The organism is Vibrio sp. MACH09, from assembly GCF_033238805.1.
In the GTDB taxonomy this organism is placed as follows: domain Bacteria; phylum Pseudomonadota; class Gammaproteobacteria; order Enterobacterales; family Vibrionaceae; genus Vibrio.
Map to the genome: position 1 here is coordinate 576,714 of NZ_BSFZ01000001.1, position 115,343 is coordinate 692,056.

General features: G+C 41.6%; 96 protein-coding genes, 5 tRNA genes, 3 rRNA genes and 1 pseudogene (2 of these 105 cut by a window edge). 68 read left to right on the forward strand and 37 right to left on the reverse strand.

The genetic code is table 11. The features are described from left to right. Positions 1–87: the 5' end (the start) of a ribosome hibernation-promoting factor, HPF/YfiA family gene (gene hpf, locus CHJ_RS02620; protein ID WP_171753780.1), read on the reverse strand. Its footprint begins 246 nt before the window's first position; only the first 87 of its 333 coding nucleotides appear in the window; the start codon lies at positions 85–87; its stop codon lies off the left edge, out of view. Positions 88–476: 389 nt separating this feature from the next. Beyond that, positions 477–1,202 carry an outer membrane protein assembly factor BamD gene (locus CHJ_RS02625; RefSeq protein WP_317916790.1) on the reverse strand — a complete coding sequence of 242 codons (726 nt, stop codon included), beginning with the start codon at positions 1,200–1,202 and terminating at the stop codon, positions 477–479. Positions 1,203–1,341: 139 nt separating this feature from the next. Here CHJ_RS02625 and rluD point away from each other — a divergent pair, with 139 nt between their 5' ends. The 13 genes from rluD to CHJ_RS02690 all read left to right on the forward strand — a co-directional run bounded on the left by rluD (position 1,342) and on the right by CHJ_RS02690 (position 14,526). Further along, positions 1,342–2,316, forward strand: coding sequence for a 23S rRNA pseudouridine(1911/1915/1917) synthase RluD (gene rluD, locus CHJ_RS02630; protein WP_171753778.1), 975 nt, complete (start codon positions 1,342–1,344; stop codon positions 2,314–2,316). Positions 2,317–2,321: 5 nt separating this feature from the next. Next, positions 2,322–3,041, forward strand: coding sequence for a peptidoglycan editing factor PgeF (gene pgeF, locus CHJ_RS02635; protein ID WP_317918068.1), 720 nt, complete (start codon positions 2,322–2,324; stop codon positions 3,039–3,041). 98 nt (positions 3,042–3,139) lie between these two features. Next, a complete protein-coding gene (gene clpB, locus CHJ_RS02640) occupies positions 3,140–5,713 on the forward strand; it encodes an ATP-dependent chaperone ClpB (RefSeq protein ID WP_171753777.1) in 2,574 nt (857 codons plus the stop codon). Between the two features lie 619 nt (positions 5,714–6,332). Beyond that, positions 6,333–7,883: ribosomal RNA gene (locus CHJ_RS02645) — 16S ribosomal RNA — on the forward strand. A gap of 96 nt (positions 7,884–7,979) precedes the next feature. Further along, positions 7,980–8,055 (forward strand) — tRNA-Glu (locus CHJ_RS02650). 2 nt (positions 8,056–8,057) lie between these two features. Beyond that, positions 8,058–8,133, forward strand: a tRNA-Lys gene (locus tag CHJ_RS02655). A gap of 61 nt (positions 8,134–8,194) precedes the next feature. Next, positions 8,195–8,270 (forward strand) — tRNA-Val (locus CHJ_RS02660). Between the two features lie 371 nt (positions 8,271–8,641). Further along, positions 8,642–11,532 (forward strand): 23S ribosomal RNA (locus tag CHJ_RS02665). 116 nt (positions 11,533–11,648) lie between these two features. After that, positions 11,649–11,764 (forward strand): 5S ribosomal RNA (gene rrf / locus CHJ_RS02670). The 16S, 23S and 5S rRNA genes sit together here with 5 tRNA genes alongside, the layout of an rRNA operon. 94 nt (positions 11,765–11,858) lie before the next feature. Continuing rightward, positions 11,859–11,935 (forward strand) — tRNA-Asp (locus CHJ_RS02675). Positions 11,936–11,969: 34 nt separating this feature from the next. Further along, positions 11,970–12,046 (forward strand) — tRNA-Trp (locus CHJ_RS02680). Positions 12,047–12,233: 187 nt separating this feature from the next. Next, entirely contained in the window at positions 12,234–12,923 is a 690-nt protein-coding gene (locus CHJ_RS02685) for a hypothetical protein (RefSeq protein WP_317916791.1), read from the forward strand. A gap of 736 nt (positions 12,924–13,659) precedes the next feature. Next, positions 13,660–14,526: a GGDEF domain-containing protein gene (locus CHJ_RS02690; RefSeq protein WP_317916792.1), complete on the forward strand. Its 867-nt coding sequence runs from the start codon at positions 13,660–13,662 to the stop codon at positions 14,524–14,526. Between the two features lie 135 nt (positions 14,527–14,661). On the opposite strand, the gene CHJ_RS02695 is transcribed toward CHJ_RS02690, so the two are convergent. Next, the gene (locus tag CHJ_RS02695) at positions 14,662–15,720 is read right to left on the reverse strand and encodes a hypothetical protein (protein WP_317916793.1); all 1,059 of its coding nucleotides are present in this window, start codon (positions 15,718–15,720) and stop codon (positions 14,662–14,664) included. Between the two features lie 139 nt (positions 15,721–15,859). Here CHJ_RS02695 and CHJ_RS02700 point away from each other — a divergent pair, with 139 nt between their 5' ends. The 4 genes from CHJ_RS02700 to CHJ_RS02715 all read left to right on the forward strand — a co-directional run bounded on the left by CHJ_RS02700 (position 15,860) and on the right by CHJ_RS02715 (position 19,875). Continuing rightward, on the forward strand, positions 15,860–16,135 hold the full coding sequence (locus CHJ_RS02700; protein ID WP_171753771.1) for a hypothetical protein: 276 nt from the start codon (positions 15,860–15,862) through the stop codon (positions 16,133–16,135). A gap of 217 nt (positions 16,136–16,352) precedes the next feature. Then, positions 16,353–17,735, forward strand: a complete 1,383-nt coding sequence (locus tag CHJ_RS02705; protein ID WP_317916794.1) for an alkaline phosphatase — start codon at positions 16,353–16,355, stop codon at positions 17,733–17,735. Positions 17,736–17,970: 235 nt separating this feature from the next. Next, complete coding sequence (locus tag CHJ_RS02710; RefSeq protein WP_317916795.1) at positions 17,971–18,972, forward strand: cache domain-containing protein; 1,002 nt, start codon at positions 17,971–17,973, stop codon at positions 18,970–18,972. 27 nt (positions 18,973–18,999) lie between these two features. Continuing rightward, complete coding sequence (locus CHJ_RS02715; RefSeq protein WP_317916796.1) at positions 19,000–19,875, forward strand: methyl-accepting chemotaxis protein; 876 nt, start codon at positions 19,000–19,002, stop codon at positions 19,873–19,875. Between the two features lie 87 nt (positions 19,876–19,962). Here CHJ_RS02715 and CHJ_RS02720 read toward each other — a convergent pair whose 3' ends face one another. From CHJ_RS02720 to rdgC, 10 genes are all read right to left on the reverse strand, one after another. Continuing rightward, positions 19,963–20,610: a hypothetical protein gene (locus CHJ_RS02720; RefSeq protein WP_317916797.1), complete on the reverse strand. Its 648-nt coding sequence runs from the start codon at positions 20,608–20,610 to the stop codon at positions 19,963–19,965. 45 nt (positions 20,611–20,655) lie between these two features. After that, positions 20,656–21,837 (reverse strand): sensor histidine kinase, encoded by a 1,182-nt coding sequence (locus tag CHJ_RS02725; RefSeq protein WP_317916798.1) that lies wholly within the window; start codon positions 21,835–21,837, stop codon positions 20,656–20,658. A gap of 85 nt (positions 21,838–21,922) precedes the next feature. Then, positions 21,923–22,618, reverse strand: coding sequence for a response regulator transcription factor (locus tag CHJ_RS02730; RefSeq protein WP_317916799.1), 696 nt, complete (start codon positions 22,616–22,618; stop codon positions 21,923–21,925). 63 nt (positions 22,619–22,681) lie between these two features. Then, on the reverse strand, positions 22,682–23,458 hold the full coding sequence (locus tag CHJ_RS02735) for a phosphatase PAP2 family protein (protein WP_317916800.1): 777 nt from the start codon (positions 23,456–23,458) through the stop codon (positions 22,682–22,684). Positions 23,459–23,477: 19 nt separating this feature from the next. Next, positions 23,478–25,496, reverse strand: a complete 2,019-nt coding sequence (locus tag CHJ_RS02740) for an LTA synthase family protein (protein WP_317916801.1) — start codon at positions 25,494–25,496, stop codon at positions 23,478–23,480. Between the two features lie 107 nt (positions 25,497–25,603). Continuing rightward, positions 25,604–26,389, reverse strand: a complete 786-nt coding sequence (locus CHJ_RS02745) for a DUF4037 domain-containing protein (protein WP_317916802.1) — start codon at positions 26,387–26,389, stop codon at positions 25,604–25,606. Between the two features lie 155 nt (positions 26,390–26,544). Then, positions 26,545–26,799, reverse strand: a complete 255-nt coding sequence (locus tag CHJ_RS02750) for a YfhL family 4Fe-4S dicluster ferredoxin (protein ID WP_171753762.1) — start codon at positions 26,797–26,799, stop codon at positions 26,545–26,547. Between the two features lie 161 nt (positions 26,800–26,960). Continuing rightward, on the reverse strand, positions 26,961–27,194 hold the full coding sequence (locus CHJ_RS02755; protein ID WP_171753761.1) for a hypothetical protein: 234 nt from the start codon (positions 27,192–27,194) through the stop codon (positions 26,961–26,963). A 205-nt stretch (positions 27,195–27,399) separates the two neighbouring features. Next, a complete protein-coding gene (gene yegQ / locus CHJ_RS02760) occupies positions 27,400–28,758 on the reverse strand; it encodes a tRNA 5-hydroxyuridine modification protein YegQ (RefSeq protein ID WP_317916803.1) in 1,359 nt (452 codons plus the stop codon). 241 nt (positions 28,759–28,999) lie between these two features. Beyond that, positions 29,000–29,914 carry a recombination-associated protein RdgC gene (rdgC, locus tag CHJ_RS02765; RefSeq protein ID WP_317916804.1) on the reverse strand — a complete coding sequence of 305 codons (915 nt, stop codon included), beginning with the start codon at positions 29,912–29,914 and terminating at the stop codon, positions 29,000–29,002. 227 nt (positions 29,915–30,141) lie between these two features. On the opposite strand from rdgC, the gene phoB reads away from it, so the two are divergent. Genes phoB through CHJ_RS02780 form a run of 3 tightly spaced genes read left to right on the forward strand, consistent with a single transcriptional unit; the run spans position 30,142 to position 33,118 of the window. After that, positions 30,142–30,831 carry a phosphate regulon transcriptional regulator PhoB gene (gene phoB, locus CHJ_RS02770; protein WP_171753758.1) on the forward strand — a complete coding sequence of 230 codons (690 nt, stop codon included), beginning with the start codon at positions 30,142–30,144 and terminating at the stop codon, positions 30,829–30,831. A gap of 21 nt (positions 30,832–30,852) precedes the next feature. Next, entirely contained in the window at positions 30,853–32,151 is a 1,299-nt protein-coding gene (phoR, locus tag CHJ_RS02775; protein ID WP_317916805.1) for a phosphate regulon sensor histidine kinase PhoR, read from the forward strand. A 4-nt stretch (positions 32,152–32,155) separates the two neighbouring features. After that, positions 32,156–33,118: a PstS family phosphate ABC transporter substrate-binding protein gene (locus CHJ_RS02780; RefSeq protein ID WP_411861534.1), complete on the forward strand. Its 963-nt coding sequence runs from the start codon at positions 32,156–32,158 to the stop codon at positions 33,116–33,118. Positions 33,119–33,212: 94 nt separating this feature from the next. On the opposite strand, the gene ppx is transcribed toward CHJ_RS02780, so the two are convergent. Next, a complete protein-coding gene (ppx, locus tag CHJ_RS02785; protein ID WP_317916806.1) occupies positions 33,213–34,721 on the reverse strand; it encodes an exopolyphosphatase in 1,509 nt (502 codons plus the stop codon). Continuing rightward, entirely contained in the window at positions 34,714–36,813 is a 2,100-nt protein-coding gene (gene ppk1, locus CHJ_RS02790) for a polyphosphate kinase 1 (RefSeq protein ID WP_317916807.1), read from the reverse strand. Before ppk1 ends, ppx begins: the two co-directional genes overlap by 8 nt. A gap of 241 nt (positions 36,814–37,054) precedes the next feature. On the opposite strand from ppk1, the gene CHJ_RS02795 reads away from it, so the two are divergent. The 5 genes from CHJ_RS02795 to CHJ_RS02815 all read left to right on the forward strand — a co-directional run bounded on the left by CHJ_RS02795 (position 37,055) and on the right by CHJ_RS02815 (position 43,490). Next, complete coding sequence (locus CHJ_RS02795; RefSeq protein WP_317916808.1) at positions 37,055–39,277, forward strand: ABC transporter permease subunit; 2,223 nt, start codon at positions 37,055–37,057, stop codon at positions 39,275–39,277. Positions 39,278–39,310: 33 nt separating this feature from the next. Next, on the forward strand, positions 39,311–40,942 hold the full coding sequence (gene pstA, locus CHJ_RS02800) for a phosphate ABC transporter permease PstA (RefSeq protein ID WP_317918070.1): 1,632 nt from the start codon (positions 39,311–39,313) through the stop codon (positions 40,940–40,942). Between the two features lie 2 nt (positions 40,943–40,944). Next, positions 40,945–41,763: a phosphate ABC transporter ATP-binding protein PstB gene (gene pstB, locus CHJ_RS02805; RefSeq protein ID WP_171753752.1), complete on the forward strand. Its 819-nt coding sequence runs from the start codon at positions 40,945–40,947 to the stop codon at positions 41,761–41,763. 16 nt (positions 41,764–41,779) lie between these two features. Beyond that, on the forward strand, positions 41,780–42,478 hold the full coding sequence (gene phoU / locus CHJ_RS02810) for a phosphate signaling complex protein PhoU (protein WP_171753751.1): 699 nt from the start codon (positions 41,780–41,782) through the stop codon (positions 42,476–42,478). A gap of 127 nt (positions 42,479–42,605) precedes the next feature. Beyond that, complete coding sequence (locus tag CHJ_RS02815) at positions 42,606–43,490, forward strand: carboxylate/amino acid/amine transporter (protein WP_317916809.1); 885 nt, start codon at positions 42,606–42,608, stop codon at positions 43,488–43,490. Positions 43,491–43,604: 114 nt separating this feature from the next. Here the strand turns inward: CHJ_RS02815 and ppk2 are convergent, their stop codons facing one another. The 3 genes from ppk2 to CHJ_RS02830 form a co-directional block, all read right to left on the reverse strand. Continuing rightward, complete coding sequence (ppk2, locus tag CHJ_RS02820; RefSeq protein ID WP_171753749.1) at positions 43,605–44,381, reverse strand: polyphosphate kinase 2; 777 nt, start codon at positions 44,379–44,381, stop codon at positions 43,605–43,607. A gap of 86 nt (positions 44,382–44,467) precedes the next feature. Then, the gene (locus tag CHJ_RS02825) at positions 44,468–45,217 is read right to left on the reverse strand and encodes a copper homeostasis protein CutC (RefSeq protein WP_317916810.1); all 750 of its coding nucleotides are present in this window, start codon (positions 45,215–45,217) and stop codon (positions 44,468–44,470) included. A gap of 269 nt (positions 45,218–45,486) precedes the next feature. Then, positions 45,487–46,092, reverse strand: coding sequence for a peroxiredoxin C (locus tag CHJ_RS02830; RefSeq protein WP_171753747.1), 606 nt, complete (start codon positions 46,090–46,092; stop codon positions 45,487–45,489). A gap of 182 nt (positions 46,093–46,274) precedes the next feature. On the opposite strand from CHJ_RS02830, the gene CHJ_RS02835 reads away from it, so the two are divergent. The 3 genes from CHJ_RS02835 (at position 46,275) to aceA (ending at position 50,791) form a co-directional block, all read left to right on the forward strand. Continuing rightward, complete coding sequence (locus CHJ_RS02835; RefSeq protein ID WP_171753746.1) at positions 46,275–47,180, forward strand: hydrogen peroxide-inducible genes activator; 906 nt, start codon at positions 46,275–46,277, stop codon at positions 47,178–47,180. 572 nt (positions 47,181–47,752) lie between these two features. Next, positions 47,753–49,378, forward strand: coding sequence for a malate synthase A (aceB, locus tag CHJ_RS02840; RefSeq protein ID WP_317916811.1), 1,626 nt, complete (start codon positions 47,753–47,755; stop codon positions 49,376–49,378). Positions 49,379–49,480: 102 nt separating this feature from the next. Then, positions 49,481–50,791 carry an isocitrate lyase gene (gene aceA / locus CHJ_RS02845; protein ID WP_171753744.1) on the forward strand — a complete coding sequence of 437 codons (1,311 nt, stop codon included), beginning with the start codon at positions 49,481–49,483 and terminating at the stop codon, positions 50,789–50,791. Positions 50,792–50,881: 90 nt separating this feature from the next. On the opposite strand, the gene CHJ_RS02850 is transcribed toward aceA, so the two are convergent. Then, the gene (locus CHJ_RS02850) at positions 50,882–51,364 is read right to left on the reverse strand and encodes a CBS domain-containing protein (RefSeq protein WP_171753743.1); all 483 of its coding nucleotides are present in this window, start codon (positions 51,362–51,364) and stop codon (positions 50,882–50,884) included. 255 nt (positions 51,365–51,619) lie between these two features. Here CHJ_RS02850 and queA point away from each other — a divergent pair, with 255 nt between their 5' ends. From queA to CHJ_RS02880, 6 genes are all read left to right on the forward strand, one after another. Continuing rightward, the gene (gene queA / locus CHJ_RS02855; protein WP_317916812.1) at positions 51,620–52,690 is read left to right on the forward strand and encodes a tRNA preQ1(34) S-adenosylmethionine ribosyltransferase-isomerase QueA; all 1,071 of its coding nucleotides are present in this window, start codon (positions 51,620–51,622) and stop codon (positions 52,688–52,690) included. A gap of 94 nt (positions 52,691–52,784) precedes the next feature. Further along, positions 52,785–53,909: a tRNA guanosine(34) transglycosylase Tgt gene (tgt, locus tag CHJ_RS02860; RefSeq protein ID WP_171753741.1), complete on the forward strand. Its 1,125-nt coding sequence runs from the start codon at positions 52,785–52,787 to the stop codon at positions 53,907–53,909. Positions 53,910–54,043: 134 nt separating this feature from the next. After that, positions 54,044–54,379, forward strand: a complete 336-nt coding sequence (gene yajC, locus CHJ_RS02865; protein ID WP_171753740.1) for a preprotein translocase subunit YajC — start codon at positions 54,044–54,046, stop codon at positions 54,377–54,379. Positions 54,380–54,400: 21 nt separating this feature from the next. Then, entirely contained in the window at positions 54,401–56,257 is a 1,857-nt protein-coding gene (gene secD, locus CHJ_RS02870) for a protein translocase subunit SecD (protein WP_171753739.1), read from the forward strand. A gap of 9 nt (positions 56,258–56,266) precedes the next feature. Next, positions 56,267–57,214 carry a protein translocase subunit SecF gene (gene secF, locus CHJ_RS02875; protein ID WP_171753738.1) on the forward strand — a complete coding sequence of 316 codons (948 nt, stop codon included), beginning with the start codon at positions 56,267–56,269 and terminating at the stop codon, positions 57,212–57,214. A 166-nt stretch (positions 57,215–57,380) separates the two neighbouring features. Next, positions 57,381–58,073 carry a glutathione S-transferase family protein gene (locus CHJ_RS02880; protein ID WP_171753737.1) on the forward strand — a complete coding sequence of 231 codons (693 nt, stop codon included), beginning with the start codon at positions 57,381–57,383 and terminating at the stop codon, positions 58,071–58,073. Between the two features lie 79 nt (positions 58,074–58,152). Here the strand turns inward: CHJ_RS02880 and suhB are convergent, their stop codons facing one another. Then, positions 58,153–58,956: an inositol-1-monophosphatase gene (suhB, locus tag CHJ_RS02885; RefSeq protein WP_171753736.1), complete on the reverse strand. Its 804-nt coding sequence runs from the start codon at positions 58,954–58,956 to the stop codon at positions 58,153–58,155. Between the two features lie 247 nt (positions 58,957–59,203). Here suhB and trmJ point away from each other — a divergent pair, with 247 nt between their 5' ends. The 20 genes from trmJ to CHJ_RS02985 all read left to right on the forward strand — a co-directional run bounded on the left by trmJ (position 59,204) and on the right by CHJ_RS02985 (position 77,625). After that, complete coding sequence (trmJ, locus tag CHJ_RS02890) at positions 59,204–59,932, forward strand: tRNA (cytosine(32)/uridine(32)-2'-O)-methyltransferase TrmJ (RefSeq protein ID WP_317916813.1); 729 nt, start codon at positions 59,204–59,206, stop codon at positions 59,930–59,932. 111 nt (positions 59,933–60,043) lie between these two features. Continuing rightward, entirely contained in the window at positions 60,044–60,547 is a 504-nt protein-coding gene (gene iscR, locus CHJ_RS02895; protein WP_171753734.1) for a Fe-S cluster assembly transcriptional regulator IscR, read from the forward strand. Between the two features lie 30 nt (positions 60,548–60,577). Then, on the forward strand, positions 60,578–61,792 hold the full coding sequence (locus CHJ_RS02900; RefSeq protein WP_171753733.1) for an IscS subfamily cysteine desulfurase: 1,215 nt from the start codon (positions 60,578–60,580) through the stop codon (positions 61,790–61,792). A 37-nt stretch (positions 61,793–61,829) separates the two neighbouring features. Then, positions 61,830–62,213 carry a Fe-S cluster assembly scaffold IscU gene (iscU, locus tag CHJ_RS02905; RefSeq protein WP_171753732.1) on the forward strand — a complete coding sequence of 128 codons (384 nt, stop codon included), beginning with the start codon at positions 61,830–61,832 and terminating at the stop codon, positions 62,211–62,213. A 69-nt stretch (positions 62,214–62,282) separates the two neighbouring features. Continuing rightward, complete coding sequence (iscA, locus tag CHJ_RS02910; RefSeq protein ID WP_171753731.1) at positions 62,283–62,606, forward strand: iron-sulfur cluster assembly protein IscA; 324 nt, start codon at positions 62,283–62,285, stop codon at positions 62,604–62,606. A 46-nt stretch (positions 62,607–62,652) separates the two neighbouring features. After that, positions 62,653–63,156 carry a co-chaperone HscB gene (hscB, locus tag CHJ_RS02915; RefSeq protein ID WP_171753730.1) on the forward strand — a complete coding sequence of 168 codons (504 nt, stop codon included), beginning with the start codon at positions 62,653–62,655 and terminating at the stop codon, positions 63,154–63,156. Positions 63,157–63,188: 32 nt separating this feature from the next. Then, on the forward strand, positions 63,189–65,039 hold the full coding sequence (hscA, locus tag CHJ_RS02920) for a Fe-S protein assembly chaperone HscA (RefSeq protein WP_317916814.1): 1,851 nt from the start codon (positions 63,189–63,191) through the stop codon (positions 65,037–65,039). A gap of 22 nt (positions 65,040–65,061) precedes the next feature. After that, positions 65,062–65,400: an ISC system 2Fe-2S type ferredoxin gene (fdx, locus tag CHJ_RS02925; protein ID WP_171753728.1), complete on the forward strand. Its 339-nt coding sequence runs from the start codon at positions 65,062–65,064 to the stop codon at positions 65,398–65,400. A gap of 17 nt (positions 65,401–65,417) precedes the next feature. After that, on the forward strand, positions 65,418–65,612 hold the full coding sequence (gene iscX, locus CHJ_RS02930) for a Fe-S cluster assembly protein IscX (protein ID WP_171753775.1): 195 nt from the start codon (positions 65,418–65,420) through the stop codon (positions 65,610–65,612). A gap of 234 nt (positions 65,613–65,846) precedes the next feature. After that, positions 65,847–67,130, forward strand: a complete 1,284-nt coding sequence (gene pepB, locus CHJ_RS02935; RefSeq protein WP_317916815.1) for an aminopeptidase PepB — start codon at positions 65,847–65,849, stop codon at positions 67,128–67,130. Between the two features lie 70 nt (positions 67,131–67,200). Continuing rightward, on the forward strand, positions 67,201–67,632 hold the full coding sequence (ndk, locus tag CHJ_RS02940; protein WP_317916816.1) for a nucleoside-diphosphate kinase: 432 nt from the start codon (positions 67,201–67,203) through the stop codon (positions 67,630–67,632). 318 nt (positions 67,633–67,950) lie between these two features. Continuing rightward, positions 67,951–69,069: a bifunctional tRNA (adenosine(37)-C2)-methyltransferase TrmG/ribosomal RNA large subunit methyltransferase RlmN gene (locus CHJ_RS02945; RefSeq protein ID WP_171753725.1), complete on the forward strand. Its 1,119-nt coding sequence runs from the start codon at positions 67,951–67,953 to the stop codon at positions 69,067–69,069. A gap of 69 nt (positions 69,070–69,138) precedes the next feature. Beyond that, on the forward strand, positions 69,139–69,870 hold the full coding sequence (gene pilW / locus CHJ_RS02950; protein WP_317916817.1) for a type IV pilus biogenesis/stability protein PilW: 732 nt from the start codon (positions 69,139–69,141) through the stop codon (positions 69,868–69,870). Between the two features lie 13 nt (positions 69,871–69,883). Then, the gene (gene rodZ, locus CHJ_RS02955) at positions 69,884–70,870 is read left to right on the forward strand and encodes a cytoskeleton protein RodZ (protein WP_317916818.1); all 987 of its coding nucleotides are present in this window, start codon (positions 69,884–69,886) and stop codon (positions 70,868–70,870) included. A 9-nt stretch (positions 70,871–70,879) separates the two neighbouring features. Beyond that, positions 70,880–72,007: a flavodoxin-dependent (E)-4-hydroxy-3-methylbut-2-enyl-diphosphate synthase gene (gene ispG / locus CHJ_RS02960; RefSeq protein ID WP_317916819.1), complete on the forward strand. Its 1,128-nt coding sequence runs from the start codon at positions 70,880–70,882 to the stop codon at positions 72,005–72,007. 24 nt (positions 72,008–72,031) lie between these two features. Next, a complete protein-coding gene (gene hisS / locus CHJ_RS02965) occupies positions 72,032–73,300 on the forward strand; it encodes a histidine--tRNA ligase (RefSeq protein ID WP_317916820.1) in 1,269 nt (422 codons plus the stop codon). A gap of 11 nt (positions 73,301–73,311) precedes the next feature. Then, on the forward strand, positions 73,312–73,926 hold the full coding sequence (locus CHJ_RS02970; RefSeq protein ID WP_317916821.1) for a YfgM family protein: 615 nt from the start codon (positions 73,312–73,314) through the stop codon (positions 73,924–73,926). A gap of 11 nt (positions 73,927–73,937) precedes the next feature. After that, a complete protein-coding gene (gene bamB, locus CHJ_RS02975; RefSeq protein WP_171753719.1) occupies positions 73,938–75,095 on the forward strand; it encodes an outer membrane protein assembly factor BamB in 1,158 nt (385 codons plus the stop codon). 189 nt (positions 75,096–75,284) lie between these two features. Further along, positions 75,285–76,775 (forward strand): ribosome biogenesis GTPase Der, encoded by a 1,491-nt coding sequence (gene der / locus CHJ_RS02980; RefSeq protein WP_317916822.1) that lies wholly within the window; start codon positions 75,285–75,287, stop codon positions 76,773–76,775. A 619-nt stretch (positions 76,776–77,394) separates the two neighbouring features. Further along, positions 77,395–77,625 carry a zinc ribbon domain-containing protein gene (locus tag CHJ_RS02985; RefSeq protein ID WP_317916823.1) on the forward strand — a complete coding sequence of 77 codons (231 nt, stop codon included), beginning with the start codon at positions 77,395–77,397 and terminating at the stop codon, positions 77,623–77,625. Between the two features lie 120 nt (positions 77,626–77,745). Here the strand turns inward: CHJ_RS02985 and xseA are convergent, their stop codons facing one another. Then, complete coding sequence (gene xseA / locus CHJ_RS02990; RefSeq protein WP_317918071.1) at positions 77,746–79,086, reverse strand: exodeoxyribonuclease VII large subunit; 1,341 nt, start codon at positions 79,084–79,086, stop codon at positions 77,746–77,748. Between the two features lie 224 nt (positions 79,087–79,310). On the opposite strand from xseA, the gene guaB reads away from it, so the two are divergent. The 3 genes from guaB to CHJ_RS03005 all read left to right on the forward strand — a co-directional run bounded on the left by guaB (position 79,311) and on the right by CHJ_RS03005 (position 83,246). Then, positions 79,311–80,774 (forward strand): IMP dehydrogenase, encoded by a 1,464-nt coding sequence (gene guaB / locus CHJ_RS02995; protein ID WP_171753715.1) that lies wholly within the window; start codon positions 79,311–79,313, stop codon positions 80,772–80,774. A 28-nt stretch (positions 80,775–80,802) separates the two neighbouring features. Further along, positions 80,803–82,380 carry a glutamine-hydrolyzing GMP synthase gene (gene guaA, locus CHJ_RS03000; RefSeq protein ID WP_317916824.1) on the forward strand — a complete coding sequence of 526 codons (1,578 nt, stop codon included), beginning with the start codon at positions 80,803–80,805 and terminating at the stop codon, positions 82,378–82,380. Between the two features lie 251 nt (positions 82,381–82,631). Next, a complete protein-coding gene (locus CHJ_RS03005; RefSeq protein WP_317916825.1) occupies positions 82,632–83,246 on the forward strand; it encodes an acetate uptake transporter in 615 nt (204 codons plus the stop codon). Positions 83,247–83,367: 121 nt separating this feature from the next. On the opposite strand, the gene CHJ_RS03010 is transcribed toward CHJ_RS03005, so the two are convergent. After that, positions 83,368–84,576: a multidrug effflux MFS transporter gene (locus CHJ_RS03010; RefSeq protein ID WP_317918072.1), complete on the reverse strand. Its 1,209-nt coding sequence runs from the start codon at positions 84,574–84,576 to the stop codon at positions 83,368–83,370. Positions 84,577–84,663: 87 nt separating this feature from the next. Here CHJ_RS03010 and CHJ_RS03015 point away from each other — a divergent pair, with 87 nt between their 5' ends. Continuing rightward, positions 84,664–85,551, forward strand: a complete 888-nt coding sequence (locus CHJ_RS03015) for a LysR family transcriptional regulator (protein WP_317916826.1) — start codon at positions 84,664–84,666, stop codon at positions 85,549–85,551. A 76-nt stretch (positions 85,552–85,627) separates the two neighbouring features. Here CHJ_RS03015 and nqrM read toward each other — a convergent pair whose 3' ends face one another. The 9 genes from nqrM to CHJ_RS03060 form a co-directional block, all read right to left on the reverse strand. Beyond that, positions 85,628–85,831 carry a (Na+)-NQR maturation NqrM gene (nqrM, locus tag CHJ_RS03020; RefSeq protein ID WP_171753710.1) on the reverse strand — a complete coding sequence of 68 codons (204 nt, stop codon included), beginning with the start codon at positions 85,829–85,831 and terminating at the stop codon, positions 85,628–85,630. Between the two features lie 10 nt (positions 85,832–85,841). Beyond that, positions 85,842–86,357: a NifB/NifX family molybdenum-iron cluster-binding protein gene (locus CHJ_RS03025; protein WP_317916827.1), complete on the reverse strand. Its 516-nt coding sequence runs from the start codon at positions 86,355–86,357 to the stop codon at positions 85,842–85,844. Then, positions 86,354–86,644: a DUF134 domain-containing protein gene (locus CHJ_RS03030; RefSeq protein ID WP_171753708.1), complete on the reverse strand. Its 291-nt coding sequence runs from the start codon at positions 86,642–86,644 to the stop codon at positions 86,354–86,356. Before CHJ_RS03030 ends, CHJ_RS03025 begins: the two co-directional genes overlap by 4 nt. 306 nt (positions 86,645–86,950) lie before the next feature. After that, the gene (locus tag CHJ_RS03035) at positions 86,951–87,175 is read right to left on the reverse strand and encodes a hypothetical protein (protein WP_171753699.1); all 225 of its coding nucleotides are present in this window, start codon (positions 87,173–87,175) and stop codon (positions 86,951–86,953) included. Positions 87,176–87,468: 293 nt separating this feature from the next. Then, entirely contained in the window at positions 87,469–89,526 is a 2,058-nt protein-coding gene (locus CHJ_RS03040) for a methyl-accepting chemotaxis protein (RefSeq protein ID WP_317916828.1), read from the reverse strand. Between the two features lie 330 nt (positions 89,527–89,856). Next, a complete protein-coding gene (locus CHJ_RS03045; protein ID WP_171753706.1) occupies positions 89,857–90,156 on the reverse strand; it encodes an ArsR/SmtB family transcription factor in 300 nt (99 codons plus the stop codon). A 274-nt stretch (positions 90,157–90,430) separates the two neighbouring features. Beyond that, positions 90,431–91,672, reverse strand: a complete 1,242-nt coding sequence (locus tag CHJ_RS03050) for an HD-GYP domain-containing protein (RefSeq protein ID WP_317916829.1) — start codon at positions 91,670–91,672, stop codon at positions 90,431–90,433. A gap of 281 nt (positions 91,673–91,953) precedes the next feature. Further along, positions 91,954–92,643, reverse strand: coding sequence for a DUF3313 domain-containing protein (locus tag CHJ_RS03055; RefSeq protein ID WP_317916830.1), 690 nt, complete (start codon positions 92,641–92,643; stop codon positions 91,954–91,956). Between the two features lie 92 nt (positions 92,644–92,735). Beyond that, a complete protein-coding gene (locus tag CHJ_RS03060) occupies positions 92,736–93,386 on the reverse strand; it encodes an HAD family hydrolase (protein ID WP_317916831.1) in 651 nt (216 codons plus the stop codon). Between the two features lie 289 nt (positions 93,387–93,675). Here CHJ_RS03060 and CHJ_RS03065 point away from each other — a divergent pair, with 289 nt between their 5' ends. The 10 genes from CHJ_RS03065 to CHJ_RS03110 all read left to right on the forward strand — a co-directional run bounded on the left by CHJ_RS03065 (position 93,676) and on the right by CHJ_RS03110 (position 108,018). Beyond that, the gene (locus CHJ_RS03065) at positions 93,676–94,623 is read left to right on the forward strand and encodes a phosphate/phosphite/phosphonate ABC transporter substrate-binding protein (RefSeq protein WP_317916832.1); all 948 of its coding nucleotides are present in this window, start codon (positions 93,676–93,678) and stop codon (positions 94,621–94,623) included. A gap of 51 nt (positions 94,624–94,674) precedes the next feature. Continuing rightward, a complete protein-coding gene (locus tag CHJ_RS03070) occupies positions 94,675–96,864 on the forward strand; it encodes an EAL domain-containing protein (RefSeq protein WP_317916833.1) in 2,190 nt (729 codons plus the stop codon). A 191-nt stretch (positions 96,865–97,055) separates the two neighbouring features. Next, the gene (locus CHJ_RS03075; protein WP_317916834.1) at positions 97,056–98,261 is read left to right on the forward strand and encodes an acetyl-CoA C-acetyltransferase; all 1,206 of its coding nucleotides are present in this window, start codon (positions 97,056–97,058) and stop codon (positions 98,259–98,261) included. Positions 98,262–98,903: 642 nt separating this feature from the next. Next, on the forward strand, positions 98,904–99,476 hold the full coding sequence (locus CHJ_RS03080; RefSeq protein WP_317916835.1) for a hypothetical protein: 573 nt from the start codon (positions 98,904–98,906) through the stop codon (positions 99,474–99,476). 8 nt (positions 99,477–99,484) lie between these two features. Then, positions 99,485–101,245 carry an OmpA family protein gene (locus CHJ_RS03085; protein ID WP_317916836.1) on the forward strand — a complete coding sequence of 587 codons (1,761 nt, stop codon included), beginning with the start codon at positions 99,485–99,487 and terminating at the stop codon, positions 101,243–101,245. Beyond that, positions 101,246–101,749 (forward strand): Rab family GTPase, encoded by a 504-nt coding sequence (locus tag CHJ_RS03090; protein ID WP_171755294.1) that lies wholly within the window; start codon positions 101,246–101,248, stop codon positions 101,747–101,749. Position 101,750: 1 nt separating this feature from the next. Then, positions 101,751–103,862, forward strand: coding sequence for a putative bifunctional diguanylate cyclase/phosphodiesterase (locus CHJ_RS03095; protein WP_171755293.1), 2,112 nt, complete (start codon positions 101,751–101,753; stop codon positions 103,860–103,862). 398 nt (positions 103,863–104,260) lie between these two features. Then, positions 104,261–105,670, forward strand: a complete 1,410-nt coding sequence (locus CHJ_RS03100) for an aldehyde dehydrogenase family protein (RefSeq protein ID WP_317916837.1) — start codon at positions 104,261–104,263, stop codon at positions 105,668–105,670. A 136-nt stretch (positions 105,671–105,806) separates the two neighbouring features. Further along, positions 105,807–106,088: a ribbon-helix-helix domain-containing protein gene (locus tag CHJ_RS03105; RefSeq protein WP_171755291.1), complete on the forward strand. Its 282-nt coding sequence runs from the start codon at positions 105,807–105,809 to the stop codon at positions 106,086–106,088. A gap of 475 nt (positions 106,089–106,563) precedes the next feature. Next, on the forward strand, positions 106,564–108,018 hold the full coding sequence (locus CHJ_RS03110) for a hypothetical protein (RefSeq protein ID WP_317916838.1): 1,455 nt from the start codon (positions 106,564–106,566) through the stop codon (positions 108,016–108,018). Between the two features lie 259 nt (positions 108,019–108,277). Here the strand turns inward: CHJ_RS03110 and CHJ_RS03115 are convergent, their stop codons facing one another. From CHJ_RS03115 to CHJ_RS03140, 6 genes and pseudogenes are all read right to left on the reverse strand, one after another. Next, positions 108,278–109,030 (reverse strand): helix-turn-helix transcriptional regulator, encoded by a 753-nt coding sequence (locus tag CHJ_RS03115; RefSeq protein ID WP_171753062.1) that lies wholly within the window; start codon positions 109,028–109,030, stop codon positions 108,278–108,280. A 295-nt stretch (positions 109,031–109,325) separates the two neighbouring features. Then, positions 109,326–111,197, reverse strand: a complete 1,872-nt coding sequence (locus tag CHJ_RS03120) for a methyl-accepting chemotaxis protein (RefSeq protein WP_171753063.1) — start codon at positions 111,195–111,197, stop codon at positions 109,326–109,328. A 448-nt stretch (positions 111,198–111,645) separates the two neighbouring features. After that, positions 111,646–111,801 (reverse strand): hypothetical protein, encoded by a 156-nt coding sequence (locus CHJ_RS03125; RefSeq protein ID WP_317916839.1) that lies wholly within the window; start codon positions 111,799–111,801, stop codon positions 111,646–111,648. 483 nt (positions 111,802–112,284) lie between these two features. Further along, entirely contained in the window at positions 112,285–113,586 is a 1,302-nt protein-coding gene (locus CHJ_RS03130) for a type II toxin-antitoxin system HipA family toxin (RefSeq protein ID WP_317916840.1), read from the reverse strand. Then, positions 113,586–113,834 carry a type II toxin-antitoxin system antitoxin HipB gene (gene hipB / locus CHJ_RS03135; RefSeq protein ID WP_317916841.1) on the reverse strand — a complete coding sequence of 83 codons (249 nt, stop codon included), beginning with the start codon at positions 113,832–113,834 and terminating at the stop codon, positions 113,586–113,588. Before hipB ends, CHJ_RS03130 begins: the two co-directional genes overlap by 1 nt. Before the next feature lie 562 nt (positions 113,835–114,396). After that, positions 114,397–115,343: pseudogene (locus CHJ_RS03140) on the reverse strand (IS4 family transposase) (it continues 445 nt past the right edge of the window).

The following is a 115,343-nucleotide window of genomic DNA, read 5'->3' on the forward strand; positions in this document are numbered from 1 at the left end:
TTTTTCAAGCTTTTTAAATTTCGCTTCAACATGCGCACGGATTGCAGAGGTGATTTCAATATTTTTACCAGTAATGTTTATTTTCATAGATGTTTTCCTCTGTTGCATCCCTTATGGGTTAACTTCAGATTACTGTTTTAGTGATTTAATAATGTGATCTTGATCACCTAAATGTAAGGGGGAAATTGATAGATCAGTAAATGTGATCTGCCACAAATCTTTATTGTTGGTTTGATAAAAAAAGCTTGTAGTCCCAATTAAACTCTATACATTAGTAACAAGTAGCGTACTGAAAATCCCTCTATTTTTAGTGCTTTTGTTCGATTTAAAATCCTTTCCTGTTTGAATTCTAATCAATTAAAAGTTGTGAGATTGATCTATTAACGAATCAATCCTTTCTCTGTAATTGCAAATAGCAGCAAAAATAAAAAAGCCGCTATTGATTAGCGGCTTAACGGTTTAATGATGGTGTGAAATTAAAGCGAGTTTAATTCCATCATACGTTTTGTGCGTTCAACCGATTCTGTCAAGTTGAGCTGTTGATAAGCTTCTAGCTGAATTTCTAACGATTTTCTGGCGGCAACGGTATCTGGGTAGGTTTTTTGTAGCTCTTGACTGCGATTTATCGCTGCTATCCAAGCTTTACGACGCAGATAAAAATCCGCTGTGGCAAGGTCGTAGTTGGCTAAGCGATTGATTAGAGCAGACATTCTCTTTTGTGCGTCCGCCGTAAATGCGCTGTCAGGGTATCGTTGCAATAAACGTTTAAAATCAGCAAAAGCCGATTTTGCCGGTTCAGGATCACGATCAAATCTATCGATATTCAAAATATCATGCATATAGTTTCTATCTTGAGCCATGTACGATAGGCCTCTCATATAGAGAACCCAGTCCATTTTTGGATGAGTTGGATTTAATCGGATAAATCGCTCGATAGTGGCAAGACCTAAAGGTAGATCATTATTTTTATAGTAAGCATAGATGAGATCGAGCTGTACCTGTTCGGAGTAAGGGCCAAACGGATAACGCGAATCAAGAGCTTCTAATTTCTCGATCGCGTTGAGCCAAGCACCGCTTCTCAGTGATGATTGGGCATCTGAATACAATTCGGCTGCTGGAACATCAGGAACGATTTCGTCACTAGTAGAGCAACCAAAAAGCAGTGAAAGGGTTAATAAGCCTGATAAAGTGCGGTATTTCATGTCCGAATTAGATTCCTTGGATATAAATTAAATCTTAAGCTTCCGTTACTTTCTAGCAGTTAACAGATAGAATAAAAAGCAATAGGGTATTTTTTCACAGTCATGAGCATTAGTCTCATAGTTTTTTAAAAAGTTCGATATGGCACAGCAGATAGAATTAACCGATACAGTAAAAGAAACTCAACTTGGTCAAAGATTAGACCAAGCCGTAGCAGAACTATTTTCTGATTTTTCCCGTTCTAGGATAAAAGAATGGCTATTGGAAGGTAAAATTCAGGTGGATGGTGAGGTTGTTGTAAAACCTCGCGTCAAGGTGATGGGCGGTGAAGTAATTGTCGTGCATGCTGAACTTGAAGATGAAGAGCGTTGGGAAGCTCAAGATATTCCACTAAACATTGTTTATGAAGATGACGATATTATTGTCATTAACAAACCGCGAGATTTTGTTGTTCATCCGGGAGCGGGTACCCCAGATGGAACCGTGCTAAACGCACTGCTTTTCCACTATCCTTCGATAGCGGAAGTGCCGCGTGCAGGTATAGTTCACCGTCTTGATAAAGATACCACCGGGTTAATGGTGGTCGCGAAAACGGTTCCTGCCCAAACTCGTTTAGTACGAGCGCTGCAAAAGCGCAAGATTACTCGTGAGTATGAAGCCATTGCCATTGGTAAAATGACCGCTGGCGGCATGATAGAAAAGCCGATTGGACGTCACACGACGAAGAGAACGTTAATGGCGGTGAATGAGTTGGGTAAACCAGCCATTACTCATTATCGTGTTGCGGAACATTTTCGTGAGCACACTAGAATAAGATTGCGACTCGAAACAGGGAGAACTCACCAGATTCGTGTTCATATGTCCTACCTTCAGCATCCATTGCTTGGTGATATTGCTTATGGTGGTCGTGCTCGTATTCCTAAAGGTGCAAGCGACGAACTGACGGATATGATCCGACAGTTTGATCGGCAAGCCTTGCATGCGGTGATGTTAAGATTTATCCATCCTGTCACAAAGGAAGAGATGGAGTTCCATGCTCCTGTTCCTGACGATATGGTGGTAATGGCTGAAGCGTTAAGAGAAGATGCCAGACTTAATAAGGAAGATGACATTTAATGGATTTGATCATCCCAAACTGGAATGCACCTAGTCATGTCAAAGCAGTCAGCTCAACACGTCAAGGTGGAATGTCGACCAATGCTTATCATGGATTGAATCTAGGGATTCATGTTGAGGATGATCCTATTATTGTTCTACAAAATAGATCTTTATTGACTAAGGCTGCCGGTTTTCCTTCTGATCCTGTCTGGTTAAATCAGACCCACTCTGTAAAGGTTGCAGAGCTTGGTGGGCCAACAAGCAAGGCTCTTGATGCCGATGCGAGTGTTACATCGGTGAAAGGGGTGGTCTGTTGTGTAATGACAGCAGACTGCTTGCCTGTTTTATTAACCGATATTGAGGGTTCAAAAGTTGCTGCAGTTCATGCCGGTTGGCGAGGGCTTGCAGACGGTATTTTAGAAAATGCGGTGAAAGCTTTTGATAAGCCAGTTATTGCATGGCTTGGTCCTGCAATTGGAGCTCAAGCATTTGAAGTGGGACAAGATGTGTTTCAACAATTTGTTCAACACTCCCCTCAAGCAGAAGAGGCATTTATTAGCAAAGGCAATCAAAAATATGTTGCTGATATGAATCTTCTCGCGACACAAAGGCTAAATGCTGTTGGTGTTGAGCAGGTATTTTGCAGTGATATGTGTACGTATTCTGATCCTGCTAAGTTCTACTCTTACCGACGAGATGGCATCACTGGCCGACAAGCCTCCTTTATCTGGATTGACGATTAACCCCTCATTTATTTATTAAGGGAGATTTACTCCCTTGAAAAACGAAGTAGCTGTATCCATCTTTTTAGCATTAGTTATTTATCTCTATGGAGGTTGCCATGCGCTTAGATAGATTTACCAGTAAGTTCCAGGTAGCAATTTCTGATGCTCAATCATTGGCTCTTGGGCGTGACCATCAATATATAGAACCCGTCCATTTAATGGTTTCGTTGCTAAACCAAGACGGTAGCGCTATTCGTCCTCTATTAACCATGTTAGATGTTGATGTGGTTCAATTACGTTCTAAGCTATCAGAGTTACTCGACCGACTACCTAAAGTAAGTGGGATTGGCGGAGACGTACAGTTGTCGAGTGGAATGGGGGTACTGTTTAATCTGTGTGATAAAGTGGCTCAGCAGCGACAAGACAGCTATATATCATCTGAAGTGTTTTTACTTGCAGCCATTGAAGATAAAGGTCCTCTTGGCGAATTGTTAAAAGAGTTTGGTCTAACTGAAGAGTCGCTCTCTAATGCGATAGAGCAGGTTAGAGGGGGGCAAAAAGTTGATGACCCCAATGCTGAAGAGAAACGCCAAGCATTAGAAAAGTTTACAATTGACCTTACGGTACGGGCAGAGCAAGGAAAACTTGATCCTGTTATCGGTCGAGATGATGAAATTCGACGGACGATTCAAGTTCTTCAGCGAAGAACTAAAAATAACCCGGTTATTATTGGTGAACCTGGTGTAGGTAAGACCGCGATAGTTGAAGGTCTGGCTCAACGTATCATCAATAATGAAGTTCCAGAAGGATTACGGGGTCGTAGAGTTCTCTCATTAGACATGGGCTCATTAGTGGCGGGAGCCAAATACCGTGGTGAGTTTGAAGAACGTTTAAAATCTGTTTTGAATGAACTTTCTAAAGAAGAGGGGAACATAATCCTCTTTATCGATGAGCTTCATACCATGGTTGGAGCTGGGAAAGGAGAAGGCTCAATGGATGCTGGTAATATGTTAAAGCCAGCGCTAGCCAGAGGTGAGCTTCACTGTGTTGGGGCCACAACACTGGATGAGTATCGTCAATATATTGAAAAAGATCCTGCCTTAGAGCGTCGCTTTCAAAAAGTGCTTGTCGATGAACCAACCGTAGAAGATACCGTTGCGATATTACGTGGCTTGAAAGAACGTTATGAATTACACCATCATGTTGAAATTACCGACCCTGCTATAGTTGCGGCTGCGAGTTTGTCTCATCGTTATGTTTCTGACCGCCAACTTCCAGACAAAGCGATCGATCTTATTGATGAGGCTGCATCTAGCATTCGGATGCAAATAGATTCAAAACCAGAGGCCTTGGATAAGCTAGAACGAAAAATCATTCAATTAAAGATTGAGCAGCAAGCTCTAAATAATGAGAGTGATGATGCCAGCACCAAGCGCTTACGTTCACTAAATGAAGAGCTGAGCGAGAAAGAGCGTGACTATGCCGAACTTGATGAAGTTTGGAATGCAGAAAAAGCCGCACTTTCTGGAACCCAACATATAAAGTCTGAATTAGAACAAGCAAGAATGGATATGGATTTTGCAAGACGTGCAGGAGATCTAAACCGCATGTCAGAATTGCAATATGGGCGTATTCCTGAACTTGAGAAGCAGTTAGATCTCGCCACACAAGCGGAAATGCAAGAGATGACACTGTTGCGTAATAAAGTTACTGATGAAGAAATTGCAGAAGTGCTCTCTAAGCAAACAGGGATACCTGTTTCAAAAATGCTTGAAGCCGAAAAAGAGAAATTACTTCATATGGAAGAGGTAATGCACAAACGGGTGATAGGACAACAGGAAGCGGTTGAAGTCGTGGCTAACGCGATTCGCAGAAGTCGAGCTGGTTTGTCTGATCCGAATCAACCGATTGGTTCATTTCTGTTTTTGGGTCCTACTGGTGTGGGTAAAACAGAGCTATGTAAAACTTTAGCTAACTTCATGTTTGATAGTGAAGATGCCATGGTACGGATCGATATGTCCGAATTTATGGAAAAACATTCAGTAGCAAGATTGGTTGGTGCCCCTCCCGGATATGTAGGATACGAAGAAGGCGGATATCTTACTGAAGCGGTTAGAAGGAAACCCTATTCGGTTATTTTGCTGGATGAGGTAGAAAAAGCCCATCCTGATGTATTTAATATACTGTTGCAGGTTTTAGATGATGGCCGCTTAACGGATGGTCAGGGTAGAACGGTCGATTTTAGAAACACCGTTGTTATTATGACCTCGAACCTTGGGTCGGCTAGCATACAAGAGAATTTCTCTTTACTGGACTACGAAGGTATCAAGCGAGAGGTAATGGACGTCGTCACTAAACATTTTAAACCTGAGTTCCTTAATAGGGTTGATGAAAGTGTGGTATTCCATCCTCTAGGCAAAGAACATATTAAGTCTATCGCTTCAATACAGTTAGATAAGCTTTCTTATCGCATGGCCGAAGCTGGATATGAGTTGGAGACAACGCCCAAAGCGTTGGATCTTATCGCTCAAGTTGGTTTCGATCCGGTTTATGGAGCTCGCCCATTAAAAAGGGCAATACAGCAAGCTGTGGAAAATCCTTTAGCAAAAGCTATTCTTGCAGGAAAAGTCGATCCTGATAAAAAAATACAGCTAAAGGTGAGCAAAGACCGCATTGTTGCTCATCAATAAAACCAGCTAAATGAATAAAATGGCCTAATTAAGAGGGGATACGCCTTTTTATTGGCCATTTTGTGCGAATAATAGTCGAACAAAATGTTTTTTATAAAAAAAGTAAAATTAAGGGTTGTGCTATCTAAATATCTCCCTATAATGCGCCTCCGTTGTCAGGGCAAACTTCGAAAAGAAGCGCAGTGATAACAAGACGCCAGAGTTAATGAGTTTGGTTTTTATTTCCTTCTTAGTTAAGTGAAATAAAATTGCAAAAAGTGTTTGACACTGAAGGCTAACTCGCTAAAATGGCCGTCCGCTTTGAGAAGCTAACCCGCTTACTTAAAGCAACGCTCTTTAACAATTTAAACCTATCAATCTGTGTGGGCACTCGTTGATGACAATCGAAGATGATTCTCTGCTTTCGGGCACGAAATCAACAACGGTTTCAATGAACTGAGTGACCAATTTGATAGCACTTCTTTTATTAGAAATGGCTATCGAGCACAGTCAATTCATTATCATTCTGTTGGAATGGTAATAGCTTTAAAATTACTTCTTACTTTCGGGTAAGAACAGTTTTGAAGTCAGTATTCGTTGAGTCCCGTTTCTCTTTATAGAGAAACAAAATCAAAACTTTAAATTGAAGAGTTTGATCATGGCTCAGATTGAACGCTGGCGGCAGGCCTAACACATGCAAGTCGAGCGGAAACGGCAATAAAGATTCTTCGGATGATTTATTGGACGTCGAGCGGCGGACGGGTGAGTAATGCTTAGGAATTTGCCCAGTCGAGGGGGATAACTATTGGAAACGATAGCTAATACCGCATACGCCCTACGGGGGAAAAGAGGGGACCTTCGGGCCTTCTGCGATTGGATAAGCCTAAGTGAGATTAGCTAGTTGGTGAGGTAATGGCTCACCAAGGCGACGATCTCTAGCTGGTCTGAGAGGATGATCAGCCACACTGGAACTGAGACACGGTCCAGACTCCTACGGGAGGCAGCAGTGGGGAATATTGCACAATGGGCGCAAGCCTGATGCAGCCATGCCGCGTGTGTGAAGAAGGCCTTCGGGTTGTAAAGCACTTTCAGTCGTGAGGAAGGTAGTTGTGTTAATAGCGCAATTATTTGACGTTAGCGACAGAAGAAGCACCGGCTAACTCCGTGCCAGCAGCCGCGGTAATACGGAGGGTGCGAGCGTTAATCGGAATTACTGGGCGTAAAGCGCATGCAGGTGGTTTGTTAAGTCAGATGTGAAAGCCCCAGGCTCAACCTGGGAAGGTCATTTGAAACTGGCAAACTAGAGTACTGTAGAGGGGGTAGAATTTCAGGTGTAGCGGTGAAATGCGTAGAGATCTGAAGGAATACCAGTGGCGAAGGCGGCCCCCTGGACAGATACTGACACTCAGATGCGAAAGCGTGGGGAGCAAACAGGATTAGATACCCTGGTAGTCCACGCCGTAAACGATGTCTACTTGGAGGTTGTGGCCTTGAGCCGTGGCTTTCGGAGCTAACGCGTTAAGTAGACCGCCTGGGGAGTACGGTCGCAAGATTAAAACTCAAATGAATTGACGGGGGCCCGCACAAGCGGTGGAGCATGTGGTTTAATTCGATGCAACGCGAAGAACCTTACCTACTCTTGACATCCAGAGAAGCCAGCGGAGACGCAGGTGTGCCTTCGGGAGCTCTGAGACAGGTGCTGCATGGCTGTCGTCAGCTCGTGTTGTGAAATGTTGGGTTAAGTCCCGCAACGAGCGCAACCCTTATCCTTGATTGCCAGCACTTCGGGTGGGAACTTCAGGGAGACTGCCGGTGATAAACCGGAGGAAGGTGGGGACGACGTCAAGTCATCATGGCCCTTACGAGTAGGGCTACACACGTGCTACAATGGCGCATACAGAGGGCAGCCAACTTGCGAGAGTGAGCGAATCCCAAAAAGTGCGTCGTAGTCCGGATTGGAGTCTGCAACTCGACTCCATGAAGTCGGAATCGCTAGTAATCGTAGATCAGAATGCTACGGTGAATACGTTCCCGGGCCTTGTACACACCGCCCGTCACACCATGGGAGTGGGCTGCAAAAGAAGTAGGTAGTTTAACCTTCGGGGGGACGCTTACCACTTTGTGGTTCATGACTGGGGTGAAGTCGTAACAAGGTAGCCCTAGGGGAACCTGGGGCTGGATCACCTCCTTAATACGAAGATTGCTCGTTTATGAGTGTCCACACAGATTGATATGGTTTAGAAAAGTAAAGAGATGTTTTGAAAGTGCCCAACACTTTCACACCTATGTCCCGTTCGTCTAGAGGCCTAGGACACCGCCCTTTCACGGCGGTAACAGGGGTTCGACTCCCCTACGGGATACCATTGGGTCGTTAGCTCAGCTGGTAGAGCAGTTGACTTTTAATCAATTGGTCGCAGGTTCGAATCCTGCACGACCCACCATTCTTTCCTACGAAGGAATTAAAACGTTTTATGTCTACTTAAGGTAGAGATAAACATTCGTGGGCGATTAGCTCAGTTGGGAGAGCACCTCCCTTACAAGGAGGGGGTCACTGGTTCGAGCCCGGTATCGCCCACCATTCTCTAAATATTTTTGGATATTATCCAAACCAAATAAGTTTGTTTATCTTGGTTCGGATTTTTGTCGTCGAAAGTCTTTAGAAAATGTGATTTCTTTAAGTAGAAAAAACATCGCTCTTTAACAATTTGGAAAGCTGACAGATAACAATTTGATTGATTGTTATCTAATTTAAAAGTTCTCAAATCCTAATTTTCTTTGAAACATAAGAGATTTAGGTACCAACACACATTCAAGTGTTCTTGGAAACAACATTACATAGTAATGCTGTTTATATTTGAGTCCGGCAAAATCGAAATGTTGTCTCGCTCATTCAAATAATGAGACAACGATAGAAACCTTGGTTGCTCATAAGACCCTTTGGGGTTGTATGGTTAAGTGACTAAGCGTACACGGTGGATGCCTTGGCAGTCAGAGGCGATGAAGGACGTATTAACTTGCGATAAGCGTAGATTAGGCAGTAAAAGCCACTTGAGTCTACGATTTCCGAATGGGGAAACCCAACTGCATAAGCAGTTACTGTTAACTGAATACATAGGTTAACAGGGCAAACCCGGGGAACTGAAACATCTAAGTACCCGGAGGAGTAGAAATCAACCGAGATTCCGAAAGTAGCGGCGAGCGAAATTGGATTAGCCCTTAAGCTTTTAGTGCGTCAGGTGAAGAGTCTGGAAAGTCTCGCAATAAAGGGTGATAGCCCCGTAACCGACAACGTACAATCAGTGAAATCGAGTAGGGCGGGACACGTGATATCCTGTCTGAATATGGGGGGACCATCCTCCAAGGCTAAATACTACTGACTGACCGATAGTGAACCAGTACCGTGAGGGAAAGGCGAAAAGAACCCCTGTGAGGGGAGTGAAATAGAACCTGAAACCGTGTACGTACAAGCAGTAGGAGCACCTTCGTGGTGTGACTGCGTACCTTTTGTATAATGGGTCAGCGACTTATATTTAGTAGCAAGGTTAACCGATTAGGGGAGCCGTAGGGAAACCGAGTCTTAACTGGGCGTCGAGTTGCTAGGTATAGACCCGAAACCAGGTGATCTAGCCATGGGCAGGTTGAAGGTTGAGTAACATCAACTGGAGGACCGAACCGACTAATGTTGAAAAATTAGCGGATGACTTGTGGCTAGGGGTGAAAGGCCAATCAAACCTGGAGATAGCTGGTTCTCCCCGAAAGCTATTTAGGTAGCGCCTCGGACGAATACTACTGGGGGTAGAGCACTGTTAAGGCTAGGGGGTCATCCCGACTTACCAACCCTTTGCAAACTCCGAATACCAGTAAGTACTATCCGGGAGACACACGGCGGGTGCTAACGTCCGTCGTGGAGAGGGAAACAACCCAGACCGCCAGCTAAGGTCCCAAAGTATAGCTAAGTGGGAAACGATGTGGGAAGGCTCAGACAGCCAGGATGTTGGCTTAGAAGCAGCCATCATTTAAAGAAAGCGTAATAGCTCACTGGTCGAGTCGGCCTGCGCGGAAGATGTAACGGGGCTAAGCTATACACCGAAGCTGCGGCAATGCTCTTTTGAGTATTGGGTAGGGGAGCGTTCTGTAAGCCGTTGAAGGTGAACTGTAAGGTTTGCTGGAGGTATCAGAAGTGCGAATGCTGACATGAGTAACGATAATGGGGGTGAAAAACCCCCACGCCGGAAGACCAAGGGTTCCTGTCCAACGTTAATCGGGGCAGGGTAAGTCGACCCCTAAGGCGAGGCCGAAAGGCGTAGTCGATGGGAAACGGGTTAATATTCCCGTACTTCTTACAATTGCGATGGGGGGACGGAGAAGGCTAGGTGGGCCTGGCGACGGTTGTCCAGGTTCAAGGGTGTAGGCTGATTTCTTAGGTAAATCCGGGAAATCACTAAGGCTGAGACCCGATGTCGAGCGCCCAAGGGCGTGAAGTCATTGATGCCATGCTTCCAGGAAAAGCCTCTAAGCTTCAGATTGTAAGAAATCGTACCCCAAACCGACACAGGTGGTCGGGTAGAGAATACCAAGGCGCTTGAGAGAACTCGGGTGAAGGAACTAGGCAAAATGGTACCGTAACTTCGGGAGAAGGTACGCTTCTGACGGTGAAGTCCCTCGCGGATGGAGCTATCGGAAGTCGCAGATACCAGGTGGCTGCAACTGTTTATTAAAAACACAGCACTGTGCAAAATCGCAAGATGACGTATACGGTGTGACGCCTGCCCGGTGCCGGAAGGTTAATTGATGGGGTTAGACTTAGGTCGAAGCTCTTGATCGAAGCCCCGGTAAACGGCGGCCGTAACTATAACGGTCCTAAGGTAGCGAAATTCCTTGTCGGGTAAGTTCCGACCTGCACGAATGGCGTAATGATGGCCACGCTGTCTCCACCCGAGACTCAGTGAAATTGAAATCGCTGTGAAGATGCAGTGTACCCGCGGCTAGACGGAAAGACCCCGTGAACCTTTACTACAGCTTGGCACTGAACATTGACCCTACATGTGTAGGATAGGTGGGAGACTTTGAAACTTCGTCGCTAGATGGAGTGGAGTCAACCTTGAAATACCACCCTTGTAGTGTTGATGTTCTAACTTAGTCCCCTAATCGGGGATGAGGACAGTGCCTGGTGGGTAGTTTGACTGGGGCGGTCTCCTCCCAAAGAGTAACGGAGGAGCACGAAGGTGGGCTAAACACGGTTGGACATCGTGTGGTTAGTGCAATGGCATAAGCCCGCTTGACTGCGAGAATGACAATTCGAGCAGGTGCGAAAGCAGGTCATAGTGATCCGGTGGTTCTGAATGGAAGGGCCATCGCTCAACGGATAAAAGGTACTCCGGGGATAACAGGCTGATACCGCCCAAGAGTTCATATCGACGGCGGTGTTTGGCACCTCGATGTCGGCTCATCACATCCTGGGGCTGAAGTCGGTCCCAAGGGTATGGCTGTTCGCCATTTAAAGTGGTACGCGAGCTGGGTTTAGAACGTCGTGAGACAGTTCGGTCCCTATCTGCCGTGGGCGTTGGAGAATTGAAAGGGGCTGCTCCTAGTACGAGAGGACCGGAGTGGACGAACCTCTGGTGTTCGGGTTGTCATGCCAATGGCATTGCCCGGTAGCTAAGTTCGGAATCGATAAGCGCTGAAAGCATCTAAGCGCGAAGCGAGCCTTGAGATGAGTTCTCCCTGATACTTTAAGTATCCTAAAGGGTTGTCGTAGACTACGACGTTGATAGGCAGGGTGTGTAAGCGTTGTGAGGCGTTGAGCTAACCTGTACTAATTGCCCGTGAGGCTTAACCATACAACACCCAAGGGGTTTTGAAGGGCTCAAATAGAACATTGAATGTGTAAAGAACTTTTAAAGTTAGTTTTCCAGATTATTAAATATCCCTTTTAGGGGTATTTATCCAAATTTTGCTTGGCGACCATAGCATTGTGGACCCACCTGATTCCATGCCGAACTCAGAAGTGAAACGCAATAGCGCCGATGGTAGTGTGGGGTTTCCCCATGTGAGAGTAGGACATCGCCAGGCTTATTTACTTGCTTTTAGATTTTGAACAAATCTGAAGGCAAAACTGGATAAAGCAGATAGATTGTCAGTCTTTATTTAGTAAAAGATACCATGTGGAGTGGTAGTTCAGTTGGTTAGAATACCGGCCTGTCACGCCGGGGGTCGCGGGTTCGAGTCCCGTCCACTCCGCCACTTTCTTCTTTAGAAGAAAGAGACAAATAGTTTTAGGGGTGTAGCTCCAATTGGCAGAGCAGCGGATTCCAAATCCGCGTGTTGGGAGTTCGAATCTCTCCACCCCTGCCATTATTTCTGCATACTTATGCAGAATGCGAAAAGCCAGCTTATAGCTGGCTTTTTTGCATTATTAATAAATTAAGTCATTTAAGACGATGAAAAGAAAAAAACAGACTAGAGATATTTATTCGAAAGCCCGCTCATTTTGAGTGGGCTTTTTTGCGTTTAAAACCTAAATAATAAGAAGGTTAATAATATGTTTTTCGTTTGGCGAGGTGTTGGTTGGCTCATACCTGTTATTGTTTTTGGGACATATATGACTATAGAATTTATCTATAGCTGTTTAGGTATTGATAAATTTTCATACGCAGCATTTAGCTTATTCATTTCGGGCGTTTTATTAGGTATTTTTGGGTATTATGTCAATGTGAAACAAACAACAAAAAGTAGAACTGAAAGTAATGCAAATATAGTAACTGCTAGTGATTCTAATGGAAAATCTCTTACTTTCAGACTACTGACCGGAAGAACTAATACTCTTTTCTTTGTTCCCATCCAGTATTGGTCTGTGTTCGCTATTGTGATAAGTGTCATTAGTTATCGTGCAAATATTAGCGACCAGAAGCTGACGAGTCAGTTTATAACGGCTCCGAAAGTAGGTGATGTTTATGTAATTGACTACAAATTCTTTAGTGAAGAGTATAAAAGTGAAAACTCTATCAGTGCATGGAAAGTTCACCAGCTTTTAAAAGATGAGGTTGTTTTTATAACAGGAGATTACGCATATAGGTATGCTACAGATATATTTGAAGCGGTTGAAACTGGAAAAATGTTTTCTATAAAAACAAAAGAAGAAGATTTAAGAGTACTTGATTTTGAAACTATTCAACTGCTCTGGACAAATAAGGGAATTATTAGAATTATAAGGGATATAAAAAATTCATAGCGTAATCTACAAGATTTGGTTGCCAGCGTATAGCTGGCTTTTTTGCGTTTGAAGGAAAATGACTAGTTAGCGTTGGCCTGTTGGCTGTCCAAATCGATGTAGTTCTTTATCGTGGAACGTTTTGGCTTAAAGGTATAATCCAAGGAGGCGCAGGAATGTGTTTAATCCCTGTTACTCGCCCAAGCACGAACCGATTGAGTACATTTATATACAATAAGAAAAATCCACTCTTCAGAGTGGTTTTTTTGCTATTGTGGAACAAAAAGGTGAGGTACAAAAATGATTAGAAAATTAATGAACGGTGAGTTCGGGCTACCGATAACATTCTGGGTGTTTTATTTTCTTGCAGTGATACCGATTAATGCAACTTTGGAGTACAGCGAAAGTATGCCTCTTAGCGTTGGGTTATTGCTCCTAGAGGTGTTGCTAGAGATATTGGTTATAAGAGGGATATGGACGCTGAGAACATCTTATAACGGCTGGAGAATCTGGATCTGGCTTGCTCTTACAATGGTTTCAATTAGCTTGATTATAGGAATAAGCGCCCTTGTTATGAGCTTTTATTATTCTGTCCATGGTTAATCTCCATCTTGTTTAATGATGGTGAATAGACCTAGCCATTGTTAGAAAGATTAAATTGATTAAAAATATATCAATAAGTGATAGTATTAGCAGCACTATTGAGTAGTTCAGCATATGTCGTGCTGAATCGTGACAAATCAAATATTTGAATTTTATGCTACGGTACAAACGTCAACTGATGCTCATACTGCCATTGGTTGTATTAAATATATATTTAGCCATTTTCTATCCTTTGATCCAGCCTGATGACCAACTTGATCTTGTTATTGAAACGAGTCAGATGTTGGTGTGTTTTTTCTTGCTGTTTAAGATTGAAGAGATTAAGAAGTCGAGGCAAGTGTATCTGTTTTTATTTCTCTCTGTTTCAATCCTGACGGTAGGTAGCGCGTTAGATTTTATTGATGAGTTTCTAGATGTCTCTGACAACGTAGGTATAGCAGAGGACATTTTTAAATCGGTAGGCTTTGTTACATTTATATTGGCTTGTTTTCGCTGGGTTGATTTTCACAAACAACAGTCTCAAGCGATGCAACATTTAGCAGAAGTGGACTCTCTCACAGGGTTATCTAATCGTCGCGCATTTTTAAATATGAGTAAAAGTTACTTTTGTTTAGATGAAGAGCGAAAAGTGAGCTTACTTATTATCGATGTAGATTATTTTAAACAAGTTAATGATAATTTTGGACACCAATTTGGTGATAAGTTATTAATTCGTATTGCTAATGCGATAAAGTTATCCCTACGAAAAGGCGACTATGTGGCTCGAATTGGAGGAGAGGAGTTTGTTGTTTTCCTTAAGAACACCGATAAACAGCAAGCCGTAGAAATCGCAGAAAACATCCGCAAAGCAGTTGAAGAGTTGATTCTCTATTGCAATAACCAGAAAGTAAACAGTTCAGTTAGTATTGGTGTCGTTTCTAACGAACATCACTCTGACGATTTTGAGGTTCTATTTTCTCAGGCGGATAAGCTTTTATACAAAGCAAAGTCGATGGGAAGAAATTGTTGTTGTAGTGACTAGCTGACAATGATTCCTTGAAAGGAAGCCATTTTTGCTAGCTTCCTTTTGCATTAGTTATATCAACCCGTCAGAGATCAGATCACCGCGTGAAATCCTCTAATGTAAGCTGTATTTCAAATATTGATTACGCTTGCTTTAGTCTTGAGAAAAACATGAAAGTACATCTTTTTCAAAATAAGGCTCTTGATTGACCCAAAACATATAGTCAACTTTGATAAAGTCTTTTGCAAAATCATGTAGTAACGGAACGATGTTTTTGCGCTCTTCTACTACCTTATCTGAGTTAGTTTGACCTATATAGTTACCATCTTGAATCGCAATGCCTAATGGAACCTGATAGCTACTTTCGTGCATCATTGAGATAGCATGATTTAATTGTCCTCTTCTTTGAACCATCAGATCTGGGGCACCTAGACCTACACCAATCTCTTCTCCATACTGGTATATCGATTTTAAATAACCCTCATCTTCCCAAGGTAGCCATTCGCCCGGCATAAAGTTGGCGTATTGCATTGTTACCGATATAGGGAAAGCACTTTTCAGTGCCAGCATATTACTCTTGAGTGACGCGCTGTATAAAGCCGGAGTAAAGTTTTCATCATATTGCTGAGAAACACCAATAGCGGATTCTTGTAAGTTTATCCCTTCAATCTTGCCATCAAACTTTTGTCCTAACGCGTTAAGTAATCGAGCAAATCTTTTCTGAACGTTCTTATTCCAGCGCTTCGCTACCCACCCTTCAGGTTCCCCATCATCGGTTCGTTGAAGAATAGTACCTCCGGCATACTCTTCAGTCAGAAGGTAACTAGGGACGCCTTTGTATTTGGGATTAAATGTCGCATCTTGAAGCTGAACAAAAAGTTTTTTGCCTTGGGATTCTAAGTAAAGTCTGTCGTTTTCAATAATTGAGAAATCATAGTTGTCTTTTTCAACCTCTAACTGAGCCCATGAGTACATGATCTGGGCGCCAATAAAGTGTTTGTTCGCTAAAAATGGATGATCAATGATCTGCTCGCGATCACGGGCAAAATAGACAAAGTGCTTAATGTTATTCGCTGAAATTGGGCATTTTGTAGTTAGATACTGCTTATATACCTCTGAATACTTATCGACAGGGTTGCTCCACTTTGCCAAACTATGGCTGCTAAGAATTAGGCTGCTAATGAGTATAAAAGTAAGACGTAATCGAGTCATAAAAGTCTGTTTAATATCTAAAGAATAGAATGCGAATAGTAAGTTAATAATTTTTAAAATCAATATGTTAATTTAAAAAATGAACAATCAGATTTAGAAGATAACAGTTAGCACGTTTTTCACAATGGTTATAAAATTTATGAGCAAAAAACCGAATCGCCAAACGGCGATGTTACAAATTATTAAGCAGGTGAAAAATGAATTGCCATTATATCAGCCAGATACGTTTATCTGTTCAGCTAAAGGTGGATGCATTGGCTGCCCAAAGAAGTTGTTAGAATTAGTTGATACGGAAGTCATGTACTGGGAAAGCGCGATTGCTAATGGTCACTCTCCTAATTTTGATGATATTTCTCGTTTCGGTAAATTGTGTACCAATGTGAAGCGGGGGTTAGCAAGAAACCATCTTGTATAAGCTTCTGCTGGATAAAGATCGCGAATTGGTTAATCTTTTTTAGCTTTTCTGTAATTTGTGACTGGTTATTGAGTTTCAACAGATCTATCTAGTATTTCCTCAGCTAATTATAATTCCTCTGAATAATGAGAGGATCGTATCATATTATTCTTGATATTTTTGTAAACTGCCTGACGTGAACTTTGTTATGCAATTAACTTCTAAAAAAGATAATGATATGAAACTAAAAACTCTTACACTAGCAACAACACTTGCCCTTCTTGGTTCTCAGCATGCATTAGCTGCCCCTGACTTTGAAAAAGCAAAAGCTGAACCTGTAAAACCTAACAATGTTATCGTGTTTATCGGTGATGGTATGGGATTAGGTCAAATTGAAATTGCTCGTCATATGGAATATGGCAAAGCAGGCACCTTATTTATTGAGTCTCTTCCTAATGTTGCTTTGGTGAGAACATATTCTGCGAATAAACAAGTGACTGATTCTGCAGCAGCGGGTACTGCTCTTGCTACGGCAGTGAAAACGAACAACTCTGCTATCGGAGTTAATGCTGAAGGGATTGAAGTTGATTCAATCTTAGATGACTTTCAAAAATCGGGTCATAAAGTAGGGGTAATCTCTACCAATACTGTTACAGATGCCACTCCTGCCGCATTTACAGCGAGCGTTGCAGATCGCTACCAAGGACAACCTGAAGCTGCTCGTCAAATGCTAGCCAATCAATATGATGTGTTACTCGGTGGTGGATGGAAATATTTTGGTGCCAAAAAACAAGATGGTGTTGATCTATTACCTAAGTTTGAAGTTGCCGGTTACACAATCGTAAAAGATAAGCAGCAACTTGCCAATGCAAAAGGTTCTGACAAGCTTCTAGGGCTGTTTAACAAGTCATATATGAACTACAAGTTGGATCGTGATGATGTAGGCAGCCAAGAACCAAGCCTTGAGCTAATGACAGAAATGGCCATTGATACTCTTAAGAAAGATGAAAATGGATTCTTCTTAATGGTTGAAGGTGCTCGTATTGATCATGCCGCTCATGCTGCAGATGTGACGGGTGTATGGAAAGAGCTGATGGAGTTTGATCGCACTGTCCAACAAACATGGGAATGGGCAAAAGCGCGTAAAGACACATTAGTCGTTGTCCTTGCCGATCATGAAACAATGGGCTTGTCTGTGACAGAACCAATGGATATCGCTGCACTAAAAGCGATTACGGTTTCTCCAGAGTACATGGCAGGGCAGTTAGTCGTCGCTGAAGATGGAAAGAGTTACACTCCTGAATCAATTAAAGCGGTATTTAAAAAGTACGCAGGATTTGAAGTAACAGATGAGCAAGTAGCAGAATTGAATAAGAACGTGCTCTCAGATAAAGGTAAACTGAAGTATCAATACAAAGTTGGCTGGGAAATCGGTTCTGTTATTGCTGCGCATTATAAAGCGGGTGCAATAGATCGAGCCGTTAGAGCAGAATCAAGCACTGGCGGTCACTCAAGTAATATGATCCCACTATTCGCAGCGGGTCCAGGTTCTCAGTATTTTGAAGGTGTCTTGAACAATACCGATGTACCTAAATTAATACGTTCGCTAACCACTAAATAGCTAATTGTGTATTAAACTTTAAAGCCTTAACAGCAAAGTTGAGGCTTTAAATAAAAGCTCAAAATGCTCATGAGTTATTGTTATTAATTTGACGCAAACGATACACTTAGTGATAACGAAATCAATAATGTGATCGATAATGAATTTTTATTATTAATGAAAAAGATACTTAGTCGCTAAATGATATATTTACCACGATTAAAAATAAAACAAAGTGGTAATAAATATGAATGTCATGGCTAGTTTTAAAGGCAGAATTATTGCTGTCGTTATAGTGCTGCTAACCTCTTCTTTAGCAGTTTCCACCTACTTATCCTACCGACAATTATCAACCTCTATCCAAACAAATGTTGATAACTTCTCAATGTTAAAAATTGATAGTACTTCTGAAAGTATATTAAGTTGGATCGATTCAATTAAAAAAGCGGTCGTCACTAATGCACCTGATTTTTCAGAAAGTAGAAGTGATGATCAGATTGAGTTAATGGTTAAACAAATAGCTCACTCTTCACTAGCGTCTGGCATCGTTGTTGGTTTTGATGATGGCCGCTCTTATGGTGATAGCAGTGGCAAACGTGAGTTAGCGAAATACGATCCACGTACGCGAGGTTGGTACCAACAAGCTAAACAGAAAGGCGATACGGTTATAACTGATATATATACAGGCGCATCGACTGGTAACTTAATGGTTAGCATAGCCGAACCCTTCTATCGACAAGGTCAGTTTGAAGGTGTTTTATTAGCGGATATTGAGCTTAGTTTGCTGGATGAAATGGTAAAAGAGCCGCCATTCCCTGGCGCGATGATGGGGCTGTATGATGATAAAAGCTTAACCATTGCATCAAATGGTGAAGTGGATGTTCCGGGAAAAACCAAGCTTACGGACTTTTCGGACTTGAACCAACTTACCGACGCCTTATTAAATCAAGAACGGGGTCAGATAGATTACTCCCTTGGTGGCGTTGAAAAAGTCGCGTTTTTCCGTTCGATACAATTAGATAATGATGTTAGCTGGCATCTTTTGGTTGGTGTTGATAAATCTATTGCTTATCAAAAAGTTGAAGAAGCGGTAGATACCTCACTGATAACGGCCTGCATGTTATTGCTTGTGGCTATTGCTGTTCTTTTCTTCACATTAAACTTAGCTTATCGTCCTATTTTGGCGTTAAAAAGCACCATAGTCGATTTATCACAAGGAAACGGCGATTTAACTCGTCGCCTTGAGGTAACAAGTTAAGATGATCTGGGACAGATAGCCGATGCGGTGAATACCTTTATTGGTAATCTTCAGTCGATGATGTTGGAAGTTTCTGACTCATCACAGCGAATTTCTAATGATATTGAACTGCTACGCGCTCAATCGGAAAGCAATGATGTTGTATTAGCATCTCACGCGATGGAAACCAATCAGGTTGTTACCGCAATCAATGAAATGAGCTCTACTGCAGACAGTGTGTCACAAAGCGCATCTCAAACTGCGGAGTTTACTCGTATAACGAGCGATGAAGCAGAGCAGTCTAAAGGGGTTGTTAGCGGCGCAGTAACCAGTGTGGCTGATTTGATCCATGAAGTTGAGGTGATGGCTGAAAGCATTAACACCATGAACGAGGATTCACAAAAAATTGGCTCGGTATTGAGTGTGATTGGTGACATTGCTGATCAGACTAATTTACTGGCCTTGAATGCCGCTATCGAGGCTGCAAGAGCGGGAGAGCAAGGGAGAGGTTTTGCTGTTGTTGCTGATGAGGTAAGGGCTTTAGCCGCAAGAACTCAGCAAAGTACTTCAGAAATTAACACCATGCTTGCCAACCTGAATGATGGAACTAAAACAGTCGTTAAGGCGATGGATGATACCAAACTACGTTGTCAACAGACGGCAGAAACAACTGAAAATGTTAATGAGAGCTTAGATCTAATGGCTAACTCAGTGATGAGAATAAATGATCTTGGCTTAGAGATTGCGACCGCTGCCGAGCAACAGAGCGCGGTAACTGAAGAGGTCAATCGCAATATGGTGGCGATTCAAAATATGGTTGAAGAGCTAACAGGGAATAGCGCGCAAAGTATGGAAAGTACCGGGAACTTATCATCAAGTAACCAGCAATTGGCGTCTATTGTAAGGCAGTTTAAATTGCAATAATGGCTAGAAAGCCGTATTACAATAACTGAGAAAAAGAGCACTAATGTGCTCTTTTTTTATCCCAATAGAGTGTGTGAAGTGGCAAGGTTACTCTTCATTATTGTCGTTTTCCTTATTTGGAATAACTCTGTCGCCAATATCACCAAGAATAGAAAAGGGAGTAGCAATAACACCTTTTACGGTTCCTTCCACTGCACTTGCTGTCGCTTTGCTCACGATTTTTTCTGTGTTGTCAGAGATGACTTCTACTCGAGATAAAACCGAAGGGGTTAACGCTCTAATCTCGGAAGACTCTTTAATAACTTCTGGGATGGTTTTTATTCTCAACTGTTTGCTTTCTGCAAGCACTTGAGGAATCGTCGTTTTATTGGTCAACTCAACTTGCTCGAGCAAAGGTGGAACCACTTGTTCTCTCACGATTTTTACTTCGCTTAGTACTGAAGGGATGGTTGTTTTTTGCAGAGTATCAATTTGCGAGACAATGTCTGGAATTTGCTTATTTACCTGAGATATTTGAGTCACAACCGATGGGAGTTGCTGGGTGAGATCATTAGCAACATTTAGCCACTGTGACACTTTTATCGACTGTTCCAGCGTTGAAGCTTGTTCCACTAGTTGTGGAATCGCCTCTCTGGTCTTTGCTATTTCTATCACCAATTTTGAAAGGGTATATGAAAAATAGCAGATAGAGCCCGCTAAAATTAATATGGTGAAATGTTTAATATATGAAGTCACTATTTGTCCTACCTGTATCCTTTGGCCTGTTGTCCATTTTTGCTTTTACTGCTCGTTGTGGTTACTTATGGTATTAAAATGTATCGTTGCTAAGCATCCTCGACAATCGTGGTTTTCTACTAACGAAAATCGCCAGCCAAATTTTCTGCACAATTCATCAACGATAAGTAAGCCTAGCCCATGTCCATTGGGGGAGGATTTTATTAATCCATTACCTTGGTCTTTAATAGCCAATATGGAATCTGACATTGTAATGGCAACGTCTTCTTTGTCTGATGCTTCGATGGCATTTCTAATAATATTACCAACTAAAATTTGAATAATTGCCTCTGAAGCATAAATGGTTGGTTCAGATAATACTGTGACATAAACCTCTACGGGAATCGGAGCGTAATAGTTGATGTTGTTATCCACGATGCTTTGTAGTTCTGTTTTGGTTAGAACTCTAGCAGAAAGATGACCTTCGCTGTTCTCATACCGTACGATTGAGAGAAGAGCATCTACCATGACTTTCATCTGGGTAGTCGCTTCATCTATTCGATTGATCTGCTTGTGTAAAAACGGTTTTTCAGCCTTTTTACGTAATAAACTGTTTGCCCCTTGGATGATTGTGAGTGGCGTTCTTAGTTCATGGCTGGCATATCGGGCGAAGGCTTGTTCTCGTTTTAATAACTTATTATTCTCATCTCGGTAATGATTGAGCTCTCTAATAAGGTGCTGAAACTCATCCGCAGCCTCCTTTTCAATTTCAAAAGGAACGTCTTTACCTACAATCTGGTTACTAAGCTGACTTTCAATATCATTTAATGGGTCAATTAGCTTTTGAGACAATAATTTGAGCAGTCGTCTAAAAATGAGTAACAGTGAAAGCAATAGAATGAACACATAAAATGCTCCGTAAGCTATCTCTTCTATGCTGAGTTCTAAGATATCAAAGTCCATTAATATGATTAGTGGTCTATTTTGCTGTGACTCTGAATGATAATACTGGTCAAAATAGATCATTTTTGCGTTGGGAAAAGCGCCGAATTCACCAATGAAGTGATTTTTATCTTTAATAAGGTTTTGAATATCGATGGGAAGTTGCGATATGTCGTTGTAGGCACTGGTTAATAAATCAAGCTGAATAGGGCTTTGTGCTCCAGAGACAAACTGTTTAATGGCAACTTCTTTTTCTAATTGAACACGTCGCTTTCCCACTTGATCTTCGGCCCAACTCAGCGTCATCAGAAACACGCCTAAAACTACCAGAGAAAAACAGATTGATAAGGTAACAAAAAGAATATGTAGCCGACCAGATAGGCTTTTGGTGTTATAGGGGAGCAGCATCATTGGAATCCGCCTCAAGTTTAAAACCAACTTTAGGTACAGTGAGCAGCATCGCTTTAGCAAATGGTTTGTCTAGCTGCCTTCTAAGCTGATAAATATGAGTCCGTAACACGGCATCACAATCTTTATCTTCTTTCCAAAGGGTATGAATAAGCTCCTGTCTCGTTAACACTGCCGGCGCCTTTATACATAAAAGCTCTAAAATGGTATAAGTTGTTGGATTTAGTATCAGGCTTTTTCCTTCCCTTGTTGCTGTACGCGATTTTTGATCAATAGTAATCGTTGAAAAAGAGAGTATTGATTTAGCCACAGTCTCTCGGTATCTATTGATTAAAGCATGCATTCTTGCTTCTAGAATCGATAAATCAAAAGGCTTGGTGACATAATCGTCTGCGCCATACTTAAAACCCGTAAGCATATCTTCTTTACTGTCTAGCGCGGTTAGCATAAGGATAGGGGTTTTGTTACCTAACTCCCTTAACGTTTCACAAACTTGCAGCCCGTTCATTCTGGGTAACATTAAGTCCAGTAAAATAATATCAAAGTTGACCTCTTGAGCGAGCTTAACTCCTAACTCTCCGTTGTCTGCATAATCAAGGCTAATATCATTACTTTCAAAATAATCGAATAAGATGCCAGCGATATTGCGGTTATCTTCAATGATAAGTATGCGCTTCATTTAGTCACCCTTGTATTTTTATCGACCACTTTAAACTCATTGTCTTGAAGAAACTGATAACGGCTAGCAATTTTTAAGCTGGGAACTATGCTGTAACCGTTCTATCGCTCTTTCTAGTGGTGCCAGCAGTTTTTGCAATATAGGAATGACTAAGCCAAATAGCACCACAAAGGCACACGCAACAAATAAATCCGTATAACTGTGCATTGCTAAGTAAATACGGCTAAGTGCGACAGATACACCCCACAGCAAAAGAGTGCTTGCCAGTATATAGTGTTTATTCTGTAGTAGAAATCCTCCCCAAAATGCAACAAATACTGCAGCAAACAAGGTATGTCCTGAAGGGAACGCGTAATTGGTCCCATCTAGCCAGTTGTCTGTTCGCCATTGACCAAATATGTCACTGCTATTTTTAATCAGTAGAGATTGCTGTTGATCACTTAATTGATAGAAGGCATCTGAGCTATCAATGAGTTCTGCATTAACCAATAAGTCTGTATAGGGTCTTGGTACTTCTGTAATGGCTTTTAGTCCAAATTTTAGTATAAAGGCCAATAACAATAGCATCATAAATTGTCCGCAAACTGTAACCCATCGAGCAAAAGATTTTCGATGATAAAATCCGATGGCAACGCCCAACAGAATGGTTATTGGGAAAAATGGCTTTCCCGCAGACTGAGTGATAGTCGTGAGTAGAAAGCCAGTTGCGTTATTCAGTGGCGAAGAAAAATCCACATTGGGTAGTACAAGGCTGGCAAAAAAAAGTATCAATAAAAACATTGATATGGCGACTAAATACATACGTTGTTGCGGGTTTAGTGTGAAATTATTTACGTTCATTACTATTTTTTGACCATGATTATTTATCTATTGTTTGCTTAATTGTGTCTGTTTCGGCTGTGTTATTAAGTACATACTGTTGCTGAGACGCTGGAGCATAGTAACCTTTCGTATAGGCTAAGCTTCCCCATAGCGCATTCGCGTTGGCTATCTGTTCCAATTCAATACCTTGTTGCTGAGGCGTGAGCGACTTATCTTGTGGATTGTAGTAAAAACCTTTAGCTGCTTTATCTGGCTGTAGAATAACTATATTGTTATTTGCGTCCATCCATGCAAAGTTCTTGTTAAATTGCATCATTGCACGCTGTTTTTCTTTTGGAATCGGTTGAGTTAAATCGAAGCCGAGCATCGGTGTTTCTGCATCGATACCGATAATGGATAGCATGGTTGTGGGCAAATCTATTTGGCTGGCTAACCTATTATCTCTTTTGGCATCAATACCTTCACCTATAAATACAGCTGGAATTTTAAAGTGATCAATAGGGACAAGTTGATTACCATAGGCCCGAGAATCATGATCTGCTACGACAACAAAGACAGTATCTTGCCAATAGTTGGATTTCTTAGCCTTTTCAAAAAATTTCCCTAACGCATAGTCTGAATATTTAGCTGTGTTTTCACGAGTGGCAGAAGGCTGGTTATATGGTTCGATTTTTCCTTGTGGATACTCAAACGGACTATGATTCGATGAGGTAAAGACTAAACTAAAGAACGGTTTATTTTGCTGCTGCATCATAGAGAACTGTTGATGTGCTTTATCATAGAGATCTTCATCTGATGCTCCCCATGAACCCACAAAAGAAGGCGAGTCAAAGGTCGGTAGGTCTTGAATGTCGGTGAAGCCATTTCCTAAGAAAAATGACTTCATATTATCAAAGTGACTTTCTCCACCATAAATAAACTGTGTGATATAGCCATTCTGTTTTAATACATCCGCAATAGAGAAGAAGTTACTTTGGCTTTTTGTTAGTTTTACTGTTGAGCGAGATGGAGTAGGAAAAAATCCTGTCGTGACCGCCTCAATGCCTCGTACTGAGCGTGTTCCCGTGGCATAGAGATTATCAAGAGACCAGCCTTCATTAATTAATTGGTCTAGATTTGGAGTAAGAGGCAGCCCTCCTAATGCGCCAACATATCGTGCTCCTAAACTTTCTTGTAGCAATATGACTAAGTTTTTGGGCTTCCCTTGAAAACTGGCTTGCCGATAACTGAGAGTCGGTGACGTCGAGTTAAGATTATACGTTGCGGGCATATTAGCCGACTCTCTCACTAAAGAGATGATTTTTTCTTCCGCCATTTTTGGGTAATAATCAAATGCATTTTCTTCGCTCGCCATCCCTTTTGCTGCAAAAATCATTGAATAAGACGAATTGAGTACCAAATCATTTATCAACGGGTCGGTAGAGAAAGAGACCAGAGCGGGGTTCATCGGTCTATTTTGCAAAGTAGAACGGGCACCCATAACCCCGACTGCCAATACAATAATGGCAAGGACTGGACGCCAATACCATTTTGGAAAGTGCAAGTTATCTACGATCTTTTTGCTAAATCCCCACCCCAAATAAAGGGTGAGCGCGCTACCAAGAGTTCCGATAGCCAATTCCAATTTATAACCTGTCCAGAGCATGCTGAGTACTTCTTTGGGGTAAATTAAATACTCAAGAAACAAGCGATTAGGTCTTACGTCGTATTCGATGATAAAAGGAGGAGTCGCCATTTCCATGTAGACAATTAGCCACAAACCAGCGACAACCCATAACCGAAAAAAGTACAGCCAAAATCGGCCAAATGCAGATCTTCCAGCAAATAAGACGGTTAATAATGAGGGCAAAATCAACAGGTAGCAGAGAGATGAAATATCAATACGTAAACCACTAAGCAGCATGGTTGCCCACCAAGGAGAGTCTACAATACGTTCACTTTGCCATAGCATTAGCGCCAGTCGTGAAGTAAAGAGGATTGCGGTAAATAAGAGAAACGAAGTGAGTATTGGAAAGAGAATGTTTAGTTTCTGTTTCCAGTAGGCTTGTATCGACATAATTTATCTCAGAGTGTGAACAATAAAGGAAGGTGAACGGAGAGAACACCTCTTATTGACAAACTCTAAAATAGGCTAAGTGAACACAATGTGAATACGGCAAAAAATTATGCTAATTGTAGCAATTTCTCACTGTTTTCTTTTAGTAAAGAGATCAGATTAAGGTCGTTATTGGCTGCCAAATCGAGAATGGCATTGATATCTTCACTCATGCCTTCAGGGAGTAATGAGCATCTTGCCTGACTATAAGTGAGCATTCTTTTCTCCCCTGGATGGGGCAATTTATTGATGGCAAAAAGCACATCAAAATAGCTAGCAAGGTAGGCGGCAACTCGGTGATTGACACTGATTCTGTCATTTCGCTTTATCGCTTTTTCTATCTGTTTAGGGTAGTAGGCGATAGAGCTAGAGAGTAACGGGGCATTTTTTGCGACAATATTTTTTGCCAGTGCCTCAGGGTAAGGAATTGAGTACTTAGACTTGAGTTTATTCAGTTGCTGCTCTCTGTCAAAGGTAATATGTGAGTTGAGTAGATTAAACCAAAAGCAACTGGAGTACCCGACAGACGCTTGATGGTTGAATACAGTATGACTAAGCTGTTGATCTAGACAAGCTAAAGAGCGATAAATAATGTCGATTTCCGTGCCGTTTTTTAGTATTCCATCATCTTCTGTTTCCCAAAACTGATTGTTTAACTCTATGTAATCACAGCTCTCTTCTGTTATTTTCTCTCTTATTTTTATTGGGATCTCTGCACTGGTGTAGACGTATAAATCGTAGTCTGAAAGTGCATCGTGCATATTAACAGTATGGGAACCGCCAAGCGCTACAGCTTCAACTTGAGGCAACTGTGATAAGGAGGTAATTAATGTGTGGAGGTTATCTTGTGGCATAAAACGGCTTTGGTTGCAAAGTGAAGCTCATTTTATAACCTAGTTGCTCAGCTACAAAACCTTGTTTTGCTCACAAAATGAGTGAACAGTTATTTTTACGGTGATTTTTGCCTGTGACGACTCACAATCTAGTCAGTGAATATCTTGATTGATAACTATGTTAACCCTTGAATAATAACAAATTTATCTAATAATTCTTCATCGGACTCAATATGTTGGGGATCAGTAATGATACATTTAGTAATAGGGCAAACGGATTGGCAGGTTGGCTTCTCATAGTGACCTTTACACTCTGTGCATAAAAGTGGATCTATCTCATAGATCTCTGCTCCCATAGAGATGGCACCATTGGGGCATTCTGGTTCACACATGTCACAGTTGATGCAGCTATTTTGAATGAGTAGCGCCATAGTAAATGTTACCTTTACGATATAACAAAAGCGGAGTCCGCCTCGGGGTATAATGAGGCGCGAAGTTTAGCATATTGGTTGTGAATCTCTAGACTTATTGAGCGCAGAAAATCGCTACGATTATTAACTAAATAATCGCACAATAGCTAATAGTGAAGGGGTTAAGCAGCAATAAGCTGATAATTAGACCAAGTGTTTACGTCATCATCGCTTAGTTCGTCTGTGATCTTAGAAATCAAATGCAAAATTTGGCTGCTTTGCTGATCATCAAACACATAGTTTGTGATGATCGCCCAACCTCTTACGACACATTGACCGCCAGAGTTTCTGATACACTCTTCTATGCGTTTTACGCTAGTTTCACAGTAGGATTCAATTTTATATAAATTACTCATATTACACCGTCTGCCAAACTCTTAATTTCGTCCTTTTAGCTATTCCCTTCGTCAGGGCAAGAGTTTGCCGAATTATTGATACCTTGATTAATATGCATAATTGATACCGGATTTTCAATAGTAAATATATCATTTTTTACATACAAAAAAGGCTTACCATAGTAAGCCTTTATAATTAGTAATATTTTTATTACAAAATCATCGATTATTTTTTGTTCGGATTACGCGTATCTTGACCTGAGGTAAAATTGCGCATAAGCAGAGCGTATTCTAGCTCTATCTCTTCTGGAACAGGGATAAAGACAAAGTGACCGTTACCTTTTGCATCATCGATCTGCTCTGACTTTCGGTTTTCCATTTTTTCTAGCGTAAAGGTAATGTTTCCTTGAGGTGTCATTAATTCTAATTGATCACCAACAACAAATTTATTTTTTACGTCAACTTCAACAAGATCACCGCGGCGTTTGCCAGTGAACTCTCCGACAAACTGCTGAGTGTCGGATACAGAGTAACCATAGTCGTAGTTTTGATACGCATCATGAGTGTGACGACGTAGGAAGCCTTCTGTGTATCCACGGTGAGCTAGGCTTTCCAAGGTACCCAATAGGCTTTCGTCAAAAGGCTTTCCTTCTACCGCATCGTCGATAGCTTTACGGTAAACTTGAGCGGTTCTTGCGCAGTAGTAAAATGATTTAGTACGGCCTTCAATTTTTAAAGAGTGAACACCCATTTTGGTTAATCGGTCTACGTGTTGAACGGCACGAAGATCTTTGGAGTTCATAATATACGTGCCGTGTTCATCTTCAAAAGCCGCCATTTTTTCTTCTGGTCGGTGGCTTTCAGAGAGCAACACAACCTCATCCGTTGGCTTGCCTAAGCCTAGTGTATTGTCTGGGCGTTCAACGGCTTCTTGAATTTCCACAATTTGGCCAGAATCACTCTCTTGTGCTTTTTCTACTTTATATTCCCAGCGACAAGCATTGGTGCAAGTGCCTTGGTTAGGATCTCGTTTATTGATGTAACCAGAAAGCAGACAACGACCAGAGTAAGCCATACATAGCGCGCCATGAACAAAAATTTCTAGCTCAGTTTCAGGGCAATGCTCACGAATCTCTTCGATTTCCTCTAATGATAGTTCACGAGAGAGAATGACCCTTTCCACACCTTGAGTAGACCAGAATTTTACGGTCGCCCAGTTTACGGCGTTAGCTTGAACAGAAAGATGAATGGCCATATCAGGAAAGGCTTCACGAACCATCATGATTAAGCCTGGATCAGACATAATTAAGGCATCAGGGCCCATATCGACAACGGGCTTTAAGTCACGAATGAAGGTCTTCAGCTTTGAATTATGAGGCTGAATATTACAAACCACATAAAGCTTCTTACCTTGAGCGTGAGCTTCATCAATACCAATTTGCAGATTTTCGTGGTTAAACTCGTTGTTTCTCACGCGGAGGCTGTATCTAGGTTGTCCTGCGTATACGGCATCTGCACCATAGGCAAAGGCGTATCGCATATTCTTCAAGCTGCCTGCTGGAGACAGTAATTCTGGTTTAAACATTGCTTTTATTCTCTAGTCTGATGTCAAGTCAGAATTGCACTACCTAATAGCGCAATCGGATACTCATTACATAGTAAAATATGCGTTAAATATGAGCATTTAATGGAGGGCGAATTCTACTTGAAAAGTAAGGAAGAGGAAACTGAAGATAATAAAAAGCGATGAAGTGAATTTCTTTACTTCATCGCACTTTGCGTCGCGATTTGCAAATTGCAGTGCATCGCTATAGTTAATGGAAGAATTATCCGTTCTGAGCCGGTAACCCACCAAGTAACTCAAATAGATTAGGCAAGAAGCTACTGAGTTCTGAGCTCATCAAAGAGAAATCGGCATCAAAACGTGCTGCTCGATCTTCTCTTGGAATATCTTCATTTTGATCTTTTAGCTCATCGCTAAACTTAAGGCGTTTAATGCTAGCATCGTCCGCCAGTACAAAATCAATACGCTCTTGCCAGTTTAGAGCAAGCTTGGTGACAATTTTATTGGCTTCAAGATGGTTAACAATATCGTCAGAGCTTAATTCCAGCTTTTTACAGCGAATTACGCCACCTTCTTCTTGAAGGGATTGTAATTCAGCTTCATGAAGTAAAGTAATGTCTGCTGGTGTTTCGCCAGTTTTTACCCATTCGGTTAAGGTATTTTCTACTGGGGCTTCTGGAATCGCTGGAACAACAGGCAAGCTACCAATGCTTTTACGTAACAGCGCCAATACGTCTTCAGCTTTCTTATAACTTGACGCATCTACCACTATCATTCCCTCTTTTGGAAGAATGAGTACGTAGGTGAACTGGCTACGGCTGAATGCGCGAGGAAGCAGATCGACTAAAATATCTTCTTTAATATTGTCTTTCTCTTTTTTCTTAACTGGGCGGCCTTCTTGCAGCTCCAGCGCTTCTATCTTCTCTGCCATATTGTCATTAACAACGGAAGCGGGCAGAATTTTTTCCTCTTTTTTGGCACAGATTAAGATTCGCCCTTCACTCAGATGCGTCAATGTGTCGCCAAATTTACCCATGGCATTTGTCCAGCCAAACTTACTCTTATCTTGGCTTCCGCAAGGCTTAAAGCGAAACTCTTCGAGTTGCTGTTCAAGTTTTTCTGCGTCGAAATCGATATCACGATTAAAGCGATAGGCTAGACAGTTTTTAAACCACATTATATTTCTCTACTCTAAAATCAAGGGCAGTAATAATACCAGTTCCACCGACGAACGGTAGTGAATGTTGTAACAAACGGTACTCTGCTTCTAAACAAGTTAATGATCATGAGTTCCATTAAATTGAGACGACAGTTGTATGAAAAATAGTTTGCAATGGTCACAAAAGTGTCATATTTAGTAAAGATAATGCATAGTGTTGACAGAAACTTAAAGGTTACTCAATTATGTCGAGAAGGATTTTGGTTGTTGAAGATGAAGCTCCCATTCGTGAAATGTTGTGCTTTGTTCTTGAGCAAAAAGGATATCAAGTGGTAGAGGCAGAAGATTATGAGATGGCTCTTAATAAGCTGTGCGAACCCTATCCTGATCTTATACTGTTAGATTGGATGTTACCTGGTGGTTCTGGTATCAATCTTATCAAGCATCTAAAGCGTGAAGATATAACCAAACACATACCGGTTGTTATGCTAACTGCTCGCGGTGAAGAAGAAGATAAAGTGCGCGGGTTAGAAGTGGGTGCTGATGACTATATTACCAAGCCATTTTCACCGAAAGAGCTGGTGGCGAGACTAAAAGCGGTTATTCGCAGAGTATCACCTACTGCATTGGAAGATGTTATCGATGTGCATGGTTTGAAACTCGATCCTGTTTCTCATCGTGTCACGGCCAATGATGCGCCACTCGATATGGGACCTACCGAGTTTAAAATGCTGCACTTCTTTATGACTCATCAAGAGAGAGTTTATAGCCGAGAACAGCTACTAAATAATGTCTGGGGAACCAACGTATACGTTGAGGACCGCACGGTTGATGTGCATATCCGACGACTGCGTAAAGCACTGGAAGGTGCGAACCATGACAAGCTGATTCAAACTGTGCGTGGTGCGGGTTATCGCTTTTCCACCAAGGCATAACGTACCGTTACGAGGGGCTGAATGATTGAGAAGTTAACCTGGAAAAAGCTAGTGTGGTCATTGGCTTTTTTTTACGCTCCTTGGGTGCTAATAGGTTGGTTGTTCGGCTATATGTCGTGGTTGCTGCTTGCTGCCACGGCTATTCAACTTTTATGGCACTTCCATAATCAAATTCGTTTGTCTTCTTGGCTATGGGACGAAAAAAGATTAACGCCTCCCTCTGGCACCGGGCACTGGGAAGGTCTATTTAATGGTATCTATCGTTTAAGCCAGAGACAAAGAAGAAAGCGTAAAGAGCTGACTAGTTTAATTCGACGTTTCCGCAATGGTGCTGAGTCATTGCCTGATGCCGTTGTGGTATTTAGAAGCGAAGGCAATATCGTTTGGTGCAATAAATTGGCCCAGCATCTGTTAGGTTTCCGTTGGCCTGATGATTCAGGTCAGCCTATTTCAAATCTTATTCGAACCCCTGATTTTATTAAGTACCTCAATAAAGGTAATTTTTCCGATCCTTTGGAAATGCGTTCGCCGTTAAATGTCGAGAGAATGCTGGAGTTACGTATTGTGCCTTATATGGAAGGGGAGCACTTAATGGTGGTTCGTGATGTGAGCCAATTAAAGCAACTCGAAGGGATGAGAAGAAACTTTTTTGCCAATGTGTCTCATGAACTGCGTACACCTATGACGGTATTACAAGGTTATCTGGAGATGACGGAAGATGTTGAAATGCTGCAAGGTCCTATGTGGCCAAAAGCTCATGGCGTGATGACGGAACAGCTAAATCGCATGAATGCGTTAGTCAATCAACTCCTTACTTTGTCTAAGATTGAAGCGGCTCCTATGCATGAACTTGATGAAGTGGTGAATGTACCCAATATGCTGGAAGTATTGGAGAAAGAGGCCAGCACATTAAGTGGACAAGATAAGCATCAGCTCTATTTTGATGTGGATGACTCTCTTAAAGTGTTGGGTGATGAAGATCAGCTGCGCAGTGCAATATCTAACTTGGTTTATAATGCGGTGAAATACACTCCTGCGGGAGCTCAAATACATGTGCGCTGGTATAAAACCAATCGTGGCGCTCATCTTGATGTGGAAGACAGTGGCGACGGTATTGAGCCTCAACATCTGCATCGCCTTACGGAACGTTTTTATCGAGTAGACAAAGCTCGCTCTAGAGAAACGGGCGGTAGCGGGTTAGGGTTAGCGATAGTTAAACATGCCCTTAATCATCATGATTCAGCGTTAGAAATAAGCAGCGAAGTGGGTATTGGAAGCCAGTTCTCCTTTGTTTTGCCAAAACGTTTAATAGTTAGGTAATGGCGTGAATCGATTTATATTGAGTGCTGTTTATTCCATCCTTCTTATTGCAAGTCCATCGGGGCTTAGCAAAGAGCTCTCCAGTTATAAAAAAGTTCCCGGACTAACGGGTAACCTAACTTCCATTGGTTCAGATACTCTTGCCAGCATGATGTCATTGTGGAGCGAGAAATTTAATAGCTACTACCCCAATGTCAATATTCAGGTTCAAGCTTCAGGTTCATCAACGGCGACGCCAGCATTAACGGAAGGAACGGCTCAATTTGGTCCTATGAGTCGTCCAATGCGGTTAAAAGAGCTTGAAGCGTTTGAACGTGAATACGGTTACAAGCCTGTCGAGTTAAAAGTGGCTATTGATGCCATAGGGATTTTTGTGCACGAAGATAACCCCATTAAAGGGCTTAACTTCCAACAGATCGACAGTATTTTTTCTAGTACTATGCGCTGCGGCGCAAATAAACAGATCAGTAGCTGGCAGGCTCTATCCGTAGAAGGGAATTGGGCTAAACGACGTATTCAACTTTTTGGGCGAAATTCGGTTTCAGGAACCTACGGCTATTTTAAGAAAGTCGCTTTGTGTGGTGGTGATTTCTCTCCAAATGTTAATGAACTACCCGGCTCTGCATCGGTCGTTCAAGCTGTTGCTTCTTCAATTAATGCCATTGGTTATTCTGGTGTTGGTTATCGCGTCTCTGGTGTAAAGCTGCTGCCAATCGCCCATCAGGGTGAACAGTATATAGAAGCCAATAAAAGCAATATATTGTCAAACCGTTATCCTCTTTCTCGTTACCTATATGTTTATGTGAATAAACACCCAGCGAAAGCGATGTCTCTAATTGAGCGTGAATTTATTCGTTTCATTTACTCAAAAGAGGGACAACAAATAGTTGAGAAAGATGGCTATGTCGCTATATCAAAAGATCTTGCGGCAAAAGAGCTTGAGAAAGTTGGTTTTGCGAACAATTGAGTGGCGTTGTTTCGAATAAACCTTAGTTTTGAGCCAAGGTTTATTCAATATGTGGACGCTCGTTGAACGACGAATATGCAATCGTTGGGAGTAACTAGAACTCCAATAGCCATTCGGCTTTTTGCCACCTCTCTTGCTCAGACACCAAGTCAGCATGCAGCAATTTATTGTTTTCCAACCAGTTTTTGTCATCACTGGTTAATTTCCAGTGATCTTCCTTTTCCACTACCAACTGCAAATTAGGTAAAGGTTCTTCACTTCGTTGACCATTTAACAACACAGACAAACGAAGAATTCGGATAAGCTGAATGACTTGCTTCTTCTTATATTGAGTGAACTCTTCCATTTCATGGAGTTTGAGAGACTTACGGTGAAAGCGAACCAGAGTGGATAAAATCAGTTGTTGTTCGGCATTAAAGCCGGGCATATTGGTATAACGCAATATGTAGGCGGCATGGCGGTGGCAGCCTTGATAACTGATACTCAATCCTACTTCATGAAGCAGTGCACTCCAGCCAAGTAAAGAGGCCAGTTCATGATTTTTCTTTATTACTTTGTTGCTGGTTATCTGTTTGAGGAAGGAGAAAGCTTGCTGGCGAACTCTATCGGCATGATTGAGATCGACTAGATGTTTCTGGGCGAGATTCTCTGTGGTTCTCATACGAATGTCGGTACGCTCAAAACGTTCTTCCATTTCATACAGTAACCCTTCTCTTAGTGCTCCATCAGAAAAGTGCATCTCTTTAATATTTAGCCCAGACATAATGGCATCTAATATGGCCACTCCTGCGGCAAATACCGGCTTCCGATCATCACTTAAACCATCGAGCTTAATATCGTCAATGGAGTCAAACTGGCATAAGGTTTCGATGAGCTTCTGGATTCGTTTGGTCGTAATTACGCCATCGTCGTAACCGATCGCGATGAGTACATCTCGAATTGCCTTGATGGTGCCAGAAGAGCCAAGAGCGAGTTGCCAGCCTTTTCTTTTATAGGGTTTCACCAAAGACTCAAACTGTTGTTGGCTGGCGATACTGGCCGCAGCAAAGTTTTTGGATGAGAGCTTTCCGTTTGCAAAGTACTGTTCGGTAAAGCTTACGCATCCCATCAAGGTGCTGTTGACGAGCTCTGCATCAAAACCATCACCAATGATCATTTCGGTACTGCCGCCACCAATATCAATCACCAGTTTAGATCTTGATTCACTTTGGGTGTGTGCCACGCCTAAATAGATCAGTCGCGCCTCCTCTGTTCCGGGAATAATTTCCACAGGAAAGGGGAGGATCTCTTTTGCCCGACGAATGAAAAACGAGGCGTTTCTTGCTTGCCGTAGAGTATGAGTAGCGGCGATTCTTACATCACCAATTTCAAACCCTTGCAAGCGTTCTGCAAACATGGCTAAACAGTCTAGTCCTCGCTGAATCGCTTCTTCACTTAAGATTCGGCTTTTATCTAGTCCTGATGCCAAACGAACTCGCTGTTTATGGCGACTAATAATTTGAAGGTCATTGCCAGCCACCGATGCGACGACCATATGGAAACTATTAGAACCAAGATCTATTGCTGCAATTTGTCGGCTATTTAGGCCCAGTTTTTCATTCATTATTTAGTATCTTATTTTCTGCTCGGGTATCCTTCTCTGCTTGCTTAATATAATCATATATAGCGATTTGAGAACGAATTTTCTTTCTGTTACCGCGAGGGACATACGTATTGCTCATCTCTTTATCTATCCAGCGCGCTTTTACTGTATCAGTAAAGTGAATATCAATAATATCCTGAATGCGGTTTTTCAGTCGGCTATCTTTAATAGGAACGGCGACTTCAATACGATAATCGATATTACGCGTCATCCAATCACCGGAAGAGATATAGACCGAAGGATCGCCACCATTCTCGCAGATGATTACCCTAGGGTGTTCTAAGAATCGGTCAACAATACTGATAATTTCTATATTATCACTGATCATTTTCACATCAGGAACCAGTGAGCACATACCGCGGATAATCATTTTGATTTTTACCCCAGCAGCACTGGCACCATAAAGTTTATTGATCATTCCTTTATCTACTAGGTTATTGATTTTTATTGTTATACCGGCCTTTTTGCCCTCTTTTGCATTGGCAATTTCGTTGTCGATTAATTTGTACAGTCGACTCCGTGAGTTTCGTGGTGAAACAATAAGATGATTAAACTTAACTGGCCGGTATGGGTTTTCAATATAGCCAAAGACATTCCTTACTTCATTGGTGATTTCAGGATCCGCCGTCAGCAACGTAAAGTCGGTATAAATACGAGCGGTTTTCTCATGGAAGTTACCTGTACCAATATGAGCGTAACGAACGATTTCGTCCCCTTCTCGACGAGATATAAGCAGTAATTTTGAGTGAATTTTTAAACCGGGCGCACCAAACTGAACATGTACACCTGCTTCGGTCAGTACTTTTGACCACTCTATATTGGCCTCTTCATCAAACCTTGCTTGCAGCTCAACCACTACGGTGACCTCTTTGCCACTGTGTACTGCATCAATTAGCGAGTTCATCAATTTAGAGTGCTTAGCAACTCGGTAGATGTTAATTTTTATACTGCGAACTTTTGGGTCAAACGACGCTTGACGAACCAATTCCGTAATATGATCAAAGGTGTGATAAGGGTAATAAAGAAGGATATCCTTCGCTTTTATGGCATCGAAGCTGTTATCATAGTCATCAAAATCCGCACACGTTAATGGTGGTAGCGGTTTGTTTTCTAAGTAGTCGCGTCCTACATTAGGAAAGCCGATAAAATCTTTAAAGTTGTGATAACGACTGCCTGCAATTAGGTTGTCATAGTTCGATATTTGTAATGTTTCGCACAAGAAAGAGAGCATCTCTTTTGGCATTTCACGTTCGTATACAAACCGGACAGGCATCGCCGTTAGTCGCTGTGCAACACCTTCAGACATTTGTTCTAACAGGCTGTGTTCAACTTCAAAACCGAGATCATACTCAGAGTCACGGGTCATTTTCATTGAGTAACAAGAGAGAGATTCGTACTCAAAGAACCCTCGAAAAATATCATCAAGACAGTAGCGAATAATATTGTCGAGCAGAATGATGGTTTTACGCCGTTTACCTTTCTGCTCTGGCACCATAACAAAACGGGGAAGTTGGTCGGTAGGAATTTCTAATAGCGCGTATTGATTGCGATCTTTTTTCTTTTTCTTTTTCAACTCTACCGTTAAATAAGCGTACTCATCTTTTAGAAACTGTAGGACATCGATTTCTTCAGTCATTAATAGCGGGGTTATATGAGGCAGCACTTCCTTACGGAAATATTGGGTAACCCACTGCTGTTGAACTTCATTTAACTGTGTTTCATTGACAAGAAAAATTCGTCGACGAGCCATCTCTAATAATAGTTCACTATAAAGTTCATCAAAATCGGTCTCTAACTGCGCCGCTTTCGTTTGCATTTTTGATAGTAAGATTTTCGCGTCATCGTTGCCGCCACTCTCTTTTGAGATAAGGATTCGACGTTTTACGTCGGCAAAGCGAACTTTGTAGAACTCATCTAGATTATTGGAATAAATACCTAGGAAGCGAATTCGTTCAATGAGCGGTACATTTTTGTCTGCCGCTTCTTGTAAAACTCGTTCGTTAAAGGATAGCCAACTTAATTCTTTATCTATATACAGCTTTTCTGCGCTCATGTTACCTTCCGATTTTGTTAGCATTTAACGGTGATCTTTACTTTATATAAAAAGATCTGAAGTGAAAGGTAGGTGTTTTTTGTTACAAAAATATTTCAAAGACGCCTACGTATGAAATTGGGTATAGATTTATACCTTTAAGTTACTTGGTTCTTCTCTTTTAGTGTAATCTAACTGTCATATAAACGAAATATATTAAGGTCAATAGACCCTAGTCGCGATAAAGAGAGAGAAAGATAAAATGGCCACTGCCGGGTTTTCATTGAAAGAGAGGGATAAAAAACGATATATAAAAGATCGTTTGGCTCGCTTTACAGTGATCAGTGGCGCGATCGCCGTGTTAGCCGCCATTATGCTGATTTTCTTCTATCTGCTAATGATTGTTCTTCCGGTCTTTTCTAGTGGCAGCATTGAACGCCTTGCACAGTACTCATACCCATATAGCAATGATATTGTCGCCGTTGGCGTTGGTGAGTATGGTGAAAATGCCTATCTATTCGATGAGCAAGGAGAGCTTAGCTATATTGGGTTTGAGCAAAATAAAGCCAATACATTATTAACTACTCAAGTTATGGTTCAGCCCAATAGCTTCACCAAAGGTGATAGAGCGAAAGGGTGGTTTGCTTATGCCAGTAAGCAAGGTGAAGTGATAGCCGTTAAGCCCAAATACAGCGTCTCTTTTACTGCGGAAGGCCGAATATTGACACCAGATATGCAAGCCTTTTATGACGGTAAACCAATACTCCTCGATCCTGATCGAAACCCGATTGAACAATTTTCCTTTGCCATCGATCAGCACTCTGGTTTTTTTGTGTCAGTGAGTGAAGGGGGGCAGGTAAATGCAGTGGAAGTCGTACAGGCACTTTCGGACAATCAAGCCAAAGCTAGCTGGCAAACGAATCGAATTTCGCTACCCAACTTTCCAAATAATATAAAGAAGTTATTACTATCCCCTGATGGTCAACAACTGTTTGTACTTTCTAACAGTGCGTTAGTGGTCATGGTGTATACCGCGCAAAGCTATACGGTTAGAGAAGTGATTGATTTATCACAGGGAGACAGCAGTAAGTCCGTGGACAACATAGAGCTTCTTGCAGGAGCTCAATCTCTGTTAGTCACTCATAAGGACAATTCAACGTCGCAATGGTTTGATGTGTTAAGCCAAGGTGAGCGAAAGTTAACTAAAATTCGTGACTTTGAATTAGGCGAAGCGGTTTCTATACTTATTCCGGATACCTTTCGTAAAGGTTTTTATACCATTCATCAAAGTGGTGAAATAAACAGCTTTTATACAACAAGTGAGAATCATCTCTTTTCTGAGAAGATATTTACGTCAATACCGGAGAGTGCCGCTCTTTCTGCTAATGAAAAATACCTGCTTGCCGCGACTAAATCCCATCTGTCTACTTATCAAATTGAAAATGCGCACCCAGAAGTCTCATTCCGCTCTTTATGGCAGAAAGTGTGGTATGAGAGTTATCCTGAAGCGCAATTTGTTTGGCAATCAACTTCCGCTAGTGATGATTTCGAAGCAAAGTTTAGTTTAATACCTATTGCCTTTGGTACCTTAAAAGCCACCTTCTATGCGATGCTGTTTTCTGTGCCAATTGCCGTTTTTGGAGCCATATACACAGCTTATTTTATGTCTTCTCCTATGCGAAGCGTGGTGAAGCCAGCAGTTGAGCTTATGGAAGCTTTACCGACGGTTATTATTGGTTTTCTTGCTGGTTTATGGCTTGCTCCTATAGTGGAAAACAATTTATCTGGTGTGGTGGTTGTGATGATCATGATGCCTATCTCTGCGATAGCGGTAGGCTTACTTTGGAATACCTTTCCTGCTCAGTTAATGAAACGACTGCCTAATGGCTGGCATGCCATTATTTTGATTCCTGTGTTTCTTGCCATTATGGTGTTTGGTCTTAATATGTCCGCGACTATTGAGCAGTGGTTATTCAATGGGGATGTCAGGATATTTTTAGCGGAACATGGCTTCAATTATGATCAGCGTAACGCGCTGGTGGTGGGTATGGCGATGGGTTTTGCGGTCATTCCTACCATATTTACCATCGCAGAAGATGCCATTTTTTCTGTACCCAAGCACTTATCTGATGGTTCGCTCGCATTAGGTGCAACTCAGTGGCAAACCTTAGTCTATGTGGTACTGCTTACGGCTAGTCCAGGTATATTTTCGGCAATCATGATTGGTTTAGGAAGAGCGGTGGGGGAAACAATGATTGTTCTTATGGCGACGGGTAATACGCCAATAATGGATATCAATGTGTTTGAAGGAATGCGAAGTTTATCCGCGACAATTGCGGTTGAAATGCCGGAATCAGAAGTGGGAGATACGCATTATCGTTTGTTGTTTTTGGCTGCGTTACTTCTATTGATCTTTACTTTCGTGGTGAACTCATTGGCCGAAATCGTTAGACAACGATTAAAAGACAAATATAGCTCAATGTAGGTATTAACAGTGAATTCTATTAAGCAGTGGGCAATGTCAGGAAAACTTTGGATATGGTTATCAGGTGGTGCAGTAAGTATCAGTTTGATATCGGTATTTGGGCTATTGTTGTTAATCGGTTGGAAAGGGCTCACCTATTTTTGGCCAGCGCCTCTATTGGAGTGGCAAGACAGCAATGGTAAGCGGATTGTTGGTCAGGTTTACCAACGTGATAGTGTTCCCATTGATTACCTCTCCATTGATAAAAGCGAGCTATCGGAACAAGCATTAGCATCAGGAAAAGTTGAGCGTCTCAGTATAAAGATAGCCAACCGTGAACTCTATTCTCTCGATTTTATCTCTTTGCTGGTTGAAGATGTTACCGAGAAAGAACCGCCTAAAGAGTGGGCTGTATTTGAACGTAGCCAAAATGGTGATTTCTTTGGTCGCCCGTTAGCCTATATCACTGAAAATGGTCGATATACTACAGATATAGCCACGCATATTGAGCATGCTATTGATTTTGCCAATACGCTACGCATAGAAATTGAACGTATTTCTAATGGTGAAATACGGCAAATAGGCTGGGAGCTAAATCAATTACGACTGGAAAAACGCAAGCAAGAACTCAATCAAAGCTTAACCGATGAGTATATTCAGCAATACAATGAAAGAAAGCGAGTACTCACTTCTTTGTTGTTTGAATCTGAAGCTAAGTTAGAACTACTTCGCTCTCGATTAAGGGGGGAGTACTTGCTTGTTGAGGATATGACCGGACAGCAGAGCAAACTCTCTTTAGAAGTTATACTCGATGCTTGGTATCCAAATACCATGTCAATGGGTGAAAAACTGTGGCATTGGGCTGTTCAGGTAAAGAAATTTATCGTCGATGAACCCAGGGAAGCCAACTCTGAAGGTGGCGTATTTCCGGCCATTTTTGGCACGGTATTCTTAGTATTAATGATGTCGGTGATTGTTACTCCTCTAGGTGTTATTGCCGCCGTGTATTTACATGAGTATGCAGCGAATAATGCCCTTACTCGTTTGATACGAGTCGCGGTGATCAACCTTGCCGGGGTTCCATCTATAGTATATGGCGTATTTGGTCTTGGCTTTTTTGTGTACACGATTGGTGGTTCAATAGATGAGTTTTTTTATAGCGCTAAATTGCCCACACCAACATTTGGAACGCCGGGAATATTGTGGTCTGCATTGACATTAGCACTGTTAACTCTGCCAGTGGTGATTGTCTCTACAGAAGAGGGGTTAAGCCGAATTCCATCTTCAGTACGCCATGGCTCTTATGCCTTAGGCGCGACGCAATTTGAAACCTTGTGGAGAATTGTTATTCCGATGGCGAGCCCAGCTATAATTACTGGCTTAATATTGGCTGTTGCTAGGGCCGCGGGAGAAGTTGCCCCTTTAATGCTCGTTGGCGTAGCAAAGCTTGCGCCTAGTTTGCCCGTTGATGGCAATTTTCCTTATATCCATTTGGAGCGAAAATTCATGCATCTGGGATACCATATTTATGATGTTGGTTTTCAGGCTCCAAATACTGAAGCGGCGAGGCCATTGGTCTATGCTACTTCTTTTTTACTGGTTATGGTTGTAGTTGGACTTAACTTAACGGCTATTAATATTAGAAATAATTTACGAGAGAAATATCGCTCTCTAGGACAAGATTAATTATGTATTCGGTTAGTTCAACGCTAGGTTATGAACCACCACTTGATGTCAATAATTTGTCTGATGATGATACTGCTATTGCCATCGATGGCCTGAACTTATTCTATAAAAATAGTCAGGCTCTTGTGGATATCTCAATGGGTATACCAAAAGGAAAAGTGACCTCCTTTATCGGTCCATCGGGGTGTGGAAAGTCAACCTTATTAAGGTGTCTTAACCGAATGAATGATCTGGTTGAAGGTTGCCGCATAGAAGGTGATGTTCGTCTTTATGGAAATAATATTTATCATGAAAATGTTGACGTAGCGACCTTGCGAAGACGGGTTGGTATGGTATTCCAGCGACCGAATCCGTTCCCCAAATCTATTTACGAAAATGTGGTGTTCGGCTTAAGGTTACAAGGTGTAAAAAACGCCCGTGTATTGGACGATGCGGTTGAGAAGTCGTTGAAAGCAGCAGCACTATGGGATGAGGTGAAAGATCGGTTACATGAGAGCGCTTTTGGTTTATCTGGTGGGCAACAGCAGCGATTGGTGATTGCCAGAGCCATTGCGATTGAACCGGAAGTGTTGTTATTGGACGAACCAACGTCTGCGCTGGACCCTATTTCAACGTTAACCATAGAAGAGTTGATTAACGAGTTAAAAACCAAATACACCGTGGTGATTGTTACTCATAATATGCAGCAGGCTGCCAGAGTGAGTGACTATACAGCATTTGTACATTTAGGTAAGCTAGTGGAGTACAACGATACCGATTCGATATTTACCTCACCGGTAAAAAAACGAACGGAAGATTACATCACCGGAAGATACGGATAAGGTTACAAGGGCAATTATGCATTTTGGTCGTCATATTTCAGGACAGTTCAATGTAGAGCTAGAATCTATTCGAACCCATGTACTCACTATGGGAGGCTTAGTCGAACAGCAACTCTCTTTTGCTATGCAAGCGCTTAACAAAGAAGATATTGAGTTGGCTAAAAAGGTAGTAAAAGACGATCATAAAGTGAACGCGTTAGAAGTCTCTATTGACGAAGCGTGTACCCGAATTATTGCTAAGCGACAACCGACGGCAAAAGATTTACGCTTGGTAATGGCGATTATTAAGACCATCACTGATTTAGAGAGAATTGGCGATGTCGCTACTCGAATCGCGAGAGTTGCGATAGAAACCCCGTCCACACGTGAACAAAAATTCCATGTGTCGTTAGAACCATTATGCCGGCAAGCGATCTCTATGCTCCATCAAGTTTTAGATGCGTTTGCTCGTATGGATGTCGATGCAGCAGCAGAAGTGTATAAATTAGATAATAAGTTAGATGAAGAGTATGAGGCCGTCATACGACAACTGATGACTTATATGATGGAAGACCCCAAAAATATCCCCAACATTTTGCAAGTGATGTGGTCAGCTAGAGCGATAGAGCGAGTCGGTGACCGTTGCCAGAATATTTGTGAATACATCATTTACTTTGTTAAAGGAAAAGACATTCGTCATCTAGATGAGGACGATATTGATGAGTATATTCGCTAGTCGTTCGCTAGTCGTTCGCTGTGTTGATAGCTGTGAATGCAATTCTAACTTTATATTCAGAGACTTAATTCATTTAAACGGGTACAATTCCAAATGATATCTATTTTCATTTGTATGGACGTTTATTATGTTTTATCTTTCAGCCGTGACCCTACTCTGGGCTTTCTCCTTCAGCCTTATTGGTGTGTATCTCGCAGGTCAAGTTGATTCATGGTTTTCAGTATGGGTGCGTGTTGCTCTGGCCGCGGTTATTTTTTTGCCTTTCTTAAAGTTTCGTCAGGTTACCAAGTTACTCGCTATTAAACTGATGGTTATTGGTGGTATTCAGCTTGGCTTGATGTACTGTTTTTACTATCAATCGTTTTTACTGCTTTCTGTTCCAGAAGTACTGCTGTTTACGGTACTGACTCCCATTTATGTCACTCTAGTTTATGATTTATTCAAGGGGCGCTTTTCATTTTGGTACTTGGTTACAGCGGCTATCGCTGTTGCTGGCGCGATGGTGATTAAATTTTCCGGGGTAAATGAGAACTTCTTATTGGGCTTTATTGTTGTTCAAGGGGCGAACCTCTGTTTTGCCATTGGGCAGGTCGCTTATAAAGTTGTGATGGAGAATGAACAAAGCTCATTGCCTCAGCATACCGTTTTTGGTTATTTCTATTTAGGCGCTCTGGTTGTCGCCAGTATCGCATTTCTTCTTATGGGCAATATTGAAAAGCTACCAACCACTAATCTACAGTGGGGCATCTTGGTTTACCTAGGGTTGGTTGCGTCTGGCCTTGGTTATTTCATCTGGAATAAAGGGGCGTGTTTAGTTAATGCCGGCGCTTTGGCTGTGATGAATAACGCATTGGTTCCAGCCGGGCTGGTGGTGAATATTTTAATCTGGAACCGAGATGTAGACGTGACTCGTTTATTACTGGGTGGTGGGGTGATTATGCTCTCTCTGTGGATAAACGAAACGATTGTGAAGAAAAAAGTGCAAGCTCAGTTATCTACTGAGACTAGATAAGCGATTTGCACTGCTGACATAATCAAGCCATCGCTATCAAGTTTAGCTTATAAAACTTTGATAATAGCGGTGGCTTTTTGGTATTTAATGCTCTTCATTTACGAGCAGTAAACGCTAGTATTTATCAGGCACATAAGATTGCTCATCAATTGGTGCTCTTATGTAGCCCTCTTTATTGATTTCAGGCAGCTCTATTTTAGGCTGTTTGACATCTTGATAGTCGATACAAGAGAGGAAGTGGCTAATGCAGTTTAATCGAGCCCGTTTTTTATCATCAGATGCAACCACCCACCACGGGGATTGCTTGGTGTCGGTATAATTAAACATCTTATCTTTAGCTTGAGAATATTCGGCCCAGCGGCTTCTTGATTCAAGATCCATTGGGCTAAACTTCCACTGCTTAACTGGAGTGTTGATACGTTCTAAGAATCGTTTTTCTTGCTCTTCGTCGGAAACAGAGAACCAATACTTTATTAAAATAATTCCAGAGCGAATAAGCATACGTTCAAATTCAGGGCAAGAACGTAAAAAATCTTCGTACTCATCATCGTTACAAAAGCCCATTACTTTTTCGACACCGGCACGGTTGTACCAACTGCGGTCGAAAAGCACAATTTCACCCGCGGAGGGAAGGTGGGCTACATAACGTTGAAAATACCACTGTGTTTTCTCTTTCTCTGTTGGGGCTGGCAGTGCGGCAATACGACAAATACGAGGGTTTAGCTTCTCGGTAATACGTTTTATTGCCCCGCCTTTTCCCGCTGCGTCTCGGCCTTCAAATAAAACGACAACTTTGAGCCCTTTATGTTGAACCCAAGATTGTAGCTTAACCAGCTCTATTTGAAGCTGCCTGAGTTCTGACTCATATACTTTTTTATCCAGTTTAGCCATGATTGTTCTCCACATCTTTTCATTTAAAGTCTAGGCTAAACTCAGTTATCCTCAAGGTGGTTGATCCAGTAAAGTTTATATATTTGTCAGCAAGATATAGAACGAAGACGCTCGGCAACCTTCTTGATTTTGTCGGTACTGGTTACAGGAATCGCAAAATCGTCAACATCACTTGCGCCCATTTTTGCATTGTCGGCAATGGCGAGCATATGACTGGTGCGAGTTGTTTTACCGGATAAATGAACTTCAGTGATCCCTGTGCAGCGAACAATATTGGTGACGTTGTGAGCATTTACTCCTGCCCCTGCCATAATTGAAAAACGGCCATTTGCCTTTTTAACCATATCCGCTATGACTTCACACCCTTGATCGGCAGAAGCGGCAAGACCAGAGGTGAGAATTCGCTGGCAACCTAGTTCCGCTATCGCTTCAATAGCTTGGTTATAGTCATTACATTGATCAATCGCTCGATGGAAGGTAACGCCTAAACCGGCGGCTGACTGCATAATGCGTTTTGAGCGCTCAATATCGATATCACCCTCTGCGGTAAGTAAGCCAAAAACGATACCTTGAAGTCCTGCCTGTTTGGCTACATGGATATCTTCCAGCATAGAGTCAATATCAGAGTCTTGATAAAGAAAATCCCCTTGTCTTGGACGGATCATCGCGTATACCGGAACAGTAGAGAGCTCGGCGGCTTTTTTCATAAGGCCATAGCTTGGTGTTAAACCACCTAATGCGAGAGATGAGCAGAGTTCGATGCGTGTTGCGCCACCTGCAATGGCATTTGGTAAAGATTCTAGATTATCAATACAGACTTCGAGTTGGACATTCATTGTTACACCATTTTATCTACGCTAGATTTTATCCCGTTCAGTGATTTGTTGATGTTATTTATCTGGATAAGGCTAACTGGATATCGTTCTATGGGAGAGTGGAGAAGTATAACAAAAGAGAGGTCACTGTTTGGAGGAAATAAAAAACCCGGAAATATTCCGGGTTTTGGTTTTGGCTAACTTATTACTTTATAACTGATTGGCGTGCGTTTTACGCTTTATATTGTGTCCAACCATCAACCTGTGAGCGCAGGCGAATTAGTAATAGTTTATTTTAAATCATCTTCATGTTCAGATAGGAACGCAGCAACACCTTTTGGTGACGCATCCATACCTGCTTTACCTTCTTCCCACTGTGCTGGGCATACTTCACCATTTGTTTGGTGGAAGTTTAATGCGTCAACCATGCGAAGCATTTCGTCGATGTTACGACCAAGAGGTAGGTCATTAACTACTTGGTGACGAACTAGACCGTCTTCATCAATTAGGAATGAACCACGGAAAGCAACACCTGCTTCTGGATGTTCTACATCGTATGCTTTACAGATTTCATGTTTAACATCAGCAATAAGAGGGTATTTAACTTGACCAATACCACCATCTTCGATTGCAGTGTTACGCCATGCGTTGTGTGAGAATTGTGAATCGATAGAAACACCAATAACTTCAACACCTTTCGCTTGGAAATCTTCGAAACGTTTGTCAAAAGCAATAAGCTCTGATGGGCAAACGAAAGTGAAGTCTAGTGGGTAAAAGAATACAACTGCTTTTTTACCTTTAGTGAATTCTGCAAAGTTAAAGCTATCAACAATCTCACCGTTACCCAATACAGCTGCAGCAGTAAAATCTGGGGCTTGACGACCAACTAGTACCATTTTTTTGCTCCTAAATAGAATTATTATCAAACGTATGTTTGATTCCGTGTTTCGATAACAGAACTATAGTACATAATCATGGATAGAAAAAAGCGAATTAAATAGATTGATTTAATCGAAAAAAGCGATAAGGTTGATTTTCTTTATATTGAGTTATTACCCATTAAGAATAAGTGGTTAGTATGAACAAGTGGCCAAGCCTCAAACAACTGCACTATATAATTACCCTACATGAAACCAGACACTTTAGCGAGGCAGCACAGCGCTGTTTTGTTAGTCAATCTACTTTGAGCAAAGGAATACAAAATTTAGAAGAGATGATTGGCTGTCCACTTTATGAAAAGAAGGACAAAAAAAGCCCACTGGTGTTTACACCTGCGGGCGAGCAAGTGGTCACTCATGGTAGAGAACTGTTGGCAAAGGGACAGGACTTAATGGAGTTAGGTCAACTATGCCAAGGTGACGCAATGCAAGGACGGTTAAAAGTGGGTTGTATTCCTACCATCGCACCATTTTTATTGTGTGATTTGGTGCAAGAGATAAATCAGCGCTTCCCACAGCTTGATCTATTGCTTAGAGAAGACACCACAAGTAATTTGCTGCAGGCACTAAAACATGGGGATCTTGACGTGTTAATTTTGGCGTTGCCTATGGATATAGGCAATATGCAGAGCCAAATCGTTGGGCAAGACCCGTTTAGAATGGTCATCAGCCGTAATCAAGCTGGCGCAATACGAGTTCCGATTAAGTATGATGATCTTCCTGATGAGTCGGTGTTTTTGTTAGAAAATGAACACTGTTTAACAGAACATGCTGTGTCAGCTTGTAAGTTAACGGATAAAGATAAAATAAACCCTTTCACCGCGACAAGTTTGCACACTTTGGTGCAGATGGTTGCCAATGGTCTTGGAACCACCTTTATCCCTCAAATGGCCATTGAGCATGGTCTCTTGGATAATCAAAATTTAATTGTCGTTGATCCTCCCGGACAGCAAGCCTATCGAGATATTGGTCTAGTTTGGCGACCGAGTTCATCTCGTTATGAGACTTTCGAACAACTTGGTGAAGTGGTTTCAGGCCTTTTATAAGTAAACGCATCTAAAAAAGCTCTCTAGTTTTGTAGGGCTTTTTAGATGATTGTACTTTTTTACATGTAAAATTTTACAGCTGTAAAATTTCTCTCTTTTTATGTCACTTTCAACCACAAAGAACAAGAACAATGTTCTGTGTCACATCTTTAATTGTGCTAATCGTTTTGTAAGTAAACATTAGCCACTCATTAATTAAATAGTAATTATAAGGTTAGGGTGTTTTTTTAAACGCTCGTTTAACATATCAAAATTACACATTTGTAATTTTACAACGTAATTTTCATAAAATATTAAACATAATTCAATCGTTTGTTTGAAACAGAGAATCATACTGTTTTTACGGCTAAGCTCTATTTTTTCTTTAGCTAATCCTCTGTTTAAAGTAACGTAAGTAGTATGTTTTACTAATACTTATGTCGGATATCTTGCAAGGTAAAAACGATTATTATGGCAGTGTGAATCGGAATTGCTCTAAAACAGATATCCATAAAACAGACCAAATCTAATCATTTTGACGTTGCTTATATTTTTGGTGTTTAAGTTACAAATGTAATTTTAAGGAAGAAATTATGCTGACAGACACGAAACAGCCATTTAACCCCGACTCTTTAGCTGAACAGCTTAATGTTGTTGGTCATGTAAGCGCGGAGCATCAAGAAATTATTCCTAAGGGAGCCCAAGAATTTCTTGCTCATCTTTGTGAGCAGTACTCATCTCGAGTAGAAGAGTTACTCACTGCTCGTGAAGAGAAACAGCTAAAAATAGATGCGGGTCAACTTCCAGACTTTCTTCCGGAAACTCAAGATATAAGAGAGGGAAGCTGGAAAATTCAGGGCATTCCAAAAGATTTACAAGATCGCCGCATTGAGATCACCGGCCCGACAGATAGAAAAATGGTGATTAATGCGCTTAATGCCAATGTAAAAGTATTTATGGCTGATTTTGAAGACTCTATGTCTCCTGCTTGGAGTAAGGTTCTTGATGGTCAAATAAATTTACGTGATGCCGTTAATGGAACCATCGATTACATCAATCCAGACAATGGCAAGCATTATCAACTGGCTGCGGATCCAGCGGTTTTAATTTGTCGAGTACGTGGACTGCATTTAAAAGAGAAGCACGTCACCTTCAATGGAAAGATCATCCCCGGTGCACTGTTTGATTTTGCCCTCTATTTTTATAACAACTATAAAGCGCTATTAAAGAAATCAAGCGGCCCTTATTTTTACTTACCTAAATTGCAAGATCATCAAGAAGCCAAATGGTGGAGTGACGTTTTTCACTTTACAGAGGACTATTTTGGTTTAGACACGGGAACCATAAAAGCCACGGTGTTGATAGAAACACTGCCTGCGGTTTTCCAGATGCATGAAATTCTATTTAACTTAAAAGAACATATCGTTGGGCTAAATTGTGGTCGTTGGGATTATATCTTCAGTTACATAAAAACCTTGCGAAACTATCCAGACAGAATATTGCCTGACCGCCAAGCGGTCACTATGGAGAAGCCTTTTCTTAATGCCTATTCTCGATTGCTGGTAAGAACTTGTCACAAGCGAGGAGCTTTTGCGATGGGAGGCATGGCGGCCTTTATTCCCGCTAAAGATCCCGTAGAGAATCAAAAGGTTCTCGACAAGATCTGTAACGATAAAACGCTAGAAGTCAATAACGGTCACGACGGTACTTGGGTTGCTCATCCCGGTTTAGCGGATACTGCTAAAGCAGTATTTGATGAGGCATTAGGTGAGCGAAGTAACCAACTTAATATCCGACGTAATGATGATGCTCCAATCACCGCTGAAGAGTTGCTTGCACCTTGTGAAGGTGTGCGCAGTGAAGAGGGGATGCGTCACAATATTCGAGTGACATTGCAATATATCGAAGCGTGGATTTCTGGTAATGGCTGTGTCCCTATTTATGGATTAATGGAAGACGCTGCGACCGCGGAGATTTCTAGAGCTTCTATCTGGCAATGGATTAAACACGGTAAGACATTGGACAATGGAGAAGTGGTGACAAAAGCACTATTTGAACAGTATTTGCAGCAGGAGTTTGAAGTAGTGAAGCAAGAGTGGGGAGCCGATAAATTTGACGCGAGACGTTTTGATGAAGCGGCTGAGCTTATGGCTCGCTTAACCACTAGCGATGAATTAGTAAATTTCTTAACCGTACCGGGCTACGAATTATTAGCCTAACTCAATGATTAAACTGAATTAACAAAACGGCATTTTAATATTCGGCCATAAATGAACATACAGGATGTAGTGCTAAAGCACACAATAAAGAGGGATCAAATCATGACTATGACACGCCAACAACAAATTGATGCACTTGAAAAAGACTGGGCTGAAAACCCACGCTGGAAAAACGTAAAACGAACTTATACCGCGGCAGAAGTGGTGGATCTTCGTGGCTCTGTGCTTCCTGAAAATACCATTGCACAACGCGGCGCTGATAAACTGTGGGAACTGGTTAACGGCTCAGCAAAAAAAGGGTATGTGAACTGTTTAGGTGCCCTAACTGGTGGTCAAGCTGTTCAACAAGCTAAGGCGGGCATCGAAGCGATTTATCTGTCTGGTTGGCAGGTGGCTGCGGATAACAATACCGCGTCTAGCATGTATCCTGATCAGTCACTCTATCCTGTAGATTCTGTTCCGTCCGTTGTGAAACGTATAAATAACTCTTTCCGCCGAGCGGATCAGATTCAATGGTCAAACGGAACCTGCCCTGAAGATGAAGGTGGTATTGATTACTTCTTGCCTATCGTTGCTGACGCAGAAGCGGGTTTTGGTGGAGTGTTAAACGCTTATGAGCTAATGAAATCTATGATTGATGCTGGTGCTGCCGGGGTTCACTTTGAAGATCAGCTGGCTTCCGTTAAGAAGTGTGGTCATATGGGCGGTAAGGTACTTGTTCCGACACAAGAAGCGGTGCAAAAACTGGCGGCGGCTCGTTTAGCGGCAGATGTTGCAGGAACAACCACACTGGTAATTGCTCGTACCGATGCAAATGCGGCAGACCTATTAACGTCAGATTGTGATTCTTATGACAAAGACTTTATTGTAGGTGAGCGAACTCAAGAAGGTTTCTACCGTGTCAATGCAGGTATAGAACAAGCGATTTCTCGAGGACTGGCTTATGCTCCGTATGCTGATTTGGTATGGTGTGAAACAGCGAAACCTGATCTGGATGAAGCGAGAAAGTTTGCAGAAGCAATTTTGGCTGAGCATCCTGAGCAACTCTTGGCTTATAACTGTTCGCCTTCGTTTAACTGGGAGAAAAACCTGGATGCCGAAACCATCGCCGCCTTCCAGCAAGAGCTATCGGACATGGGTTATAAGTACCAGTTTATTACTCTGGCGGGTATTCATAACATGTGGTTTAACATGTTTGAGCTGGCTCATGCTTATGCTCAAGGTGAAGGCATGCGCCACTACGTAGAAAAAGTTCAGCGACCTGAGTTCGAAGCGGCAGAGAAGGGCTATACCTTTGTAGCGCACCAACAAGAAGTAGGAACGGGTTACTTTGATAAGATGACCAACACCATTCAAGGGGGCAACTCGTCGGTTACAGCATTGACGGGGTCAACAGAAGAAGACCAGTTCTAAACTGGCGAAATTTAAACTCAAGTGGGCGGATGAGGTTCACTTGAGTTTATCGAGCTTCTGAGCGGCAATGCCGCTCTTTTTTATGCAAAGTTAAAGCTCGTCATCGTACTCATCAAACTCATCCATATCCGCCATATCGTTGTTATCAGGCTCGGTTTCTTCTTGTAACTCTAAAAGATGAATCGCTATCATAACGAAATCACTGTCAGTAATAATACCAACCAGATGACCTTCAGAAACTATTGGTAAACAACCTACTTTATGTTTTTGCATATAGGTTGCACACTCTTTCAATCCTGCATTCGGATCGGCGGTCATGACGTTTTTTCGCATAGCGACTTCGAGTGCTGTTGTGAGAGTATGAGACTGCTCTTCGGGTATTTTTTGTAGGCTAGATTCTTGTGCAGCTAAAACATCTCTTTGGGTAACAACACCGAGCAATTTATGATCTGTATCCACTACGGGTACGTGACGAATATCGTGCTCTTCCATTAAGTGTTTAGCGTCGGCTAGTGAGTGTGAACGCAACAGGGTGTGAGGGTTGCGAGTCATCATGTCTTCAACTTTGATCATCCCGACCTCCTTTTGTTTGTCTAAGTTAAATATAGGTGGTTTTTTTAAAGATATCTGAGAGCTACAGCATTGTTTTGAGGGATAAATTGTCATGGCAAAGTGAATGAAATAGTAAAATTTCAATGGGACGACACGGTAACAAGTTTGTCAGGCAAAAATCCCCATAAAATCGTTAACAAACCTTGCTATTACGGGGATGAAGCCTATACTACTCCACTGCAAAAAATTTAGTCATGAGAGCAAAAGAATACCGCCATGCAAGTTTCTGATTTCAATTTTGAACTCCCTGATGAGTTGATAGCTCGTTACCCAAAAACCGAGCGTAGTGCCAGCCGTTTATTACAGCTGAATGGTAATGCCGGTTCTATCTCTGATGGAACTTTTACTGATGTGCTCAATCTAGTTGAAGAGGGCGATCTGCTGGTATTTAATAATACTCGTGTGATACCAGCTAGAATGTTTGGCCGAAAAGCCACAGGTGGTAAAATAGAAGTTCTGGTTGAACGAATGCTGGATGAACATTCTATCTTGGCTCATGTTCGCTGTTCAAAATCCCCTAAAGTTGGCGCGGCTCTTCTGCTTGGTGAAGAGGATCAATATCAAGCTGAGATGGTTGCACGGCATGATGCGCTATTCGAAATCCGTTTTAATTCTGAGAAGGTGGTTCTCGATATTTTGAATGATATCGGCCACATGCCACTTCCGCCGTATATAGACCGCCCTGATGAAGACGCAGATAAAGAAAGGTATCAAACCGTCTACAACGAAAAACCGGGAGCGGTAGCGGCACCAACAGCGGGTCTTCATTTTGATGACAAGCTAATGGCAAGCATTAAAGAAAAAGGTGTCGAGTTCGCTTATGTCACTTTGCATGTAGGCGCCGGTACGTTTCAACCTGTTCGTGTCGATAATATTCTCGATCACCATATGCATGCTGAGTATGTGGAAGTTCCTCAAGAAGTGGTTGATGCCATTAAGGCAACAAAAGCGCGAGGCGGACGAGTTATCGCGGTTGGTACAACCTCTGTGCGCTCATTAGAAAGCGCGGCTCAGAGTGCGATAAAAAATGGCACAGAGTTGCTGCCATTCTTTGATGACACAGAGATCTTCATTTACCCCGGTTATGAATATCAATTAATTGATTGTTTGATTACCAATTTTCATCTTCCTGAATCAACATTAATCATGTTAGTCAGTGCGTTTGCCGGTTATCAGAACATTATGAATGCCTATCATCATGCTGTTAAGGAAAAGTACCGTTTCTTTAGCTATGGTGATGCGATGTTTATCAGCAAGAAAACAAGTGACACCAATCTGAGCAAGTAACGGTTCAGACTGGTGTGCAGATAATGTTAGTGAGATAACTTGCTAACAAAAGTAGAAAACGGCCAGACTGTTTCTCTGGCACATTGGAGGCTTCGTGGAATACGAACTATTTAAAAAACAAGGTAATGCTCGTCGCGGTCAGTTAACGTTTGATCGTGGAACAGTACAAACACCTGCATTTATGCCTGTAGGTACTTACGGAACGGTTAAAGGTATGACGCCTGAAGAAGTCAAAGGAACTGGCGCCGAGATCTTATTAGGAAACACCTTTCATCTTTGGTTACGCCCAGGGCAAGAAGTAATGAAAATGCATGGTGACCTGCATGACTTTATGAACTGGCAGGGACCTATTTTAACCGATTCAGGTGGTTTTCAGGTGTTTAGCCTAGGTGATATTCGTAAGATCACTGAAGAGGGTGTTCATTTTCGTAATCCGGTAAACGGCGACAAAATTTTTATGGATGCAGAAAAATCCATGGAAATTCAGAAAGACCTTGGTTCTGATATCGTGATGATTTTTGACGAATGTACTCCATACCCTGCGACACATGATGAAGCGAAGAAATCGATGGAGATGTCACTTCGCTGGGCTCAACGTAGTAGAGACCATTTCAATAAGCTGGAAAATCCAAATTCTCTTTTTGGTATCGTTCAAGGTGGTGTTTTTGAAGACCTTCGTGATGTCTCCGTTGAAGGGTTAACCAACATAGGTTTTGATGGTTATGCTGTTGGTGGACTGGCGGTAGGCGAGCCAAAAGAAGATATGCATCGTATTTTGGAACATACATGTCCGCAATTGCCAGAAGATAAACCTCGTTACCTTATGGGTGTAGGTAAACCAGAAGATTTGGTTGAAGGTGTGCGTCGCGGGATTGACATGTTTGATTGCGTAATGCCAACTCGAAATGCACGTAATGGACACCTATTTGTTACTGGTGGTGTGATCAAGATCCGTAATGCGAAACATAAAACCGATACAGGACCACTAGATCCTCACTGTGACTGTTACACTTGTCAAAATTATTCAAAGTCATATTTACATCATTTAGATCGCTGTAACGAAATTTTAGGTGCAAGGCTGAATACTATTCACAACTTGCGCTATTATCAGCGTCTTATGGAGAGTATCCGTAAAGCAATTGATGAAGATCGATTTGAACAATTTGTTGAAGAGTTTTATGCACGTAGAGAGCGAGAAGTACCGCCTCTAAGTAAATAAGAATCGTTGAAAACGAGTTTTCCATATCCGGAGCTCGTTTTCTTTTTAAAGTTTTGGGGAACACTCACTTGAAAAGTGCAGAGTACTCCCCAATTTTAGTTAGATACATAAACCTTAATAGAGGAAGTTTCTGAATGAGTTTATTCATTTCTCAAGCTCACGCAGCCGCGGAAGGCGCAGCACCAGGTGGTGGTTTCGAAATGCTGATCATGCTAGGCATGTTTGGTGTTATTTTCTATTTTATGATTTTCCGTCCACAATCTAAGCGTGCGAAAGAACATAAAAACCTTATGGCTTCAATGGGCAAAGGTGATGAAGTTCTTACTGGCGGTGGTCTAGTAGGAAAAATTGCTAAAATTGCTGAAGATAATGACTACATCGTAATTGCATTAAATGACAATAACGAAGTAACAATTAAGAAAGACTACGTAACGGCAGTTCTGCCAAAGGGTACTCTTAAATCTCTATAATACAGCTTAAGGATCCTCGCTGTGCTAAACCGATATCCTTTATGGAAGTACCTGATGGTGATATTTACTCTCGCCATCAGTGCATTATATGCCCTTCCAAATATCTACGGTGAAGATCCGGCTATTCAAATTACAGGGGCGCGTGGCGCCGCTGTTGATATGTCAACGCTGGATTCTGTCACCAATGCTCTTAATGAAAAGAGCCTTTCTCATAAATCCATAGCTTTAGAAAATGGATCGATTCTCGTACGCTTCAATGATACTGATACTCAAATCAGTGCTCGTGATCTTGTTAGCGAAGCGTTAGGCAAAGAGATTATTGTTGCTCTTAACTTAGCTCCAGCGACCCCAACATGGTTAGAAAGTGTTGGTGCGGCTCCAATGAAACTTGGCTTAGATCTGCGCGGTGGTGTTCACTTCTTGATGGAAGTGGATATGGATGCGGCAATGGTTAAATTGCTTGATCAACAAGAAGAGTCATTTCGTTCTGAGCTACGTGAAGAAAAAATTCGTTACCGTGCTATTCGTAAACAAGGTAAAGAGACTGTAGAAGTTGTTCTTCGTAATGCGGAGCAGTTGGCTCAAGCCAAAGCGACATTGTCGAGCAAACACCCTGACATGATTTTTACCGAAGTTGATTCAGGCGGAAGCTTTGTTTTATCTGCAAGCTTTATTGAAGCTCGTCTTGCGGAAGTTCGTAATTATGCTGTTGAACAGAACATTACAATTCTACGTAACCGTGTGAACGAACTGGGTGTTGCAGAACCTTTGGTTCAACGTCAAGGCGCTAGCCGCATTGTTGTCGAACTTCCAGGTGTTCAGGATACTGCCAGAGCGAAAGAAATTTTAGGCGCTACCGCGACGTTAGAATTCCGTGCGGTTGATGAAAAAGCAGATTTAGCGGCAGCAGCAAATGGCCGAGTGCCAGCAGGCAGTGAGCTAAAACTTGACCGTGACGGTCGCCCTGTTGTGCTGAAAAAACGCGTTATTCTTGGCGGGGCAAGTATTACTGATGCAAGTTCCAGTACCGATGAATATGGACGTCCTCAGGTTAATATCTCACTAGATAGTGAAGGTGGCAGCAAAATGTCAGCATTCTCGAAAAAGAATGTGGGCAAGTTGATGGCAACCGTATTTGCTGAATATAAAGATAGCGGTCGTAAGACACCTGAAGGCAAAGTGATTTTGTCTAAAAATGAAGAAGTCATTAACCAAGCGACCATTCAAACCGCTTTGGGACGTAACTTCCGCATTACTGGTATTGACTCTGTAGCCGAAGCGCATAACTTAGCTCTACTACTTCGTGCTGGTGCATTGATCGCGCCAATCTCAATTGTTGAAGAGCGCACAATTGGTCCATCAATGGGTCAGCAGAATATCGATATGGGTATTCAAGCGTGTATCTTCGGTATGGTCGCAGTAATGTTGTTTATGCTGGTCTATTACCGTAAGTTTGGCTTTATTGCTAACTTGGCGTTGGTGGCAAACTTGGTGCTAATTGTTGGTGTTATGTCCATGATACCAGGCGCCACTATGACGCTACCGGGTATTGCCGGTATTGTACTGACAGTGGGTATGGCTGTGGATGCTAACGTTCTGATTTTTGAGCGTATACGCGAAGAGCTTAGAGAGGGCAGAAACCCTCAACAGGCCATACACCAAGGTTATGCTAATGCCTTTAGTACTATCGCAGATGCTAACATCACGACATTGATCACCGCGATTATCCTATTTGCTGTTGGTACGGGCGCCATTAAAGGCTTCGCCGTTACTTTATCAATAGGTATTTTGACCTCTATGTTTACCGCTATTATAGGAACACGTGCTGTTGTGAACCTAATTTATGGTGGCAAACGTATTAAGAAATTGTCGATTTAAGGAAAAGTTATGTTTCAGATAATGAAAGCAGACAAGACCATCGACTTTATGCGTTGGTCAAAGATTGCCTCTGTGTTTTCTGTGTTAATGATTGCCACTGCAATTTTCACTCTTTCAACGAAATGGTTGAACTGGGGACTGGATTTTACCGGTGGTACGCTAATTGAAGTTGGTTTTGAACAACCTGCAGATTTAGAACAAATTCGTACTTCATTAGAAGCCAAAGGCTTTGGTGATGCTACGGTGCAAAACTTCGGTTCTGCTCGTGAAGTAATGGTTCGTCTTCGTCCTCGTGATGATGCTCAAGGTGAGAAACTGGGTAACCAGATCTTAACAGCGTTAGAACAAGGTACTGGTGAAAGCGTTGAAATGCGCCGTATTGAGTTTGTCGGTCCTAATGTTGGTGATGAACTGGCAGAAGCGGGTGGACTGGCGATTATTGCGTCGCTGATCTGTATCTTGCTTTATGTATCAATGCGATTTGAGTGGCGTTTAGCCGCAGGTGCTGTTTTAGCCCTGACGCACGATGTCATCATTACTCTTGGTGTCTTCTCTATCATGCAGATAGAAGTTGACCTCACCATTATTGCAGCGTTATTAACGGTTGTAGGTTACTCACTGAACGATACCATCGTTGTGTTTGACCGTATTCGTGAAAACTTCCGTAAAATGCGTAAAGGTGATTCTGCTGAAGTAATGAACAGCTCAATTACCCAGACATTAAGCCGTACATTAATAACCTCTGCGACAACCTTGTTTGTTGTTATTGCCTTGTTTACTCAAGGTGGTGCGAATATTCATGGTTTTGCTACTGCGTTGTTATTGGGTATCACTGTTGGTACATACTCTTCAATCTATGTTGCTTCGGCACTGGCATTGAAACTGGGTATTCAACGTGAGCACTTAATGCCTCCTCAAATTGAGAAAGAAGGTGCAGAGTTTGATGAGATGCCATAGCAAACATTGCTAATGTCATTTTTGAACTGTGAGAACCGCAACGAAAGTTGCGGTTTTTTTTTGCAATGTTGTTATTTCTTTAAGTAGTCTTTACATTGATGATCTTATTGAAAATAATTAGTCGTTATCTATGGACTAAAAACTTGTCAAGCTAATGGAATATAAAATGCTAATTTTAAAGCAGAGTGCTGTTCGTCTAGATGGAATTAACGCCAGTCCTTTTTGTGCCAAGCTGGAACTTTTTCTTCAGTTTTATCAAATTCCTTACTCAATTAAGCATGCACTTCCAATGCATGGTCCCTATAAGAAAATTCCGTTTGTGGAGTATCAAGGTGAGGTGTTAGCTGACTCGGATCTTATCATTCAGAGGCTGCTAGAGGATTATAAGATCAATGTAGGTTTAAGCGAGCTAGAGCTCAGTCAAGCTCGTGCATGGAAGATGCTGATTGAAGAACACCTTAACTGGATTGTCGTGTACAGCCGTTGGATACCGGAACAGAGTTGGCAGAGATTAAGCACTCTATTCTTTTCTCGGCTCAAATGGCCACTTCGTTCTATCATCGCTCGGGTCTCAAGAAGAAAAGTAGAAAAAGCACTCTATTCTCAAGGAATTGGTCGGTTTGATTTTGAACAAATAATGGCTGAGGGCAACAAAGATCTGATGGCCATTAACAGCTTGCTCTCTGAGCAATCATTTATAGCCGGGGAACAGTTTAGCTATTTTGATTGTTCTGCGTATGCAGTACTAAAAAGCATCTTAAACCAAGATATGCCGACCCCATTAACGGACATTGCTGCTCAATATCCTCATATTAAAACTTACCTACAGCGAGTAGAAGAGAGTCTGCCAAGAGGTTAATAAAAAGCCCCCATCTTTCGATAGGGGCTATGAATTTGTTATTGTGCGTATAATCAGCTGTGACGGGCTAATAAATCGATTATCTTAAAACGGCATTATTGCCGTTTTCACGGATGTGTTTAAGGATAGTCTTAACACCACGCGCACTTGAACCAACAATGTTGCCTGAGTCCATATAGTTTGTGCCACCAGAGAAATCGGTCAAGATAGCGCCTGCTTCACGAGCAATAAGCTCACCAGCGGCCATGTCCCATGGTTTTAGTCCCAGTTCAAAGTAGCCATCTACGCGACCAGCAGCTAAGTAGCATAGGTCAAGGGCAGCAGAACCAGTGCGACGGAAGTCAGCACACTCAGTAAATAGAGCCGTCATGATCTTCATGTAAGATTCGGAGTGTTGCTTTTGCTTAAATGGGAAACCTGTTGCAAGGATAGTACCTTGAAGATCTTTAAGCTGTTTTACTCGAATTCGAGCATTATTAAGCTGAGCGCCAGAACCACGTTGTGCAGTAAATAGCTCGTTTTGCATTGGATCGTATACGCAAGCGACTTCTGTTTTGCCATTAATACGAACGGCAATAGAAACAGAGAAATGCGGAAAACCTTTAAGGAAGTTGGTTGTTCCATCTAATGGGTCGATGATCCACTGAACGCCTGTATCTTTACCTTCTACAACGCCACTCTCTTCTGCAATGATGCTGTGATCAGGATAAGAGCTTTTGATTGTATCAATAATAATGGTTTCGGCTTCATTATCGATGTTAGTTACAAAGTCGTTAAGACCTTTTTGTGAAGCTTCAATTTTATCAGTAGTTTCTAGTGATTTAGCAATATGATTGCCTGCCTTTCGTGCAGCACGAATAGCAATATTTAGCATAGGATGCATAAAAAAATACCCAAAAGATGTTAAAGAACAGAAAGCGGCGGCGAGTATATCAGAGTTCAGCAAAATGTGAAGTGGTTATTTTTTATCCGCTTACTGCTTTATTTAAGAAAAGCGTCGTGATGTTCATTGGCTTGATCTGGCAGCCAGCTCATTTCTGAGTAGTAATTGTCTTGCGAGCGCAGGAGTATCTTGAGGTCAACGGTGTATGTGTTAACATTCGTCAGCTCCTATTTTTTGGTAAATATCCATGCTTAATAATGTAAAAGTAATCCTAGTTGGTACTTCTCACCCTGGAAATATTGGTTCTGCTGCTCGCGCTATGAAGGTAATGGGCTTAAATCAATTAGTACTTGTTGACCCTCAATGTGAAGTGGATGAGCAGACAGTGGCATTAGCTGCTGGTGCTGCGGATATCGCTCAAAATGCGACAGTAGTAGCTACCCTTGAGGATGCTATTGGTGATTGTGGTTTAGTGGTGGGGTCTAGCGCTCGCTCTCGCACACTGGAATGGCCTATGTTAGAGCCAAGAGAGTGCGGTGAAAAATTTGCCATTGAAGGGGAACAACATCCAGTGGCTCTTGTTTTTGGAAGAGAGCGTACAGGTTTAACCAATGATGAACTGCAAAGTTGTCATTACCATGTTTGTATTCCTGCAAACCCAGAATACAGCTCATTAAACTTGGCAATGGCGGTGCAAACTTTAGCTTATGAAGTTCGAGTCGCTTATTTGAATCGCAGCCAGATTAACGATTCTAAGCAAGAAGAAGTCTACCCACGTCACAAAGAGCTAGAGATGTTTTATCAACACCTTGAAAAAGTGATAACAGATACCCAATTTATCTCTCAAGACAAACCAAACCAAGTAATGACGAAGTTGAGACGACTATTTAGTCGTTCACGACCAGAAATTGGTGAAATAAATATATTGCGTGGCATTTTATCGTCAATAGAGAAGCAGATAGAGAGTAAAAAATAACCATTTTTTGCGAAAGGTTAAATACTTGACTGTTTTAGTCAAATAAATACTTGACCAATTTAGTCGGGTATGAAAAACTTTGTCCATGTTAACACGTGGATAGAGTGTAGTATGAGACTTACATCTAAAGGAAGATATGCAGTAACCGCAATGCTTGACGTTGCGCTTCACTCGCAAACTAGCCCTGTACCTCTTGCAGATATTTCAGAGCGTCAAGGAATTTCGCTTTCATATCTGGAGCAGTTATTTTCTAAGCTTCGAAAAGCAGGATTGGTAGATAGTGTTCGAGGCCCAGGTGGTGGTTACCGTCTAGGCAAAGACGCATTTAGCATTTCTATCGGCACTGTTATTGCGGCTGTTGATGAATCAGTAGATGCAACAAAGTGTTCTGGCAAAGCTGATTGTCAGGGAGGCACTCGCTGCCTAACGCACACATTGTGGCGTGATCTTAGCTCTCGAATTAGTGATTTCTTAAACAATATCACTCTTGGTCAGCTAATGAATGACAATGAAGTGCTAGAGATTTCAGATCGCCAAGAGCTTAACTTGGTGGTTAATAATGGGTTTTCACAAAATATAACAAGTACTGCCCCCATCAGTACAAATGCTCGCTAATAGCGACAATGTTTTACATTGGAGTAATAAATGAAACTGCCTATTTATTTTGATTACGCAGCTACCTGCCCGGTAGATGAGCGTGTTGCTGAGAAAATGGTTCAATGTATGACGATGGACGGCACGTTTGGCAACCCAGCCTCTCGTTCTCATCGTTACGGTTGGCAAGCGGAAGAAGCGGTTGATACTGCCAGAGAGCAGATCGCTGACTTATTAAATGCCGATCCACGTGAAATAGTCATCACGTCTGGTGCAACCGAATCCGATAACCTTGCGATAAAAGGTGCTGCGCACTTTTATGGCAAAAAAGGTAAGCACATCATTACGTGTAAAACAGAGCATAAAGCCGTTCTGGATACCTGTCGCCAACTAGAGCGTGAAGGGTATGAAGTCACTTACCTCGCTCCTGAAGCTAATGGCCTGATTGACCTTAACAAGCTTCAAGACGCTATGCGTGAAGATACGGTTTTGGTTTCTATCATGCATGTAAATAATGAAATTGGTGTGATTCAAGATATCTCTGCTATTGGAGAGCTATGCCGTGAACGCAAAATCATCTTCCATGTTGATGGCGCACAATCTGTAGGCAAACTGCCTATTGATGTCCAAGAGATGAAAGTGGATCTTATTTCAATTTCTGGTCACAAAATGTATGGCCCGAAAGGTGTTGGCGCTTTATATGTTCGTCGTAAACCACGTATCCGCCTAGAAGCTCAGATGCATGGCGGTGGTCATGAGAGAGGTTTCCGTTCTGGCACTTTAGCCACACACCAGATTGTTGGTATGGGTGAAGCTGCTCGTGTCGCTAAACAAGATATGCAAAAAGATTTTGAACATGCGAAAGCGTTACGTAACCGTATGTTAGAAGGTTTAAAAGAGCTTGAAGCGTTAACAATTAACGGTGATTTAGACCAACGTTTACCAAATAACCTAAATGTTAGCTTCGCCTTTGTTGAAGGTGAATCGCTGTTGATGTCACTGAAAGATCTGGCTGTTTCGTCCGGTTCTGCTTGTACCTCTGCCAGCCTTGAGCCTTCTTATGTGTTAAGAGCGCTAGGCTTGGATGATGAGCTAGCACATAGTTCGGTGCGTTTTTCTTTTGGACGTTACACAACGGAAGAAGAAGTTGATTACGCAGTTGAACAGATAATTGCAGCAGTAAATAAGTTAAGAGACATGTCTCCTCTATGGGATATGTACAAGGAAGGGGTTGATTTGAGCACCGTTGAGTGGGCTCATCATTAATCTCAAGTGTCAAAAATAGAGGAACGAGGAATTAATTATGGCTTATAGTGAAAAAGTGATCGATCACTATGAAAATCCACGTAACGTAGGTTCTTTTGATAAAGAAGATCCTAGTGTTGGTAGTGGTATGGTTGGCGCACCTGCATGTGGTGATGTGATGAAGCTGCAAATTAAGGTAACACCTGAAGGCATCATCGAAGACGCAAAGTTTAAAACATACGGTTGTGGTTCAGCGATTGCTTCAAGTTCACTTGTTACTGAGTGGGTTAAAGGTAAGAGCATTGATGAAGCAGCGGCGATCAAAAACTCTGAAATTGCAGAAGAGTTAGAGCTGCCACCAGTTAAGGTGCACTGTTCTATTCTTGCTGAAGATGCGATTAAAGCAGCCGTATCTGATTATAAAAAGAAGCACCACGAGTAATAAGCTAATGGAGGAAGAACTGATAGCTTCTTCCTCTTATTTTAACGATAAGATGTAAAAGGTTGTAGTATGGCCATCACCATGACAGAAGCGGCAGCAAGCAGAGTTGGAGCATTCCTTGAAAACAGAGGAAAGGGCATTGGTTTGCGTCTTGGTGTAAAAACAACAGGCTGTTCGGGCATGGCATATGTGCTTGAGTTTGTTGACCAATTAAATGAAGAAGATCAAGTTTTTGATATTAGTGGATTAAAGCTTATCGTTGATCCTAAAAGCTTGGCTTACCTAGATGGAACAGAATTAGACTACGCCAAAGAGGGGCTAAATGAAGGCTTCCAATTTAACAATCCAAACGTTAAAGACGAGTGTGGTTGTGGTGAAAGTTTCACTGTCTAAATTTTGTTAATCGGTACTTGATATCGTCATTTAGGTTAAGAAAATAATGAATCATTTTGAATTATTCGGGCTACCAATCCAGTATCAACTGGATGGTAGCCTTCTTTCTAATCAATTTAGAGAGTTGCAGCGTCAATTCCACCCCGATAATTTTTCTACCGCATCAGAAAGAGATCGATTAATGTCGGTTCAAAAAGCCGCTCAAATTAACGATGCCTATCAGGTTCTAAAACAACCTATTTCTCGTGTTGAATATATACTCGCTCTCCATGATATTGATATTCGTAGTGAACAAAAAACACTGCAAGATCCTCTGTTTTTAATGGAACAGATGGAGCTAAGAGAAGAGTTAGAAGAGATTAATAGCGAAGATGAGCTGTTTGATTTTGACGCCAAGGTAGACAAGATATATAAACAATACTTGCTGGATGTACAAAATCAGCTGGAGGCTTCTTTATGGGAGCAGGCAGCAGAGCAAGTAAGAAAGCTTAAATTTATAGCAAAATTAAAAAATGAGATAGAACAAGCAGAAGACCGTCTATTCGGTTAAGGCTGTTAATATCGAAAGAATAAGGAAGCTTAATGTTACTTCAAATCTCCGAGCCAGGACTAAGCCCTGCACCACATGAACAGAAACTCGCTGTCGGAATAGATTTAGGTACGACTAATTCATTGGTGGCCTCTGTGAGAAGTGGTAATGCTTCACCTTTAGCCGATGAGAGTGGTAATGCGATAATTCCATCAGTGGTTCATTATCAACAGAACGCATTTGATGTTGGTGCTGATGCTCGGAAAAATGCGCAGTCGGATCCTGTCAATACTGTTATTTCGGTTAAGCGACTTATTGGACGTTCGTTGGCTGATATTCAGCAACGTTACCCGTCATTGCCTTATCATTTTCAAGAGAGTGATAATGGACTGCCTTTATTGAAAACCGCTGCGGGAATAAAAAACCCTATCCAAGTCTCTGCTGATATTTTAACTGCGCTAAATGAACGTGCAGTCTCTTCTCTTGGTGGAGAATTAGAAGGTGTGGTGATTACGGTTCCTGCCTATTTTGATGATGCGCAACGAGCAGGCACCAAAGATGCCGCAACATTGGCGGGAATGAACGTACTGCGTTTGCTTAATGAGCCAACCGCTGCTGCGATTGCTTATGGCTTGGACTCTGGTCAAGAAGGTGTTATTGCGGTTTATGATTTGGGTGGAGGAACATTTGATATTTCCATTTTGCGCCTATCTAAAGGGGTGTTTGAAGTTCTGGCTACTGGCGGTGATTCAGCGCTGGGTGGCGATGATTTTGACCATTTAGTCGCAGAGCACATTCTCTCTCAAATCTCTATCCCGACGCCATTAACGGCAGAGCAGAATCGAGAACTGTTGGATGCGGCGACTCAAGCTAAAATTGAATTGGCAAAACAGAACTCAGTGTCTGTTTCTGCATTAGGTTGGCAAGGTGAACTCACTCGAACCGAGTTTGAGCAACTCATCGATCCTTTAGTTAAGAAAACACTGCTTGCGTGTCGACGTGCATTGAAAGACGCCGAGGTTGAGGCTTCAGATGTACACGATGTTGTCATGGTTGGTGGCTCGACACGAACACTTCTTGTTAGAGAGAAAGTAGAGCAGTTTTTTGGACGCACACCATTAACCAGTATTAACCCTGATGAAGTGGTCGCGATAGGCGCCGCAATTCAAGCGGATGTATTGGTTGGCAATAAACCTGACTCAGATATGCTGCTGCTGGATGTGATTCCTCTGTCATTAGGTATTGAAACCATGGGGGGATTAGTTGAGAAAATTATCCCTCGCAACACCACCATTCCAGTGGCAAGAGCTCAGGAGTTTACCACCTTTAAAGATGGCCAAACCGGAATGTTAGTTCATACGGTTCAAGGGGAGAGAGAGTTAGTGGATGATTGCCGTTCATTGGCCCGATTTTCTCTGAAAGGTATTCCCCCTATGACTGCCGGAGCCGCGCATATACGCGTTACTTACCAAGTTGATGCTGATGGCTTGTTGTCCGTGACCGCGATGGAAAAGAGCACAGGGGTTCAAGCTGAGATTCAGGTTAAACCTTCTTATGGTCTAAGTGATGATGAAATGGCCAATATGCTGAAAGATTCCATGACATTCGCCAAAGACGATATGTTAGCCCGCGCACTGGCGGAACAGCGAGTTGAAGCGGATAGGGTGATTGAAGGTCTGATTGCGGCGATGCAAGCTGATGGTGATGAACTATTGAATAATGAAGAGCGTCAAGCTTTACTGTCATCCATCGAAGCGTTGATTGAACTTCGCAATGGTGACAATGCTGATGCGATAGAACAAGGTATTAAAGAAACCGATAAAGCGAGCCAGGATTTTGCTTCACGTCGAATGGATGTCTCTATTCGCAGGGCTCTTTCTGGTCAGTCTGTCGATAACTTATAATATCGGTTACAAAGGATAAATTATGCCAAAGATTGTTGTACTACCACATGAAGAACTTTGTCCAGAAGGCGCTGTCTTAGATGCAGTGAGTGGAGAAACGGTATTAGATGTTGCCCTTAAAAACGGTATTGGAATTGAGCATGCGTGTGAGAAATCATGTGCCTGCACCACTTGCCATGTCATTGTTCGCGAAGGTTTTGACTCGTTAGATGAGAGTGATGAACTAGAAGATGATATGTTAGATAAAGCGTGGGGTTTAGAGCCTGAGTCACGTTTAGGCTGCCAAGCTAAAGTGATGGACGAAGATTTAGTGGTAGAGATTCCTAAATATACGTTAAACCACGCATCTGAAGACCATTAATTAAAGAGGGAACGATGATGAAATGGACGGATTCTCGTGACATCGCGATTGAGTTGTGTGATTTGTATCCCGATCTTGATCCTAAAACAGTACGATTTACAGATATGCACAAATGGATCACAGAACTTGAAGAGTTTGATGACGATCCTCAACGTTCAAATGAGAAGATATTAGAAGCCGTGTTGCTCTGTTGGTTAGATGAAGTAGATTAAAAGCAGCTTAGTTGCACTATCTGTTCTTAACCATTATGAATTTGAACACACTATATCTTATTGAAATAGAAGGGCTATGCCCTTCTATTTTTCTTGAAAAGGCTTTTCGAACTCGGATTTTTACATAGAAATACAAGTGATAATCATTATGTGGTTAACATAAGCCCGATGATTCAACGTAGTTAATTAAAAAGGTATACGGTAAGTAAACTGTATATTTGGCAAGGAGAAATCATGTCTACACAGATGTTAGTTAGTATCTCAAATACACCAGCAGCTCCTCATTGGGGAGAAAAAGCCATTCTCTCTTATTCCGAAAATGGTGCCGTTATTCACTTAGATGAAACGCATGATCTTGGTGCCATTCAAAAAGCGGCACGTAAACTTGAAAGCAATGGTATTAAATCTGTACAACTGCAGGGAGAAGCTTGGCAGTTAGAAGAGATCTGGGCATTTTATCAAGGTTACCGTTCGGCTAAAAATAGTTCCAAGATGGAGTGGCAACCTCTTAAAGACGATGAACAGAGTGAGTTACAAGCGAGAATTCACGCGACTAACTGGGTAAGAAATATTATTAACTTGCCAGCAGAAGAAGTTGCTCCTCGTCAATTGGCCACAATGGCGGGAGAATTTATCAAAGCTCTGTCGCCAGAAAATGTCTCTTATAAAATCGTTAAAGACAAAGATTTGTTGACGGAAGGTTGGCAAGGTATCTATGCAGTTGGTCGAGGTTCTGAACGCACATCAGCGATGCTGCAACTCGATTACAACCCAACCGGCGATGAGAATGCCCCTGTTTTTGCTTGTTTAGTGGGTAAAGGCATAACCTTTGACTCTGGTGGTTATAGCTTAAAACCCTCTAATTTCATGACGTCGATGAAAGCCGATATGGGGGGAGCTGGAACCATCACAGGTGGATTAGGACTGGCTATTTCTCGTGGATTAAATAAAAGAGTTAAGCTTATTCTTTGTTGTGCAGAGAATATGGTATCAGGTCGTGCTCTTAAACTTGGTGATGTTATTACCTATAAAAATGGTAAGACGGTTGAGATCATGAATACTGATGCTGAAGGTCGATTAGTTTTAGCTGACGGCCTTATCTATGCGAGCGAGCAAGATCCTGAAATGATAGTAGATTGTGCGACATTAACAGGGGCAGCAAAATACGCCCTGGGTAATGATTTCCACGCTCTACTTAGTTTTGATGATGAACTGTCGAGCAAAGCGCTATCTTGTGCTCAGAGTGAAAAAGAGGGACTTTGGCCGCTGCCTTTAGCGGATTTCCATCGTGGAATGTTGCCGTCTAGCTTTGCTGATCTCTCTAACATTAGTAGCGGAGATTACTCGCCAGGTGCAAGTACCGCAGCTGCATTCCTCTCTTATTTTGTCGAAGATCACAAAAAAGGCTGGCTACATTTTGACTGTGCCGGTACTTATCGTAAAACTGCTAATGACAAATGGTCTGCTGGTGCAACGGGTATGGGTGTGAAGACACTAGCCCGACTTCTGGTCGATTAAGTAAAACAAATTATAAAAATTGGCGACTCAAGGTGAGTCGTCTATAAGTAAAGTAGTAAAAGGATATTTTATGGCTCTAGAAAGAACGTTTTCTATCGTGAAACCCGATGCGGTAAAAAGAAATTTAATCGGTGAAATATATCAGCGTATTGAAAAAGCTGGTTTACGAGTAATAGCAGCGAAGATGGTTCATTTAACCGATGAACAGGCGAGCGGTTTTTATGCAGAACATGAAGGAAAACCGTTTTTCCCAAACCTTAAAGAGTTTATGACTTCTGGACCGGTTATGGTTCAAGTGTTAGAAGGGGAAAATGCTATTGAGTCATATCGCGAATTGATGGGGAAAACCAACCCAGAAGAAGCCGCTTGCGGAACTATTCGTTCAGATTACGCATTGAGCATGCGATACAATTCAGTTCACGGATCAGATAGCCCAATCTCAGCAGCTCGTGAAATTGAATTTTTCTTTCCTCAATCTGAAATCTGTCCTCGTTCAGAGTAATTTATTGCCTTCAAATCAGTGCCTTGATCAGCAGCCAATACATTCTCGCTGAACAAGCACCTTGAGGTCACTTGAGTATAAAGGGCGAGCAGCTGTTCGCCCTTTACTTCATCTCCGTTATACTCTAATCAACACCAAGATGACAGCTTCGCAGGATTAGATTGGCTGTTGAATCACTTTTCAAATGAACATACTGGAATGGTTCTCAACCCTGCATCGTGAAGTTACTTGAGTATATGGTTTTGTGGCTCTTGTTGCTCCTGCCTAAACACTGTACAATTCGCGCCCTTATTTGGTTTTCCGTCGTTAAGAGGTCACATGACTACTGCAAAAGTTAATTTAATGGATTTTGATCGCAAAGGACTTCGTCACTATTTTGCTGAAGAACTTGGTGAGAAAGCATTCCGTGCAGATCAAGTGATGAAGTGGATTTATCATTTTGGTATTGATGACTTCGAAAAAATGACCAATATCAATAAGAAATTGCGTGAAAAACTAATCAATATCGCAGAGATAAAAGCACCGTATGTATCTGATGCACAACACTCCTCTGATGGCACCATTAAGTGGGCAATGCGAGTTGGGGATCAAGATGTTGAAACGGTTTATATTCCTGAAGATGACAGAGCGACATTATGTGTCTCTTCTCAAGTTGGCTGTGCGTTAGAATGCAAGTTCTGTTCTACGGCACAACAAGGCTTTAATCGTAACCTAAAAGTGTCAGAAATTATTGGTCAAGTCTGGCGTGCTGCTCGTGAAATTGGTTTAGAAAAAGAGACTGGCCGTCGCCCAATTACCAATGTGGTAATGATGGGAATGGGAGAACCGCTTCTGAATATGAAAAACCTGATACCATCCCTTGAAATCATGCTGGATGACTTAGGTTTTGGCCTGTCTAAACGCCGTGTCACGGTATCTACGTCTGGTGTGGTATCTGGGTTGGACCAAATGACAGACAATATTGATGTGGCTCTGGCTGTTTCTCTTCATGCACCAACGGATGAACTTCGTCGTCAAATTATGCCGATCAATGACCGTTGGAATATTGAAACACTGCTAACCTCTATTCACCGTTACATCGCATCATCAAATGCAAACCGCGGTAAGGTAACCGTCGAATATGTTTTGCTTGATCATGTAAACGACGATATGGAGCATGCAAGGCAGCTCGCAGAACTGCTAAAAGACACTCCGTGCAAGATAAATCTTATTCCATTTAACCCTTATCCTGGGTCACCATACAATAAACCTAGTAACTCAAGAATTGACAGGTTTATGAAAACGCTAATGCAATATGAAAATACGGTGACGGTGCGTAAAACTCGTGGTGATGATATTGATGCGGCCTGTGGGCAGCTAGTTGGTGATGTCATTGATAGGACCAAGCGCACAAAACAGAACTCGCAAGGGGAACCAATTCCCGTAAAATCTATCTGAACAGAGAGATTGAACTAATATCAATAGAATTGATAAAAACCCTTGCCGAAACTCAAGGGTTTTTATGTAATGTATTCAAGGATATTCAAATTACTGTATATTTGTTTTCTAACAAGTTGTGTTACAGTTGTTGAGTCAGTAAAAGAGAGCGAAATTGATCCAATTGCCGCGGCTAATGCGCGTGTTTCATTAGGGTTGCGCTATCTTTTTAACGAAAACTGGTCAAAAGCGAAAGAAAACCTTGAGATAGCGTTAAGTTATGCGCCAAACTACTATCATTCATTGAATTCTATCGCTTATTATTATCAGCAAGTTGAAGAAACTGATTTAGCAGACAAATACTATAAAAAGGCATTAAGGCAGTCTCCAAATAACGGTGATGTGCTTAATAATTACGGTGTATTCTTATGTGAGCTTGGTCAATATAGCCAAGCTGAAGTGTTATTCACCCGTGCTATTGAGCAAGAAAAGTACTATCGAATCGCGGATAGTTACGAAAATGCAGCTTTGTGTGCACTTCAAGCAGAAGAGCAAGAGAAAGCAACATATTACTTCGAGCGTTGTTTGGATTATGACCCTAACCGGCTATCTCCAATGTTTGAGCTATCTAAGATAGATTTTCAAATGGGAGAGATAGATAAAGCTAGGGATAGACTAGTTAAAATTCACAAGAAGTTTGGTTATCAGCGAAAAAGCTTACAATTGCTTATACACGTTGAACAGAGTGCTGGAAATGCACATTTAGCGGATGAGTATATTAAGCAATTGGAAGCCAGATATCCGAGCTCCAAAGACTATTAGAAGTACATGAATTATGAGTACTGATACAGAAAACAGCAATATTGTAGAAGAAGAAGTTAATCAGGTATTGGCAGGCGATTTACTCCGTCAAGAACGTGAGAAATTAGGTCTGTCACAAAAAGAGATTGCCGATAGATTGAGGCTTAGAGTCTCGATTATCGAAAGTATCGATAATAACAACTACGATTTTGATCAAGTAGCGACTTTTACCCGCGGTTATTTACGCTCCTATGCCAAAGCAGTGTCATTGGATGAAAAGGAGGTATTAGCGGCGCTAAATCATGCCAATGAAGTTCAACACGCAGAGCAAGAAATGCAAAGCTTTTCGCGCAAAACCAAACGCGAAAAAAATGATAGCCGGATAATGAAGCTTACTTGGGCAATTTTTGCCGTCATTATTGGTATTTCATCAGTGTGGTGGTATCAAAATCAGCAAGACACATTAACCGATGCCGCCGATGGTATCGAGCTAATAACAGAAGAAGCAACCATTTCAGAACCGTCCGTCGAGCTAAATGCCACAAACAGTTCTGATACAACTGAGCAACCTATAGTTGAACTTGAGGCTGTAGAAGCAGAGCAACAAACTGAAGCTGTAGATGTAGAGATATCACAAGCACCAGAAAGCGATGTTCAAACTAATATTGACGTAGAGAATACGCCAACTGAGCAGCCGTCGATGGAAGCTGAGAATACCGCTGACGCAGAAGCTGTTGTCGCTGAAGAGAGTACGGTTAGTCAACCCGCACCATCAGAAGGTTCATTAACCGATGTCACCATGGCATTTTCAGCAGATTGCTGGGTTCAAGTAAAAGACGCAAGTGGTGCCACATTGGCGACTGGTGTTAAGAAAGCGGGACGTGAGTTTTCCGTCGTCGGCGAAGCCCCATTTAGCTTTATTCTGGGTGCTCCCGAAGGCGTTAAAATTACAATTGCAGGTGAAGCCGCCGACCTTTCTGGTTATACTTCCGGCAAAGTAGCCCGATTCACTCTACCTTAGAAGCAAATTATGCAACACGAATCTCCTATTAAACGTCGCCCATCAAGCAGAATTTACGTGGGCGATGTGCCTATTGGTGACGGAGCGCCGATTGCGGTGCAGTCAATGACCAATACTCGTACAACCGATGTAGAAGCCACCTTAGCGCAGATTCATGCGTTAGAGAAAGTCGGCGCTGATATTGTTCGAGTATCCGTACCAACAATGGATGCCGCTGAGGCATTCAAACAAATTAAGCAGCAGTGTTCTATTCCTTTGATTGCCGATATTCATTTTGATTATCGAATTGCGCTAAAAGTGGCTGAATATGGTGTAGATTGCTTACGAATTAATCCAGGGAATATTGGCAATGAAGAACGTATCCGTTCGGTTGTTGATTGTGCCCGTGATAAAAATATTCCTATTCGTATTGGTGTTAACGGTGGCTCTCTGGAAAAAGAGATCCAGGTTAAGTACGGTGAGCCAACACCAGAAGCGCTAGTTGAATCAGCCATGCGTCATGTTGATATCTTGGATAGGCTCAATTTTGATCAGTTTAAAGTGAGTGTAAAAGCGTCGGATGTATTCCTCGCAGTTGACTCATATCGCTTATTAGCAAAGCAGATTGATCAGCCGCTCCACCTAGGTATAACCGAAGCAGGAGGAGCGCGAGCGGGATCGGTTAAGTCAGCCGTAGGCTTAGGAATGTTATTGTCGGAAGGTATCGGCGATACATTACGCGTCTCTTTAGCCGCGGATCCAGTCGAAGAGATTAAAGTCGGATTTGATATTCTTAAATCACTTAGAATCCGCTCTCGTGGTATTAATTTTATTGCTTGTCCTACCTGCTCTCGACAAGAGTTTGACGTGATCAATACCGTTAACGAACTAGAACAGCGACTGGAAGATATTGTTATTCCGATGGACGTTTCTATTATAGGTTGTGTAGTGAACGGCCCTGGTGAAGCTGAAGTCTCACATTTAGGTGTTGCCGGCGGCAATAGAAAAAGTGCCTATTATGATGATGGACAGCGCCAGAAAGAGCGATTTGATAATGACAATCTTATCGACCAGTTAGAAGCAAAGATTCGCGCAAAAGCATCAGTATTAGATACGAATAATCGTATTGATATAAACCAAATTATTGATAATAAATAACCTTAACGATTACGGTAAAAGATTGTGGCAAAAACAATTCAAGCAATACGAGGCATGAACGACTGCCTTCCTACAGATTCTCCGCTTTGGCAGAAAGTGGAAGGAACAGTAAAAAAAGTGATAAGTGCGTATGGATATAGCGAAGTACGCATGCCAATCGTTGAGCAGACGCATCTATTTAGCCGAGCCATTGGTGAAGTGACAGATGTTGTCGAAAAAGAGATGTATACATTTGAAGACCGCAATGGTGATAGTTTAACGCTTCGCCCAGAAGGTACCGCTGGATGTGTCCGTTCTGGCATCGAAAATGGTTTACTGTATAACCAAGAGCAGCGCTTGTGGTATATGGGACCAATGTTCCGTCATGAAAGACCACAAAAAGGACGTTACCGTCAATTTCATCAAGTGGGTGCAGAAGTTTTTGGTCTAAATGGACCTGACGTTGATGCAGAAATGATCATGATGACTGCGCGCTTGTGGCGTGAGCTTGGCATTGATGAACATGTTCGATTAGAACTGAATTCCATCGGTTCGTTAGAAGCAAGAGCGAATTATCGCGATGCATTGGTCGCTTATTTAGAGCAGCACGAAGATGTGTTGGATGATGACTGTAAACGTCGTATGTATACCAACCCACTGCGTGTATTGGATACAAAAAATCCAGATGTACAAGCCATTTTAGGTGACGCGCCAGAACTGTCGGCCTTCTTAGATGAAGAGTCAAAACAACATTTTTCTGGACTGTGTGAACTTCTTGATGCTGCCGGAATCGAATATCAAGTTAACCAACGATTGGTGCGCGGTTTAGATTATTACAACCGAACCGTATTTGAGTGGATCACTGAAAGCTTAGGCGCGCAAGGAACAGTGTGTGGTGGCGGTCGTTACGACAGTTTGGTTGAGCAATTAGGTGGTAAACCAACGCCTGCGGTAGGGTTTGCGATGGGGCTAGAGCGACTCGTATTGCTGCTGGACACATTAGGCCTAAATGATGTTCGCCGTGCGGTAGATGTTTATATCGTCACCGCGGGAGAAGGGACAATGATGGCAGGAATGAAGTTAGCTGAGCAGCTTCGTGAATCAGTACCTGAACTCCGAGTTATGACCCACTTTGGGGGTGGTAACTTTAAGAAACAATTTAAGCGTGCTGACAAAGTCGGTGCAGCAATCGCATTAGTGCTAGGTGAAAATGAAGTGTCTGAAGGAACAGTAGTGGTTAAAGACCTTGCTGGTGGTGAGCAAAGTACGCTTGACCAAACTGACGTTGCATCACACCTAACAAATTTGATTTAAGAGGACAGGACGTGGAACTGTACGATAGCGAAGAACAACAAGTTGAAGCCATTAAAGATTGGTGGAAAGAGAACGGCAAAGCGGTCATTTTAGGTGGCGTTGTTGGATTGGGTGGCATTTTTGGATGGCGTTATTATCAAGATTCTGTAGTCGCAGCGAAAGATGCAGCATCAGACAGCTATACAAAGGTTATTTCTCAGCTCTCTAGCGCAGGAAGTGATGCCAGTGACGAGGTTCAGAGTTATATTGACGCCAATAAAGAGACGGAATACGCAGTACTCGCAGCACTGCAGTTAGCGCGAGTTCAAGTCGAAGCTAACGATATTCCTGCGGCATTAGCACAACTTGAGTGGGCGAAAGCCAATACTAAAGATGAAACCGTCAAACCTTTGATCGACTTTCGTATCGCCAGAGTGTTTGCTCAGCAGCAGCAGTTTGATCAAGCTATTGCTCAACTTTCAGCAATTACATCATCGGCATGGCAAGGGCGAGTAAACGAGCTTAAAGGTGACATCTTGTTACGTAAGGGCGACAAAGAAGGTGCTTATAGTGCCTATGTTGAAGCTCAGCAAGCTGGTGATGCAAACCAAGGTATTCAATTAAAGCTGGATGACTTGGCGAAATAAGGGCAGAAACCATGAATAAGTTATTCAGCCGAATTTTGCTAGGCTCATTGGCACTGTCCACTATCGTGGGTTGCTCTAGTGAAGAAGATACCGTGGTAATGGCTCCCGTTCCACAAGTATCAAGCCAGTTTACGCCAGATAGCCAATGGACGACTTCTATTGGAAATGGTGTTGGGCATTTCTTTTCTAAGCTTCAGCCAGAATTTGCTTATGAAAAAATATTTGTTGCTAGCCGAGATGGAGAAGTTAAGGCTCTTGATCCCGCTAGTGGGGAAACTCTCTGGTCAACGAATGTTAGTGGTGACACTTCTGCACGATTGTCTGGTGGCCTAAATGCCTCATATGGCAAAGTATTTATTGGCTCAGAAAACGGTCAGTTAATCGCCTTAAACGCCGAATCAGGAGAACTTGTTTGGCGTAAAAACGTGTTAGGCGAAGTTCTTGCTAGACCTGCAACTGACAATAGTTTAGTCATGATTAATACCAGTCGTGGCATTTTGGTTGCGTTAGATGCAGAGACAGGTGATGAGGCTTGGAGCATCAGCACAGAGGTGCCAAACCTTACTCTTCGTGGTGACAGCGCCCCTTCAACCGCATCCGGCGGTGTCTTTTGGGGAACCGCCAATGGTCGATTGGCGGCAGCAGTGGTTGAACGTGGCCAGCTAATTTGGCAACAACCTGTAGGTACACCAAAAGGCGCAACAGAAATAGATCGAATTGTTGATGTTGATTCATCGCCGATTATTCTAGGATCCATGCTGTATACCGTTGGTGTGAATGGCCAGTTAATCGCTATTGATCTTCGTTCTGGCGGCCCATCATGGAAACGAAACTACTCTTCAGCTCTTGATATGTCGACGGATGGTTCGCGATTATATCTGGTAACAGACAATGATTACGTAGCGGCGGTTGATGCTCGTAGTGGCACGGAACTATGGAAAAACAAACAGTTAGAAAACCGTTTGCTGACTTCGCCTACAATTATTGATGATTATATTGTTGTTGGTGATGCAGAAGGCTATCTGCACTGGCTGGATAAAAACAGTGGTGAGTTTGTTGCTCAACAACTTGTTAATGATAGTGGTTTTGCTGTTGCACCCATTGAGCTCGATGATGGATATTTGATCACGACTCGCAATGGTAGGGTTGAGAAATTAACGGTCAACTAGCTGTGTAATCTGACGTAAGTAACCTGATCATAGTGAGTGTTACTTAAGATCAATAGTGTGATAGAATTCACGTTCGGCTCCTGACTTAGCGGTTAGGAGCCGTTTTGTTGACATTAATAAGTGTGGTTATAGGTAAATAGGCAATGTTTACCTATAACTACATATAGAATAAAAATTGTAGAGGTTGTTATGATTCCTGTTGTTGCTCTAGTTGGGCGTCCAAACGTAGGTAAATCAACATTATTTAACCGATTGACCCGTACTAGGGATGCATTGGTTGCCGACTTTCCTGGACTTACTCGAGATCGTAAATATGGTCAGGCTAAGCTAGGAGAGCATGAATTCATCGTGATTGATACTGGTGGTATTGATGGCACAGAAGAAGGCGTAGAAACCAAAATGGCGGCGCAGTCATTAGCGGCTATTGATGAAGCTGATGTTGTGTTATTTATGGTTGATGGCCGCGCTGGACTAACGGTATCAGATGAAGCGATAGCAGAGCATTTGCGTAAAATTGAAAAGCCAGCCATGTTAGTGGTCAATAAAGTGGATGGCGTTGATGCTGACGCAGCAAGTGCTGAGTTTTGGCAGCTTGGTATGGACAATATGTACCAAATAGCCGCTGCTCATGGTCGTGGCGTGAGTGCGTTGATTGATCTAGCGTTAAACCCATTTGCTGAAGAGTTGTTAGAAAAGAATGAAGGTGAGATAGAAGATCTTACCCATTTGGCTGAGCAGGAAGAAGAGCAACTTGAGTATTCCGAGCAAGAAGCAGAAGAAGAGTTTCAGAGGCTTCAAGACCAGCCGATTAAGCTGGCGATTATTGGTCGGCCTAACGTGGGTAAATCAACGCTAACCAATCGTATTCTAGGTGAAGAGCGTGTTGTTGTTTATGATATGCCCGGAACAACACGTGACTCTATCTATATTCCAATGGAGCGTGATGGACGAGAATACGTACTGATTGATACCGCAGGTGTTCGTCGAAGAAAGCGTATCAATGAAACGGTAGAAAAATTTTCTGTGGTGAAAACTTTAAAAGCCATTGAAGATGCTAACGTAGTGCTATTGATAATTGATGCTCGCGAAAATATCTCAGATCAAGATTTAAGCTTACTGGGTTTTGCATTAAACGCTGGACGTTCCATCGTATTAGCCGTTAATAAATGGGATGGACTGGATAGCGATGTAAAAGAGCATGTTAAAAAAGAGCTGGATAGACGTCTGGGCTTTGTTGATTTCGCTCGAATTCACTTTATTTCCGCTCTGCACGGTACTGGTGTTGGTCACTTATTCGAGTCAGTACAAGAAGCTTATAAATCAGCGACAACTCGTGTAGGAACCTCTGTACTTACCCGTATTATGAAGATGGCAACAGATGATCATCAGCCGCCATTAGTTCGTGGTCGTCGTGTAAAACTAAAATACGCCCATGCTGGGGGATATAACCCGCCAATTATTGTTATCCATGGTAATCAGGTAAACGAGCTACCAGACTCTTATAAACGATATTTAATGAACTATTATCGTCGTTCTTTGGAGATAATGGGCACACCCATTCGAATTCAGTTTCAAAGTAGTGAAAACCCATTTGAAAAGAAAGGCGATAAAGAGACACTTTATCAAGACCGTAATCGCAAACGCGTATTAGGTATGATGAAGAACCGTAAGAAAAAGTAGTATCGCCTGAGACTTATTCGATTTAGCGGATAATCGGCTATGACCGACTAGAACGAAAAGCAATAGAAAGCGCCTTAGGCGCTTTTTATTTGCCTAGAGAAGTGATTTGATCCCATCTCAAAATGAGAAATAGAATAAAATAGTTAAAAAATATTATGGAAGTAATCCGGCTAACTATTTGATAGGAAAAGATATATGTCGATTTCTATCTGGAGCTCTAAACTCAGCACAAAAGCGATTACAACAAATGGTTGCTTGAATAATCGCGAACAGGGATCGATTTTATAAAATACCGCGATCTCGGTTGTATACCAATGTTGATTAGTTTAATTAACTGTTTAAAATCCAAAAACAGGATATGTAACTTATGCTTTCGGGTTGTGGTTATATAAATATTCTTAATGGTGCAGATCGCTGATCAGATAAGATTAAGCAGATGATCCGATAAAGATCATAGTAACCTAAAAGCAGTAAAAAGATCATCATGTTCTTTATGCAAAAAGATCATGGTAGCCTAATAGCAATCCTGATGAATGTCAGGGATTGGAAACGTCGATCTAACCTTACTAAGTCATAAAGCTATTTAAATTAGATTGAACATAATTAAGAGAGACTCATTATGTCGCCACAAAATATTTGCCCTCAATGTAACCAAGAGCTTGAGTGGAAAGCTGGTGTTTATCACTGTAAGCCGTGTTTAACTAAATATAACAAACTCGCATTTTGTCCGGATTGTGACGCGGAGCTAGAGAAGCTTCAGGCGTGTGGTGCTGCGAACTATTTTTGTAATAGCTGCAATGAGCTTAAATCTAAGTCACGAGTACGATTTCAGTTTGAACAACAGGCATAACGGAGTAAAACAAGTTTAGCCTTACTGAACACGCAATCAGGCGATAAAGCAGTAGAAAATGCCAACAAGTGCTATCCGAAGGAAAAAATGGCTACTTGAAAGATCAACGGCCCCTAAATTCTAGCTGACTATGGAGTGAATATTGCCATCGGCTAGCTGAGTGATGATGCGATCTCCTTTGCTAACCTCTTCTGCCTGTGTAATGACTTGGCCATCTTCCCGCTTACTAATACTATAACCTCGCTTGAGTGTTGCCAGCGGGCTCACTGCATCTAATGTTTCTGCGGCGAGTGCCAGTTTATGACGCTCAATCATCAGCTTTTTATCCATGGCATCAATTAAGCTCTGATTAAGTCGAGATAGAGAGTTCTGCTGGTTTTTAATGGTATTGTCTGGCGATAAAAGCTGCAATTGATGATCGAGCTTTCTTATTGATGATTGTTGCTGTTGAAATCTCGCTTGAATGGCAGAAATTAATCGTGATTCTAGCTCATCAAGTTGTTGATTCTGCTTCTCTAATTGGTAACTAGGGTGCTGTTTGTCTAGTAAATGAGAGAGCTTTTGCAAGGTAAATTGTTGCTCAGAAAAGTAATGTTGAATGCTGTTTTTTAATGCCAAGACCCGACGAGTAATTGCTTGCTGCTTATGGCTTTGATCTCGACTGACCAGCTCTGCGGCTGCGGATGGTGTTGGTGCTCGAACATCGGCAACAAAATCAGCGATTGTCACATCGATTTCATGTCCGACGGCGCTAACAATCGGAATTTGACTGGCTGCTATTGTCCGCGCAACGATTTCATTATTAAAACACCACAGATCTTCAATTGAACCACCACCACGACCAACTATTAACACATCGCATTCATTACGGCTGTTTGCTCTGCCAATGGCTTGAGCAATCTCTATTGCGGCATTTTCTCCTTGCACAAGGGTTGGGTAAATAACCACCGGCAGGGTCGCGTCTCGTCGTTTTAATACATCTAGAATATCGTAAAGTGCTGCGCCAGTTTTTGATGTCACAACACCGACTGTTCGTGGGTTTTCAGGTAAGCTTTTTTTGGTGGATTGAGCAAATAGTCCTTCGGCCGCTAATTGCATTTTCAGTTCATCAAACTGCTGCTGCAATTTACCGTCGCCTTCCGGTTGCATACTTTCAACAATAAGCTGGTAGTCACCACGAGGTTCATAAAGTGAAAGGCGAGCTTTTACTAATACTTGGTTACCACTGCTAGGTTTAAATGTTACGCGGCGATTATTACCGCGAAACATAGCACATTTTACCTGAGCTCGGGCGTCTTTTAGAGAAAAGTACCAATGGCCTGAAACTGGCGCGGAAAAGTTTGATATCTCTCCAACAAGCCAAACAACACCCATTTCGTTTTCAAGTAGAAGACGAACTTCAGAATTGAGTCGGGATACTGTGAAAATATTTTCGTTTCGTTGTTGAAAATTGGATTGCAGAGACACCAGAGATACCACAGAGACGTGAGTATGGAAATTAGCGGCAATATAATACATATCAAGGGGGTAAATGCAAATAAAAATCAAAAAAATGTGTAGCTAACCGATTGCGTCGTGCGTATAATCCGTTTGCAATATTTATATTGATTCACTCTAAGATTCATCCTTTTGACTCGTTGTTAAGGATGAATTTTTGTATTAACCCTATGTTGAGAGATATTGCAATGCTACGAATCGCAAAAGAAGCCCTTACTTTTGACGACGTTTTACTCGTCCCTGCACATTCGACAGTACTTCCAAATACCGCGGACTTGCGTACTAAATTAACCAAAAATATTGAGATGAACATCCCGATGCTTTCCGCATCGATGGATACGGTCACGGAAGCTCGTCTTGCAATCGCTCTTGCTCAAGAAGGTGGCATTGGTTTTATTCATAAAAACATGTCCATTGAACAACAAGCAGAACAAGTTCGCTTAGTAAAAATATTCGAAGCTGGAGTGGTTTCTCATCCTGTTACTGTGAAACCGACGGCTACCATTGCAGATGTGTTGGCTTTAACTGAGAAAAACGGCTTTGCTGGTTATCCTGTTGTTGGTGAGAACAATGAACTGGTCGGAATTATTACTGGACGAGATGTTAGATTTGTTACTGATCTATCCAAAACAGTCGATAAAGTAATGACGCCAAAAGAGCGTCTGGCAACGGTTAAAGAAGGCGCAGCTCCAGAAGTTGTGCAAGAAGAGATGCACCGTTCTCGCGTAGAGAAAGTGTTAGTTGTGAATGATGCATTCCAGCTAAAAGGCATGATTACTGCTAAAGACTTCCATAAAGCGGAAAGAAAACCGCACGCATGTAAAGATGACCAAGGTCGTCTACGAGTGGGGGCCGCTGTTGGCGCCGGCGCTGGTAATGAAGAAAGAGTCGCAGCACTTGTTGAAGCAGGGGTAGATGTACTACTTATCGATTCTTCACATGGTCACTCTGAAGGGGTATTAACTCGAATTCGAGATACACGCGCTGCCTATCCAAATCTGGATATTATTGGCGGTAATGTTGCGACAGGTGCAGGTGCTAAAGCATTAATTGATGCAGGTGTTAGCGCAGTAAAAGTAGGTATTGGCCCTGGTTCAATTTGTACGACGCGTATTGTTACTGGTGTTGGGGTTCCACAAATCACCGCTATCTCAGATGCTGTTGAAGTGGCGGATCAATATGGTATTCCAGTTATTGCTGATGGCGGGATTCGTTTCTCTGGTGATATCTGTAAAGCCATTGTTGCCGGAGCATCATGTGTCATGGTTGGTTCAATGTTCGCCGGTACAGAAGAAGCACCGGGTGAAGTTATTTTGTACCAAGGTCGCTCTTACAAATCATATCGCGGAATGGGCTCTCTAGGCGCAATGTCGCAAGGCTCTTCGGACCGTTACTTCCAAACGGATAATGCAGCAGACAAGCTAGTACCGGAAGGAATAGAAGGTCGTATCGCTTATAAAGGTCGCTTGAAAGAGATTGTGCACCAGCAAATGGGTGGATTACGCTCAAGTATGGGACTTACTGGCAGCGCTACGGTAGAAGAGATGAGAACCAAAGCAGAGTTTGTTCGTATATCTGGTGCGGGTATGAAGGAGTCGCATGTTCATGATGTCCAGATTACCAAAGAAGCACCTAACTATCGTTTAGGCTAGTCAACACACAAGAATTGAGACATTAGAAATGACAAAAAATATTCATGATCAACGTATTTTGATTTTAGATTTTGGTTCTCAGTACACGCAGCTGATTGCTCGTCGTATTCGTGAAATTGGTGTTTATTGTGAGTTGTGGAGTTGGGATGTTGAAGAGTCTGATATTAGAGACTTTAACCCTAACGGTATCATTTTATCTGGTGGTCCAGAGAGCGTAACAGAAGATAACTCTCCACGTGCGCCAGAATATGTATTTGAAGCCGGTGTACCCGTGTTTGGTGTTTGTTATGGTATGCAAACTATGTCCGAGCAGTTAGGCGGTAAAGTTGCTGGTTCAAATGAACGTGAATTTGGTTATGCAAAAGTAGAGGTAGTTGATGACTGCCAACTGTTCAAAAATATAGAAGACGCCATTGCAGAAAATGGTCACCCGCTGCTTGATGTTTGGATGAGCCATGGTGATAAAGTGGTTGAAATTCCATCTGACTTTAAAAAAATTGCTGAAACAGAAACGTGTCCATTTGCCGCCATGGCGAATGAAGAGAAACAGTTTTATGGCGTTCAGTTCCACCCTGAAGTAACCCATACAAGACAAGGCATGAGAATGCTTGAGAACTTTGTTATCTCTATTTGTGGTTGCGAAAAATTATGGACATCTCAGTCAATTATTGATGATGCGGTTGCTCGTATTAAAGAGCAAGTAGGGAATGACGAAGTTATTCTTGGCTTGTCTGGTGGTGTTGACTCATCTGTTGTCGCTATGTTGGTTCACCGCGCTATTGGTGACAAGCTAACCTGTGTATTTGTTGATAACGGTCTACTTCGTTTAAACGAAGGCCAACAAGTAATGGACATGTTTGGTGACCACTTTGGATTGAATATTGTTCATGTAAAAGCAGAACAACGATTCCTAGATGCACTAAAAGGTCAACAAGATCCTGAAGTGAAGCGTAAAACCATTGGTCATGTGTTTATTGATGTTTTTGATGAAGAGTCGAAAAAATTGGATAACGCCAAATGGTTAGCTCAAGGAACCATTTATCCAGATGTTATTGAGTCGGCAGCGTCTAAAACCGGTAAAGCGCATGTGATTAAGTCGCACCATAATGTTGGCGGCTTGCCAGATGATATGGAAATGGGGTTAGTTGAACCACTTCGTGAGCTGTTTAAAGATGAAGTGCGTAAAATTGGTTTGGAGCTAGGTTTACCATATAACATGCTTTATCGTCACCCGTTCCCAGGCCCTGGTCTAGGGGTTCGTGTATTAGGTGAGATTAAGAAAGAGTATTGTGATCTGCTTCGCCGTGCTGACGCCATCTTTATTGAAGAGTTGCATAACGCGGATTTGTACAACAAAGTATCACAAGCTTTTGCAGTATTTTTGCCAGTACGCTCGGTCGGCGTGATGGGCGACGGAAGAAAGTACGATTGGGTCGTCTCTTTGCGCGCCGTAGAAACTATCGACTTTATGACCGCTCACTGGGCTCATCTGCCATATGATTTCTTAGGTAAAGTTTCTAATCGTATTATCAATGAAGTCGAAGGCATATCTCGCGTGGTATACGATATTTCAGGAAAACCACCTGCGACTATCGAGTGGGAATAATAGAGATTAAGTAACAAAAAACTAGGTTATTCAGTCATCAAGTAAACCGGACATGGGTTACTTGATGACTCTCTTTTCAGTTAAATTAATGCCAGTCAAACCCTTCTCGTTATTACTTTGTTGGTTGTCACAAAATTCTTTTGTTGAATATCAATTTTGAGTATTGCAACTAAGTTGATAATAAACTATTATCCGCGCGACTAAAAAATATCTGTATTTTTTCAACTAATTTTGAGTAAGGTTCGCATCGGATGTCAACAAAACTAGCAAACCCAGCACCATTAGGCCTAATGGGCTTTGGTATGACGACTATTCTTCTAAATATTCATAACGCAGGTTATTTCCCTATTGATTCCATGATTCTTGCGATGGGTATTTTTTATGGTGGATTAAGCCAAGTTATTGTTGGCATCATGTGTTTTAAGCGTGGCGATACTTTTGGAACGACGGCTTTCACGTCATACGGTTTGTTTTGGTTAACCCTAGTCGGTCTAATTGTAATGCCTAAAATGGGCTTACCCGCGAGCCCAGCGCCATTTATGGGGTGGTATTTAGCACTATGGGGTGTTTTCACTGCCTTTATGTTTATTGGCTCACTTTGCTACCCAACGGCTAAACAAGTTGTATTTGGTTCTTTGGTGATACTATTTGCTCTACTTGCTATTCGTGACTTCACCGGTAACGAGTTTATTGGTCATATCGCAGGTTATGAAGGTATTTTCTGTGGCGCGAGCGCAATCTATTTTGCCATGGCTCAAGTTTTAAATAATGAATTTGGTCGCGAAATATTACCAGTAGGTAAACCACTGATTGGTCGTGTAAAAGTAGTTGGAGAAGAAGCAGAGACACAACCTGTTACGGCATAAGATGACGCTCTAATCCGTTTTCAGTAGATAGCTATTTTCAGTCCCCGCCATCGATATGGCGGGGATTTTTGTTTGTGGTTATCCATTTAATCAACAAGAAGAAATTTAGCCTAGCAGTAAGCTAACATCCGTTATCTGTTGCTAACTGACGTTGCGATAGTTGACTCGATATTAGAACCAACGCCATTAAACCGCACGCGGCTAAATAAAAGAATCCCAATCCAGCTTGATCTGAAACCCATACCTCGACTAAGTAACCTCCAAACAAACCGGATAAACACATCTGTACCGATCCAGATAAGGCAGAGACAGAACCTGCCTGCTGTTTGTGAGGAGAGAGCAGCATGCTGATAGAAAGAGGAAATGAGATCCCTTGAGCAACTGCCAGTAATGTAAAGGCAAAGATAAGATTAAACAGCGTCATCTCCGTCGCTAATAACCACGCTCCTGAAAACGTCATCAATGCAATGGCAAATGCCATTAAGATGCTGTTAGAAAAGTAGCGGTTAATAACATTGAGAATGAGACTACCAATTAGTAGGCCCGCCGAGGGAATGATCATCACCGAGCCATATTCGGCTGTAGTGAGACCAAGTTGGTTTTGTAGTAAGAACGGAAATAGCGATAGCGATACAAGGCTAGCAAGGTAGCTCAACCAGTTGTAGCTGGCGCTGCCTATAACTTGAGGGTTACAGATTAACTGCCAATAGGTGCTCATCACCTTTTTAACCTTAAATGGTTTTTGATTGTATGGCAGAGTTTCAGGAAGAATAAACCAGCCTAATACGTATATGCTGCATAGATAAAACAATACAAAAACGAACACAGCCTGCCAACTAAAATGGAAAGCAATCCACCCACCTAATACAGGGGCGAGGATGGGAATAATAGAGGCGGTAATTGAGATGTAGGAGAAGGCTTTTGTTAACTGTGAACCATCATAACTATCTCGCAACACACTTCTCCCCAGCACTGAGGCGCTTCCTGCTCCAAGCCCTTGCAGTAATCGTCCTATCTCTAAGGCTTGAAAGTGGTCAGAAAAAAATAGACAAACGACAGTACCTAGTAAATATATGCCTTGGCCAAGAATGAATATAGGCCGTCGTCCAATGGCGTCTGACATGGGGCCATAAAAAAGTTGTGATACGCCAAATCCGACCAAAAATAGGGTAACAAGCATTTGAACTTGTGCCTGTCCGATAGCAAGTGACTCGCTAATTAACGGTAATGATGGCAAATAAATACTGACGCCAACCTGCCCTGTAGCAATGATCATCATGGCTAACAGCATGGGTGTTTTTTTAAAGGTGGTTCTCTTTTCTCTTATCATGCTAACAGTGTATATTGATAACCAATGTTTGATAATTACCGCTTTGGGAATTAAATTAATTCCCATCTGGAATTAGTTGAGGTGGCGATGGATTGGATTCAAAGTGTGCAAAGTTATGTTCGTGTTGTTGAAGAGGGCAGTTTTAATGGCGCGGCAAGAAAGCTTAATACGACCGGCTCAGCGATAAGTAAACGAATACACTGGTTAGAGGATCGAGTTGGTGTTCAGCTATTGAAGAGAACAACACGATCTGTGACGCAAACAGAAGCAGGGGTCCTGTTTTATGAGCGAGCGAAAAGTCAGCTAGATAGCTGGCAATCAGTTATTGATGAAACACGAAGTGTAAACCAAGCACCTGTAGGGTTACTGCGCATTGGGGCAACATTGGCGGTAGGATCCAAATTTCTGATCCAGTATTTAGATGATTTTTTGCAGCAATATCCAGACATCCGTATTCAGTTGACCACAACAACTCCAGGGCAGTTGCCAGAGCTGAGTTTGGATCTATTTATAAGCCGTGAAATCGAGCAATTAAACTCACTAAGCTTTAAAGCCACGCCACTTTTTGAACACCAAGCGGGCTTCTATGTTTCTCCCAAGTATATTGAAGCGTACGGTGAACCAAAAACAATCGATGATCTTGCCTACCACAATATGTTGATTTGGGGAGAGCGCCCGCAACGAGAGATAAAGTTATCTCAAGGTCGGCGACTTCATTTATCTGGAAATTTTGCCACCACTAATCCTGAAGCTCTGTTTTATGCAGGAAAAAATGGCATGGGTATTTTGCTTACCAATAATGTCATGATTAAAGAAGAGTTAAAAAGTGGTGCTTTGGTTAGGATTTTGCCAGAGGTGACAGCTGATGAAGCGACAGTTTTTGCGTATTATCCGAAGCTGGATTATCAACAAACGCGAACGCAGTTATTCTTAAATTACTTGAAACAACGTTTAGAGAAAGAGCAACTAGGGTAAGGTTGTTAAGGATTCTCAGTTAAAATAAACTAGGCGCTCTTAGCTATGGAGCGCCTCAAGGGTCAGACGACTTTTGTTACTTACCGCTCTCTCCCGGCTCAGAGATTTGATACAAGGTATGTTCATCACATGTCTCTTCGCAGTTACATGCTTTGTCGACTCCAACATTGCTTAAGCCTCCACAACTGCCTTTGATTGTTTTTTTATTTAATATGACTCCGATTGCCATAAGTAAAATCACAATAAGAAAAACACCGAACGTAATAAGTAGTGTAGTCATAATTTGCCCGTTATTTATTGAAAGGCTTTATTGATGAAATGGAACGAAGGTTTCTTCTCATCATTTGGCCTTTACCTGCACCTTGCTGTAAGTGTACACCATCTTGTTTATGTTCGTGTGCATTTGAACTTCCACATCCGCAGCCACTTCCTTTATGAGAGCATCCTCCCTTCTTAGCGTGATTGGTCGAGGGGCGACCTTGCTCTGCGCTTGTCAGTTCAGTCATAGGACTATTGATAGCATTAGCCAACGGAGTTTGTGCAGTGACTTGAAAGACACGAATACCTGAGCTGAGTAGTTTACCCAGTGCTCTTTCACCGATATTTCTAACAATAACCGCATCTGCTTTCATGCTACTGATCAGAGAAAGCAGCGATTTTTTATCTTGGCAAGAAGAGTTGCCAAGAGCCGCAGGGTTATGCATATAGTCAATGGATGAGTTTTCTTGATTTATAAATGCAAATTGTGATGCTTTCATAAAATGATTCGCAACACAATTACGGTTATGTGGGATCGCATAGATCATTGTTCTGACTCCTTATCTTCTAGAACAAGTGCGTTACCTTCAACCAAACTAGCAGCAACTTTAAACCGAGCACGGCTTACTATATTGCCAAAAGTTTGCCTAGAAACGCCCATTTGATCTGCAGCCTCTTGTTGACTAAGGTTCTGATAATCAGCAAGTCTTAGTGCTTCAAATTCTTCAGAGAGCAAGTCGGTCTTAGTGAGTTTACTCATTGGTATGCCGTTTGGTTTAAAGCAGCTATGAGCTGGTCTTCCACAGATACGGCGACACTTTTTAGGTCTAGCCATAAGCTCTCCTTGGTCGTTTCAATTTTATCATACGATCATTATTGGCATATGCCAATAATTTATGAGAGTTATTTTTGGCATATGCTATTTTAAAGGTATTGTATAGCAAAATTCCTCTGGGGGAACGGTTAATAAGTGTTTGGTTTATTAGTGTCTGTTTTTTAGGGGTATTTACTAAGAAGCTTCTATAGTGGCAAGAGTTAACTCATTGACTGAGGTAAATGACAAACACAGTCAACCTTTAGTGGGTTAACTGTGTTGTTATAATCTGTGTATTTATAAGCTATACCGCTATAAATTATGCCACTATAAAGTGAGTAGTGTTGGATCGGTAAACGTACCAAGCACGGCAGTGGAATGTACGGAAGAAGCGTGAGGATAGAACACTTGTTGTTCGCAGCATGGACAGGTTGGTAGCTTTTCGTCTTCCTGATCGATATCGACAACTATATTACAATTTTTGCAGAGGTAGCTTCCTTTGCCCGGTTCCTGACCTGTGATCAAGCAACAAACATCATCATAGTGATTCATAAGTCTACTCCTTTATAGGTATGAACGTTTGATAAGTTATAGTTGAGAACTGCTCAAAAAGCGAGCAGTAATATGATGAGCTCTACACTCCTTCCCAAACATTTATGTATTGAAATGTAACCATCATGTAAAAACGAGACGATTGAGCTATAAATGTAAGTTGGTTTTATTGTTGGCTCGTTTTTTGATAGTGCCTGTGATTAATTTTTCGGTTGTTTGTAATTGTTATTGCGCTAATAAATAAAGCCTCAAAATTGAGGCTTTACGATGCAAGGCCGTAAATCTGGAGTGATCTAAACTTTAAACTTACTCACTAATGAACTTAACTGCTCGTTCGCTGCTGCAAGGCTTTGCGTGCTGTCTAATGTTGCTTTTCCGTTATCTGTTAGATTTAAAACCATTTCTCTGATGTTCGTCATATTACGATTTACTTCTTCCGTAACGGAGCTTTGTTGTTCTGATGCCGTTGCAATCTGAGTACTGAGATCATTAATCTCCACAATCGAGTTACTGACAGAGTCGAGCCCTTGAGCAACCTTATCGGCATTCTCTGCGGTGGTCTCACAAGTTATTTTTGTTTCATCCATGGCAGAGACAGCTTGTGATGCATCACGTTGTAGTCGATCTAGCAGATCGTTGATTTCTTTAGTACTGGTTTGAGTTCGAGAGGCGAGGGCTCTTACTTCATCAGCCACGACAGCAAACCCTCTTCCTTGCTCTCCCGCTCGTGCAGCTTCTATTGCGGCATTTAGCGCGAGTAAATTAGTTTGCTCAGCGATGTCGCCAATAACACCAAGTACATTAACAATCTCTTTAGTATTGTTATTCATTGTATGGATATTGGTTGCAGCAGAGTCCACTTCCTGCATCAGTGAAGACATGCTAACACTGGCTTCCGTGACGCTTTTCTTCGATGATTGCGCTTCGATACCGGCTTTCTTGGTGTTTTCAGCGGTATCGGCGGCACTTTGTGCCACTGTTTCTGCTGTTGCACTCATCTCGGTTATCGCGGTAACAACTTGCTCGGTCTCTGCTGAATGTGTAACCAAAGCTTGGTTGGTATTTTCAGACTGTATTTTAAGCTCTTCAATGCTGCTCGTTATGTGAGTAGAAGCAGCGGTGACATCTTTTATCATCGACTGCAGATAGATGATAAAATTATTTACTGAATTTCCAATATCACCAAGCTCATCTTTACTGGTTATCTCAACTCTCGAGGTAAGATCCGCTTCTCCGGTAGATAAGGTATCAATTCGTGTTCGTAAGCCAACAAGCCCTCGAACTAAGCTGTTTATTGTCCATAGCGTTATTGCTAATGACACTATGATGATGACGCTGCCTACCCCAATTCCTTGATAGACTTTCTGATTAAAGATATCCGCTGTACTGGTGGTTAAAGACTGTTCTATCTCAGTTATGTCACTGGCATAAGTACCGGTAACAATTGTCCATCCCCAATCAGGGAAAATAGTTCTTGAGTAGGCAATCTTTTGTTCGGTCTGTTTGGTTGCTGGGTTTTCAAATTCTATATAGGTAAAGGCTTCCGTTTTTCCTTTGATATCATTTGCTATTTTGCTGGTATTCCCTAATACCTGCCCGATGATCTCTTTTTTTGGGTGAGTTAAGATCGTCCCTTTTTCATCTTGAACCCAAAAATAACCATTTTTGCCATATTTTGATTGCCTAATGGTTTCTAATGCAGAATCTAGCTTATCCTTTCTCAAGGTATTGATGTACTCACCAGTAGCAATAACCATATTCATCGGGGCAAAATAGATAGAAGCAGAGAGTTTTTCTTCGACTTTACCGGTGGATGGATTGTCAAAATAGTAGCTAGAAAATCCTATTTTTTCTTGTTTAGCTGAAGAGACAATATCTTGAGCAAAATAGATGCCTTTTACATCTTCGCTTTCAGATGCATCGGTACCAATAATGCTTGTATTAGCACCATTGGCAAGATAAACGATAGAGTCCGCATCATAGGCAAAAATATATCGGCCATTCCCCCAACGATAGTTGTTCAAAAAGGCGAACACGGCATCTTCTGAACCACTGTTTTGGTAAATCTGTTCAACGGTGGATGCAAAGGTGCTTATTTCATCCGCTAAACTTGCTTTCACGTTCTCAAATTTGGCACTGTTGTAGTAGTTGGAAACCGACAATGTAACGGTATCTATTTGACCTTTTAAACTATTATCAATGAGTTCAGATACTCTCTCGGTAACATTTTCTTTTTCTGTGCCAAGAACAACATCTTTTGTGATAAACATGTTCACCACAAAAAACAGACCAAATATAATAAGGGCGCTACTTACCATCAAAGTAAGCTTGGTTCTAATCGTTATATTCATGATGTCCTCTATTATTGGATGTGAGGTAGGGGGACGATCCAATGACGTAACTTATAGTAGTTATATAGTGAATCCTTAAAGAGTATATTATAAATAAGCTAAATATCGTCTCTCATTGGCTGATTATGTTGCGTCAATCAAAGAAGTGAATGAATCATTTGTTGCCGATCAAAGTTTTAGAATTTCTTTGATATGGATTGAGGAAATGAGTTTTGAACAGCAAATAGACGAGGAAAAAAACGAGGAAAATTCCAACTTATCGTTGGCTGTTTAAGGGGGCATTCATTGCTTGAATGTAGGGGATGAGTCAAGAGAGCAGTAAAACAGCATTTAGCTGCTTAACTGCTCATCGGAACAACATTCATCATTGAGAAAGCCGATGACATTTTCTAGCTTTTGGTATTCTGCAACGCAATAGAGCGTTCTTCCTTCTCTTCTCTGGCTTATCAGCCCAGCAGAAGCTAGGTTAGATATGTGGTGAGAAAGTGTTGAGCCGGGAATATCTAGTCTCTGCTGAAGCCCTCCAACAGCAATCCCTTTAAACCCTGCTTTTACAACACACTTATAAATGGTTAACCGTGTAGGGTGACCTAACTCTTTTAAGGCTTTTGCCACATCATCAATGTTCATTTTTATCCGATTTTATATTAAAGCGAGAATATTTTGATAATAATGGAAGTATCATGCTTTCGCAATTTGCCGATGATGAAATAACAAGAGTTTGTACTCAACTATCTTTAAGATGCCCATATTTTCGTCAGATAGCTTTGAAAGGGGATGCCATGCTTAGATTCTCTTTCTTGAACTGAACCGGTTGATACTGCTCTTAATTTTTTACCTTAGGATCACTTGAGTATACTAAGTATATATCGTCAGAAAACGTTGGCTGATGAGCAATAACTCACTAATAAAAATGAGAAATATCGATACCAAGAGATGATGGGGAGATAGCGTGATCGATCTTTAAATCAGACTGGTTAAGGTGAACCGAAGTGACTTCAATAAACTTTTCATATTTATTAGAGTAAAAACATTTTACTTCGGGATTAAGAGGGTGTTTTTTGTTGCTTGCTTCCACTAAACCGACTTTACCATCGCTAAGTTGCACGAGTGAACCAACAGGATAAATACTGATGCAGTTGATGAATTTATACACCAAATCTTGATCCAACTGTTTTGGTGTCATTTTTAATAATATTTTAAAGGCATCAGAAGGGCTTAGGCCCGTTTTATAACAACGTTCAGCTGTTAGCGCGTCATAGATATCGACAATACTACTCATTCGTCCGTAGAGAGGAATATCTTTACCACTGAGGCCGAGTGGATAACCTTTACCATCCAGTTTTTCATGGTGCATTAAACAGACCATTTTACTTATCTCAGTAAGACCAGAGATTTGAGGGATCATCTCTGCCGCATAGACCTGATGGAGTTTCATATGATCAAACTCCTGTTCGGTAAGCTTAGCTGGCTTGTTTAGTATTTTGCTTTTTACTTTGGTTTTGCCTATGTCATGCAGCATACCGCCAATGGCTAACTGTTTTAGAATCTCTTTATCGAGCTTTAAGTACTGGCCAAACGTCACAAGCAGGCAGGCAACGTTAACGGAGTGTTCGAGTAGGTAAGTATCTTTACTTCGTAAAGCAGAGACAAACTTAACTGCATCAGGATTTACCAATACGGCATCGACGACATCATCAGCCCACTCTTCAACAATACCAACATCGATAGGAGTATCTTCGAAGGTATCGTGCATAATTTTTGCAGCAAGGTTTCGGGCTTCACCTATCAGCTTTTGTGCTTTCTCTTTTTTAACTGAGCGAGAAGAGTGTGGTACCGCTTTCACCTCTATTTTCTTGCTAACAACGTGTGGTTTATCCGCTACTTTGTTGGCGTCAGTTTTTGGTTTTTTCGCCGAGGTAGTTTTCTTCTCTTCAATAAACGTGCATTTTCTTGAGGAAAGTTTGACGTTTACCCATACGAATTTCACTTCGCTATCTATCAACTGCTGTATGCCTTTTTGATTAGCGACGCGTCCGGCATTTCCCAGCGCAATACGAGAACTATGTTCAATAGCGGTTACAAACATCCCTATTTGGACGTTTTTAATCGCTATTTTAATCGAATCTTCTTGCCTGTATTGCATACGATTTACTTAATTAGAGAGTGATTAGGTGTACATAATGATAATAAGTGCAATCATTGAAATCTGCATCCTGAGGTAATTGATTCTTGCTGGCTCTGTGAGCTGTGGCTCATCGGTAGAAGAAAAAATGATGTCATCAGAGCGGAAGAAAGGTTTAATTGCCTGAATATACTATTAATATTTTTATTATTAGTAAAGGCTTTATACTCAAGTGACCTCAAGCTGCCGGACCCAGCGTGGTATCAACAGGGTCTAAGGAATAAACGTGAAGATAGCGCTCACTAGTCTTTCTTGGTCAACTCATCGCGAGACGTTAACGTTGATGCTAAGCGATCTACCCAAGAGTTAATGGCATCTTTTGCATCGTCAAGTGAGTCGATCATTGTACTAAAATCTTTCTCTCCAGCCTGGCGGTCAATGACAGCAATTAAAGGAGTATCTGTCATAGATTCGCTGACGAGCAACTCAATCGTTGCGCTGCCCACGTTGGTGTGTTCGCCCGTGGTGAGTTTAGAAATGGTAGAGATACCTAAACCAAATGGCAGAATAGTGCTGGTAACCGCTAAAATAGGATTAGGCAGCTCAACATTACTAATTGCGATGCTTAATCGAAGTGTTGTATCACTCGGCTGATCGACTATTTTTTTAGTCGAAGATATCTTATGTTTTAGTCGATCAACTAAATAGGTTGTGAGCTCGTTGATCTCTTCGTCATTCAGTTCTGAGTTATCAACGACAACGTAAACACGATCGATTAAAACGCTGTCATACTGACTCAGTTTATTTTTTATTCTCTCTTCGCTTGATAAACCAATTCTTGTCCAGACTAAATCAACTCCCCCTTCTGGGCCGGGGCGAAAGTTGTCAAATGAGGTGAATTTGGTTGGGTGTTGCAGTTTTCCTGAAGCACAACCAAAGAGGAACAGTGCTGTAAAAAAAATCGCGCAGATTCGTAACAGAGGTAAATTCATTAAATTGAGTTCATATGCAAGGGATACAACCTAAGATAGCTTAGTTGGCAATAAATTTCATTGGTTATTAACAATGTGAACGTAACAGGTATCTACTTTTTTAACTGATGAAGTACCTTTGTTAAGGATGGTTCAATAGCATGTTCTAATGACACAATTTCTGGCCCAGGAGAGACTAAATCGGGAATTTGAAACATCTGTAACCCCGCAGCTACTCCAGAGCGAACGCCATTATTAGAGTCTTCAAAACCTAAGCATTCTTGTGGTGCAATATTTAAACGTTTTGCTGCCAGTAAGTAAATTTCAGGATGAGGCTTTCCATGTGTTACCTCACAACCACTGGTTATGTCAGTAAAATAGTGGCTTAATCCTGCTAATTGCAATTTAACATTTGCTAATTTCTGGTCGGTAGAGGTTGCGACAGCCATGGGTATTTTTTTGCTCTGAAACCACTCTAGTAGTTCGATGACCCCCTCTTTTACAGGAATGGCATGATGCTCAACAACTTCATGATAATAACTCATCCATGTTTTTCTTAGCTGAGTGTAGTCAAGCGTCTCTCCATATCCATCTCGAATGGTTTTTTCAATGCCTTGTGCGTTCTGGCCTATGATCCCCAGATAAACCTCCCGTAAAAATGGTAATGAAAGAGTTTGGCACGCTTTTATAAAAGATTGCTGACACACTCTTTCTGTATCGAGTAAAAGTCCATCCATATCAAAAATTGCTGCTTGGTAGTTCATTTTTTTCCTCTCTGAATTGCAGGTGGATAGTACCACGAATTTACTGCGGTAAGTCACAGAATAGATGAACGAAGACAAATAGTTAGCAAGTTAGTTGGCAACAAAAAGTGCCGCTAAAATGAGAGGGTTCTGTTGTGACTATAATCTTAACTAATTGATAATAAAAGCTTTCGAGCTAATGCATCTAGTTTCTTAAATATTCATCAGTATTAATATAACTCTGCTAAGCTTAATTATTAAGTATTGTAACAATAATAAACGATAAAACCGTGGCTAGGAGAATATAATCATGTTTCGTCAGTTAACATCAGCTTTGGCTTTTATATTTGCTGTTACCTATGCCAATGGGGGGCTCGCAAATAGCAGCGACAACAGTCTTAGTCATCAAAAGAACACGCTTACTCGAGACTCTATCGTAGTTGGGAGAGTGAGTACTAATCCTAAAAAGCACTTTAAGCACCTTAAACCTATTGCGGATTATCTGGCGGACAATTTGAGTGATTTTGGCATTACGGAAGGAAAAGTACTGTTTGCTAAAGATAATCAGCAAATGATTCGTTTCATACAGCAGGGCAAGGTTGATCTGATCACTGAAACCGTATTTTCGGCTACGGAATTTCAAAATAAAGCCGGTGCCGAAATTGTGCTCCGTCGTTGGAAAAAAGGCGTGGCAGATTACTCTTCGATTATGTTTGCTAAAAAGGAGAGTGGCATTACCTCACTTGATGGATTGGTAGGCAAGACGATTGCCTTTCAAGACATGGGGTCCAGTTCCTCTTTTTTTATACCAGCCTCTATCTTAATTCAAAACGGGTACCAGCTAGTTCGCCTAGATAGCCCTAGAGAAGTTGCCCCTGAACACGCCATTGGATATGTGTTTGCTAATAAGGAGCTAAATATATCAGCTTGGGTGAACAAAGGTATTGTAGATGCTGGAGCATTAAGCAACTTAGATTGGAACAATGAAGAAGATATGCCAGAAAGCTTTCGCCAAGTGAATAACATTATTTATCAAAGCATCCCTTTTCCTAGAGGTGTTGAGTTGCTAAGAGCGGATATGGATCCTGCTTTAAAAACGCAAATCGTACAAATACTGCTAAACGCTCATGAGAATGAACATGGTAAGAGAGTACTTAAAGCTTATCAAAAAACCTTAAAATTTGATGAACTGTTTGATTCATCTGACAGTGTTAGACGAGCTAAAGAGTTAGCGCAAATCGTAGCAGAACAACTGTAAACCGTATTATTCGACTAATACGTTGCGTAATCATCTAGGTAGGTTTGGCATATGGTGATAAAGAAGATAAAAGTAGGAATTCAAGGGCGTTTTATTGTGGTTAATATCGTATTGGTGACGATAATTATCACTGTGATTTCTATTGTGCAACTTTATAATTTTAACACCACGTCGCAAAAAGTTTTGGAGCTAAGCACAAAAGACACCAGAGCCAGCCTGCTAAAACAAGCCTATAAAAGAGGCAATAGCATATTAGATTACATATCTGAATCTGTTGTTAATCCATTTTATCAGTATGATCTTGATGCGACTTACAACCTTTTACAGCCAGCGTTAACCAAAGAAGAAGTGATATCCATCGTTGTTTTTGATGAGAGTGGTGCGACTTTTCATGACGGAGAAGAGACCATTCCTAGCTATGGTGAAAAACTGCAGGATGAGGATCTGCTTACCAGCGTTATAGACAATAAACGGGTATATACCTCAATTAATAGCCAATATTTGATCATGGCGAAACCCATCTTTATCGATACGGATTTACTTGGTGGAGTAGTGTTAACTCTATCTTTAGAGCCGATTTATCAAGACATGAATAAAATTACGTCCCATATAACAGAAACGAATCAGAGTGGATTGCAGAAAATAACGATAGCGATAGGCATTACTGCACTATTGTTTTGTGTTGGGGGGATTTTTATCTCCATTCTCATTTCTCGATCACTAGTTTCGCCCATTCATGATCTCGTTTCGCATACGAAAAGTATTGTTAAAGGTGATTTTGAAACAGAGAACAAGATTGATCGTGATGATGAAATGGGCGAATTAGCCGAAGCATTTAATGAAATGGGAAGAAGCTTAAAAGTACAAACCGATGAAATCTCATTCTTGGCTTATCATGACTCGTTGACCAAGCTTCCTAATCGAGCACTGTTTATTAAACAACTGACTCAACTGATCAGCCGAAAAGCAGTCAATGAACGTTTTTCTGTGCTTTTTCTCGATCTCGATGAATTTAAATTTGTGAATGACAATTATGGTCACAAAGCGGGTGATGAACTGTTGTGTGAAGTGGCTACTCGAATAACGGATAATTTGCGAGTTAACGATTTTATCGTTAGCGGTACTTCATTTTTATCTAAATATGAGCTCGTCGCTAGAATCGGTGGCGATGAGTTTCTGATCTGCCTTCCCGATATTAGCGACGATATTTGCACCGCAAAGATCGCAACACGATTAATCGATGCTATTCAGGTACCAATAACATTAGATAAAGAGGAAGTCGTGATCTCTGGTAGCATAGGTATCGCCAACTTTCCTGAAGATGGTTCAACCGCTGAAGAACTCATTAAAAACGCCGATATTGCCATGTATCAAGCGAAAAGCATGGGGAAAAATATCTACGCGAATTTTGACCAAAAACTAAATGTTCAAATTAAAGCTCGTATGGTGATAGAGCAAGACTTGCGTCGAGCGATGGATGACTTGTCTCAGTTTGAACTATGGTATCAGCCACAATTCTCTGTCGAAACCTCTGAGCTTGTCGGTGCAGAAGCTTTAATTCGTTGGCGTCACCCAACAAAAGGGCTGATATACCCTAATGAGTTTATTCCAGTGGCAGAAGAGTGTGGTGTCATCATTTCACTTGGAGAGTGGGTTATTGATACCGCTTGCAGGCAGTTAAAAATTTGGCAGGCGCATTATTCTGAAGATTTTTACATTTCCGTAAATCTTTCTGCGCGACAAATATACCGTTCCAATCCAGTGGAACTGTTTTCAGCGATACTTAGTAAACATCAAATTTTACCAAACAGATTACATGTGGAAGTAACCGAAAGCATCTTAATGAAAGATGAGTCTCTCGCAAAAAGTACACTTGCAGATATACGCAGTCTAGGTATTCAACTTTGGCTTGATGATTTTGGTACTGGCTATTCTTCACTCTCTTATCTAAGAACGTTTGAATTTGATGGGGTTAAAATTGATCGTAGTTTTGTATCAGATATTGAGATAGATAATTTTGATAGAGCGTTAACTTCTGCCGTTATTAATATGGCTAAAAGCTTAAATATCTCGGTGGTGGCAGAAGGTGTCGAAACTCAATTCCAATTAGATTTTTTAGCGGAAAATCAGTGTGATGTTGCTCAGGGCTATTTCTACTCCAAACCTGTACCTAGTGATGAATTTGAAACGAACTTCTTAGACATCAACTATTACAATCAATTTCTCAAATCGAATGGTTAACCGCATTGCCTGCCATTTAACCTAAAAGGGTCAGTGATTATAACCAAGGTCATTGCGCATCAGTATTGATGTTGCGTATAGGCGATTAAATCCTAGTTGCATTATTGCAATGCGGGTTTGAATTTCTGACTATATCCTCATTCTCGCCCTCTCTTTAGACTAAATGAAAAGTGAAACAAGGAGAGAAAATTATGCAACGAGTATTTATTGTGGCGGCAAAACGTACTCCCATTGGCAGCTTTAATGGTTCGTTGGCGTCATTATCTAGTGTGGAGTTAGGTGCACACGCTGTGAATGCCACGCTGATGCAAGCCAACATTGATCCAGAAGCGATAGATGAAGTCATCGTTGGTAATGTTTTAACTGGGGGCAGTGGTATGGGACCGGGTCGTCAGGTCTCTATAAACGCAGGGATACCAAACACGGTACCTGCTTATACCATTAATATGATTTGTGGCAGCGGCATGAAAGCGATTATGGATGCCGCTAGCCATATTCGAGCTGGAGATGCGCAGGTTGTAATGACGTGTGGGACAGAGAGCATGTCGAATGCACCTTTTATCTCTTCAGGACAGAGTCGCCGTGGTGTCCGTATGGGACATCAAACCGTAGAAGACAGCATTATTAAAGACGGTTTAACGGATGCTTTTCATCAGTATCACATGGGAGTAACGGCTGAAAACGTTGCTAAGCAGTGCCAAATTAGCCGAACTCAACAAGATGATTTTGCATTGAGCAGCCAGAGAAAAGCGTGTTACGCCATAGCAAATGGTCATTTTGATAACGAAATTAGTGCGGTAACCATAAGCAAACGTCGCAAACAAACCATCGTTGCTCAAGATGAGTACCCGAAAGCGGATTGCACCCTTGAAGGGCTAGAAAAACTGCCAACTGTATTTGAACGGGAAGGGAGCGTAACCGCGGGAAATGCTTCTGGCATTAATGATGGCGCCTCGGCAATTTTATTGGTATCTGAACAGGCACTGAAACACCATAACCTGACACCTCTTGCTGAGCTGGTGGAATATGGGCAGAGTGCCATAGCCCCTGAAATCATGGGACTAGGGCCTGTATCCGCGATTGAAAATACCTTAAAAAAAGCGGAGTTAAAGATTACCGATATTGATGTTTTTGAACTGAATGAAGCGTTTTCAGCCCAAGCTTTAGGTGTTATTCACTCTCTGACTGAACAGCATAATCTTGAGAAAAATTGGTTACTGGAACGCAGTAATTTAAGTGGAGGAGCCATCGCGTTAGGGCATCCTATTGGAGCTTCTGGCAATCGCATCGTCACAACACTGGTTTATCAGCTTCAAAGAACTCAACGTCAGTATGGTCTCGCCTCATTGTGTATTGGCGGTGGAATGGGCACTGCGTTGATAGTGAAACGTTGCTAGAGATCATATATCGCTCCTTACTTCCATCCCAGTGCAACTATCTCTTCTATACTGAAATAATCTTTTATACTCAAGTGACCTCAAGATGCAGGATTCAGAGCAACATCAACAAGTTCAGTTCAAGAAAGATAATTGAAGGAATGGCATTCCCTTTCAAGATTATCTGACGCAGAAATGGGCGTGTTGATGTGCTCCCAAAGGGCGAGTTTTATTGGCTCCTGCTCTGTGTTACTGATTCTTGCCGTAGAATGACTATGCCTTCAAATCAGTGCCTTGATCAGCAGCCAATAAATTCTCGCTGAACAAGCACCTTGAGGTCACTTGAGTATATTTATAAGCAAGTTACCTATAGTTAATTAATGGGTAACTTGCTACTGAAAAAAAGAGATAGCCAGCAATATCAGAATGAGAGAAGAGAACGTGCTTAGCTAGCCACTGTTTTCATCGAGATTATTTTTGTAGCAAGTACTTCAGGTCAGTTCTATTTCTCATAAAAGAGATCAAATTACCTATGAAATTAGCTCCTTATTATTAGTTAGGTGTATATTAAATTAGGAAAAAGTGATTTTCGTCCAGAGTTTGAGTTGTGCGATACGATTGAATCGCAGCAAAACGTAAGTTGGTTTGAATAAGGAAATTATAATGGCTGAGCACGATGAGGTTGAGGTTAACGAACAAGTAGAAGAAATAGACACAGAAACAGAGAATAGCAGCGCGGATGTGGATACTTCTGAGTTGGATCAACTTAGAGATATTGTATTCGGCTCGGCCAAAGCCGATCTTGAAGCCCGTCTTGCGGCTCTTCAACAAGAGATGCGTGAAGGCTTTAACGACGCAGCGAACAGTTTGCAAAAGCAGATGGCTGATATGCAAGCTTCCCTCCAAGATAATGTTCACACCTTAGAAGATCGTATTTCATGGGTGGACAATCAACACGACGAAAAAACATCTCAGTTAAGCGCTTATGCTGACAAACTTGCGGCTGAAATCGAAATGAACGACGCGAACAGCAAGCAACAGGATGACGATCTTCATAAACGGTTAGATAACGAAATAGATCAGCTAACAGATAAGTTTACTCAACAGCATGATCAAACAATTGAACTCCTTAACCAAGTGAAAAAAGAACTCAACACCTCTAAGACAGATAGAAAAACCCTGGCTAGGCTTCTGGCTACCGTGGCTGACAATCTTGAAACTGACGAAAATTTTTGAGTTGAGTTATGAGTAACCGTAAGGGGACTGATACAGAAGAACATACACAGATGAAGCATATTCGCCATTTACTCTTGGGTGACAACAATAAACTTGTCCGAGATACCATGGAGGAGAATGCACGAGACATTGTGAGTAACGTTCTAACCGAAGCTTTACACGATCGCCAAAAATCAGATGGTACGGTGAGTAAAGTACTTACGCCGCTAGTAGAGAAATCGGTGGAGGCGTCTGTTGTCGCAAGAAAAGAGCAATTTGTCAGCTACCTCTATCCTTTGGTCGGTAGTTTAGTCCGAAAGTCAGTTAGCGCCTTTCTTTCTGAACTTGTTGAGCAAACCAATGCACTTTTAGAAAGCAGTTTGACCTATAAAGGGCTGAAATGGCGCGTTAAAGCGTGGCAAGCAGGGGTCAGTTATTCTCAGTATGTGGTCAGCCAAACATTTTTGTTCCGAGTTGAACAAGTACTTCTTATTCATCAAGACACTGGCTTACTACTGAATACGGTAGTAAAAGATAAAACTCAAACCACCGATGCCGACATGGTCTCGGCGATGCTTACCGCCATAAATGACTTTGTTTCCGACTCTTTTTCACAGCAAGACGATAGCAGTGAGCAAAGCTTAGACGAGATCAAAACAGATGACTTTACACTGCTGATAAAGCGTGGACCAAGAGCCATACTTGTCGCCGCAGTATCAGTGTCAGGAACCGTTCCTTCTCACTTAGGTGAGCAGCTACAGTTAACCTTAGAGGATATTCACCGAATTTATGGTGATGAACTTGAGACATACGATGGAAACTCAGCGCCATTTGAAAATACCGAACAACAACTAACAGACTGCTTGCTTTCCCAGCAAAAGCAGCAAGAAGATGTGGTTAAGAAGAGACCTTGGTTGGCGTTAGTTTTGCTTTTCGGTCTATTCTCATTTATCGGCTATTATTTATATGAACGTTGGCAGTTAGATTACTACGCATGGCAAGTCAGCCAGTTGCCGCCTGCGGCTGGTATCGTGTTACTCAATGCTGAACGTTGTGAAAATGAAATATGCGTCGATGTGTTAAGAGATCCCATTGCTCAACCTGTGACTAGCTGGATTGGTGAGACTGCCTCAGTTGATGTTCCATGGCAGATCAATGAACAGCCATTTCAGTCATTAGAGCCTGAATTACTGCAACGCCGAATTAATGCAATATTAAACGACTTTCCAGAGTTGACCTATGAATCATCTAACACTCAGCTTGTTGGAGAGCTGTCACCTCAACGCTATCGGTTAATTCAAAAGCGGATAGATAGATTACCAGACAGCCCTGAAATGGCGAAGATATTGCAGCAAGTCACGGTGAGTCAGCACAGCATAAATGGTGGCTTGTTAGATCAGTTTTTATTCGACCAACTAATTACCACAATTGAAGGCGTTAGCATTCATTTTGAGAACGACCAGAGTAGTTTGAACGAGCAAGGAGTGCGGGCGTTAGAAAGTTTAAGTGGGACAGTGATTTCCGTGACAGAGATGTCATCCAAGTTAAAGCAAAGTATACAGATAGTAATTATGGGAATTAGCGATCCTCTCGGCACCAAGGGCTATAATCAAATATTGAGTAAAAAACGTGCTGATGTGGTGAGAGACAAGTTAATAGAACAAGGTGTTGATCCAAATATAGTGAGATCCGTTGGCTTAGGGATTTTAGATTCAAGTTACGGTGCTCGACGTGTAGCGTTTGGGGTAATTAAGTTTTTACCTGAAAGTTCGGAGAGAGTGCAAAATTAGATGATACAAAAAAAAATATGCATGTTAGGTGGTTCAGGTGTAGGTAAAACCAGTCTAGTTAAACAATATGTAGAAGGTATTTTTTCAGAAAAATATCTCACCAGCATAGGGGTTAAAATAGACAAGAAATGCGTAAGCCTTGACGACCAAGAAGTGCTGCTCATGTTGTGGGATATTGAAGGTGTTGATCGCTATGCGGGATTTAACGCTAAGTTTCTGCGAGGGGCGGCTGCGGCTATTGTTGTCGTTGATCAAACTCGACCTCAATCACTATTAGACGGACTAGAAATATGCCGCTTGGTTCGAGCGGCGGGCAATATTCCTATCACACTTGTTATCAACAAGTGTGATTTGCCAATGGCACAAACATGGGACATTGCAGAGCATAGTGAACTGCACACAATGTTTAGAGAGCAATACCAAACCAGCGCAAAAACAGGTGCAGGTGTTGAAGAGTTATTTTTTCGCGTAGCGGAATTTACAGTTAATCAACAGGTAGGTTGATATGTTAGCGTCTTTTCTTGAGGATATGGGAATACTTGATTGCTCGGTTGTACAGCGATTGAGTGAAGGGCGTTATAAATTACTCTATGCCAATGAAAACTGGCTCTATTCGCTGTTTCCTAATCAGCATTTGCAACTTGATCAAACATTTACCTTTCAGCAAGAACCTGCCTACTTAGTGGACTTTCTTTATGATGCTGTTGAGTTTTGGAACCAAGGAGTCGAGGGGAAGATAAACTCAGGCATTTGGAGTGAACAGATAGACAATCAATTGTTGCGACTTGAAGCCTCTGCTATTAGTCGTAATGGTGAGCACTTTTTGGTTATTTTTAATTTAGAAAATGAATATAACCGTCGACAAAATACCCTACAAATCGCTCGAGAGTTACTGATATCTAACGACACTATTTTGGAACAGCATGAGTTAATTCGGTCAAGAATAGAAGAATTAACGGTATGTAACCAACAGCTTAGTGATGTGAAGTTGCCGGTAAAGGATGTGATAGAAAGTGCAGATTTTGGCATCGCTATCTTTGACAAAGACATGCACGCAATAGAGCAAAACCCTGCCCTCTACTACTTGTTTGATGCGGCAAAACCAAAAAGTGGCAATCCTGCGAAAATGTTATTGGAATTATGCCGACGTCAATCTCCTGAACTTCAACGAGTATTTGATACCTCAAGCCGATGGAGTGGTGAAGTTTATTGGTTAAAACCGCCAGAACTGAGCCGATGGTTACAAGTCACTATCTGCCCTGTCACCGATAAAGATGCTGTGAACTACTGGGTATTTTTAGTCACTGATGTAAGCCGAGAAAAGTACCTGCAACAAAGCAATGAAAAACTCACCTATTTTGATGTGTTAACCGGATTACCGAACAGACAATATTTTTGGCAGTGCCTACAAAATGCGATTGAGCTTAATAGAGATTTTTATGTGTTACAGATTGATGTAAAACATCTGAAACGCATTAACGAAACCTACGGCTACTCTGCTGGCGATCAAATCCTTAAAGACATTGTTGCTCGTATGCAACCTATTTTAGGGAGTGATAACCTACTTGCTCGGATTGGTGGAAATGAGTTTTCCGCTATATTCCATCACGATGATGAGCTTGCTTGTGCTCTGGTGAGTGAACGCTTGGTTGAAGCGGTCAATGAACCATTTCAAGTGTTGTCGCAATATCGTTGTAATGTTGAAATTAACATTGGTGTTGCTCATTTTCCTCTTGATAGTGAAAGTGCCGAAGATCTAATGAAATATGCTGATCTTGCGGCATTTACTGTAAAAAGAGAGAGCAAAAGAGCCGTTCAGTTTTATTCTGCCGAACTCAAAGAGCAGTTACGTCAACGAAACGAGTTGGAAGCGGCGTTAAGAGAAGCAATTAAAGAGCAGCAGTTTGAGCTTTATTTGCAGCCAGTACTGGACTTAGAGACGCGTAAAATTGTTAAAGCTGAGGCTCTGATACGTTGGCTTCGTCCTTCTTATGGTGTCGTCTCTCCTGATGAATTTATCCCAATTGCAGAGCAAACAGGCTTGATACTGGCTATTGGCCAGTGGGTTATTCAGCAAGCAAGTAAGCTATTGGCGGAGCTTCATAAACAGAACTTAGAGATCAAATTATCGGTTAACTTATCACCTGCACAGGTGAGTGATAGCAACTTACTAGATTTTATTCGCGAAAGCGTACAAGCGAATAATATTGATGCTTCGTTCTTAGAACTAGAGTTGACGGAAGGGGTGCTGGTGGATGACTTTGATAAAATACGCTTCTTTTTAGAAGAGGTGAGAAAGTTAGGAATTAGCGTTGCCATCGATGACTTTGGTACTGGCTATAGCTCTCTCTCGTATTTGCAAAAATTACCTATCGATCATTTAAAGATCGACCGTTCTTTTATCAAAGAGTTAACGGGATCTGAAAGCAATCGTGCGATAGTATTGGCCGTTCTTGCTATGGCTAAAGGTTTAAAACTGGGAGTGATTGCGGAAGGAGTGGAGAATGAGGAACAACAGCACTTTTTGCGAGAGAATCATTGTCAGGCGGCTCAAGGCTATCTATTTAGCCGTCCGGTGCCATTTGATGAGTTCCGAAAACTAATCTATCCCGAGTGATCTAAGAAACAGTGTTCTAGCTAAGTTACTAATGCCGTTTGGGAGCGTGTTAACACGCTCCTTTAAACTTTACTTCTTTAAGTCATGTAGGTCACAGGTGATGTGGATAAAAGGTCATAACGTGACATGTAAGCCTTGTGACCTCTTTCTGTTTCACTAAGTTTATTTATTAGCTGGCAGAAATCACAGCAATAAAAGATCATATATAACTACTACATCGTTCTAAATTCTTCTTGTTTAAATAATAAAATATTAAGCTAAAATTAATTGTTTTGCTTATAAATAAAAATATTAAAATAAATTAAAAATGATTTTTATGGAATGTATTTGCTCCATTGTTTAATGACAGCTGTTTAATGGCAGCTTTTTAATGGCGACGACTTATGTTGGGATAATAAATGGCAAGTGAAAATTATTTAAGAGTAGTGAACCCCTATGACAATGAACTGGTAAAGGAAATAAAGAAAACTAAAGAGGTTGATGTTATACGTTGTATCCATAATGCCGTTTTAGGACAGCAAGAGTGGTCAGTAAAGCTACTCAATGACAGAGCGAAAATATTATATAAATTTGTCGAGTTAGTAAAAATAAATAAAAGTGCTCTTGGCTCGCTACTTTCTCAAGAGTCAGGAAAACCTATTTCTGAAGCGATAAAAGAGATAAACAATATTATTATCGGCTTTCTTGCATTTATCGAAAAAGCCAAACACCTTAATAATTTATCGTTTCCTGGCGAAAGTGAAGCTGGCCAGCAAGCAAATATTCAGATATCTGCGCGGGAGCCTCTTGGGGTTATTGCCTGCATTTTACCGTTTAACTTTCCTTGTGATCTATTTTGCCAAAAAGTCGCACCGGCATTGATGATGGGGAACGCAGTGATTGTTTTACCATCAATTGAAACACCATTAGCTGTTCGAGAATTAGTCGGCTTATTAAAACAGGCGGGTGTCCCACAAAGTGTTATCCAAGTTGTGATAGGTCACGGTGAAGAACTAGGACCGATACTGACGCGTCATCCCGATATCAAAATGGTTTCCTTTACTGGTTCGACACGAGTAGGTTTAAAGGTGGCGAAAAGTTGTAGTGATCGTCTTGCTCAAGTTTCTCTCGAGCTTGGTGGCAATGATGCATTTATTGTTTGTGAAGATGCCGATACGGATCTCGCTGTTAAAGAGATGATACAGGGGCGTATGTACAATACTGGTCAAGTCTGCTCAGCCAGTAAACGTTTTATTATTCACAGTTCTCAAATTCAACGCTTTGTTGATAAAAGCGTTGAGCAACTGGACAAGTTACGTTACGGCTCCCCTCAGGATCAATTAACAAACATCGGTTGTTTAATAAGCCAAGAAGCGGCAAGAGAAGTGGAGCGACAGGTTAAACTCACCTTAAGTCAGGGAGGAAAGCTTGTGTATGGTGGCCGACGGTTTGGCTCTCGTTACACTCCGACGATAATAACCAACATTCCATCAACGGCAGATGTGGCATCCGACATGGAAATACTGGGGCCAATTGTCGCGATTATTCCATTTGATAATGAAGAAGATGCCATCAATATAGCCAACTCTTCAATATACGCATTAAGCGCTTCTGTTTTTACCGAAGATTACAAAAAAGCCATCAGCTATTCAAAGAGAATAGAGTCTGGTGTGTTTGTTGTTAATGGGGCAAGTCTCCATCGAAGTTTCGAAATACCGTTTTGTGGACATAAAATGAGTGGTTTTGGTACAAGTGGGGTATCTTCTTCTTTGCAGGGAATGTCAAAATTGAAAATGTTGATATTAAAAGATGTATATGAAGTTGACTAATAAATTATAAATGTTTTATCGATATTTCGTATAATAACTAGTGCGTTTTATTATTTTTATTGTTTTTTAAATCATTCAATTTGAGAAAGCTGTTCGGTATATTCCATGTCTCAAGCTACTGAGAAGGATGATTATTATGTGTTTATTTTTATTTGGAGGTAATCCTTCCATCTACTGTAAAACAACTCGATCTGTTCGAATTTGTGGCCAAGTTACCAGCATTCGTCTGGAGAACATATTTTGGGACATATTAAACCAGTTATCTCATTCTCAAGGAAAAACAATTGGTTTATTTATATCTAAGCTGTATATAGAAGCGCTAGACAATAATTTAGATATGAGAAACTTCACCTCTCTATTGCGCTGTGCCTGTATCACCTACCTAGAAACGCATGTGGCTAGTAAAGGTGAAGAATGATGAATCTGCCTTTCTTTTGTTGGCAATAGTGAACTTTATTCAGTTTTCGTTCCGCTTATTAGAGAACTTAATAGACTGGGAGAGGGGAGTATGCCGACTCTTAAACCGAAACTTCGATTGAATTGTGTGAGTAATTATTTACTTATTGTTGTTATTTGTCTGGTGAGAAGCATCAAATCAGTCAGTTGTTTTGAACGACATAGCATGCAGTCTGCTCTTAATGGCTTGTTTAGCGATGGGATCATGATGTTCCAAATGCTCAACGAATTGTAAACATGAGATGCTTATTGCTGTGTGTCCTATCTGCTCGAACTTATTGTATCCCTCTAACAGCCTAATAAATCCAATCAGACATCACTGCTTTTTACTACTGAATTTGTCATTTTCACCCATACGGGTGATGAAAAAATAGTGCCTCAAACATAACTTTACCTTAAGAAAATAACGTTAAAAGCAGTAACAAGTCGAGGTAGTTATGAATATCCCATTAAACAAAATTATAGTGGCATGGTTAAGCTGCACTAGTTTATTCGGGTGTGGCGGAGATAGTGCAGACAGTGCAACGGATCAAAAGGTGACAGGAAAACTTATCGATGGCTATATTACAGGAGCCAAGATATTTATGGATCTCAACTTCAACTCTCAACATGATGCTGGAGAGCCTTCAACGACAACAGGGGCAAATGGATCATTTGAGTTTACCAAAGAGACGATTAGTGCTCAGCCATGCTGGAAGCATGTACCGTATGTCGCGGTAGTTCCTGTTGGCGCGATTGATAGCGACACCCCAAATACACCAGTGACCGAACCTTACAAAATGACCTTTCCTCCGCTCTCTTTTAAGAATTCAACATCTGAGGTATATGTCACTCCAATCACAACAGAAGTTTGGAATGGTGCAAACAGTAATTTACATCTAGATGGCTTAGAAATGGGGTGTTCAGAGCTGGTATCAGATGAATCGAAGGTAGAGGAACTCAAACAGCTAGTGGCCAAAGAAGAAGATAAGGTGATGGAAAAATACGCCGTCAGTTCGTTGAACTTATACTCTGACTACGTGGCATCGGGCAACAATGCGTTACATACGAAAGCGAAAGAGACTGTGAGTAAACTTAAAGTTGCTTTTGAAAATGAAACCACGTTAAAAGCAGGAAATCCAGACGCAACTTATGTACGGGTAAGTTACTTTGAAGATGATGGAGATACTATTCGTTATCAGCACATTACCACGGAAGATGGCTATATAAGAAAGTATGATCATGTGAATAGTGATGATTTAACAAACGTGATTACCACGGAAACCCATGAGATCATGCGCTATATTTACAATCACGATAAAACCATCAAACTAGAGTCTAGCTATTTGCTGGATGACAGAACGACCGATACCAATACATACACATGCGTGTATTTAGAGAATTATAAGCAAGTTGGCAGTGGGGTTATCTACAATATCGAGAATCACGCTTCTTCAGCAGCTATTGCCGATATGGATGAGTGTAAGACAGTGACATTAGCATCCAATCCATCAAGGCAAGTGCTTGGTGTACGTATTCGCAATGGAAATATTTTAACCAATAAAACTCGATTAATGTATCCGAATGGTGGGTTTCACCCTCAGTACTCTGGACATTTCACTTTGGGAAATAACCCAGATAACATCTCGCATACGGTACTAAACTCCCTCTCATTTATTGATGTCGATTTTTATAGTGAAGAAGGTCACGGTGCTTCAGCATGGGCAAGAGCACGATATGATTATACCCAAGCAACAAACTATCTTGTAAAAGATGTGCATGATGAGAATGGTCAGTGGGCCCGAGGGATTGAGTATTTTGATGGGCGTATTGATCGAATATGTGGCGATACAGAGGCGAGTTTAGATACAAACCCTCCGGTTAGTAATGATAATGATACTTGTAACCCATAACATGTATACTCAAGGAGCTTGTTCTGCGAGAATTTATTGGCTTCTGATCAAGGCACTGATTTGAAGGCATAGTCATTCTACGGCAAGAATCAGTAACACAGAGCAGGAGCCAATAAAACTCGCCCTTTGGGAGCACATCAACACGCCCATTTCTGCGTCAGATAATCTTGAAAGGGAATGCCATTCCTTCAATTATCTTTCTTGAACTGAACCTGTTGATGTCGCTCTGAATCCAGCATCTTGAGGTCACTTGAGTATATTACCAATTAAGAACAGGATTATTATTGTAGTAATCACAAATTAGTTGGTTTTGATGGCGCGCACCAAACTTACGCAATATTTGCTTAATTTGGGTTCGCGTCGTCTCTTTAGACACCTTCCTGAGTTCGGCAATTTCACTGCCATTAAACCCTTTAAGTAGCAAAACATACACTTGATATTCGGCATCACTTAAATGATCTAGTTTGGTGTTCGTTATGGTGTTTCTTTGATAGTTAACCCATGATTTTTCTAGAGATTGTTGAGTTAACCAGTTATTGGACCATTTGTGGAGCAGTAGCCAAATCTCATTCAGTTTTAACTCTTGCGAATAAGAAAGAGCTTCTGGGCTATGGCAACTCAAAACCATTATAAAGCCACCTTCTAATTGGTGAAGGCCACTATAAGTGTGAGAAAAACCAATAGTAGGTATTAAAATATCATTGAATATCGAATTTTTAATGTGATGTACCGGAAGCAAACTCTGCAAATAGACAATTCGGCTAGTGCATTTGTGTTTTAAGTAGGTTTGTAGATAGACATCATGCTCTTGAAGCGCTTGATAAATGCTGATTTGATGCTCACTAAAGCCAACTACTTTTTGCTTCACTGAGACTCGTTCACTATTAATAATGGAAAACAAAACATTTTCTACTCCTAGCTGTGCAAGCTCATTCTCAAGAATGTGATTCAGGAAGATAGAAGGGTCAGACAAGTTTTCACCTTCTTTGCTAGGAAACAATACTTTTCTCATCGTTAATGCTCGATTCCTTATTATTTGCGAACGCCTAAGTCTAGTCCTGCATTAATGAAAGTAATATCAGATAATTTCGCACGATTTGTTCGAGAAAATCATAGTTAACAGTATGCGTAGGAGAAAGTCAGTAAGGTTGTAGATGGTAAATAAATCACTTTGTACAGCCTATTGAGCATTTCGATCATGATGATCTAAATGCTCAACGAACGGTAACCGACAGACAGAGTGAATGCAGAGCTTATAAAAAAGCCCTCTCAGTTTAATAACGGAGAGGGCTTTGAATGGAGTTTACTTACACTTTAAAACTATTTAGCAGCTTGTCTTGCGCGTTCACGTTTGCTATTTGAGTAACCATAGCGGCGTTTGCGTTAGAAGCTGCATTGGCAACCTGCTCTGACAGATTTTTGATGTTCAGAGTATTGGTATTTACCTCTTCAGCAACAAGGCTCTGTTCTTCCGCAGCTGATGCGATGTGGGTGTTCATATCGCTAATGGTGACGATCAATTGCTGGATATCGTCTAGTGCAGAGTTGGCACCTGATGCCTGTTCAACGGCCATTTGTGCAGCCTGCTGACTTTCACCCATCGCCTGAGAAACAGAACGGGCACCAGACTGAAGTTGATCGATCATCGTTTTAATTTCAGTGGTCGACTGCTGGGTTTTTTGTGCCAGTGTTCTGACTTCGTCAGCAACCACGGCAAACCCGCGACCTGATTCACCGGCACGAGCGGCTTCAATGGCGGCATTCAGTGCCAGTAGGTTGGTTTGATCGGCAATATCGTTGATCACTTTCAAAATGGACTCGATATTGTCTGATGCTATTGCCAGCGATTTGACTTCGTCTACTGCATGTTCAATTTTTAGCGACAAGCTTTCAATGGTCTGAGATGTATTACTGACCAGTTCGCTGCCGTTATTAGTGGCATCTTCTGCATCTCTCACTGAGGTTGCGGCAGACTGAGCATTGTTCGCGACTTCTGAAGAGGTGAGGGACATCTGGTGCATGGCTGTTGCCAATTGTTCCAGTTCGCTAAGCTGAGTGCTCATGGCCATGGAGGAGTTCTTAGCACCTTCTGCGGTCATTTCTGTACCTTGCTTGATACTGACACTCAACTCTTTGGACTGTTTTAGTTGATCTTGTAGCTTGGCAACAAAGGTATTAAAACCAGAGGCCAGAACAGAGAACTCTTCATCCGTATTCGGGTTTAGACGCTGAGTTAGGTCACCGTCACCGGTGGCGATATCTTCAATCGCGCTATTTACATCGTTTAGCGGACGCATGAAACGACGAATAAGATACGTCAGGGCAAGAATACTCAGTACCAGCGCAATGATTGAATAAATAATAGAACTGTTACGTAGATCGTCGATAGCAGAATACGCCAGCTCTTCATCAACAACGGCACCCACATACCAATCTAACTCAGGGATTCTGCTAAAGGTGATCTGAAGTTCGTCTCCGTCCAGTTCGATGCGCTGAACACCTTCTTTGATAGCAACGCCAGGAAGAAACGCCTCTAAGTTTTTGCCGTTATAATCATTTTTCGGGTGGGCAATAGTCCCTCCTGAACGGGTAACAATAAAAATGTAACCGGATTCAAAAGAGTTGAACTGGTTTACCGCATCAGACAGGTTAGTAAGAGAAACATCAAAGAACATGCTGCCGATAAATTTGCCGTTGCTCTGTACCGGACTGCCGATGGAAACGTTGATTTCACCGGTTGAATTGTTCAAGTACGGTTCTGTCAGTACGACCTGCTGCTTCTGTTTAGCAAGCTGATACCATGGGCGTACTCTCGGGTTAAAGCTTTCATCCGCTTCCCAGCTGTCCACATTCTCCAGCATTTTTCCGTTGGCTTCGTAGCCCATACCTGCTGCGAGGAATGACTTTTTCACTTGTGGCTGTTCGACCACTTGCTGTACATGGGGGTAGTTTTCAGCAGAAAGCTGAGCAAATTCGGTGATGCTCTTCGCCAGCGCTTTTTGTGCTGACAATTCTGAGGTGGTGTAGTTTTCTACGCTGGTCAGCATTTCACTGATATCGGTTTTCACCTGAGCTGCGATATGAGCTTTCACTGTATAGAGTTGTTCTACCGTTAAAAATACAACGGTTAAAACCAGCATCAGTGATGATGCTGCAACGATCTTATAATTAAACTTCATGCTTTTGATTCCAAATAAACAAAGCAATATGCAACATGTTGCTATTTGTGGTATTGAGTAAGCATTTTAATACGTAAATCAATGTATTTATGCTGTTTATATCACTGAATTATATAAATAATTCTATTTTCAACTCGTTTGGTTAACATTTACACGTATAACTGTGTTTTGTTGCATAGATGTTTTTATTTGCTCTCTATCCTGTACTAGTCGGCTGAAATGAGCTGATAACGAAACTGCTAAAATGATACAAACGAAAGACGGGAGTGAACGGCACCTTTCAGTTCGCCATTTCATTGGGTTCTATTTTTTGCGAAAAAGTAGATAAGTAGTAGAACGATGATGCGGGTAGGGTGGGGCTACTCTCTAAGATGTTGCTCTACGAACTGTCAATTTAAGAGAGTAAAAACTGCCAGCCAAGATAACTCGCTGGCAATTCATATTATGGTTATGCCATATCTTGCTGTTTATGGTGATTTAACAACGTTAATAGAAATAGGCGGATTTCATTCTCTTCTGCACTATTCAGCTTGCTGTTTGTGCTGGCGTTTAAAATAAAATCTTCAACTTGCAGGTAAAATTCGGATTCACTATCGTGGTTCATGGGAACCTCCTGGAGTAATTTTATAAAATCACCACACAAAGGTCCTAATCATTGGGTGGTGAACTGAACAGGGTTAGGACTACCGCACTCCAAGTAACGGCCAACCCGAAGGTTGCCCCGCTCAGCCCACCATAGTTCAGTTTATTGTCGATTGTCTCAACAATTTCACATAGTTTAGATGTGCAAAAGCGTCATACAAATAGAGCAGAAAAACAGCTGGTATTTATACGCTTGAAGTTAACTTACGCAGGGTCCTAATCCTGACACTGGATTTTGCCAGTGCAGGGTAAGCATATGTTCTCTTGGGGGAAAGTGTCAACGACTGGTTGGAAGGCAGAGAAGAAATAATGGTTTTTAAATGCAATGCTAAGCAATAGGGGGATTACGTTTTGTGTTTCCACTACTTTGAGAGAAAATCTTCAACCTTAAAAAGGAACAGAACCCGCTTATGTTATTTCCCCCGAAAATTCTAGTTTTATATAGCTAAATCTTCTTAACTATTTTCTGAGTATTCTCAAAAATTGAGTCTACGATATGCTCAGGAAAGCCCTCAGGCAATGTAGCTCTTACTTGTAACATTGCCTTAGGTAAGGCATCTTTCATTTCATCAATTATCTCTTGCATCGTCTCTTGACTAAAGTTTACATCTTTAGCTGTATCCAAAAAGTGACGAGGCAGGATTTTACTGATTTCATACTTCTTGCCTTTCGTTGCTGTCAATCCCATCGCCAGTTTTAGCTTTCTGATATTGAGCCCTTTTCTTCCCAGTAGTGGGTAGGCTGATAAAATATCGTAGAATGGAGCGAGTCTGTAGCTCCCTCCTTTATCAATATAGATCGAAAAATTCTTAGCGTGTCCATCTGTCGCGCCAATGAGCCATTGAAATACTTGGAATCTCATGAAGTTATATCGATCTTCTAGAGCATTACTTGATCCCATTAACAGTTCCATGATCTGAGCTATGCAGGGGCCACCTTGAGATTCATATTTAATGGAGGATGGCATACCAAATACTTGGCAAATATCTTCCTGAGGCAAGCGTAGTAATCCAGCTCTGTCTTTTGTCCAGCGCCTATCAAAGCGCTCCACAGCTAAAGCTTTAATGCTGTCTGTTTTGATTATATTGACGTTGGGAACGGCGAATCCTATAGCTCTAGCTAGCTCAATACAAAGGTACTCGTTTTCTACGCTATCTTTGAGATCGAGTGTCGCGTTAGCTTGTTGTATTTCGCCTATTGGCAGTTTGATGATGTGAGTGGTGGGGGTGTTTCCTTTCGGTATACACCATTGCTCATCAACGAATAGGAGAGCCGTTTTCTCGTGAGCACCTGCCACGGAGATTCTAAAGTCTTCCTCTTCTTCGAGCATCCCTAGCGGGATATCAGACTTATATGCAGAAAGAACAGTTTCTAGTTTTTTGTCATTCAGGACTTCGTAGTTAAGTGGTTCTTTTTTATAAAGGCGTTCTGGAGGAAGTAAAGCAATCGCACCAACACTGTCTTTTCCTATTTCTTTCAGGAGATCAAATGGTTGTTTGGATGACGCCTTGTACCTTGCAACGATTCTATCCCTGACTTGAGGGCTGTCCGGCAAGAGATTGTCAAAATAGTTTATAACCGCATCAGAAGTGATAGCTGGTAACTGAAGTTTCAAAGACAATGATATTGGGCGGGTCACCGAATTAGCTAACCAATTTTTATCATATTGAAAAGTGTGAGCACCATTATTATGCTTCTCTAGAGTGCCAACAAGTTCACCATTCATGTATGCGATTAGCTTCTGCATTACCAACTCTCATCATCATTTTCATTTAACGAAACAATCTGTGATTTTTCTTGGATACTCAATGTTAGGTCCATTGCCTGAGCAAGCTTAAAGAAGGTAGAAAGTGTTGTTTTGTTAGGGGTGTTCTCGAAGTTCGAGATCGTCGCTTGCTTGATACCGACTTTTTTTGCTAGTTCTGATTGTGTCCAGCCATTCTTCTGACGTATCAGTAGCATCATATCTGCTAATTGTTTTGGACTATATATCATTTTTTCCGGCTCTCTATAGAGTTAAGGTACACCTTCAAGATACTTAATTATCCTTTAGTGAGGATAATTGAAAGTGTATCCCCACAAGAGGATAAAGTCTATATTATCCCCACTAAAGGATGAGTGATTGGTTATCCTTTAGTGGGGATATTTGGTGACCTAAAAGGGCATAAGGAACTGAGATTCAGCGGTATCTATTGAATCATGGACTTCTGTATCTGCCATCTCATTCGTATTATTACTATGTGAAGGACTCTCAGGGGGTGAGGTTGGTGTGTGGACTGAGTGTTTATTGAGGTTGCTGTCTTTGTTTATTTGCTTGGTAAAAAGAAATTTCAACTGATACTGGAACTGTTTTTGTTGTAACTGATTGAAAAATAAAGTTTTGTCGTATGCTTCTTATGAGGTTTCTCGACTGGTGCTGTATTTGAAGCTTTTAAGAAAGTAGTAAGGTTCCGAAGAGGTTAATGTAGCTGATAATTGACGGAGTGCTTCCTGCTAACTCCTTATGGATTTCAACTTATCACAAAAACAAAAAGGCCACCCGAAGGCTGTTTCTTGATCACAAGTCTGCGTGGTCAAGAGACATTGCTAATTCGTAGCCCTCAAGGATGGTTTGTAACTTAAACCATCCTTCCCATAACACTTGTACTGACGCTCGCCCCGTTCGCTTGGTATCTTTCCAACCTCCCAGTTTTGCAAGGGCTTTGTACGCCCATAGCGTATCAGGTGCCCGTTGAGGTAAGCTATTACTTTCTAGTTTCAGCCAGAGCAGCTTCCAAGCTCTATTGCTTAACAAGTGTTCACAACTTGGTACTTCTAATTGGTTTTCGTACTCTTTAATAAATCGAAGTTGTAATAAGTGCGTTGCTATAAACGCCAATATCACGCTCATTCGTTCTAGATTTTTTCGACTTTGCATTCTTAGCTCTTCTACTGCGGTACCACTGCTTTTCCACACTTTATGGTAATCTTCTATAAGCCACCGCCGCTCATAGTAACTGATGATTTGCAACGCCTTTTCGAAGCTGGTTACTGGCTCTGATGTCAACAAGTGCCAAGCGAGTTTATTTTTACCATCTCTTTTCTCTATGACGCTTACATAATACACAGGAATATCGGGCTGAGAAGATTTGTTGGCTGGAGCTTTGAGTGTTACTGGGGCATACCTGATTTCTAATTCTACATCCCGAGCTTTGCGCCCCCCTTTTTGAGGAATATGGAGAGACTTGGTACCAGCCAAAGGTAATGTGGTTGAGTAATGGTAGAGCTTGTTATCATGCTCTTGAATACAGCGGCTTTGCATTGAACGGACGACAAAACGCTGCTGATTGGTGATTTTATAGGTGAGATATTCGAATATATCAGCCTCACGGTCACAGACTGAAATGACTTAGTTAATGCTTTCGGCTAGTCGGATCTCCATATTCGTTGAAGCAAGCTCCCATTTATAGCTCTCTTTTTCTTTGTAAGGGCGAGAGGCATGTTGATAGCGCTGCCCGCGTTTAG

Coding starts and splice junctions, on each gene's coding strand:
- CHJ_RS03010 (WP_317918072.1), bottom strand. CDS start 84,576: ATGATAAGAGAAAAGAGAACCACCTTTAAAAAAACACCCATGCTGTTA.
- CHJ_RS03005 (WP_317916825.1), top strand. CDS start 82,632: ATGTCAACAAAACTAGCAAACCCAGCACCATTAGGCCTAATGGGCTTT.
- rluD (WP_171753778.1), top strand. CDS start 1,342: ATGGCACAGCAGATAGAATTAACCGATACAGTAAAAGAAACTCAACTT.
- CHJ_RS02830 (WP_171753747.1), bottom strand. CDS start 46,092: ATGGTACTAGTTGGTCGTCAAGCCCCAGATTTTACTGCTGCAGCTGTA.
- CHJ_RS02755 (WP_171753761.1), bottom strand. CDS start 27,194: ATGAGTAATTTATATAAAATTGAATCCTACTGTGAAACTAGCGTAAAA.
- CHJ_RS03090 (WP_171755294.1), top strand. CDS start 101,246: ATGATACAAAAAAAAATATGCATGTTAGGTGGTTCAGGTGTAGGTAAA.
- CHJ_RS02740 (WP_317916801.1), bottom strand. CDS start 25,496: ATGTCGATACAAGCCTACTGGAAACAGAAACTAAACATTCTCTTTCCA.
- CHJ_RS02795 (WP_317916808.1), top strand. CDS start 37,055: ATGGCCACTGCCGGGTTTTCATTGAAAGAGAGGGATAAAAAACGATAT.
- fdx (WP_171753728.1), top strand. CDS start 65,062: ATGCCAAAGATTGTTGTACTACCACATGAAGAACTTTGTCCAGAAGGC.
- rdgC (WP_317916804.1), bottom strand. CDS start 29,914: ATGTGGTTTAAAAACTGTCTAGCCTATCGCTTTAATCGTGATATCGAT.
- CHJ_RS03120 (WP_171753063.1), bottom strand. CDS start 111,197: ATGAAGTTTAATTATAAGATCGTTGCAGCATCATCACTGATGCTGGTT.
- iscX (WP_171753775.1), top strand. CDS start 65,418: ATGAAATGGACGGATTCTCGTGACATCGCGATTGAGTTGTGTGATTTG.
- CHJ_RS03055 (WP_317916830.1), bottom strand. CDS start 92,643: ATGAATTTACCTCTGTTACGAATCTGCGCGATTTTTTTTACAGCACTG.
- CHJ_RS02880 (WP_171753737.1), top strand. CDS start 57,381: ATGCTAATTTTAAAGCAGAGTGCTGTTCGTCTAGATGGAATTAACGCC.
- CHJ_RS02815 (WP_317916809.1), top strand. CDS start 42,606: ATGTTTTATCTTTCAGCCGTGACCCTACTCTGGGCTTTCTCCTTCAGC.
- ppk2 (WP_171753749.1), bottom strand. CDS start 44,381: ATGGCTAAACTGGATAAAAAAGTATATGAGTCAGAACTCAGGCAGCTT.
- pstA (WP_317918070.1), top strand. CDS start 39,311: ATGTCAGGAAAACTTTGGATATGGTTATCAGGTGGTGCAGTAAGTATC.
- CHJ_RS03040 (WP_317916828.1), bottom strand. CDS start 89,526: ATGAATATAACGATTAGAACCAAGCTTACTTTGATGGTAAGTAGCGCC.
- iscR (WP_171753734.1), top strand. CDS start 60,044: ATGAGACTTACATCTAAAGGAAGATATGCAGTAACCGCAATGCTTGAC.
- CHJ_RS02850 (WP_171753743.1), bottom strand. CDS start 51,364: ATGATCAAAGTTGAAGACATGATGACTCGCAACCCTCACACCCTGTTG.
- trmJ (WP_317916813.1), top strand. CDS start 59,204: ATGCTTAATAATGTAAAAGTAATCCTAGTTGGTACTTCTCACCCTGGA.
- CHJ_RS02900 (WP_171753733.1), top strand. CDS start 60,578: ATGAAACTGCCTATTTATTTTGATTACGCAGCTACCTGCCCGGTAGAT.
- pepB (WP_317916815.1), top strand. CDS start 65,847: ATGTCTACACAGATGTTAGTTAGTATCTCAAATACACCAGCAGCTCCT.
- CHJ_RS03100 (WP_317916837.1), top strand. CDS start 104,261: ATGGCAAGTGAAAATTATTTAAGAGTAGTGAACCCCTATGACAATGAA.
- phoR (WP_317916805.1), top strand. CDS start 30,853: ATGATTGAGAAGTTAACCTGGAAAAAGCTAGTGTGGTCATTGGCTTTT.
- CHJ_RS03080 (WP_317916835.1), top strand. CDS start 98,904: ATGGCTGAGCACGATGAGGTTGAGGTTAACGAACAAGTAGAAGAAATA.
- hscA (WP_317916814.1), top strand. CDS start 63,189: ATGTTACTTCAAATCTCCGAGCCAGGACTAAGCCCTGCACCACATGAA.
- CHJ_RS03065 (WP_317916832.1), top strand. CDS start 93,676: ATGTTTCGTCAGTTAACATCAGCTTTGGCTTTTATATTTGCTGTTACC.
- aceB (WP_317916811.1), top strand. CDS start 47,753: ATGCTGACAGACACGAAACAGCCATTTAACCCCGACTCTTTAGCTGAA.
- CHJ_RS02735 (WP_317916800.1), bottom strand. CDS start 23,458: ATGAACGTAAATAATTTCACACTAAACCCGCAACAACGTATGTATTTA.
- secF (WP_171753738.1), top strand. CDS start 56,267: ATGTTTCAGATAATGAAAGCAGACAAGACCATCGACTTTATGCGTTGG.
- pstB (WP_171753752.1), top strand. CDS start 40,945: ATGTATTCGGTTAGTTCAACGCTAGGTTATGAACCACCACTTGATGTC.
- iscA (WP_171753731.1), top strand. CDS start 62,283: ATGGCCATCACCATGACAGAAGCGGCAGCAAGCAGAGTTGGAGCATTC.
- CHJ_RS03030 (WP_171753708.1), bottom strand. CDS start 86,644: ATGGCTAGACCTAAAAAGTGTCGCCGTATCTGTGGAAGACCAGCTCAT.
- CHJ_RS03060 (WP_317916831.1), bottom strand. CDS start 93,386: ATGAACTACCAAGCAGCAATTTTTGATATGGATGGACTTTTACTCGAT.
- CHJ_RS03110 (WP_317916838.1), top strand. CDS start 106,564: ATGAATATCCCATTAAACAAAATTATAGTGGCATGGTTAAGCTGCACT.
- CHJ_RS03130 (WP_317916840.1), bottom strand. CDS start 113,586: ATGCAGAAGCTAATCGCATACATGAATGGTGAACTTGTTGGCACTCTA.
- CHJ_RS03115 (WP_171753062.1), bottom strand. CDS start 109,030: ATGAGAAAAGTATTGTTTCCTAGCAAAGAAGGTGAAAACTTGTCTGAC.
- CHJ_RS03050 (WP_317916829.1), bottom strand. CDS start 91,672: ATGCAATACAGGCAAGAAGATTCGATTAAAATAGCGATTAAAAACGTC.
- ndk (WP_317916816.1), top strand. CDS start 67,201: ATGGCTCTAGAAAGAACGTTTTCTATCGTGAAACCCGATGCGGTAAAA.
- CHJ_RS03035 (WP_171753699.1), bottom strand. CDS start 87,175: ATGAATCACTATGATGATGTTTGTTGCTTGATCACAGGTCAGGAACCG.
- pilW (WP_317916817.1), top strand. CDS start 69,139: ATGTATTCAAGGATATTCAAATTACTGTATATTTGTTTTCTAACAAGT.
- CHJ_RS03095 (WP_171755293.1), top strand. CDS start 101,751: ATGTTAGCGTCTTTTCTTGAGGATATGGGAATACTTGATTGCTCGGTT.
- yajC (WP_171753740.1), top strand. CDS start 54,044: ATGAGTTTATTCATTTCTCAAGCTCACGCAGCCGCGGAAGGCGCAGCA.
- CHJ_RS03105 (WP_171755291.1), top strand. CDS start 105,807: ATGTGTTTATTTTTATTTGGAGGTAATCCTTCCATCTACTGTAAAACA.
- CHJ_RS03025 (WP_317916827.1), bottom strand. CDS start 86,357: ATGATCTATGCGATCCCACATAACCGTAATTGTGTTGCGAATCATTTT.
- guaA (WP_317916824.1), top strand. CDS start 80,803: ATGACAAAAAATATTCATGATCAACGTATTTTGATTTTAGATTTTGGT.
- CHJ_RS03085 (WP_317916836.1), top strand. CDS start 99,485: ATGAGTAACCGTAAGGGGACTGATACAGAAGAACATACACAGATGAAG.
- guaB (WP_171753715.1), top strand. CDS start 79,311: ATGCTACGAATCGCAAAAGAAGCCCTTACTTTTGACGACGTTTTACTC.
- bamB (WP_171753719.1), top strand. CDS start 73,938: ATGAATAAGTTATTCAGCCGAATTTTGCTAGGCTCATTGGCACTGTCC.
- phoB (WP_171753758.1), top strand. CDS start 30,142: ATGTCGAGAAGGATTTTGGTTGTTGAAGATGAAGCTCCCATTCGTGAA.
- CHJ_RS03070 (WP_317916833.1), top strand. CDS start 94,675: ATGGTGATAAAGAAGATAAAAGTAGGAATTCAAGGGCGTTTTATTGTG.
- ppx (WP_317916806.1), bottom strand. CDS start 34,721: ATGAATGAAAAACTGGGCCTAAATAGCCGACAAATTGCAGCAATAGAT.
- rodZ (WP_317916818.1), top strand. CDS start 69,884: ATGAGTACTGATACAGAAAACAGCAATATTGTAGAAGAAGAAGTTAAT.
- CHJ_RS02750 (WP_171753762.1), bottom strand. CDS start 26,799: ATGGCGCTACTCATTCAAAATAGCTGCATCAACTGTGACATGTGTGAA.
- hipB (WP_317916841.1), bottom strand. CDS start 113,834: ATGATATATAGTCCAAAACAATTAGCAGATATGATGCTACTGATACGT.
- der (WP_317916822.1), top strand. CDS start 75,285: ATGATTCCTGTTGTTGCTCTAGTTGGGCGTCCAAACGTAGGTAAATCA.
- iscU (WP_171753732.1), top strand. CDS start 61,830: ATGGCTTATAGTGAAAAAGTGATCGATCACTATGAAAATCCACGTAAC.
- CHJ_RS02685 (WP_317916791.1), top strand. CDS start 12,234: ATGTTTTTCGTTTGGCGAGGTGTTGGTTGGCTCATACCTGTTATTGTT.
- CHJ_RS02705 (WP_317916794.1), top strand. CDS start 16,353: ATGAAACTAAAAACTCTTACACTAGCAACAACACTTGCCCTTCTTGGT.
- hscB (WP_171753730.1), top strand. CDS start 62,653: ATGAATCATTTTGAATTATTCGGGCTACCAATCCAGTATCAACTGGAT.
- queA (WP_317916812.1), top strand. CDS start 51,620: ATGCAAGTTTCTGATTTCAATTTTGAACTCCCTGATGAGTTGATAGCT.
- CHJ_RS02745 (WP_317916802.1), bottom strand. CDS start 26,389: ATGCCACAAGATAACCTCCACACATTAATTACCTCCTTATCACAGTTG.
- nqrM (WP_171753710.1), bottom strand. CDS start 85,831: ATGACTACACTACTTATTACGTTCGGTGTTTTTCTTATTGTGATTTTA.
- CHJ_RS02695 (WP_317916793.1), bottom strand. CDS start 15,720: ATGACTCGATTACGTCTTACTTTTATACTCATTAGCAGCCTAATTCTT.
- CHJ_RS03015 (WP_317916826.1), top strand. CDS start 84,664: ATGGATTGGATTCAAAGTGTGCAAAGTTATGTTCGTGTTGTTGAAGAG.
- clpB (WP_171753777.1), top strand. CDS start 3,140: ATGCGCTTAGATAGATTTACCAGTAAGTTCCAGGTAGCAATTTCTGAT.
- CHJ_RS02700 (WP_171753771.1), top strand. CDS start 15,860: ATGAGCAAAAAACCGAATCGCCAAACGGCGATGTTACAAATTATTAAG.
- CHJ_RS03045 (WP_171753706.1), bottom strand. CDS start 90,156: ATGAACATTGATGATGTGGCAAAAGCCTTAAAAGAGTTAGGTCACCCT.
- CHJ_RS02710 (WP_317916795.1), top strand. CDS start 17,971: ATGGCTAGTTTTAAAGGCAGAATTATTGCTGTCGTTATAGTGCTGCTA.
- ispG (WP_317916819.1), top strand. CDS start 70,880: ATGCAACACGAATCTCCTATTAAACGTCGCCCATCAAGCAGAATTTAC.
- CHJ_RS02835 (WP_171753746.1), top strand. CDS start 46,275: ATGAACAAGTGGCCAAGCCTCAAACAACTGCACTATATAATTACCCTA.
- CHJ_RS02945 (WP_171753725.1), top strand. CDS start 67,951: ATGACTACTGCAAAAGTTAATTTAATGGATTTTGATCGCAAAGGACTT.
- aceA (WP_171753744.1), top strand. CDS start 49,481: ATGACTATGACACGCCAACAACAAATTGATGCACTTGAAAAAGACTGG.
- CHJ_RS02730 (WP_317916799.1), bottom strand. CDS start 22,618: ATGAAGCGCATACTTATCATTGAAGATAACCGCAATATCGCTGGCATC.
- yegQ (WP_317916803.1), bottom strand. CDS start 28,758: ATGTTTAAACCAGAATTACTGTCTCCAGCAGGCAGCTTGAAGAATATG.
- CHJ_RS02690 (WP_317916792.1), top strand. CDS start 13,660: ATGCTACGGTACAAACGTCAACTGATGCTCATACTGCCATTGGTTGTA.
- CHJ_RS03125 (WP_317916839.1), bottom strand. CDS start 111,801: ATGAACCACGATAGTGAATCCGAATTTTACCTGCAAGTTGAAGATTTT.
- ppk1 (WP_317916807.1), bottom strand. CDS start 36,813: ATGAGCGCAGAAAAGCTGTATATAGATAAAGAATTAAGTTGGCTATCC.
- CHJ_RS02625 (WP_317916790.1), bottom strand. CDS start 1,202: ATGAAATACCGCACTTTATCAGGCTTATTAACCCTTTCACTGCTTTTT.
- CHJ_RS02985 (WP_317916823.1), top strand. CDS start 77,395: ATGTCGCCACAAAATATTTGCCCTCAATGTAACCAAGAGCTTGAGTGG.
- CHJ_RS02825 (WP_317916810.1), bottom strand. CDS start 45,217: ATGAATGTCCAACTCGAAGTCTGTATTGATAATCTAGAATCTTTACCA.
- CHJ_RS02725 (WP_317916798.1), bottom strand. CDS start 21,837: ATGACGCTGAGTTGGGCCGAAGATCAAGTGGGAAAGCGACGTGTTCAA.
- CHJ_RS03075 (WP_317916834.1), top strand. CDS start 97,056: ATGCAACGAGTATTTATTGTGGCGGCAAAACGTACTCCCATTGGCAGC.
- suhB (WP_171753736.1), bottom strand. CDS start 58,956: ATGCATCCTATGCTAAATATTGCTATTCGTGCTGCACGAAAGGCAGGC.
- phoU (WP_171753751.1), top strand. CDS start 41,780: ATGCATTTTGGTCGTCATATTTCAGGACAGTTCAATGTAGAGCTAGAA.